This window comes from Acinetobacter vivianii, from assembly GCF_014635885.1.
Classification (GTDB): domain Bacteria; phylum Pseudomonadota; class Gammaproteobacteria; order Pseudomonadales; family Moraxellaceae; genus Acinetobacter; species Acinetobacter vivianii.
In genome coordinates this window covers 345,629-460,971 of sequence record NZ_BMDR01000002.1, presented here as the reverse complement: position 1 = coordinate 460,971, position 115,343 = coordinate 345,629, and the positions used below count along the sequence as shown (strand labels likewise).

The following is a 115,343-nucleotide window of genomic DNA, read 5'->3' as shown; positions in this document are numbered from 1 at the left end:
GGCAGTTCCCAAGCCAATAATGGCATCCACGCATATAAACGTTGTACAGGTGTGCGGGTCTGGATTTGCCAAGCCACACGATTAAACAAGTCCGCACGCATTGGAATATGACGGTTCGGGAAATACACCATATCTGCTGAGCCGTTGGCATCTGGATCGGAGAAAGCTTGTAAATAGACGGTATTGACGCCCATGCCATTAATACGGTCAATCAGATGATCCAGATTACGTTCTTGCTGCTTCTCATCTGGATCATAAATATAGTCCAGATCAACATGCATGATTTTCTGCGGGCGATTATTGTCGTTCAGGTTCAGTTCACGGTTTTTAATTTCTTGTGCTAGTGCGCTGGTCGACATACTGCCCTGAATCAGAATACGACTCATATTCTGTAAGGATTGCTTGGCATGGTCTGCCCCATCATCCAGTGTAATGGTAATTGGCATACCGAGCTGTTTCGCGGCTTGTACCAGTTGCATATTATAACGACCATAAGGCCAGACCATAACACGCGGTGAACGAAGACCATGTGCTTTTAGTAGCTCATTGTTCTTTTTCAGGTCTCCAAAAACACGTGCCTGATAAGTTGCATCACTTTCATAGCTTTTGCTTTTTGGATCATAAATTCGCGCAATTGCAGCAGGTTCCAGATTGCCCTGTGGATTGGCATTAATCCCTTGATGCAAATGATAGCTGTGGCTGGCAATTTCCACCAAGCCACTGTTTTGCATTTCTTTAAGTTCTTCCCAACTCAAGATTTTATTACGTGCAATTTCCTCACCACCAAAGTCCACCTTTTGGCCCGCCTTTGGTTCTAGCCACGATCCGACTACAGCCAAAACAACCGGGATTTTTTTCGCACGAATAATTGGATAAGCATTTTGATAAAAAGATTGATAGCCATCATCAACTGTTAGTAAAACAGGTTTTGTGGGTAACTTATATTTACCTTGATGTGCCTTGATCAATTGATCAACATTAATAAAGTGATAGCCATTTTTCTTGAGCCAGTCGATATGCTCACTGAACTGTTGTGCAGTCACCGAATAACTAGGAATCAGCGCATCTTTTCTGTCTGTGATTTCATGATAGCCAATGACGGTTAAGGTGGTCGCATCAATTTTTGGTTTTGCCGCAAAAGTAGTGGTGCTTGCAACCACGCCAAACACAAGACCTAAAAATGCATTTAAGGTCGGAGACACTAAACGTGTTGTCATAGAGATATCGTCTCAAGATTAGAAATGTGCTGATCGCAAAGCATGCCTGAATCATCTTACCGTTTATGGAAACACAAGATGATTTAAATGATCAGCTGGGAATATGGATTGTATTTATAATTTTAAAAACTGAAAATAAACTTAAAAGTATTTTTTATGAAATAAATCACACGATAACTGCATATTGATTAACAAAAATCTAAAAACTCCTAAGATGACAAGCAACATTAGGAGTTTTCAAGCAGCGAGCGAGTTAAATTAATACTGGATTGACTGAAAATTTGGATGCTCTGCGAGTTGCTGTAAATAATGACGCTCTTTTTGATAAAAATATTTATTTAAACGGTTCACCCATTCTCCACGGCGAAAGGTCAATATTTTTTTATGGACACCATCATATTCCAGCAATACCACATTACTGTCATCTTCCCCTGAGGCTAAACGGGTAATTTTATAATCATGCGGCGCATATTGATGTGAGGGCTGTAATGATCTCAAAATTTCTACTTTATATTCACCATCCAGCCAGTAATGTTTATCCATCAGGGCTTTTTCATTGACCCAGAAACCAGTCTGTGCGCCATCATGCGTATCGATCAGAAAAAAATGATCGAGCTCTCTTAATAATTCTGATGCAGTGATATCCAAATAATCATTCATACCCACCTCTACTCACTCAAATTCTTATCGTTGCTTATTGCCATATTTTTATCGTGGATAAACTACAAGTGACTGTTCCCCCATCCACCCGTAGTAATCCGAAGTGCAAACTTTCACGACCTGTATTGAATAATCGTGCTTTAAAATAGAATCGTAGAAAATTGCTCTTTTAACTCAAAGATATACAGGACTGTATACAGAATCAATATTTTTCTCTTGGGTTGCCGTATAATTCAGATAAAAGAAATTTATATAAAAATCAAAATGTTAGTTGGAGATTGCATTTTTATTAATAGGTATTTGATTTTAAAGTGATTTAGCTCAAAAATAAGACTAAATCACTTTAATTTCGACATGACAAACGTGTTATTCGTCGCGCGTTTTTACATCAAAAAGTTCGATTTCAAAAGTCAGATTGGCATTAGCTGGGATAATTTTCCCAATCTTACGTGTGCCATAAGCCAAGTGTGCAGGAACGATCAATTTACGCTTTCCGCCTACTCGCATCCCCATAATGCCCTGATCCCAACCTTTGATCACACGGCCTGTACCAATCACGGTTTCAAAATAGTTGCCGCGATCAAGTGAAGAATCAAACTTTGTGCCATCTTCCAGCCAGCCTGTATAGTGAGTCGTGATCAAAGCACCACGAACTGCCTCTTTACCTTCACCTATTTTTAAATCAATAATTTCTAATTCTGCAGTCATTTCTATCTCTCCACATTACTCAAACCAAGATTATTGCAATTGTTGCCATTGAATGTCGACCTGACCTTTGTCACTTAACAACGACCATTCGCCATCCATAATATTGAGCTGTAATTGCATGGTACGTTCGCATAAGCTTTCAAGTGCTTGCGTGGTTTGAGGAGCCAATTGCCATACTTGCACATTGTTTAAGGTTTTAATCTTGCTATTCTTCTGCCACCAGTCGTCCGCCTGTGAGCCATAAGTCACGACTGCCACCTGCTTACAACGTGCGCTGGCCTTTTTGACTTTATCTTCCGATGGGCAACCCACTTCAATCCACTTTTCTAAAAGTCCAGTCAGATCTTTTTGCCATAAAGCAGGCTCATCTGTTTCAAACAGGTCTTTGGTAAATTCCAGACGCTCATCGGCAAAACGTGCATAAGCAAGAATACGAACCATTAAACGCTCAATCGTTTCTGATGGATGCAAAGCAAGTGTCAGTTGGTAATCTGCATAGATATGCTCATCCATATTGGCAATATTCAGGTCTGCCTTATATATTGTTGCTTTTAACGCCATAAACGATACTCTTAAAATGCGATGCTCTCAAATTTGGCGCTAAGCATACTCTATTTTACGGGCAAGAATGCGCTGAATTATTCAGGTGGTCGACGAATCTTCAGGATTGCGACAAGCCAACAACTGAGTCTCAAATGCCAGCCAATCCTGCTCAGACTGCGTAATCACCTCAATCCGGTTATCAATACCCTCTTCGGCAGATTTATAGTTAAATTGCTGCGGATTGAAATTAAAACTTTTCCAGCCCTGATCGGTATTGAAGATTCCCTTAATACGCACCCAGTCTTGCTGCGCGCACAACACATCCAGCAAATCATAAAAATCAAACTGCCAGCGTTTGGGAAGTTTCCAGCCTGCGACCGTATAGCCCTTAGCTGTTTCAATATAATGATAAGGAAGCTGTTTAATCTCAGCGTTTGGCGCATGCATCGGCTGTGCTTGCTGTATCTTTAATAAAGGCTGAATTTTTCGTTGCAGCGCTTGCTGTTGAATATCTAATTGTTGAATATCCACTTGTCCATTTTCAGCTTCAATCCAATATTGGACATAAGGTTCATATTCTTGTTTTAACGCCATATAAGCTTGACGATCTGCTGCTGTCATACAGTCGATATGAGATAACACCACAATTTGTGCCGCTTTAAGTTGATCGGTATATAAGTTTTGCTTAACCCATGCCTCATCATGCAAACGGCTACCATCTACCACAATCACCAAAGCTCGCATCGCCAAACTGCTTTGCCAATGTGGCTCAGTCAATTGTTCCAAAAGTTGAGCTGGATGCCCCAAACCCGTCGGCTCAATAAATAAACGGTCAGGCTTGCTTTCAGTTAATAAACGCGCAAGTGCAATTTGCATCGGCAATTGGCTACTACAACATAAACAACCGCCTAATAATTCTTTAACTGCATAACCTTGCTGTTGGCTAATCAGTTGCTGATCCACACCAATTTGCCCAAATTCATTCATCAATATCGCCCAAGTCTCATTCTCAGGCTTTTGCGTCAGTAAATGCTGTAATAAAGTGGTTTTACCCGCTCCAAGAAAACCAGAAATAATATGGGTTGGAACCGTTTTGGGAGCAAGAAATTTCACGATGCACTCGCATTAAAAATTTATTTCATTTTAAAGAGAAAAATTTATTAAATAAATTAAAGAATAGAGATTTAATATAACTTGCCTTTTGACTCACTAATTAAAAATAAAGAGATATGCATCACAAACAATATCTAGAAAGCTTATTTAATGTTGAAAACTAAATGGTTTATTCAATTAATAGATATTCGTCAAACTTAAATCAATGTTTAAAATACGTAAAAAACCAGCTTGTTTTTTGACCACAAAAACATATTTCCATACATTTTCATCCTTAATTTCTCCATGCTGTTTTACATAGCAACTACATAAAGCGACCCAATATTTCATATTGTTAAGAATGACGTAATAGATTGTTAAGGATGTTGCCGCAAAAACGTTTGGCCCATAGCATGGACCTCATGCCGAAATGAGAGATTTGGATTAACCGAATCATCCATTGATGGCTGTTATTTTAAATGAAATAAGGATGCCAAACATGAAACTTATCAAAACTCTTCTTGCAACAACTCTTACTCTTGCAGCAGCTTCTTCATTCGCAGCAACAGCTGAAGAACAAGCTCAAACTCAGGACCAAGTTGTTGTTTCAACTCAAGAGCAACCTGGTACTCAAGCTGCAACTGATGCTACAGCACCTGCATCTACTCCAGCACCAACAAACTAAGCAGATCTAAAGATTTCCTCCAAATCTTTAGACCAACATTCGTAATGATCTAACGCTTATTTCATTACCAATGTAAAAAAGATCGGACCATGCTGCGGTCCGATTTTTTATTTTAAATGATCTAAAACTTAAAGCATTAGCACTGCGTTGACTTTTTAAACATACTGCATGAAGGTTGATGGACTTCTTGCAAACGCGTTGCTTTACGTTGCTCTGCTGCCTCAAAACGACAACGCTTCCACTCAGTATCTAAATTTAATTGTGGTACTTCTTTTGGCTTACGCTGCTCATCAACTGCGACCATGGTGAAATAACAGGTATTGGTATGGCGTATGGTTCTATTCTGGATATTCTGTGCTTCGACACGAATACCGATTTCCATTGAAGTACGGCCAACATGGTTCACACTGGCCAGAAATGTCACCAGTTCACCCACATAAATCGGCTCTTTGAAATTTACGCGGTCAACCGATAAAGTCACCACATAGCTCCCCGAATATCGACTTGCACAAGCATACGCAACTTGATCTAACAGCTTGAGGATCGTACCCCCATGAACATTGCCTGAAAAGTTTGCCATATCAGGCGTCATCAAAACGGTCATGGTCAACTCTGACTGGTCGTCAGGTGCCTGGTTCGCTTGATCTAATTGATACATGAGAAGAGCTCATTAAGAATGCAACCTCATTATTATCATTTATTCATGCAGATAAAAATATGCGCAAAATGCTAAAACATCATCAATTATTTTTATGATCTGTCTATTTATTCATTTGAAATAATGACATTAAAGCTGTTTCTACAAGGGAGATTGACATTCTCTCCCATATAAAAACAGCTCCAATTTCAGAAATTCAGATCCTAAGCGGTTTAGCTTAGATTGGCTGAACGAATCAATCCTACTACGCCATTCACGATCATATCAATCGCGATCGTACCAATCAGCAAGGCAGATAAACGGCCAACGATATCAAAATACCGGTCAATATATTTGGCATGTTTATAGCGAAGGTGATCGTGACCAAATTTCATCAGGATGAGAATACTACAGGTCAAAATCAAGGTTAATGCGATCACCGCCATTGCGCCTGTAAAAGGTATGCTCACCCCTGTTACAACCGCCGCACTAATCGTACCTGGGCCGATCATAAAAGGCATCGCAATTGTGCCCGCCAGATGCTCAGGTGCGCCGCGCATTTCACCAATGGTTTCTGCGCCCTGAAACACATAACGATAGCCAATGACCAGAAAGATTAAACCGCCAAAAATTTGAAAAGATTCAAAACGCACATTCAAATAGCGACTAAAAATGTTCTCGCCGCCCCATGCAAACAGGATAAATACCCCAAAAGCAATCAAACTCCCCTGAATCAATGCCTTACTAAATATTTTGGCATCCGTATTGCGGATCATCCCCACCATATAAACACTCATCAGGAAGGGATTTAAGAGTGAGAAAAACAATGCAAATGCATGAATATAAGGAGAAAACATGGCACTCTCGTTATCAGCGGAAAATATTAAAAACGATCAACATAAAAATCAGATATCGCGCTTATGAACCTGCGACCAATGACTTACAACGCGGTGTCACATTGTTGAGCTGATCATCTTTATTCAGATCCAATGTCACCCCTAGCCCCAACAGACTCACGCGTATTTTTGCATTGCTATTATTTAATGCTTTCACATTAAATTTCACGCCTTGATCACTGTAAAGCACATTGTCGACCAACTTCACGTTATAAGACATCGCTTCCTTACGATCGTCCAGACACAATACGCCACTTCCCTGACGATTCAGATTTAAAACAGCCATCGACGAACCCGCCTCCCCTGACCAACTGCCTGAAAATGGTAGTTGGGTAGCACTTAACTGATTAAATTGAGCGGGTGTCATGGTTGTTATCGAAGTACAGCCCACCAAAGCAAAAGCGAAAATCCCGGGTAATAAAATGTTCTTCACAACCATCACCTAAACTAATAAAAATAAAAGAATTCCTTCTATTTTCCCACATTTAAGCTTTTTTTAATTTGTAGCGCATGTATATAGCTAGTATCGGAAATGTTAAGAAATTTAGATCACTTCGACGTTACTCTGCTATTTTTTCAATAGTGATCTAAAAATAATAATTTTGAATGAGAATATAAAAATTTTCATTTTTATCTTAATAAGCCAATACCGACTCCATTAAATGTGAGCACTTTGTAATAATTAATTTAAATACAAAATTATGACTTGATTTCTACTCAATTCATCTGTAGATTTTCTTTTTGAGCGAGTAATTCAAATGACTTTCCAAACGATCTTTGAAACCTTTCAAACACTTCCAAATGGAACGGATGCCTACAAACAAATAAAAAACCAATGTGAACAGGCAATTATCAATGCCGAAAACCCTCTGGAGCATTGTGCTTTATTGCTGGTTTATGGTTTCACAAAAAACTATGTTTTGCTCTACGAAGATCAACCTGTCACCCCTGATTTTTCAAACAAGGTAAAAGCCCAACTCACTCATTATATGCAGGAAATCAGTACGGCTTTAGCCACTGAGGATGCAGCTTCAATCCTCACAGCCTTAAATCATATTTCTAAACAATACATCGATAGTTCTAGAATTTTCTAGTGAGTTAAGGCGCGGAAAATAAAGGACAAGGTTCATCTATTTTCAGTATCGCTTCTAAATAACGTCTCATTATATTTTTATACTGAGATTATTATTTAGAAGCGACTCAATATAAATCCAATATGAGAGTTTTTAAAAAATTCTCATATAATATGCGGTGCATAAAAATATATAATATTTATCTTAAAAGAGTAACCTTTATATTTTTTAGATCAGAATTGTCTTTGCGTGACTCACAATATGTTTAGTTAAAAGCTGCAACGGATTGGATTGCTGATTCCAGTGATGCCAATACAATGGCACTTCTATTTTCGCTTCTGGTAGCAACTCAACCAGAGCATCCGTTTTATTTTCACTCACCAACTGAAGCGCTGGCACCATGCCATAGCCCAGTCCCAATTTAATTGCAGTCACAAAAGATTCCGAAGAAGGAATGAAATGACAAGGATAGCTGCCTTTCATTAGACCGTAACTTTTTTCCAGAATATCGAAATGCATACGATCTTTATCATTAAAGATAATCGCAGGTGTAGTCCTTAAGCTTTCCCGATGAATACCGTCTGCAAACCATTTTTGACTAAATTGTTGAGTCGCAACCATTCGATAACGCATCACACCCAAATATTCAGTATGACAGCCCCGCATCGGCTTATCTTCAATCGAAATACAGGCACTGACCGTTCCCTTTTCTAATAAGGAATAGGTATGAGACTGGTCATCTATTCGAATCTCAAGCGCAATTTTCTGTTTGATCAGAACGTCTTTTAAGGTCGGCAATAACCATGTCGCTAGAGAATCAGCATTTGAAGCAATCACCGCCTTAAAAAAGTTTGATTCAGCGCCACCCGTCAAATCGTGCAGCATGTTTTGCTCTAAACGCTTTACATGCTGCAAATGCTCAAATAACTGTTGTCCAGCTTGCGTAAGCACACAAGGACGACCACGGATCAATAACAGCTTGCCCAACTCTTTTTCCAAAGCCTGCACTCTTAATGTGACAGCAGAAGAGGTAATGCAAAGCTGTGCCCCCGCCTGTTCAAAACTTCCGTTCTCCGCAACTGCGAAAAAAGCTTCACATTGTTTAGTATCTAGCATCACAAACCTTAAAAAAATTTAGGTAACCCAAAACAATCTTAATTTTACTGACTTTTCTAATTTAAAAAAGATAATAGCAAACATAAATTTTCAATACGCGAAATCTCCCTTTCTTTCAAGATCAGATTGAATGCTCCGTCAGAAGTTAAATCAACGGCATCAGCTCGGATCCAGAAAGATAAATCCATCTCTACCACAATTATTGAGGAGCTAAAAATATGACCGCATTCTTCTATGGGCTTGGTATCGGCTTTTCTTTAATTTTAGCTATTGGCGCACAAAATGCTTTTGTATTAAAACAAGGCTTAAAACAGCAGCACGTTTTTTGGGTCTGTTTAATCTGTGCACTTTCTGATTCTATTCTGATCTATTTAGGTGTGACTGGTTTCTCGAAAATTGTTGTCGATTATCCTTTAATTGTCACGCTTGCAAAATATTTTGGTGCAGCATTCTTATTTCTCTATGGACTCAGAAATTTTTATTCAGCCATTCACAATAATGCTGGACTCAATCCAAGTGAAATTGAAAAAGACTCACTACTTAAAATTATAGGTATGTGTCTTGCCTTTACCTGGCTGAACCCACATGTGTACTTGGATACCGTGATTCTAGTAGGTTCTATTTCTGTGCAGTTTGCAGATCAGATCTATTTATTTGCAGCAGGCACTATTCTGGCTTCATGGATTTTCTTCTTTGCTCTCGGTTACGGTGCAAAAGTATTGCTACCTTTATTTAAGAAAGCCGTTTCATGGAAAATTCTAGATGTGCTGGTCGGTATCATAATGTGGGCGATTGCCACTAAATTATTGTTCTAAATCATCAGATAAGAAAAAAGCCCTTGTTTTCACAAGGGCTTTTTCGTATTTGGCGGAAGCGGTGAGATTCGAACTCACGGAGGACTCACACCCTCGTCGGTTTTCAAGACCGGTGCATTAAACCGCTCTGCCACGCTTCCAATGGCGGCTATCATATAAATAAAAGTTCGACTTGGCAAATCTTTTATTTAAAAACCTGCATCAAATGCTCAAAATAAAATCAACAAGCTGTACTTTTACGAATTTTCAGGCTTTTCATAGCGAATTGAGTTGATATACCACAATTTTTTGCCCAATGGTGTATGCACTTCCACTTCATCATCAACCTGTTTACCCAACAATGCACGTGCCATCGGTGACTCAATCGAAATATGTTGAGGATGGTGGTCATAGATTTCATCGACACCCACAAGACGCAATTTTTTTTGCTCGCCAGCATCATTTTCGATTTCTACCCAAGCACCAAAATAAACCTTGCCTTCTTGCTCAGGCACATAATCTACAATTTTTAATTCTTCTAGACGTTTGCCTAAATAGCGGACACGACGGTCTATTTTTCGAAGTAACTGTTTATTGTACTGGTATTATAACCCCACCTTAAAACATACTATTTCTAACATTTTACATTGACAATTGATCAAATAATGATAATTTTTAATTATAAAAACCCCATACTTCATACTAAATAGTATATGGCTTACATTAAGAAAATTTATGTAAATTACAAAGATTGTTCTACTCAAACTACCTTGGTCTTGCCTTGCCTCTTGACTGAGAAAGGAGTCATCATTTCTCATTTGCGCTATTTGGCTTGGTTTAATTCAAAAAGTGAATCATGGAAAGAAAGATCTTGTTATGCACTTAAACTTTTATTGAAGTATATAAATTCAGTTCCACAAATTGAGAATGCTACTAAATTACTCAAAGCTTTCACCGAAGCATTAATCACAGGCACAATTGACCCAACAACCCGTACAGATTCTCTTGATCTTTATTGGCGGCCGCGCACAGTCAGAGATACCAATAATCTACTATTTCATATTACCCATTACACTGATTTTCTGACTTCACAGGATGAACATTCAACAATTCGTGTAAATCCATTTCGCAAAGCCACAAGTTATGAAGAGCGTCTAAATTGGTGCGCTTATTATCATAAACAAGCAAATGTCTTTCTAAATCATTTAACTAAAAGAGATTTATCACAGCAGCAAGTTCGTTTGGTTGGATCGTTCAATGAAGACCTGATTGATTTTGAATATGCAGTTCGTTTCCCTGAAGATCAAATTGAAAGATTGATTTACTTGGGGTTCGAAAAAAATGGAAAATATGACTATAAATCCCAAGCGATTACGATGTTGATGAATTACGGTGGACTTAGGAAAAGTGAAATTTTTCATATTTACACTTCAGATATCACATTAAACCCAAACCGTCCGCAAGAAGCTCTTGTTCGTGTTTATCATCCTGAAGTAGGTCTAGCTCCAGACCCTCATTTCAAAAATAGACGTGAATTTCTTTTATCCAAAACATCGTTGAAGCCTAGAAATAACTATCTATTTACCGAACGTTTATATGCAGGATGGAAGTCCCCATTACTTACATCTAAACAAGGTTACTTTGAGGTTGTATTTAACCCACCTGAAAAAGCTAAAGATTTCTTATTAATTTGGGCAAACTATCTCAAATATCAGCGTGTAGAGCCGCTGAAAAGTAATCCACATCCTTTTGCATTTACAAATAATTTAGGTGAGCCTGAAACTATAAAAAACTTTCAACGCCTGCACAAACGTGCAGTAGAGCGCATCGGGCTAATTTGCAAAAAATCTCTTGGTACGACTGAGCATGGTCATCGTCATGCATATGGATTTCGTGCGCGTCAGGCTGGTTTAAATCAAGTCGAAATTCAAAAAGCTATGCATCATAAAAGTCCAACATCATGCCTTGTTTATATCAAACCAACAATTGAAGAAGTCCAAGAAAAGTTGAGAGCGATTAAATGATTAAACCTCAAGCAATCAGACAAATTGAAAGTAAAAGATTAAATAAAGAGTTTTCGACTTTTCCTAGCTTAGATTCTTTAAAACAATTTTGTAAAAATGAAGGTATTACAAACTCAGTACTCTATAAACAGAAATATAGAGAATATGGGCTACCTGCTCATCCCGAAAGAATTTATGACGAATGGATTAGCTATAAAGATTTTTTTGAAATAGCTGATTTTATTTCATATGCCGAACTAAAAAATTTGATTGAAAATAAAAATCTTAAAAATATTAAAGAATACAAAGCTTTTATTTTAAAATTAAATGATCTAAGTCTTCCACTTGATCCACAAACTGCATATCCAAATGAATGGGAAAACTGGTATAAATTTTTAGGTAAAACAGAACCGTTTAAGCCCGATTTTATTTCTTCTGACTATGTCACTTGGGCAATTAAGATCAAAGAGTTTATGACTAAAGCACGTGGCGGAGGCACTAAAGAAACTCAGCTCTGTCGTTTCGTTCGACTTTATATTGAACAATTTGATAAAAGCAAAACACCACATGCTTTTCTTATACAGGAAAAATTCGATGTAAAACCCTTTCGAGATATTCTTGAAAATATAGAATCAGAACCGATGAGGAGGAAACTCGTTGTTTATGTCAATGAATTCTTAGATTATATTATTGATAATGATTTAACGATTGAAGATGAAGAAACAGGCGAAATAGTACGAGTCGATAATGCTCGAAATCCGTTCTCCCTTTTACTCAATCAACAAAATATATCCTCTAGCTCAATCCGCTCTGAAACAACAAAGCCATGCTTACAATACCATTTTGTTAAAAAAGCCCAAGAATGGATTATTCCAACCAATGCAAAAAGCTTTCATGATTTAGAACACCTTCATAAATTTGATGCCGATTGGGTAAAAGTAAGTTTTGATCAATTAGATTTACATGATTTAGATTGTGTTTACCGTATAATTGATAATCAAGCATATTTATGGTGCCCAACAGACTGGATTCATACTTATGCACTCACCAAAGTTCCCTTAAGAGGACGACAAATCGCCTATAATGATTCTGGTGAAGCCGATGAGTATATTGCAGATTTAGATCAGCAAAACAAAGTAATTTGGCAAAAAAATAATTCTCCACTTTCTGGATTGACTAAAGAACAATCATTCATAAAAAGAATGCCTGATGGTCAAACAGGTATCTTTACGACTACAAATAAAACAAATAACAACGGGCAAGGTTACACAATTCCGTGGATACCTGAAGATTTAGCATATTGGTTAATTAGGCTACGAAAATGGCAACAAAAATATAATCCTATCGCATATCCAAGTGCTTGGATTGATTGCCAAAGAACAAATTTAAATGAAGTACAAAGAAAAGCCAAAGGATTGAATTGTTTTCTTTTTAGGCGCTTTAATGATTTTGAGCCAGCTAATGTCGGAAATGCTTTAACCCCAAGATTAGCGGCTGCTCTTTATAATATACAGCCCTCAAATCTTTGCTTAGCTACACTTGAAGGAAATAGAGCAATTTTAGGTGCATATAAGTCTAAATATACACCTCATAGCATGCGTGTTAGCCTCATTACAGCTTATGTTCTTGAAATGGGCATGCCTATTGAAATCGTGATGAAGATCGTTGGGCATAGCTCCGTAATCATGTCGATTTATTATTGCAAAGTTTCCAATCATGATATTAGAACTCGATTAGAAGAAGGTGAAAAAATAGCCTTAAAATCTGAAGTTGAATCGATCCAAAGAACAATTGAGCAAAATAAAATTGAAAGTGTTAAAAACCAATTGGTTGGTAATAATTTGGAGTTATTACAAGCTTTATCTAATGAGGTTCCTGCGGGTAATTTTATTTTTAGAGATTATGGTATTTGCCCTTTTGCAGCTTCAAGATGTGAGGATGGCGGTGAGTTAATAAAAAGTAGTTCATTCTATACCCCTACACCTCAAGGTTATTTAGGAACTCAGAATTGTATCCGTTGTAGACATTTTATAACTGGACCTGCCTTTATTGGTGGTTTATTGGCAATTACAAATGAAATATTACTCCAATCCAATGATCAATCTGAAATATGTTCAAAACTACAAACTAAAATCAATCAGATCAATCAGATCAATCAGATCAATCAGATCAATCAGATCAATCAAGATATTGATAATATTGAAAAAGAAGAATATATAGCCAACTTAAAGAAAGAAAAATTTGAAGGTACTGCAAAAAGATCAAATCTCGAGACTGAACTTCGAAATTTCGAATCAGAGTATGAAACTGCTGCTAAGAAATTGGATATGCTTTTATGCGATATTCAAGCAGCATATAGTCATATTACGAAATGCCACAAGCTCATCAACAACAATCCCCTTATAGAGAGCGATGAAAAACTTTCCTTAATTACAGCTCCTAATGCTGAATTGATATTAGAAATGGAAGAAGTGAGCCATTATCAACAATTACAAGAAGTCTGTGAAAATGCAGCCATTTATAAGTCTTGTAATGCAGATCAAGCTATTTATCCAAGGACTCAACTTATTGATAAAATGGCGATGTTTAATGAAATAATGCCTGCTTTATTCATGTTGTCTAAAGAACAGCAACTTTCGGCAGGCAATCAAATTTCCAAATTATTGATGAGTCGCCTTAAATCTTGGGATAAAGTACAAAGTGTTATGGATGGCAAGCTTAAATTGATAGAACTTTCTGAAACTGAACAAATTTCAAAATCAGAAATTGAACTCATTCTTCATAATTCACCAACTTTGATTGAGGCTAGTCATGAATCCTGAAGAGTTATTAAATAAATTAAAACATGGCTCATCTCTAAAAATTCAGCAATCACTTGATGCAATCTATGCTGTATGTATTGAGCAACTGGAACGTGGAATTCAGGATTTTTCTGTAAGTACGATTTCTAATTTAGGATTTAACAGAGGTGTTCCTAAAGCGCAAAGCATCAGGAATAAGACAGGTGAGAAATATAGAGCATTGATTCAATGTTTTGCGGATGCTTCATCCCAGAAGCCCAACTCAGTTAAGCCATCACAAACAGATAATGCGTGGATTGAAGAAATTCAAAATCCCAAACACCAATTGCTTGTACGCATTATGGCATCTGAGTTAAAAGAAGCTCAACAGATGATCAGTGAAATCATTCCACCAAAGCAAAGGATTGATATTTATGATCATAAGAATATGATACCCAACGAATCTTTTAAACTCTCTGATCAAGAAGTACGGGCATTACAGTATTTATTATCTACAGACTTCCAAAAAAAATGGAATCTAAAACCAACACATTTTGGTGAGCTTGTCGATGAGTCGAATAAGCCTGTTTTTAAAGTTTCAACATTAGATGCCTTACGCAAGGCTTTGGAGTATTTGTCTTGAATCGTAAATTATTAACGGCTGAAGGTTATCAACGCTTACAAGACGAGTTGAATGATTTAGTTCGTAAAGAACGCCCTGAAATTACAAAGATTGTGTCTTGGGCAGCTAGTCTCGGCGATCGGTCTGAGAATGCTGATTATATCTATAATAAAAGAAAGTTACGTGAAATTGACCGTAGAATTAGATATTTAACTAAGCTTTTTGAGGTAGCACATAAAGTAGAGTATAGCCCTGAACAAGATGGGAAAGCTTATTTTGGTGCATGGGTAGAATTAGAAAATGATGAAGGTGAAACCATAAAATTTCGTATTGTAGGTGACGAAGAAATATACGGTCGTAAAGACTATATTTCATTGCAAGCGCCTATAGCTAAAGCTTGTTTAGGAAAATCTGTAGATGATGAAATTCAAGTGCATACACCTACTGGTAATAAAAATTGGTTCATTAATAAAATATTTTATAAATAAAATACATTATAGTTTGTTTTTTTGTAAATTTTTTAGTATAAAAAGTAAACTTAATAATATTTAAATAATTTGCTATGACTGATTCAGATAGAAGTGCGGTTGATACACTAAAGGGTTATTTTTATCAATTTGATCAATCCATTCTTAAGTTGTTAAGCCTTGAATCTCCTGAGGATAGCGTGGCTATAGAGTGTCTTGAAGATATAGATGTACAAACAGCTACTGAAGTTTCTGCTATACAGTGTAAGTATTATGCTAAAACAGAATACAATCACTCAGTAATCAAAGATGCAGTAAAGCATATGCTCAATCATTATAAGAAAGTAACTCTAGGAGAAAGACAAAAAATAAACTATCAAATCAATGGACATTATAAATCTGGCCATGAAAAACTACCTTGCACATTAGATATTATTTTTTTTAAAAAACATTTTTTAACTTCTACAGTTGATAAAGTCAAATATGAGCATCATATTTCACTAGGACTATCAGATGAAGAACTAAAAGATTTCTTAGCATGTTTAAAAATTAACATACACTCTCCAGAATATGAAACTCAGTTTAATCAAGTGATTGACTTATTATGTTCCCAGTTCAACTCAACCAAGTTCAGTGCAGAAAATTTTTACTATAATAATTCTTTGCGAATTATTAAAGACTTATCAATTAACTCACAAGAAGAAAAAAGAAGAATAAAAAAAAGTTTATTTTTAGAAAAAATTAATACTACAAACATTATTTTTAATGAATGGTTTATTAAGAAAAAAGGGGCAAATGCTCATTTCAAATCTCTACAAAAAGAATATTTTACATTTCTTAATATTTCTGCATTTGAACGTTTCTTCCTAATTGAAATAGACCCAAAAAATTATATACGGCATGAAGTCAAAGATTTACTTTACATAATTTCATTAAAATGGGGAAAAATATCAAAATATGGGAAAAGCTGCTACTGTCCATATATATTTATTCAAGGAATAAATAAAGATGAGTTAAGAGTAATAAAAGATGAATTGCATCAGGAAAAATTTAAATTCATTGATGGGCATGATTATCATGGAGCTGCTTTTGATCCGCATTCTATTTTGCAAGAGGTAAATCATGAAAATCAAATTAAAATTAAAATAATCAATGATTTACCAAGTTTAGAAACAACAATCCAATCTACTACTAAAACTAGGAAGATTTATCAATTTTATCTTAAAAATCCTTTTTTTGAATATTCTAACCCATCTGTAGGTATGCATAATATTCAAATTGAAAAAATTACTGATATTAAGGAAATAATATGAATTCCTCTACAAAAGAAAAAATAAATGCTCAAGTTATAGCAGTTTTTCCAGATAAAGTAAAAATCGTTGTCGAAGATTTAGAAAATTTTAAAGTTGCTGAAGAGTCACTAAAAGTTGGTTCATATTTAAAAATTGCAGATAATGAAAATGCAGTATTAATAGCAGTAATTGAAAATTTTCAAATTTCTGTAGGCGAAGGTGTACAAAACTATATTATTGAAGCATTTCCATTAGGAGTACTAAGAAATGGGAAATTTGAACGTGGAGGAGATTCATTAGCTATTCCTCCAAAAGAAGTCGTTCCTGCAACTATAGAAGATATAAAAAAGATTTATGAGGATACAGTCAATCCTGTAGAAAGCTTTACTTTTTCACACCTTTCTTCAAACAAAGAAGTTGCCGTACCAATTAATGGGAACAAGTTTTTTAATAAACATATTGCTATAGTAGGTTCAACTGGCTCTGGAAAATCTCACACGTTAGCAAAAATTATTCAAAAAGCTACCTCTGAAAAAGTTGTGACGTCTGAAAAAGATGATTATTTTCCTTTAAATAACTCTCATGTTATTGTTTTTGATATCCATTCTGAATATAAAACAGCTTTTCCTAATGCAAATTACATTGATATTTCAAATTTAATACTTCCATATTGGATGTTAAATAGTGAAGAGTTAGAAGAATTCTTTTTAGATACAGAAGCTAATGATCATAACCAACGAAATATATTCAAAGAAGCTATAATATTTGATAGAAAACAAAAATTTACAGGTGACGAACATGATAAACAAAAAATTCATCTTGATTCACCAATACCTTTTGATATTAATGAAGTGTTAAATTTTGCTAAATCGAAAAATACTGAACAAATTGATACAGGCGAAAAATATGCTTCTGGTGATAAAAAAGGACAACCTAAACTTAATCAAGGTAGTTTATATGGAAAACTAACAAATTTCATTAATCGACTTGAAAATAAAATTAATGATAAAAGATTAGATTTTTTTCTAGGAGAAAAATCTAAAAATATTAAATTTGAAGAAACCTTACAGAACCTGTTAGGTTTTATTCCTAAAAAAGAATCAAATATCACTGTTATTGACCTAAGTGGCGTTCCTTTTGAAGTATTAAGTATAACTGTATCTTTAATATCAAGATTGATTTTTGAGTATGGTTATATATATAAAAAATTGCGTTGTTTAGAAAATCCTGAAGAAAAAATTAATAATGATGCACCTATCTTATTGGTATATGAAGAAGCACACAAATATGTGCCAAATAGTGATTTATCCAAATATAGATCCTCAAAACTGTCTATTGAAAGGATTGCAAAAGAGGGACGAAAATATGGCGTCACTTTACTGTTAGCGAGTCAACGACCTTCTGAAATTTCTGAAACTATATTCGCACAATGCAATAACTTCATAGCTATGAGACTCACTAACCCTGTAGACCAAGCTTATGTCAGAAAACTATTACCTGATTCTTTAGGTTCTTTGATTGATAAAATGACGTCATTTAAACAAGGTGAAGCTCTTTTGGTAGGTGAATCCATAATACTTCCATCGATTGTTCAGATTGAGCCTTGCACTATTGCTCCATCATCAAATGATATCCCATACTGGGAACTATGGAAAAATAAATGGAAAGATATTGATTTATCCAAAATAAAAACTGAATGGCACAAATAAATTAAACCCTTAATTTTAGAAAAAGAATTAAGGGTTTTTTCTTCTAAAAAATTAAATATTGAAAAAATTATTATAGTTAATTCTTTTAACCCCCCTTTTTGCCTTTTGAACTGATTTAAAAATATAATGAGCATCAAATATTACTAAATTCCTATCCAAATTATATTCAGTATAGTATTTTTCAAATAAAGGTATATAATGTTCTGAAAAATAAACAGCATCTATAGGTTTATTTGATATTTCTATAAGTGCCTTTAAAGCAGCCAATATTTTATTCGATAGTGTTTTTATTTCATTTATAGAATATTTACCATTCAAATATCTTAACAATACATCTTTATCAATAGGCAAATGATAAGAATTCGGATTAATATTTATATTAAATTCAAGATGAGATTGAATTATTAATAGAGCTTCATTAAACTCTCGACAACTTATAGATAATTCATCAATAGTTTCTTGCCTAACGCTTTTAAATTCCTCTGTACCCCACTCACTTCTCAATGGGACTCTTTTTGATATATATTCAATATCAGCTCTATTGAGTTTTTTTGTATAAGTATTAACACTATATTCATCATATAAATATGTAGTCAAATAACTAAACTCATCACAAATTTCAGTTAACTCATTAAATTTTTCATAAAAAGAATAAACTCCAATTACAGAATATTCTGTCAAATGCATTTTACTTTCTTGAGAATATGGATATCTAAAAGTTTCCCCTGTAGAATCCATATTATTAAAATTAATAATATAACAATGAAATTTATTAAGATATTTATACAAACGACGATCATATGTTAATTTGACTTCTTTTAAAAAAACACACCATAGTTTATGAATATCATGTGTTTTTAATAATCTCTCCTCTATTGAACTCTCCTTATTTTTAAATAAATTAATTATATAAATTTGTTGTTTAACAAAAAGCTCAAGGTAATGACGTGCAGAAAAGAGTATAGGATATATTGCAAAATCAACACTAAGTTGCATTCTTCCTTTATTAACATCAACTCCATAAATTACATTTTCTATCATCGCTTTTGTTGCTTCAGCATAACCTTCAACATAGTTATGCATACCATTCCAGCCATTATATCCAACACATGCATTATATTGATGATATATTGGCTCACCGTGAAATAAATTGATTTTTTTCATAAAAAAATTTCAGAATATTTAAATATTTTATTGTAACTGAAGAACCGAATTAATCTGCTCTTCCAAACTACGTCCAACTTCATCTTGCTTTTTAGCCATCAAGAATAGTCGTTTACCGTTACTATTTTTAGCCCATTGTTTCCCGATAGCATTCTTTACACGAGCATCATCAGCAGTATCTAAATGACCACCTTTGTACTCCAAAACAAAAATAGAACCATCAACCAATTCCGCTACAAAGTCAGGGTAAAAATAGTCTTTTTCAGTTGGTAGCCAAAAAGAATATTGAGGTTGCTTAGGAATATTTCTCACCCAATATTTTACTCTAGGGTGTAAGTCTAGTAACTGAGCACATTGGAACTCTTCAGAAACATTACCACTGTCTGTTTTTTCTCTTAAATCATCGATTTGAGCATAAAAATGCTTCTTAAACTTAAAACTTCCACGATACGGTTTCTTAACAGGGTACATGCCACGCTTAAATTCAAAACTATTTTCAAGTTTAGGTTCATTCGCTACTTGTAACTGATTAAATAAATCACCCTGAAATGCTTTTTTACGAGCAAGCTCAAATAAACGATCTAATTCATTTGATACAGCAAGTGACAGTTGGAACTGAGCGCGATGCATTTGAGTTAGAGTGAAATTTCGTACATTTAGCAAATAACTGATTAGCTTTGTTAAATACGCTCGTAATTGGATTTGTGTCAAACCTTGACGTCTTACTTTGCGATCGAGCCAGTTCAATAGATCATTTTCAGTGATTGGTGTTGGCATATCATCAAATTGGATCTGTTGGCTATTGAGTAGTTCATAACTCAACTGCTCTTTTTCAAGATTTAGATCAATCGCAAAGCTATTCACAGTTTCACGAATGTTAAAACCTTCCAATTGAACTGGATAATCTAATAGATTCCATTCAACCGAATCTTCTATTGTTTCTTTGTCTGCAACTTGCCATTCACCATCAACGAATAAACCTAGCTGCGGAATAAGCGCAAATGTGGCATTCCAATTTTCAGGTGCTTGATGTGCTTGTCGCTCAGCACGAGCTTCTTTGAATACTTCTTGTATTTGAGTCTTTTGTCTTGGAGTCGCTTTTTCAATTACAGCTTGTTCAATTTGATCAAACTCTTCATCGGTCGTCCCTTTATTAATAATTAAGGATGTACCCTGGCTATTTTCTCTGGTCTGAATCGCTGATTGCAAATCAGTTGGAATTAGCTCTGGTGTAACAACAAATGGAATAGAGACCATGACTTCAGGAGTCTTTGGTTGAGTATTCGCTTGTGCTGTAGTGCCTAGATCTAACTCAGGTTGTGAATTTACAACGATCGAGGCATCTGCCTCCCATTTATCAAAGCCCATATTCTGCACCATGCGGTCTTTAAGAAGCATGGTGGCTTGAGCGATTGAACTTGAGACAACGTGTGCATATGCTTTATTGAGCTCGTCATTCTGTCGTAGTTTTGCATACGGCATACGTAATACACGTCCTAACAACTGCTCTACATCAGTTGCAGAGTTAATATTTTGCAAACTCGCAAGTACATAGGCAAATGAGCAATCCCAACCTTCTTTTAGTGCTTCGACTGTAATCACGATTTTGACTTTACTTTGACGACTAAAAAGATTTTCATCTTCAAGCTCTTTCGTTTGCCCTGTAGAGATCGCAATCCAATCCTCTGTAATGTTTTCATATTCATCTAGCAAATGTTGCTTTACAGCATCTACATTCGCTTCACCATTTTTATCTTGGGCTTGGATCAATAAAATAGGCCGAATATATTCTTTTTCACTTTGTGCAAGTACTTCTAATTTTTGTCGTTGAATCAGCGCATCACGAATACAATCTTGCCAACTATTTGGATGTTCAGTTAGTACGACTGGCAGCTTAATCATTTCCGCCACTTTCAATTGAGCAGCAGAAACTGAGTAAAGAACATTATTGTCTTTGGGTGTTGCTGTCAGCTCTACTAAGCAACTTGGGTTGAGACGCTTCAACGTAGGGAAGAATGTTTTTCCACCACGGTTTTTATGCGCTTCATCCACAACAATAATTGGTCTATGCAAGTTAAAGAAATTGACTAAAGAATGCTTCACTCGACCAATATCTTTTTCAGTTAGGAATGGCTGGTATTGCAAAGTATCAGCCGTTACTTTATCCATACTTTCGGCTTGCTGTGGAGTCAATTGAGTAAAGTGTTCACTCAAGGATTCGTCAAAAGCATAAGCATTGCGCTGATAGGTCTTTTCTTTATCAATATTGAAGATCTGAATAGTGGTCACAATGACAATACATGACTGACCAACATCATGCTTATTCAACGATTGCAGCCCTTCGATATCGCATATTTTGATGCGATCGCCATAATAGCTTTGTAAGGCTTGTCTATAGGGGTGATTCACATTAGTAAGTGCAGCAAGTGTTTGCTGTCGAATCATATCTGTTGGTACAAGCCACAATACGATAGGACTCTCAGTATTCACATAACTTTGTGCCACTTTAGGAATACTATGTGCTGCAAGCAATGTTTTACCCCCACCTGTAGGTACACGTAGGCATATACTTGGTATTCCCTCCAATCGATCGTTATAAGCAATATTTTCGCCTACACAGCGTTTAAATGCTTTCTCCGCCCCTAATGATGCTGCCAATGTAAAGAACTGTTCTAATGCTTTTAAAGAATCTATTTGATACTGTTTTAATTTAAGTGACATATGCAATCCTTACTGAGCTTGGTTGCCATAAAGCGAATATGGAATTTGTTTAAACTCAATGTCTAGAGCTTCAAGTCGGGCATCTCCAAGTCGTGATGCTTCGCCTATAATCACTCGTTTACCTTCATGCACATAGCATTCATTCAAATAGTTCAAAATCGCCACGGTCAGCACATTTCCGCCATTGGGCCGTCTATCGCCCAAAATACCATTATATAGTAAGTAGTAAGCTGTACCTTCGTGAACACCCAAGAATGGGTTATCAAAGCTTTCCATTTGATTTAGAGCAGTTTTCGTTTCAAGCCACCACACATAGCTCGCAAGGTCCTTAAACTTAACACCAGCATTCAAGAAACCCTGATCATCAAAAACTGAATCACCTAGTGTATAGAAGCTAAAACCACCACCACCTTGCCAACCGACAGCAGAAGAAATACCACCTTGTTCACCCTCGATGACTTTTTCAAGACGTGGTATGACGTGGGTTTGTGCATGCTCACCCATTTCAACACCAATATATCGACGTCCCAATTTATGAGCAACAGCTGCCGTCGTACCTGAGCCTAAGAAGGAATCTAGAACACAATCTCCTTCATTACTACCTAAATAAATAATACGCTCAATTAATTTTTCTGGTTTAGGGGTCATGAACAATTCATGAGGGTTATCCTCAAATATCTTTCTTACTTCCAGTTTAGCTTCACCATTTGTACCAACATCATTATGAAACCATATACTTGCAGGAACTACACCTTGTTTAGCTTCGGACAAAAACTTCTTAACACGTGGTACTGAATTACCACTTTTTCCCCACCAAATACGATTATCAGAATTGAGTTTTTTAAAGTTGTCTTCTGAAACTCTCCAATATGTACCTTTAGGTGGCGTATAGCTTTCATTAGCAGGAGATGTAATAGTATATTCACCTAAGCTATAAAAATTTCGTGCCTGTAAAGCATTAGTTGTCCAAGGACCTCTTGGATCATTATCTGGGTTTGAATAACTTTGATTTAATTCATCTGTTCTCGGTAAGAGCTTTAAGTTGAAAGCATCTAAATTTTTTGCATAAACTAAAACATAGTCATGCATATCCGAAAAAAACTTTGCTGAATTTTTAACTGTATATAATTTTTGCCAAATATTTGTAGAAACGAAATTTCTTCTGCCAAAAATTTCATCACATAAAACTTTTAGATAATGTACTTCATTGTCATCCAACGTAATCCAAATAGCTCCATCTTCTGCCAAAAGCTCTTTCAGCAATTGCAGGCGTGGATACATCATCGAAAGCCATTGAGCATGTTCTAGTTTGTCATCATAGTGTTCAAAAGCAGATTGTGTATTATATGGAGGGTCAATGAAAATACATTTCACCTGACCACCATAAAGCGGGAGCAATGCTTTCAATGCCTGTAAATTATCACCTTGAATAATCAGGTTTTCTTTTGCTAGTTGCTGATCACCATATGATTTTTCGAATTTTAATAAATGGTAAGGGACGTGGGCTGCTGTTTCTTCAGCTTGGTTTCGATTTACCCAATCAAGTAAAGGCATGGCATCACAAAATATAAAATTAAAACTATTCCTATCTTAACAAAAACAACCAAGAATAAGATCAACTTCTACATAAGTTTTACACCTTCAGCCCAATTAGGCTCACTTTTTACTCATACTATATTTCCCAAACCTTTCATTATTTATCATGTCTTATTAAATTTTAAAAATCTATTAAAATTCAATCCATTATAAATTATCCTTAATAAATACACTTATACCACCCTTGCTTATCATCCCATATAACTCGTCCTGCCTCTAAAGGAGTCTGTTTATATAGAACATTTGGTCCTGATGAGATTTGATTAAAATTATTCAGCCAGCCTTTAAGATTGATTTTCAGATTGGCATGATCATTTGAAAAACCTTCTAAACTAGCGATAACCAAACCATCAACTTGATGATAAGTTGGCTGCCCTAGAACAATAGTTCCTGTAAATTCGGATAGTCTTGCACTTCTACAAATCGTTTGGCCAATATCTTTAAATTTGGGGGCATTGGTTATAAGGTTTCTATCATAGTTATTTTTCAATCGTTGTTGCTCTAGTTTTTGTTTTTCAATAGCTTGTTTTTTATTGTTATCTTCAATATTTTTCTTTGACTGATATGCAGTCACACCACGATATACTTCATCATCCGAAATAACCATTGTTTTGAGGGTGACAAAGTTCAAAGGCTGCCCCATTCCCCCAATACGAGATGAAATAGGTTCAATCGAGATATTCCATGGTGTTTTTGCTGCACATTTGAATGTACCTGTGGCTGAAACGAGCCGTTGATTATTCAAAGCAGAAATATGTGTACCGCTCAAATACTGGAACATGCTCTTAGACATTTGAAAGAAACGACCATCTTGGCTAGCACATAAATTACTCATATAGGTATAAGGAATTAAGGCATCGGGTACAGCATCTTCAAATAAGTATTCCTTACCATTTCCGTCTTTACCGTTTAGAGACTTAGAATTAATTAAATGATTTGGTATGTTATAAGCTTTTACATCACTAGGCTTAATTGAGTTAACTGTTACACATCCTGCAAATGGTAAACATACGCTTAGAAAAGTAAATAAATTTATATTTTTCATTTAGATGATCCACAAAAATATATAAAACCAAATATTTTTACTATTATTTAGTAAAGTAAGATTAGCACAAAAGAGGATTATAATCCCCTAAAATATTAATTGAAATTACGATGTCTTAAATTTGGAGTTATGTTTTTATGTCTAAATTCCCAGATGACTACCGAATGACGCCTGAAGAAATTGAAGAATTACGTCAAGATACTAAGAATGCCCAGAAATCAGCTGCATATTTAGCATTGCTAAGCCAGATAAAACCATTCGACTTATCAAAAGTAAAACAGCTACAAGATGTTGAGCAGGAAAAAACAGAAAAGATGAAATGAAAGCTTAAAAGACCTCATTTCGCAATTCAAAAAGACAGGAGTACAAAAACACGAAAGCTCGGACATATCTTGCCGAGCCTCGGAATTGGGGTTGCCTAATCTTATAGGTACTCCCTAGTGACCAAGGCTATACCACTTTCATTTCTCAGTCAAATGTACAGATGATGTATGAAATTAATTGTTATTGAAAATAGAACGATCTCTTGCTCAAGCTTTAGGTAATAAAGTTTGAGGTTCAACTTCAAGCATGTGTGCAATTTCATAAAGCTTAAGAACTGTGATATTGACTTCACCCCGTTCAATTCGACCAAGATAACTACGATCAATATTACAAAGTAATGCTAATTTCTCTTGGGTAATTTTTTGATCGACCCTGCATGTGCGAATCGCATGTCCAATTTTTTGTGCTAAATCGTTCATAAGTTCTATTCCCATAAAGAATAGAACTATTCATTTTTGAGGACTAAGTATCCACGGCTTATAATCCTCATTTAGATTTAAATAACTTATGACACTCCAATTTCTGGATTTTTTTAAAGACTGAATTCAGGTAGTGCAATAAGAAAAATACTACTTTTTATTAGGAACATCATTGCATCGATTATATTTTATTCTTCAAAATCAAAAATCGTTTTATCCAACCACATATTCAAAATTTCTTTTGGTGTATATTTACTCCACTTTTGATCACTTTCAATAATATAAGTGTTTATAAATAATTCTTCTTCAGAAAAAACCCAATTATTTGGAAGATTTCTTGAATATAATACAGGATAATTTTTTTTAATTAGCTTTTCAAAATCTAAAGAAATTTTTTGTTTATAAATATTATTTACTTTAAAAAAATCTTTATTATTTTTTGATTTTTCAATTATATACAAATCTGCAGCTGTCTCCCTAGCACATTTACTTAAAATATTATGTATAACTTCCAAGTTGAAATTTCGACTCAATCTTAAAACTTCAAAATCAAATGCATTATTTTTCAACCAGGATATTGAATTTTTCTCACAAACTAAACTGACTAACTTATAAACTTCATTAAACCTTTTATTTAAAATAAAATTTTCAACTTCTTTAACATCATCAATAGTTAATTTAGTTTTTAAAATTTCTGAATAAACATTTGACATCCAACTTTCAATACTATCAAACTCATCAGGAACAACAATCTGACAATGATAGTTGAAATTTAACTTCAAATAATTCTTTAATTCTTCTTTTAACTGTTCCTCTATCATATTTTTTTCTTGCATAGATAAAGTATAAAGTTCTAATTGTCTTGTGTGACAAAAGTTGCAATACTCTAATTCTTTTATATACCCCTTTTCTATAATATTTTTTATTAAATATTGACTTTCTGAATAGTTCAATGCTGATAAAGCTCGCCACTCTGAAGGAAAATTATTTTTATAATTTTCAATTAGAATATATAAGTAAATTCTTTCTATATAACTTAGCTTAATTAATTCTTGGCTTCCTCCATCTACTCTACAATTATGATTTTTAATATCAGAAATTAAGGAGTTAACTTTTTTATTATTTCTAACTTTCCTACAATCATAACAAATAAAAATCTCATTTAATATTGTAATTTTTGAATTTTTAAAATGAGCTCTATCCTCAATACTAAATTCAATATAACACTTTTTACAATCTTTTAACCTTCTAACAAATAGTCTCCCTGCATTGATAATTTTTTTTGTAAGATCTGTATAATCATCCAAATTATATTTATATATTAGTGACTTAGCCGTAAAAACAAAATCAAATTTTATAGTATCTTTAAAAAGCCAGTAATCTTGTAGCAATTCTTTGTTTGCATCATTTTTCTCTACAATCTCTAAAAGAATTCTTTCCATTTTTTATAACATCCTTTTAATTTTAGTACATACCAATAGTATATATACTTTTATAAAATTAAATAAAATCATAGATATACATTAAAAAGTATAAATAATAGGGTTATATTAAACAATCAGCATTCTCTGAGCGATCACCTAAGCTCGCGGCCCAATTCACCTTTTTGGTAATTTCAGGACGTTCATCATGCCAAAGTTTCTTGAGTTCGGCGACCAATAAATCATGTCCAGTACGCGTAATTAAATTAGATTTCATAGGCTTAAAAATACGTTAAAACAACATTCCACTTACAAGTTTTTGCATTGTATTCCTTATTTCGCCACGACTAAAGTGTATAAATTTTATTCTTTTTCGAAATCATGTATTTGTGATGCAATTCTCATATTTTTTTAGTCCAAAATTTGACAATCACATTTTTGACGCTTAATATGCGCGCCTAAGTTTGTTTTTGTCTATTTTTTGTACGCCTTATAAATGTTGTGAAACATTTGCGTCTTTTTTTCCTTTAATCAATGTCATTTTGAATGACGTTCATGATTTGCCCACCCCTTATTGAATTTATCAACTTTTAAAAGTTAAGGCAGTGTATTGCTGAACTTTTAGGGCATAAATTACCTGTAGCGGAGACAACATGCACAGTAATTCAAGTTCTGGGTCTAGGCCTAGCCTTAACTCTTTATCTTCCACGCTCCCGTTTCAAGCATTAGCTTTAACTATTGCGGCTTTACCTTTCAACAGCTTGAATGCAGAAAAATCGCATCAATACAACACTGTTGTAACCACCAATGTCCTTACTGTCGTTGCAGTTGAAAGTCCAACTACAGTATTTAACGATGGTCAATTTTTACATGGCTTTGGCTATGACCTAGCGCGTAACTATGCGCAAAGCCTAAATGTAAAACTTGATTTTAAAACTGTCCCAGACAATGCCACTGCATTGAAATGGGTTGCTCAGGGCAAAGCTAATCTTGCCATGACCACAGCAAACCTCGCTGCAATTGAAAACAAACAACTTGTTTCTTTTTCAGCAAGCTGTGGCGATCAGGCCAGCCTGAGCAAAAATGGTTTAAATCCTGAATTAAACTGGGTATTTAAACAGGCAGATGATCCACTGACCTTAACGGCGAGTGGTTATGTATGTCAGAGTAAGCAGACGGGTACGACCCAACAGCTGGCTTCATTTTATAATCGTAATGTTGTGAAACCAGAATCATGGTCAACAATTCAGAAAGATCTGAAACAACGCTTACCGATTTATAAAGCTAGCTTTAAACAAAGTGCATCTAGATACAATTTAGATTGGCACTTACTCGCAGCGATTGGCTATCAGGAGTCTTATCTTAAACCGACCTCAGTCTCTCCCACTGGTGTTCGTGGTTTAATGATGTTGACCAATAACACAGCTCGAGCCATGGGTGTGAGTAATCGTTCTGATCCGAACCAAAGTATTCAAGGCGGTGCCAAATATTTTGATTTGATGCTAGACCAGTTCTCTAACGTTCCTTACCCAGATCGCAACTGGTATGCATTGGTGGCTTATAATATGGGCCCTGGCGCAGTCAGCCAGATCCAGAAGCGTATCCGTGCCCAAGGCAAAGATCCGAATCAATGGGTGAACTTATACGATCACTTGCAGCGCAATCAGGCGCGTAATGGTCGTTATAAGCAAGCGCTACAATATGTCACGCGTATTCGTACTTATTTAGAGCACATCAAAACCAATAGTCGTATTGATGTCTAAATTTAAGGCAATAAAAAAGCTTACCTGAGGGTAAGCTTTTTTATATAAAAAGAATTTAAGCAGTTTGCTCAAGTACTTTCTTGAATAAATCTTTTTGCTCTTGGCTTGGCTTCGCTGTTTGTAAAGCCATAAGCTGAGACATATCACCTTGAACCTTGATTTTACCAGTCATGAATGCTTGCATTGCAGCAGCCATGTCAAACTCAAGGAATACTTTACGTAAAGTTTCAGCATCCATGTTCAAAGTTGTTTTAGCATTTGAAGATAAACCTTTTTGGATTTTACCCGCATCTAAAGCTAACTCTGTATTACCAGCTGCATCTGTTACAACCAAGTTAATCGCTAAATTCGCAAGCGCAGGTGGCAAGTTTAAATCACCAGCTTCAGCAGTAAGTTTTTCAACAGTTGCAAACCAATCATCAGTTAAAAATGCAGCCATGATTATTCCTCAAATGTATTTGTTCAATTTCTTGTGTCATCTATCCAGACGACATCTCATGAAGCAATTTGCTTGTGCCCTGTTATAGCATGTAATTTTTATTTTAGGCTATGATTTTTTGTACGCGGGATTCAATTTTTAAATTTTTTATAAAAAAAAGGTACTTAACCAGTACCTTTTCAAAAAGTTTTACACTTTACTCTGCTGCAAAACTCAGGTTGACCACATCAAGACGGTTCTTCATCTCTTCTGGATCCTTCATATCAAACTCGCGTTGACCATCTAAAGCTTCAAAGTCGAATAACTCACGGTCTGCCAGTTGCGATGGAGAAACGTTCTGTAACGCACCGAAAATGCTGTGCAGACGTTTTGGATGTTGCTTGTCCCATTCACGTAACATGTCATTGATAATGGCACGCTGTAAGTTTTCTTGTGAACCACACAAATTACATGGAATGATCGGGAACTGACGTAATTCAGCATACTTGATGATGTCCTTCTCTTCGACATAAGCCAAAGGACGGATCAGGATATTCTTTTTATCAGAAGATAGAAGTTTTGGCGGCATCGCTTTCAAACTGCCACCATGGAATAAATTCAAAAAGAATGTTGCCATGATGTCATCGCGATGGTGACCCAACGCCACTTTAGTCGCGCCGATTTCCTGTGCAAAGCCATAGAGTGAGCCACGGCGTAAACGTGAGCATACCGCGCAATACGTCTTACCTTCAGGCGTTAAACGCTTGGTAATGGTATAGGTATCTTTTTCCAGAATGTAATATGGAATATTGTTCTCTTCCATATAACGTGGCAAGACATCTTCAGGGAAACCTGGCTGTTTCTGATCTAGATTGACCGCCACAACATCAAAGTTAATTGGCGCAATACGCTTGAATTGCAACAAGATATCAAGCATGGTATAGCTGTCTTTACCGCCAGACACGCAGACCATGACCTTGTCACCCTCTTCGATCATGTTGTAATCACGAATTGCATGCCCCACCTGACGACGAAGTTTTTTCAACAGGCGATAATACGCCGAACTTGTCGGAAGCTCTGGCTTGAAATTAAATCCTTGGTTGGACTCCACTGGCGCGTACATAGACGTGATTTACTCATAAACAAAAATACCGCGCGATTTTATCTCATTCCGAAAAAATGCGCATCTAAAGAATTTTTCAATTTCTTTCAATCGTCATATTTCAGTTTCATACTGGTAAAATTCTGATCAAAATAATCCAGAATGGCCTAGATCGCTTATATTTCAAACTTTTCCACAGTTGTCCACAAAAGCTGTGGATAAATTTGTGGATTTCTTAGCTATTGACAAACTGCTTTTATCTTAAAATAAGGCTTCCCATTAGATTGATCATTTTTTAACCAATCATTTTATACAATTAAAATCAATAACTTATATAAGTCAAGACTTACTTTTTAAAAAAAATATTTTAATTTTTTTTGCTGAACATTCGAACAAATTGACTTGATTTTTGTCTGACACTAAAAAATAAAAAAATTGTAGCAAAAGATCTTTTTTTACATTTTTTTGTTAAACTGCCACATGAAACTTATGCTCATCCTTTCGCGAATATTATAACGATGAACAAAACAACTTATTTTTTTGCTGTTTGCTTGGGAACAATCGGTTTTTTTAATGGTACAGCATCAAGTTATGCTGGGCAGACGATTTATCAATTTAAAGATGATAATGGTACAACGCTACTCACCAATAAGAAGAAAGCAGAGTACAGTCATTTAAAAGTCGTTAAAGCAACTTATTATCCCGACAGTAATATTCATAGCTATAGTAACTGGGGTGCAAGTGAAGCCTCTGTACTGCCAAGCTATAGTCGCAATAAAAATGCATTTGACCAACTGATCCGTCAGGCCGCTCAACAGCACGGTATTTCTGAGGGCTTAATCAAAGCGGTCATGCATACCGAGTCTGGATTTAATATCAAGGCTCGCTCTCCTGTGGGCGCTCAGGGTCTCATGCAGCTTATGCCTGCAACAGCGCGCCGATTTAATGTCAGTAATGCTTATGATCCTCAACAAAACATTTTTGGTGGTGCCAAGTATCTAAGCTGGTTACTGAAACGTTTTAATGGTAATACCCAATTGGCCATTGCTGCCTATAATGCGGGTGAAGGCAATGTGGATAAATATGGCGGCATTCCCCCATTTCGCGAAACGCAAGATTATGTCCGTCGCGTCACCAGCCGTTATCAGAACCTCTATGCTTCTGGCTTAGGCACTTTTACAGATTCAAGTAACACTAGCCAAGTACTGGCTCAATCAGCCAATTACAGCTCATCATCGAATAATATTGCTGAACCGCCCCCAGCACCCAAACAATATAACCGTCAGATCATTACCCTTGCAGATGGAACCTTTACCGATGCCCCATCTGGTACCTATACCACCACCAATGCCACTGCATCGGCCCGAATACGTCTCAGTGATTAACAATTCAGGCCATCCATTCTCATAGAATGATTTTGCTTGCTATTTTTTATACAAAACAGCTTTTAAGTCCCTGTTTCACAGCCAGTTCATAATTTTATTGGCTAAATGTATCTACGCCCATTTTTTTCTTGAATTTTTAGGGTTCGCCCTGCATATTAGCGTTATGATTTATAATTTATAAATCAGATCACTTTTTCTCTATAAGAGGGTTTTCTCAATGATGCGGATTGGTTTGTTCTTGCTAACCAACCTCGCGGTACTGGTTGTAGCTGGCATTATCTTGTCACTCTTCGGTGTCGGTAGTTACCATGGCGCGGGTGGCTTGAATCTAGGCAACCTACTGGTCGTCTGTTTTGTCTTTGGTATGGTGGGTTCTATTATTTCCCTATTCATGTCGAAGTGGATGGCTAAAAAAACCACTGGGACAGAATTAATTGACCCAAATGCACCCCGTAGTCAAGCAGAAGCTTGGTTATTACAAGAAGTGGCGCAATTATCTCAACGTGCAGGTATTAACATGCCTGAAGTGGGTATTTTCCCTTCTTACCAATCCAATGCATTTGCGACAGGTTGGAATAAAAATGATGCTTTGGTAGCTGTTTCAACAGGTCTACTCGAGCGTATGAACAAAGATGAACTTCGTGCTGTACTGGCTCACGAAATTGGTCACGTTGCAAATGGTGACATGGTTACCCTTGCGCTGATCCAAGGTGTCGTCAACGCCTTCGTGATGTTCTTTGCACGTATTGCAGGTGACTTCATCGACCGTAACGTATTTGGTCGTGAAGATGGTGAAGCACCAGGTCTTGCTTATTTTGCCATTACGATTGTACTCGACATCGTATTCGGTATTTTGGCTTCTACCATCGTGATGTGGTTCTCTCGTCAACGTGAATATCGCGCAGACGAAGCTGGCGCACGTTTAGCTGGTAAACAGGCCATGATTTCTGCACTACTTCGCTTACAAGCAGAGTCAGAAATGCCAGATCAAATGCCGAAAGAAATGAAAGCATTTGCGATTACGGAAGGTAAGGAACAAGGCTTTAGCTTAGCGGCTTTATTCCAGACCCACCCAACCATTGAACAACGTGTTGCTGCATTACAGCAATTAAACGTTCAATAATCAGTATCAGATAAACGATAAAGCCTCCACAATGGAGGCTTTATTTTTGCCTAATCATCTAGTGCGATTGGAAGGATTGATAAAATTGCCACAGATAACTAAAGCCAGCCCACACCGCCAGCACCAGTAAAATCACCACTGCAATTCCCAATAGATCTGGAATTCGTAACCAGATCCAGCTCACCACCGGATTACGCCAAAAGGCAGAAGTTTTCTGTTTTTGCTCAAGTGACTCATGTAGAAATGGATGAACCACATGAATATCGCTGTGTACCTGATATTCATCACGAATATGTGCATGCACAATCTCAAGCGTCTTGCGGCTCGGACGTATAAATACGTCAAATACGGTCCCGACAATCGGTACGAAACCAACCAGCATATCCATGATCGCCAGTTTCACCACGCCTTTGAGCTTATGTTGCGGGACACCCACTTCTCTGGCTTTTTTAAAGGCATATAAAGTCAGGATAAAACCAGCAATATCTCCAGCAAATGGAATGGTGCTCAATGCAGCATCCGCCCCAACGCCCTGCTTGGTAAATGGTATGCGAACCAAGCTGTCCATAGTATTGGCGAATTTTGCCAAATCACGCTCGACCGCGATGGCTTGCTGCTGAGTTAGTTTTTTTTGTTCTGGATAATCAGTCATTCACTCAACCTAAAAACGATGTTTATCCTTGAGAATAAAGTAGTTTTTAGGTTTTGTCGGTACAATTATTATTACTGCCTAGAATAAAATCATCGAGGCGATAAATAAGTAAACGATTACCCCTGTTGCATCACAAATCGAAGTCACCAGAGGCGCTGAAGCACTGGCTGGATCAAGCCCTGCTTTATTTAAAATAAAAGGTAAGCTCATCCCGATCAGACAACCCATCAACACAATTCCCATCATACTTAATGCAAGAACTAGAGCCACCATTTCGTCACCACGGAAATAACCCAATAGCGAAACAGCCACCGCCATAGTTCCACCCAGACACAGAGCCACCAGACTTTCCCGCCCCAGTAACGAGAACCAGTCTTTAAATTGAACATCTCCTGTTGCCAAAGCACGTACCATCAATGTGGAAGATTGGGAACCCGCGTTTCCGCCACTCCCCACCAGCAATGGCAAGAAGAATACCAGTACCAGATTCTGCGCAATGACATCTTCATAATGCGCAATCCCGATCCCAGACAATAAACTTCCAAACACCAAGAAAACCAGCCAGAACACGCGTTTCTGGTAAAGCTGTAAAATCGGCGCAGATTTAATACTGAGTTTGGATGATGCATCAACCGCCCCGACTTTTAAGAAGTCTTCGGTGGCCTCTTCACTGGCAACATCCATCGCATCATCGTAGGTCACGATCCCGACCATCATGTCATGGTGGTCAATAATTGGTAGTGCCAATAGATCATAACGTGCAATGGTTTTGGCGACTTCATCCTGATCGGTATCGACATACGCGGTCAGAACATTGGTTTCCATCAACTCATTAATATTCTGCTCTTCAGCCGCCAGAATTAGCTGTTTAAGAGATAAAACCCCAAGGATTTTTCTGGCCTGATCCAACACATAGGCAAAATAAATTGTTTCAGTATCTGGCGCTTCCAGACGCAACATTTTAATCGCATCTTTCACGGTGATATTGGGCTTGAGCGTGGCGTATTCAGAACTCATAATCGCCCCTGCTGTTCCTTCCAGATAAGAAGAAAGCTGGCGAATATCTTCCCTTTCAGCCTGAGCTAAAGCAGGCAATAAGGTATTTTGTTGCTCCTGATCCAGACACTTGAACACATCGGCACGCTTATCCGAAGACATCTCGCCAATAATCTCTGCCAGAATATGTCTCGGCATGGCTTTGGCAAGTTTGACCTGTTCATTGGGTGGAAGATAAGAAAAAACGTAAGCACGCTCAGGTAAATGGGTGAGCAATAGTTGGCTTTGCTCTACAGAGAGCTGGGTTAAGACATCGGCAATATCCACTGCCCGAAATGTCTGTACAGATGCGAGTGCAAGTTCAATATGATTATTTTTGAGCGCGTCGCTTAATAGATATAAAAAATTATTGTAGCTCATGTCAGCCTCTTCACTACAAATGATCTGCAATGAAGAACTACAAGCAGCTTATTGGTTTACTGCTAAATAGAAAGCTTCATGCAGATTTTGATGAATATAAAAATGTGTAATCTGGGATAAATTACAACTCTGCGTGTCCATTTAGGCAATCAAACCTCATTAGACCGTTTATACGGCACGGCAATACTACAAATTTTTTTTAATATTCTCAACTTACTCAACAAAAATGAACAATTCCTGTCTCATCTTGATCAATGAATCATTCATTTCTGTTGAGGTACTGAAGCCATTTTATTTAATCGCTTCAACTTTTTGTTTAGGCTTAAACCAACTGGTTACCAGTACATACATAAAAGGAATGAAGATCAGTACCAGTATCGTACCAAAAACAACCCCACCAAATACGCTATAACCAATTGCCTGTCGGCTCAACGCGCCCGCACCGCTCGAAAACATAAGCGGAATGACACCTGCACCAAAGGCAATCGAGGTCATCAAAATTGGACGTAGGCGTAAGCCTGCTGCACGTAAGGCGGCTTCCAACGGCGCTTGGCCCTGTTGTTGCAGACTAGCTGCGAACTCAACCATTAAAATGGCATTTTTACATGACAAACCAATCGTGGTGAGTAAGGCAATCTGGAAATAAATATCGTTGGCAAACCCAAACAGATAACTGAATAAAATCGTTCCGCCGACACCTAAAGGGATTGCAGCCATCACCACAGATGGAATTGACCAACTTTCATACAGTGCTGCAAGACACAGGAAAATAAAGGCGACAGAAATGAGATAGAGCCAGATCGCCTGATTACTTGATTCCTGTTCCTGATAAGATAATCCGCTCCACGCCAATCCGACATCAGGCATTTTATCGACTAGTCCCTGAATGGCCTGCATCCCTTGTCCACTACTGAAACCATTGGCTGCATCCGCTTCTGCACTAATTGCTGGATAACCCATAAAACGTTCTAGCATTGGTGGGGCACCTTGCCATCCAATCTGACTAAACTGTGAAAATGGCACCATTTGCCCATTGGCATTTTTCACATACCAGTCATTGAGATCTTCTGGCTTAGAACGATATGGTGCATCACCTTGTAAATACACACGCTTGATCCGACCACGATCAATAAAGTCATTGATATAGCTACCGCTCCAGGCCGTCGATAAGGTGCGATTGATGTCACTGACATTCAGTCCATGGATCATTGCCGCTTTATGATCAATCTTGATATTCAAAACCGCCTGATCGTCGTTGCCTTTTTTATCCAGATTGTCAACGGAATCCAGTGCATTGCCCTGTTGCTGTAAATCCTGAAAAGAAGATAACAGACTTGGTCTACCTAAGCCTTTGGTATCCTGTAGCCAAAAATCGATCTTATCCGAGTTACCTAATCCGCGAATCACAGAAGGCATCAATACCATAATGCGCGCCTGATTATTCTGCGAAAAATACTTCATTGCACGCGCACGAATTTGCTGGGCACTATTTTCCGCACCCTTTCGATCATCCCAATGTTTTAATGAAACAAAGGCCTGTCCAAGATTTTGTCCAGTTCCCGAAAAATTGCGTCCATGAATCACCATCACCCCATTTAAGTTAGCCTTTTCATGTTCGAGAAAATAGTCGGAAATGTATTTGCCTACTTCTTCCGTTTTACTCATCGGTGTCCCTTCTGGTAAACGGAACTGCACTCCTAAAGTTCCCTGATCTTCTTGAGGTAAAAAGCTGGTTGGCAACTCACGATAGACCCAGACAAAACCGCCAATCAGGATTGCAATACCAATCAAGGAAATACTTTTTACACTGATGACTTTCTTAGACACGTTCAGATAACGTGTTTTGATATAGTCGAGCCCATTATTAAACATAACCGCCCAACGCGCTTGCTTATGTTGGGGTTTCAGCAAAATGGCACACAAAGCTGGTGTCAGGATCAAGGCCACCAATAAAGACAGTCCCATAGCAACCACTAAGGTAATGGAGAACTGTCGATAAATAATGCCTGTCGCACCACTAAAAAAGGACATCGGGATAAAAACGGCGGTCAGCACTAAGGTAATCCCGACCAATGCACCACTAATTTCTTGCATGGATTGAATAGAAGCCTCTTTGGCACTGAGCTGCTGTTCGTGCATGAGACGTTCAACGTTCTCAACCACAACAATCGCATCATCAACCAGCAAACCAATCGCCAGCACCATGGCAAATAAGGTCAGTGTATTAATACTCATGCCTAAAACAGCCAATACCGCAAAAGTGCCTAAAATCACTACAGGAACGGTGATTGCGGGGATCAAGGTCGCACGCCAGTTTTGCAAAAAGATGAACATTACCAGCACCACCAGACCGATGGCTTCAATCAGGGTGGACACCACTTGTGACATAGATTCTTTAACGAATGGCGTGTCATCCCGTGGATACATCACGAAATAGCCTTCTGGTAAGGTTTTTTCCAGACGGGCAACTTCTTTATACACCGCATCGGCGACCTGCGTCATATTGGCGCCAACACTCAAAGACAGTGAAAGACCAGACCCAGGATAACCATTCAAACGGTTAAAAACCTGATAATTTTCTGCCCCGATCTCAACACGCGCGACATCTTTTAAATAGATAAAACTGCCATCACTATTAGCTTTAATAATAATATTTTCAAATTGCTCAGGCGTTCGAAGTAACGAGCCTGCAGTGACTTTGGCATTCAAGTATTGATCACTTGCTGCAGGTAAATCGCCAATCGCACCAGCAGCCACTTGCGTATTCTGATTTTCGATCGCAGTTCGGACATCACTGACTTGAAGCTGATAACGTTCCAGTCGTTGCGGGTCCAACCAGATCCGCATGGCATATGGCGAACCAAATACACTGACTTCGCCAATCCCTTCGATCCGGCTCAGATTCAGTTCAAAATTATTGGTAATATAATCTGAAATATCAAGATTGGTTGATCGACCAGATTTGTCACCGACCCCAATCACCAAAAATGAATCACTCAAGGACTTACGAACATTGACGCCTTGTCGTTGAACATCATCGGGAAGACGGTTAATCGCCCCATTGACTGCATTTTGTACCTGAACCTGTGCCTGATCAGGATCGGTACCTTGCTCAAAGAACAAACTGATTCGGCTATTACCACTGGCATCACTGCTAGAACTAAAATAGAGCAGATGATCAATGCCTTTAATTTGTTGTTCTAGAACCTGCGTCACACTATCTTCAACCGCTTGGGCATCGGCACCACTATAGTTAGCCGCAACAGTAATTCGGGGAGGAGCAATATCGGGATAACGTTCTACTGGCAAATTCAAAATTGCAAATAGGCCAACAGCCATCACAATAATTGCCAGTACAGTCGCAAAGATAGGACGATGAATAAAAAACTTAGATAGCATGGCTGTTTATTCCATTAGCGAAACAGTCAATTTTTCAAAAAGATAGGCAAATACAGGCACTTTTCAGAATATGATCATTACCGAGCTGACAGGCAAACACCATCCCTATTAACATATCATTTCAAAAAGCGTAAATTGCGGAGAAATAATGAATTTCAGGTTATTCGCAATAAAAATTAATGCGTTAGCTTTGCAATAATTCAACAGCTTAACTGTGCTAATCAATTTAATTTGCTGTGCAATCAAAGACTTCTTAATTTTGAATTGACACGCCCCCCACTTAAACCGATATTAGCACGCTTAGTTAATCTCCCCCCATTGTATTAGGCATATATGAAGGCCAGCTTAAAAAACTTGAATATTCTGCTGCTGATCTTACTGCCAGCCTTGATCACAGGCGGTTTGTTGATTGCGGTTGGTAATCTATCTGATGGTTTAAGACTTGGCTTTTTATCATTGCCTGGTGTGCTTTTTATTTATCTGGCGATTAGCAGACAAAAAATCTATTGGTATATCCTTGCAATTATCTGGTGGTTTTTGGCTTGGTTAGATGCCTTGCTTCGCTCAAGCACATGGCTTTTATTTAATAGTGATAATGAAGCCTATTTCATTATTGAGGCACTTGCCAATACGAATCGTCAGGAGAGTCTGGAGTTTTTTCAGCTTCATCTGGGTACCATGCTCACTGTGGCGGCAGGACTATTTGCATTAGTCATCCTGTATAGTGTTGCTGTTTTCAAGCTGGTTAAACCAGTTCATTTTAGCCAACTCTGGCAAAGTCGAATTTATCGTGGTTGTATTATTTTACTGGTCTTACTGGCAACCACCAGTTATCTGATGAAACCATCACGTAAGGTACATCCGATTGTATTCTGGACTGACTATCAAGCCAAAATTCAGGATTTCAAAGACCGAATTAAACAGCATAAAAATGTTCATCAACAATGGGACAAAAGTGCCAAGCAAAATCTGGTACTGACAGAACAGGCAAAAGGTAAACAAACCCATGTACTGGTACTTTCTGAAAGTTTAACCAGTTTAAATCTAGGCGTCTGCGGCTACCCTCGCAATACCACACCTGAGCTGGCAAAACGACTGGATGAGATTAAGGTCTTTTGTAATGCTTTCTCTCCTTCACCGTCTACAATCAATGCATTACGTGTACTGTTAACCGAAAGCCCTGCTTCAGAACATAATAAATATTCATCTGAAAGTGTATTGGCCTATGCACGGGCAGCAGGATATAAAATTTACTGGCTCAGTAATCAGGACGATACTTACTTATCTTCTTTATTCGGTTCCTATGCCGATAAAGCAGTCTATAAAAACAAACGCTCTGGTCGTAGTAGCACCTCGTTGGATGAATCACTCATTCCAGATTATCAGCAGGCACTTGCCGATCCTGAACCGAAGAAACTGATTATTCTTCATCTCATCGGTGCCCATCCAAACTATAAAGAGCGTTATCCAGCTGCATTTAACCAGTTTACAAGTGAGAGCAACGATGCCGTAGAAACTGATCTAAAAAATAGAGATATTGATCCGTGGATTCGTTCACTGCGCAATGACTATGATAATGCTGTTTTATATGAAGACTCATTACTTAGTCAATTTCTAGATAATTTAAGAGCAGATGCTACACCAGATTTTAGATCTTTTACTGTGGTTTCTGATCATGGCAATGAAGTCGGACATGAAATTGATTATGCGGGCCATAGTCCAAATACCAAAGCAGGTTATCAAGTGCCTGTGATCATGTGGTCAGATCGCTTAAAGAGTACCGGTGTAGATCAGAAAAAGACTTTAAATACCGCTGAATTAGACAATAATCTGATGCGCATCATGGGACTGAAAGATAAATCCTCCCCACCTCAAACCTATTGGCTTGATGACAATTATGATTTCACACCAGAAGCCAACTGGCCTTATTGGAAGAAATAGACCTTCATTATCTAATTGTTTTTGAATCCAGTTTAGACACAAGCTCAAACTGGATTTTTTATTTAAGTACGACTGCTTTTAAAATTCTTAATATTTTCATAAAACCATCATCTCACTGTCATGTGTTTGATAACTTCCACACTCAAACTAGCGGCTTGAATAAAAAACACATGAGCTTATCTATGTTTAAAAAAGCAGTTCTTTGTCTGAGCCTGATCAGCCTTGTTGGTTGTAATGATGACAATAACAATCAAAACAATACCACACAGCCTGATTACCAGCTTCCTAAAATTCTCGTGGTAGGACATCGCGGTGCCAGCGCATTACGCCCAGAACATACGCTTGCTTCGTATGAAAAAGCAATTGATGACGGCGCTGACTTTATTGAGCCAGATCTGGTATCAACCAAAGATGGGATTCTGGTTGCCCGTCATGAAAATGAAATTGGCGGTACCACCAATGTTTCAACCCTGCCACAATTTGCAGACCGAAAAAAAACCAAAGTGATTGATGGCGTGACTTTAGAAGGTTGGTTTACTGAAGACTTTACATTAAACGAATTACAACAACTGAAAGCACGCGAGCGTATTCCGCAATATCGTCCTGAAAACCAGAAGTATAATGATCTCTTTACCATTCCGACCTTGGAACAAATCATTGAACTTGTAGACGCACATTATAAGAAAACTGGCAAAATCATTGGTCTTTATATCGAAACCAAACACCCCACCTATTTTCAAAAACAAAATTTGGCACTGGAAGATAACCTGCTCAAAACCTTATCTAAGTATAAATATACTCGAGATATCGCACCGATCTATTTGCAGTCTTTTGAAGTGGGCAATTTAAAATATTTAAAAAACCAATTAGATCTGCACAAAAGTGTCAAACATGCCCAACTGATCCAGCTTTATGATGCTCCTGATACTCAACCTGCTGATTATGTCGCGGACAATAATCCAAAAACCTATGCAGATTTAGCAACAGCAAGTGGTTTAAAAGATGTTGCCACCTATGCCAATGGCGTTGGTCCATGGAAAGTCTATGTCTTTAAAGATGAGGCAATGACTAAAACCACGTCCTTTGTTAAAGATGCACATCAAGTCGGCTTAAAAGTACATCCATATACTTTCCGTCCTGAAAATAATTACCTACCAGCAACGTTAAAATGTAGTACAGATAAAGCCAAAGAAGCAGAACGTTGCGCAACAGGCTCAATCAAGGAAATGCAGCTGTATTTCAAGGCAGGTGTGGATGGTATCTTTACCGATGATCCAGCACTGGGTCGCCAAGCCGTACAAAGTTATCAAGCCACAGCAAAATAAACCTTGCTTCAAATTAAGGGCAGCCTGAGCTGCCCTTGTTTATGCATGGCCAAGTTGTTTCTGCTTGGCTTGTTCCCATTGCCACCAGCCATAAGCAGCCAGCCCGACAAAGGCTGCATATAAAGCCGCGGTTAAAAACAACTCTTTATAACTAAACATCCCCACATACAAGATGTTGACGAAGATCCATAAGATCCAGGTCGCGATATGTTTACGACTGGTCCAGTAAGTTGCCAATAAACTAAATGCCACCAGTTGCGAATCCAGCATTGGTACCGCAGCATCAGTAAAATGCTTGAGAATAAGACCAAACAGGAAACCACCCAGCACGGCGAGACCGAGTTGCAGCACTACAGTTTTGGTCGCAATCGTTTCAATCCGAATCTCATGATCTTGGCGTTTGCCTTTTAGCCAATAATAAAAGCCATAAACATTCATCAGAATAAAGAAGAATTGTAGAAGTGTTTCTCCATATAATTTGACCGTAAAGAAAAAACAGGCATACAGCGCACAGGCAATAAAATTAAACCACCAACACCACATATTCCGTCGGATGGTCAAAGTGACACCAATAACACTAATAATCACTGCAATAATTTCTAGAGGAGACAAGAGCACACTTCTTTCATAATTGAATGGCATTATTATGGAAAAATATTCGATTTAAGCAATCACAAATTCTGCCTTTGCACTGATTATATTTTTATCTTTATTTGAGAGAGTGCCTATTTTTCAAGCAAGCCCTATGCTATAAAAGATCAGAATCATCTTCGAATGTCTCATATGTTTAAGCCTAAAGTTTCCTCCCCACGCCCGAATGCGATTGCGCATGACATTGCTGTCTATGCGGCATGGCGACGTGTCTACGCGTTACTGCGAGGGGACTTTATGTATTTCAGATGATGACACTCTAAAACATCAATTGAATCCAAAGGTCGCCTCTGTAGCGACCTTTTTTATTGCCTCAATTTTACCGTTGTTATAACAGGAATCATGCCATGACACAGTTACCCGAAAAGAATGTTCTCTCCATGCCACAGCGACAACCGGCTGTAGCCCCTGTCACCCCTCGCCTTGCTACAGTCGGTCAATTCATTGCCGTGGTGCTGATCTGGTCTTTTACACCTTTAGCTGCCGTGTGGACGGTGCATGAAATTCATTGGGCTTGGGGATTATTCTTGCGATTTAGTCTGGCTATTCCACTGGCATTGGCATGCCTGCTTTATTTTCGCTTGAAACTGACGATCAATAAAACTGCGCTGCTGAGTTATGGTGCAGGGGCAATTGGACTGTTCGGCTCCATGACCTTTTGTTATCTGGGCGCAACACGCGTGTCTTCGGGCATGATCTCGATTATTTATGGCACAGCACCGTTATGGTCTGGGCTAATCGCAGTCTTTATTCTAAAACGCGAACACTTCCTCAAACGTCAATGGTATGGACTTACTCTAGCTATTTTTGGGCTCTTTCTCACCTTAGGGATTGGTGCAGCACATATCCAGCTAGATACGCTTGGGGTCGTCTATGAAATAATCGCCGTATTGCTCTATGTCCTGTCCATGTTTGCAGTTGCGCAGATTGGTGCGGGGATTCACCCGATTATTCAAACAACAGGTTCAACTATCGTTTCATGGTTGGGATATTTGTGTTTATTACCATTTTTCCTTAGCCATGCCCCCACCCAGCTTCCGAGTCTGCAAACAGGCTTGGCCTTGTTGTATAGCGCATTATTTTCATCAGTACTGGCCATGATTTTTTACTTTCATTTAATCCAGAAACTAAACCCGACCACGGTGATGCTAATTACAATCTTAACACCCGTACTTGCGACTTGCTGGGGGATATGGTTCAACAATGAACCTTTGAGTTCGCATCTGGTCATTGGGCTGATTTTTTTATGCTTCGGCTTATTTCTTTATGCTTATCGTCGAAAATAAGGTATAGATTAGGTTTTAAAACTGGCAGGTCAATCGATATGGCCTGTCAGCAATAGTATCTATCAATAAGGCACAGTAAACTATCTCGATCACATCGTGATTTCTCAAAGATTTGCTCAAGGATGAAATAATCTATGCGTTCTTACGTCTTCTGGCTCTGCTTCAGTTTGTTGTTTGTCTTGCAAGGGTGTGTACATGCCACTTCTCAATCAGCATCTGTTACAGGCAAAAGCGTCGAGCTAAAACAGCGCTATTATCAGGCAAAAACAACGGCACCTGATGGAACTGTACTGGCCTTTACGGTTTATCAACCCCATTTAAAACCAGGCCAGACTGCGCCTTTAATTCTGCATACGCATGGCTTTGGCCTTTCTCGGATGAAACGACCAGAACTGAGCTTGTATGGTTTCCTCTTGCCAACAGGTCAGGTCGCGAAAACTGCATGGCAGAATGGCTATTGGGTGATAAGTTATGACCAGCGTGGTCACGGCGATAGCCAAGGGAAAATTCGTCTGACTGATCCAGAAAAAGAAGCCCAAGATGTCATCACCATGATGAATTGGGCAGAAAAAAACTTGCCACAACTGGCGACAAACCAACACGGTGTGCGAACAGGCATGATCGGTGAGTCGTATGCTGGTGGCGTGCAATATATTGCTTCGGCGCTTGATCGCCGATTACAGGCCATCGTTCCTGTCACCACTTGGTATGACATCATGAATAGCCTTGCACCGAATGGTGTACCGAAAAGTAACTGGATCGGTTTTCTCAACCTGATTGGAGATTGGTGGAACTGGAATAAGTTTGATCCCGAACTCAAACAGGCTTATCTTGAAACGCAACAAGGTCAACTTAAAGCATCGACCTATAATTTTCTAAAAACTCATCAAGCCAGCTGGTTTTGCAATCACGCACAGGCACCTCAAGCCGATGCACTGATTATTCAGGGTTTTAGAGACATTCTATTTCCATTTAACGAAGGCGTAAAAGCAGCTCAATGTATCCAGCATGCTCAGCATGAGGTTCATGTGATTGGCGTACAGGGCGGACATTTACAGCCTTTTGCACAGCATTCACCTCGAGGCAACACGCCATTTTGGTATATAGGTAAATCAGTAACTTGTGGTGATCAGCAACCCTATGACCTGCAAAAAACCATATTGTTCTGGTTCAATCAAAAGTTGAAAGATCAAGCACCTACAACCACCTTACCAGAAGTATGTGTGGATCAAAGTCCTGTCACGACCTTAAATGATCTAACGGCTACAAACGCCTACACATTGAATAAAACATGGATAAGGCCGACTGCAACTCAAGCAGTATTTGTGCCCATCCATACCGCGAACCAGCGCAGTTATATCACGGGTGCCCCACGACTCTCTTTGCAGATAGAAACGCCATCTAAAATAGATCCGACCCTATTTATCTCTGTTGCCATTAAATCCCAAGTCACAGGGAAATATGATGTTTTAAATGATCAGACTGCGCCGTTTAATGCGGCCCGAAAACAAAGTTATGATCAGATGATTCACAGCACAACTCAACTGGATGCACAACATTTCATGATTGAGTTACCCAGTATCAATGGGCAATTGAATCAAGGCGATACGCTCGGTTTACTCATCAATACACAGAGTATTTATTATCAGAAAATAAAACAGCCTAAAATTGAAGCATGGATTTCAGGACAAATTGTTTTACCTAAACTTTGGAGTGAAGCTGCTTCAAAATAATTATTTTTATCAAAAAACCAGCGAGAGTGAATTCTACCACTCTCGATTGGCAATCAATTCTTCCATTTCAATATCCAGATAACCGACATCTTGCACCACCATCATCATGGCTTCAGCAATATAATCTGCGGCAGTGTCATCTAAACTTGAATCCAGATCTTCAAATTGCGGTTTCATTTCGTTAATTTCGATCATGGTTTGATGCGCAAAACGATAGATTTCTATTTCAGATAAGTCAGTACGACTCACCTTTTTTGAAAACTTCTGGATATGCTGTTTCACTTCAGCAACGAGAATATCGGGATAATATTCATCGTCAAACATGGGGAGGAGTAAATCTTCAAACATAAAAAATAATATGCCAATAAAACGCCATGCTTATAACATAATCTAACCAAAATCACGATATTTAGGCATAAAAAAAGCGGTTTTTCCGACCGCTCTTCGGGACTTAGAAGAACATCCTCACCCGTTTAGCATTGATATATGCAAAAGTGACGACACATAAGTAATTCCTTTATCCCCTTATTCATGCAACAAGTTGCTGAGCATATTTCGAAAGCTGTTCAAAGCTAATTGAGGCGCCACCACAAACAATCACTAAAACATTTTCCAGCGGCATAAAATTAATTTTTTGATCATATAAAATGGATAAGGTTGCACCGCAGGCGGGCTCAACCAGTGTGCGATGGTCATCCAAAAACTTCAAACATGCATTCACTGCCGCTTGATCAGATACGGTGATCCCTTGAACATTATGGTTTTGCGAAATCATAAATGCATTTTCACAAACTTGCTTCGCTGCTAATGTTGTCGCAACTCCCGTCACTTCATCTAGTTTTATATGTTTCCCTAGCTTCATTGAGTTATTTAAAGAAGCGGTTCCATGGGTTTCAATCGCATAAATTGGAATGTCTAAATGATTCTGAGTTAAACCTTGATGAATACCAGAAATCAAACTGCCACCGCCTACAGACAAAATAACCGCACTAGGATGAATGTCTTCAGCAATCACTTCATCAATAATATGTGCAACCCCATCCCAAAGATATTGATCATCAAATGGATGAATATAAACGGCCTTTTCATTGACATATGAAAGTGCCAACTCATTCGCTTCCATCCATGAATCACCATGAACAATGACCTCGGCATCCTGCTGCACCATCAAATCAATCGCTTTTTGCGAGGTTGTTTTAGGTACCACGACAGTGACGGGAATATTCAACATATTGCCCATATATGCCACTGAAATACCTGCATTGCCCCCAGAAGAACTAATGAATTTCTGCGCACCCTGTTCTACATATTTTAGACAAGCATTGCCGATACTACGCTGCTTAAATGAACCCGTCGGTTGTGATGATTCCATTTTCAACCAGACATTACAATTATTCAGCTCACTTAATTGACTCGATTTAATAAGTGGTGTTTTTATACTTAGTGTCACTTTTTATTCCTAATATAATGATTTTCCTATTAAATATAACATCGTTTTAAATCTTTTCTTTAACCGTTGGATTCATTTCTCTGGGCATTTTTGATAGTGAATTTGACCAAATATTATAATTATTCAGCTCACTTAGCTGAGATATGCTGAATATCATTCCCTTTAGAGGAAAATCAATATGAGTCACGGCCAGAAACATTACCGTTCCTGACCATTGCCCCAAAACAAGCTTTAATCCTTTTTCGCACTTAAGCTTTTGGCAATCTTCGCTAACTCGACAAACTCCTCTCGCATTTGATAAGGATCAGGTTTCGCTGATTGTTGTGCTAACTGAATAATTTGATCCCATCCCATTGCGCCATTGTACTGCCCGCCTTTTAACTGCTGGGCATAAGAAGCGACTGCAATCGCAAAACGAGTATCATTATTGGCTTGAGCAAGGAGCTTACTTTCAGCTTTTACAGCTTGGTTTAAAAGAATGCTTTTTTGCTGATTTGGCAGCTTATAGCGCAAGTCTACAAAGGCATATTCAGACTTTTTCGCTGGTTCTGTTTTTGCCGATGCCTGATAGCGTGAATCATTAAGCCAGCCCTGTTGACCGACTGGAACGATTTCATAAATAGCCGTGACATTATGTCCAGCGCCAATATCCCCTGCATCAACTTTATCGTTATTGAAATCTTCCTGTTTCAACATTCGATTTTCATAACCGACTAAACGATATTCTTTCACGGTTGCTGGATTAAATTCGACCTGAATTTTGACATCCTGCGCAACGGTTGCAAGCGTTGATGAAAGCTGACGTTGTACCACTTTTTTCGCTTCATTTTTATTGTCGATATAGCTGTAATTGCCATCGCCTGCATCCGCCAGTTGTTCCATCAACTGCTCATTGTAGTTTCCTGTACCAAAACCTAATGTCGTTAAAGAAATACCACTTTTGCGTTTCTCAGCCACCATGCCTTTTAAGGTACTAAAATCAGTAATACCGACATTAAAGTCACCGTCCGTCGCCAGTAAAATACGGTTAATGCCATTTTTCACAAAGGCTTTTTCAGCCTGCTTATAAGCCAGTTGAATAGCTTGCTCACCTGCGGTTGCACCACTTGCCTGTAATGCATTAATCACGGCCAATATCTTATCTTTTTGATCACCAGCAGTTGGTTCTAACACCAGCTTTTCACCACTGGCATAAGTAATAATGGTGACTTTATCCTGTGCTCGAAGTTGCTCCGTCAATAAACGCAATGTTTGTTTAACCAAAGGCAGTTTGTCTGCTGCATCCATACTGCCCGAGACATCAACTAAAAATACCAGATTGGCAGGTGGCAATTGTTTAGTGCTTAAATCTTTGGCCTGAATGCCGATTTTGATCAGTTTGGCATTTTCTTTCCACGGTGAATCCACCGTTTCTGTCGTGACTGAAAATGGGTGAATACTATTGGGTTGTGGATACTGATAATCAAAATAGTTAATCATCTCCTCGGCACGGACGGCATCGACAGGCGGTAAACGACCATCATTCAGGAAACGACGTGTGTTGGTATAGCTGCCTGTATCCACATCGATACTAAAAGTTGAAACGGCTTGATCAACGACACGATGAACTGGATTGACCTCATTTTTTTGGTATTTTTCAGTGTTCTGTTGTAAACGTGGTCTTTCCATGGTCGGCATGACTGCAATATAAGATGCTGGTGTGATCATCTTACGCGTTTGTGCCAATCGTTGATTTGACATGGTCATCGGTGCTGGCGACACAGGGATCGCAGTTTCAATTGCAGCTTGATCGTACTGTTTAACAGGTGTACTACACGCCGCCATCATACAACTGAGTGCAGTTAAGACGAATATTTTTGTTGATTGATGCATTGTTCAGTTCCCCAATTCTATTTCGTTTTTTCAAATAAAGTCGCTATACGAAGAATTGTATGCAAAAAAAGAAAGATACACCGTATTCGAATGTATCTTTCCAGAATGGCTGATCAATGATCTAAACCGTTGTTTTATTCAATCGCATAATTGATGGTCACCACCACACGGGCAATTTTATTAATGGTGGCCTTGTCATAAGCACCACCATAATCACTGTCATCATCCGAGCCACTTTCTGGCAAGATATAAAATGCACCTTGGCTGGCTGAACGCATCATGCCCACTTTCACACCACCCACTTTGGCAAACTCATTGGCACGGCTATAGGCATTCTTGGTGGCATTGGCAATCAAGGACATTTTTATTTCTTCTAAATTCGATACTAGATATTCAGGTTTCTGCTCAATCGCAATGCCTTTTTCATCAAGGAGGTAAGCATCTTTGGCCGCCTGTTCAATCTTTTTAATATCACGGCTCGCAATGACTAAGGATTGTAACGCCATATAGCCTTTAAACTCACGATTGATTCTCCCTTCCCCCATATTCACTTCTTCATAATAGGGCTGAGAACTTTTATTTCCGAGTTGCATATCAGCCGCTTTAAAACCATGCTCAACAAAAAAGCTTTGTAATTCTTTCATTTGTTGATCAAGCAATTGATACGCCTGTGGAATCGTGTCAGATGTGTGGCTGGTTTGTAAGTGAATCTCCCAACGTGCTGAATCAGCCTGAATTGGTTTTTCAGCCAATCCTTTGACTGTAATTGAATTTTTGGTGCTATTAAACTGTTTCAGTGCATAGCCCATGACGCCAGCAGAAATAATAAATCCAAGACTCAGAATGAGTGCAAACACCCATAAACTTTTATATGTAATTGTTTTATTTTCCATTTTTAATATCACTTCGCTTATTTTATAGCCTTGTTATATTTAATCTGATCAGGCAAGTCAATAGAGCCCTTGTGCTCTACTGACATCTTAGTTGCTTTTAAGCCTGCATCATTTTCCAGACTTTTATTGCATCGCTAGTGGCTTTTACATCGTGTGCCCGAACGATACTTGCCCCTTGCTGAATACTTAAAAGGTGCCCTGTCACACTGCCCACTGCACGCTCTTGAGCAGGTACACCATTTAAGGCTTCGCCAATAAAACGTTTTCGTGATAAGCCCGATAAAATTGGATAGCCCATTCGATTGAGCTTCCAGAACTCATTCAGCAATTGAAAATTTTGCTGCGCATTTTTGGCAAAGCCAAAACCAGGATCGATAATAATATTTTCAGGTTTAACTCCAACCGCAATGGCCTGATCCAGACGTTGTTGTAACTCCTGAATCACATCTTCAGTCACATCCTCATACTGATCTAACTGATTCATATTGGTCGGTTCACCACGCATATGCATCAACACCACAGGAATATTTAACTCTGCTGCTGTTTCTAAGGCTTGTGGTCGGGTTAAGGCACGCACATCATTCCAGATATGCGCACCTGCTTGGACGGCAGCGCGCATGACTTCAGGCTTACTGGTATCTATCGACATGATCACATCATATTTTGATAATGCATCGACCACAGGAATGACACGACGGAGTTCTTCCTCTAGCGCCACAGGGGATGCATTTGGGCGTGTAGACTCACCACCAATATCAATAATGCTCGCCCCATCTTCAATCATCTGTAAGGCATGCTGAATCGCCTGATCTTTTTGATGGTGCTGCCCACCATCACTAAATGAATCAGGCGTAACATTCAAGATTCCCATCACCTGAGGTTGTGAAAGGTCTAAACTTAAACGACCACAAGGTAATTGAATTTGGGGTAATGGCATCAACTGCATCATCAAAACTCTTTGCACTTTAACCAGTCTAGTTTAACAACACAGCTTATCCGGCGTTGCTGATTTATTTTCAGTTTAGCTCAAAATCCAGACAAAAAAAGAGCGACCGAAGTCGCTCTTTTATCTAATCTTTGATTAGCCCATTGCTGGTAATGGTGGTGGTGTAGATGGACCATCTTTCGGTGGTTCAAATGCAGCCACTGGATTATCAGCAACATAAACTTTAGGTGGTTGCGGTTCACGACCTTCCATGATGTCACGGATCTGGTCACGATCGATTGTTTCCCAATCCATCAACGCTTTCACCATTGCATGTGCGATATCTTTGTTATTTTCCAAGATGTCACGTGCAACTTTATATTGCTCATCCAAAATACGACGAACTTCTTCATCTACCTTTTGTTGAGTCGCTTCAGAAATTGTACGGCTACCGACATTACCGAAGAAACCATTCTGGTTTTCATCTTCATAAACCATGACGCCAAGCTTATCTGACATACCATATTTGGTCACCATTGCACGCGCCATTTTGGTTGCACGTTCAAAGTCGTTAGATGCACCTGTCGACATTTGGTTAATAAAGACTTCTTCCGCGATACGACCACCAAACAAGATTGAAAGTTCATTCAACATCTTATCTTTATAGTGGCTAGTCTGATCTTGCTCAGGAAGCTGCCAAGTCACACCCAATGCCCAACCGCGTGGCATGATCGTTACTTTATGCACAGGGTCTGTACCCGGTAAAATCTCAGCAACAATCGCATGTCCCGCTTCATGGTAAGCCGTTGCACGACGTTCTTCTTCACGGATGACCATCGATTTACGTTCAGGACCCATGTAGATCTTGTCTTTGGCATCTTCAAAGTCATGCATATCCACCGTATTTTTATTACGGCGAGCAGCAAACAATGCAGCTTCATTGACTAAGTTTGCAAGTTGCGCACCTGAGAAGCCCGGTGTACCACGTGCAAGAACTTTAAGATCCACACCTGTCACTGAAGGAAGTTTCTTCAAGTGAACATTCAAGATTTGCTCACGACCACGGATGTCAGGTAAACCGACCATCACTTGACGGTCAAAACGGCCTGGACGAAGTAATGCTTTATCCAATACGTCTACACGGTTGGTCGCAGCAATCACGATTACGCCTTCATTACCTTCAAAACCATCCATCTCAACAAGCATCTGGTTCAAGGTTTGTTCACGCTCATCATGACCACCACCTGTGCCCGAACCACGATGACGACCCACTGCATCAATCTCATCAATAAAGATGATACATGGCGCATGACGTTTCGCTTGTTCGAACATGTCACGAACACGAGAAGCACCGACACCGACAAACATTTCAACGAAGTCAGAACCAGAGATACTAAAGAATGGAACCTTAGCTTCACCAGCAATTGCTTTCGCTAATAATGTTTTACCCGTACCCGGAGGGCCAACCATCAGCACACCACGAGGAATGGTTGCACCAAGGCGTTTAAATTTGGCTGGGTCTTTTAAGAAATCAACGATTTCAACCACTTCTTGTTTTGCTTCATCACAGCCAGCTACGTCACTAAATGTTAACTTGATTTGATCTTCAGATAACATTTTCGCTTTTGACTTACCAAAGCTCATAGGACCGTTTTTACCACCAGCACCACCGCCCATATTACGCATGAAGAACATGAATAATAAGATGATGAGTAATACTGGGAAACTTGCAATGAGAAGTTGCATCAAAATGCCTTGACGTTGCGGTGCTGTGCCCTCAACCACTACATTTTGTTTATTTAAGCTTGGTAGCAACTCAGTGTCTTCTACTTGTGGACGAACCGTCTCAAAAGAAGAACCATTGGTTTTTTCACCATTAATATTTAAACCGTCGATTGTGACTTGTTTAATTTGCCCAGCATTCACCGCTGCAACGAAATCAGAATATTTCATCGCTGCAGGCTTATTGCGGTCACTGACGTTGCTAAAAATCAAAATCAGAACACCGAGTATGATGAGCCACAATACGGCATTCTTGAAGTAATCGCTCAAGGCTTTATTCCCATATCAATCTAATTTGATCATACCTAATCTTGGCTGACCTTCACAAAAACAGCAATGAATTTGCGTTGCAAAAAACTTAAAAGGTACAAAATGCACAATTTTTAACAACTTGGCAAGTACACTTTTATTGCAATGCCTTTTTACGACCTTGACCAATCAAAAAAACTTCTTTCGATCGAGCACGTGATGCCGCAGGTTTGGCTGTTTTTAATACATCAAAACTATCGACCACCTGTTTTCGGAACTCGTCAAATCCTGAACCTTGGAACACTTTAACAATAAACTGTCCGTTTGGTCCGAGAACTTTCTGAGCAAAATCCAAAGCCAATTCACATAAGTAAATCTGACGCGGTTGATCAACAGCCCTATTACCTGATGTATTGGGGGCCATATCCGAAATTACAACGTCTACTTGACGCCCATTTAAAATATTTAACAATTTTTCGAAAACTTCTTCTTCACGGAAGTCACCTTGCAAGAAGGTCACATCTGGAAGTGCATCCATTTCCAAGATATCTGATGCAATCACCAGACCATTGGCACCAACCAATTTACCTGCAATTTGTGACCAGCTTCCTGGCGCTGCACCCAAGTCAACCACGGTCATGCCGGGCTTGATCATTTTATATTTTTCTTGGATTTCAAGTAACTTATACGCCGCACGTGCGCGATAACCTTCCTTTTGTGCTTTTTTTACAAAGGGGTCATCTAAATGCTCTCTCATCCATGCACGACTGCTTTTAGACAATTTTTGATTGGTAATGCGTGTCGCCATAACTCACTAAATTTCAAAAAACTTCTGATGAGTCATTGTACGTGAAAATTACGCCCATTACAGTACGGATGTACTTCATTCACACGAACTTTTACAGATTTTTTTCGATCATCCTGATTGGTTATTTCTGCAATTTTTCACATATTTGTTTGAAGTGTCTGTCTGCTGAATCTATCTTAGAATCGGGATGCAAGTTATACTAGGTCGTTTTTCGAATCAGGTATTTTTAATGGCGGCTTTATCTATCCATGAACGTAAGCGTTTACGTCAAATCGGTCATGCACTTAATCCAGTTGTAATGATTGGTAGCCAAGGTCTTACAGAAAACGTCATTGAAGAAACAAATCGTGCGTTAAACGACCACGAATTGATTAAAGTGAAAATTGCGGGTGAAGACCGTGATGCACGTGGTGCAGTGATTGACGCGATTGTGGAAGCAACTGGCGCCGAATCTGTACAAAAGATTGGTAAAATTGTTCTACTCTATAAAAAAGCGGCGAAACAAAACCAGCACTTGTCTAATTTAGTTCGTTTTGCTCACTTAAGTAATAAGTAATTACGATGGCAAGTTATGAACTATCCGCTTTTGATCGCTTTAGTGCCATTACGGTCGTTGGGGCGATTGAGCAACAAACACCAGCAACCTTGAATGTTGGTTTTTGGGTTCGTGACCCAAATCAATTTTTGATTTACCCAGATCAGGTTACGGCGCATCCACGCCATGATTTTTTATGGGAACAGACGTGCTTTGAAATTTTTGTGGGCGTGAAAGATGAAGATTTCTACCGAGAAATCAATCTTTCCCCTTCTCAAGCGTGGCAAGTCTATCAATTTGAAGAATATCGTTTCCCTGAAGATATGCCGCCTGTCGCTGCGTATGATATTGAACTGAACCATTTGCAACGCACTCATTATGGTTTGAATGTCAGTCTGGATTTCTCCCAGTTTATGCGTCAGCATCAACTTAAATGGACTGACATTTATATCGGTTTAACGGCTGTACTCAATACCACTCAAGGTATGCATTATTTTGCAATGCAGCACAGCAGTCCTCAAGCTGACTTCCATAATAAACGCGACTGGTTACATCAGTTTTAATATTTTAAGCAGAAAAAAAAGCGAGAAAAATTCTCGCTTTTTTTAATTTCCGAACAATTAGCTTGTACGGACTTTATTCCATGCTTCAACAGCCTGCTCTTTGGTACGCTTAAAACTACCGACCAATGTATCTTTATGCTTCACTGAAATCTGGCTAATGTCATCTTTCAGTTCTTTGCTCACTTTAGTTAAGTCTTCAATCAATGCATTCAATTCAGTTTTCAATGCATTTTTCAATTCAAGTAAATTGCCTTGAGATGAATTCAGCTGAGTTTTGATGACTTCAATACGTTCTAAAAGATCCTGCTTGATTTGCGCAAACTGGTTTTGAACATTTTGATTTAACTCTTTTGCTTCAGTCTCAATTTTTTCCTGAGTTTCCGCCAAAGCTTCTTTCACTTGACCTTGAGTTTCAGTGATCACTTCTTTCGCCTGTTCTTGCGTTTCAGCAATCACTTCTTTTGCTTTTGCCGTTTTTTCTGCGACAACTTCTTTCGCTTTCGCAGTTTTCTCAGCCACAGCGGTCTTCACTTCAGCAGTTTTTTCAGCAGCAACTTCTTTTGCCTTCGTTGTTTTCTCAACGATTGCTTCTTTCACTTCTTCAGCCGTTACAGGTGTCGTTTGATTCTCAGCCATTTGGATTCCCCTCTTTATTGATTGTTAATTTTGGCTGTGTATAGGATAAAACGGTCACTTCTTAAACACTAAAAAAATTGTTAGACAATTTGCATAATATCTCATGATAACCATATCAACGTGATAGATTTGGCAATAGACACCGATCTAACCGCTTTGGAGAAGAAATCGTGTAATTCCTGATTTTAATAAACAAAAACACATAGACTTTTCACGCACTCATGCGTATAATGCGCTGTTAAGTTACAAGCGAGCAGACTGGAAGGAGGGGCATGTTTTTTTAAGACGGCCTGCCTTTTTTTATGTCTTCTCGCTTTTTTACAGCCTTATTTTTGTGGTCTTAGTTCAGGAGCTTTGGTTTGAGCACCCCCGCCATTTTAGCCCTCGCAGATGGAACGATCTTTAAAGGAACGTCTATCGGTGCATCGGGTAGTACGACTGGTGAAGTCGTTTTTAACACTGCCATGACTGGTTATCAAGAAATTTTGACCGACCCAAGCTACGCACAACAAATTGTGACGTTGACTTATCCTCATATTGGAAATACTGGCTGTAATAGTGAAGACGTTGAATCAGGTCGCATCCATAAGGTATGGGCGAATGGTTTGATTATCCGTGATCTTCCTTTATTGCACAGCAACTTCCGTTCTGAACAATCATTAAGTGAATACCTAGAGCAACATAATGTGGTTGCCATCGCAGATATCGATACCCGAAAATTGACACGTATTCTTCGTGACAAAGGTGCACAAAACGGTTGTATCCTTGCTGGCGAAAATATTACAGAAGAACAAGCTATTGCGAAAGCACGTGAATTCGGCGGTTTAAACGGTCTCGATCTTGCGAAAGAATGCTGTGATCCGACGGGTTTTGAATGGACTGAAGGTTCTTGGACTTTAGGTCAGGGTTTCAATCAACCAGAATTAAAATATCATGTTGTTGCATACGATTATGGTGTCAAAACCAACATCTTACGTATGCTTGCAGACCGTGGCTGTAAATTGACAGTTGTTCCTGCACAAACACCTGCTGAAAAAGTTCTCGCTTTAAATCCAGATGGCGTGTTCTTGTCAAATGGTCCGGGTGACCCAGCAGCATGTGATTATGCAATCGAAGCAGTAAAAACAATTGTTGAAACCACAACATTACCTGTATTTGGTATTTGTTTAGGTCATCAGATTTTAGCACTCGCTTCTGGCGCAAAAACCATGAAAATGAATCATGGTCATCACGGCGCAAACCATCCTGTACAAAACCTTGAGAATGGTACAGTGATGATTACTTCTCAAAACCACGGCTTTGCTGTCGATGAGAGTACTTTACCAGCAAACTTGAAAGTGACACACCGCTCACTGTTTGATGGTACAAACCAAGGTATTCATCGTACTGACAAACCAGCATTCAGCTTCCAGGGTCACCCTGAAGCCAGCCCTGGTCCACATGACTGTGCTCCGTTGTTCGATCATTTCATCGAACTTATCGAAGCAGCTAAGAAGTAATTAAGGAGCGAATAATGCCTAAACGTACGGATATTAAAAGCATCTTAATTATTGGTGCTGGTCCTATTGTCATTGGTCAGGCGTGTGAGTTTGACTATTCAGGTGCGCAAGCATGTAAAGCGCTGCGTGAAGAAGGTTATCGCGTTATTCTGGTCAACTCTAACCCAGCGACCATTATGACTGACCCTTCAATGGCAGATGCAACTTATATTGAGCCAATCACTTGGCAAACTGTTGCACAAATCATTGAAAAAGAACGTCCAGATGCAGTCCTTCCAACAATGGGTGGTCAAACTGCATTGAACTGTGCCCTTGCATTAGATGAGCACGGCGTTCTTGAAAAATATAATGTTGAACTAATTGGCGCATCAAAAGACGCGATTGAAAAAGCAGAAGATCGTAAACTGTTTGATATCGCGATGCGTAAAATTGGTCTGGAATGTCCAAAAGCTGCCATTGCTGAAACAATGGAAGAAGCTTTGGCAATTCAAGCTGGTTTCGGTTTCCCTGTCATCATCCGTCCATCATTCACGATGGGTGGTTCTGGTGGTGGTATCGCCTATAACCGTGAAGAATTCCTTGAAATCTGTGAACGTGGTTTCGACCTCTCTCCTACCCACCAGTTATTGATTGATGAATCTTTGATTGGCTGGAAAGAATACGAAATGGAAGTTGTTCGTGACAAAAACGACAACTGTATCATCGTATGTGCGATCGAAAACTTTGACCCAATGGGCGTTCACACAGGTGACTCAATCACCGTTGCGCCTGCGCAAACATTGACAGACAAAGAATATCAATTAATGCGTAATGCATCGGTTGCAGTTCTTCGTGAAATCGGTGTTGAAACAGGTGGTTCGAACGTTCAATTCGGTATTAACCCGAAAGACGGCCGTATGGTTGTGATCGAGATGAACCCACGTGTATCACGTTCATCTGCGCTTGCATCTAAAGCAACAGGTTTCCCGATTGCAAAAATCGCGGCGAAACTTGCAGTGGGTTACACCCTTGATGAATTGAAAAATGACATCACTGGCGGCGTAACTCCAGCATCTTTCGAACCATCGATTGACTATGTTGTTACCAAGATTCCACGCTTCAACTTCGAGAAATTCCCACAAGCTGAGCCTGTATTAACGACTCAGATGAAATCTGTGGGCGAAGTGATGGCGATTGGTCGTAACTTCCAGGAATCTGTACAAAAAGCACTTCGTGGTCTTGAAGTTGGCGTAAGTGGTTTTGATGAAAAAATCGAAGCTGGTACTGCCAATGCCAAAGACATCATCCTAAAAGAGCTTAAAGTACCTGGCCCAGAGCGTATCTGGTATGTTGCGGATGCATTCCGTCACGGTTTCTCTTTAGATGACGTATTTGAAGCAACCAAGATAGACCGCTGGTTCCTGATCCAGATCGAAGACATCATTAAAACTGAAGCTCAAGTGAAAACTTTAGGCTTTGGTGATTTAAATGCTGACAATATCCGCTCGTTCAAACGCAAAGGTTTATCTGACCTTCGTATTGCGGACTTGATGGGTATTTCACAAAAACAATTCCGTAAACATCGTTGGAACTTGGGTGTATATCCAGTTTACAAACGTGTTGATACTTGTGCAGCAGAGTTTGAATCTGGCACTGCTTACATGTATTCAACTTACGATGAAGAATGTGAAGCAAATCCATCAAACCGTGACAAGATCATGGTGATTGGTGGTGGTCCTAACCGTATCGGTCAAGGGATCGAGTTTGACTACTGCTGTGTACACGCTGCGCTTGCAATGCGTGAAGACGGTTACGAAACAATCATGGTGAACTGTAACCCTGAAACCGTTTCAACCGACTATGACACATCTGACCGTTTATACTTCGAGCCTGTAACACTTGAAGATGTACTTGAAATCGTACGTACCGAGAAGCCTAAAGGCGTGATCGTACAGTACGGTGGTCAAACACCATTAAAATTGGCACGTGCTTTAGAAGAAGCAGGTACACCAATTATCGGTACATCTCCAGACGCGATTGACCGCGCTGAAGACCGTGAACGTTTCCAGCAAATGATCCAACGTTTACAGCTTCGTCAACCGAACAATAGCATCGTAAAATCTGCTGAAGAAGGTATTTCGGAAGCGGCTAAAGTAGGTTATCCGTTAGTTGTTCGCCCATCTTATGTATTAGGTGGCCGTGCGATGGAAATCGTGTATAACGAAGAAGAGCTTAAACGCTACCTTCGTGAAGCTGTACAAGCATCAAATGAAGCACCTGTTCTGCTTGACCACTTCCTTGATGATGCAACTGAAGTCGATGTTGACTGTGTATCTGACGGTAAAGATGTAGTGATCGGCGGTATCATGCAGCATATTGAACAAGCTGGTATTCACTCTGGTGACTCTGCATGTTCGATTCCTCCGTACTCTCTTTCTCAAGAAGTTCAGGATGAGATGCGTCGTCAAACTGTTGCAATGGCAAAAGAGCTTGGCGTAATTGGTTTGATGAACGTTCAATTCGCAGTAAAAGGCGATGATGTTTACGTGCTTGAAGTGAACCCACGTGCATCACGTACGGTTCCATTCGTATCGAAATGTATTGGTGATTCTCTAGCGAAAGTGGCTGCACGTTGTATGGCAGGCCAATCACTTGAATCTCAAGGTTTCACTAAAGAAATCATCCCAACCCATTTCGCAGTGAAAGAAGCGGTGTTCCCATTCGCTAAATTCCCTGGCGTAGATCCAATGCTTGGCCCTGAGATGAAATCGACAGGCGAAGTGATGGGTGTAGGCAAAACATTTGGCGAAGCATTCTACAAAGCCGTACTTGGTTCAAACGAACGTTTACCTGGCCTGCCAACTGAAGGCGAAGTGAAGCATGCATTCTTATCTGTTCGTGAATCAGATAAAAAATACATTGCCAACATCGCTCAACAGTTGATTGACTATGGTTTCAAACTTGTTGCGACCAATGGTACACACCGTGTATTGAAAGAAGCGGGTATCGAATGTGAAGCAGTCAATAAAGTGACCGAAGGTCGCCCACATATTGTTGACCGCTTGAAAAATGGTGAAATTCATCTTATTGTCAACACAACTGAAGGCAAACAAGCTCAGTATGATTCTGCCATGATCCGTCGTGCTGCCCTCCAAGGCAAAGTGTATTACACCACCACGATCAACGGCGCAGAAGCAGTTTGCCAAGCATTTGCTGTGAAATTGCCAATGGATGTATACCGCTTGCAAGATTTACAAACTGTAGGTTAATTCTCTACCGATAAAGTCCCGTCACCTTATCGGTGGCGGGCTTTTTCTTTTTTTAATCCTGTATTTTCCCAACCAATTTAGAGGGACTGAAATGCAACGTTATCCTATGACTCCCGAAGGCAAGGTTGCCTTAGAGAAAGAATTACAACAGCTCAAAACAGTTGATCGCCCACGTATTATCCAGGCGATTGCTGAAGCACGTGAGCACGGTGATTTAAAGGAAAATGCTGAATATCATGCTGCTCGTGAACAGCAAGGTTTCTGTGAAGGCCGTATTCAGGATATCGAAGGTAAACTTGGTGCAGTTCAAGAAATTGATGTCAAAACACTCGAGCAAAACGGTCGTGTTGTGTTTGGTGTGACGGTCACCATTGAAAACCTAGATACCGAAGAACGTAAGACTTATAAAATTGTAGGCGATGACGAAGCAGATTTTAAAATCAATAAAATCTCAGTAAATTCTCCGATTGCACGTGGTCTTTTAGGTAAAAATGAAGGCGACGAAGTTAAAATTCAAACACCACAAGGTGAAGTTGAATACGAAATCGTAAGTGTTGAATATATTTAACGCTCTCGATTAAGTCTCCAAAGAACTCTTCATTTATTGAAGAGTTCTTTTGTTTCAGGCATGCTATTTTGAATGAAAATAAAAAAATGAGATCACAAGTGCAGGATCGACTGATAAGTGCCTTTGTTTATGCGATTGCTGGGATTTTTTTAGGTCTTTTAATCACGGTGGCATGGGCTCCTTATCTTGATAGCAATACCCATCCCGTTGCAATCATTCTAAAAGTTACCCTCCTCTGTGCCTTTATTGGTTTTCTATTTCCCAATCAGATTCAACGCCTGTTTACGTGGGTGTGGAAATTTTTCTCTCATTAAAAAAACCACATTCACTTTAGTCGTTATAATGGCAGGGCTTTCTTCTAATTGTTATTGTTAAGATATGGATCAATTAATCAACTCTCCTGTTAAACACTGGTGTGAGTTCGAGTTTATTTCTAAGACGGTGAAAAACCCCAATATCCATATCAAGGGCAATTATTCTTATTATTCTGCTTATTGGGATCAGGGCTTTGAACGTTGTGTGGTGCGCTATCTACATGATAAGGCTTCCACACCAGAGAAACCGATTGATCAACTTTATATTGGTAATTTTGTCTGCTTTGGGGCCGAGTGCGTGATTATGATGGGTGGTAATCAATTACACCGCCCTGACTGGATCTCGACCTTCCCTTTTGATACACGCAGCTTTCTGCCTGCGGGCGATACAGTCATTGCAGATGGTTGCTGGATTGGTAGTCGAGTGATGATCATGCAAGGTGTGAAACTGGGTGAAGGTGCTGTGGTGGCAACAGGCGCTGTGGTTACTCAGGATGTTCCACCCTATGCAATTGTTGGTGGCGTACCAGCCAAAGTCATTAAATACCGCTTTTCTGAACAAGACATTGAAAAACTGCTTTCTCTAAAGCTTTATGATCTGGATGAAAAGCAGATTTTAAACATGCGAGAACAGTTGCAAACGGATGATGTAAAAGCACTTCTCGAATACTTTGAAAAAAATTAATCTGACTTTTTATAAATAAATCATGCTTATACCTCATGTTGTTTTTATATAAATTTCATGTAATTTTAATAAAATCGCGCTTAACCGTAATCCTATAAATAATAACTATCCCTATAAAAATGCTAGGTTTTATTCTCATCGCAACAGGTTTAGAATAGAACCATAGCTCATATATTAAGCAAATTTTATTAAATCAATTCAATGCAAAATCATAAATATAAGGAGTAACAACATGGCTTATCAAAAAATCTTGGTTGCAATCGATGACTCCGAAATTGCTGCAAATGTCATTCGTGAAGCAGCTCAACTGGCGAAAGCATTAGACAGTGAACTGACCGTAGTTGAAGTAATGACACTCGATCCCTATCTTGCCGATGCCTATATTCGTATGGGCCAAAGCAATGATTTGATCGAACGTGTTCGTGGCTATGTTCAAGATAATTTAACGAAAGCCGAGCAAAAATTTGAAGAACATGGCCTGACCGTAGCAACACAAATACTAGAAGGCTTTGCTGTACATCAGGAAATTATTGGCGCAGCGCAAAATCTGGGCGCAGACCTGATCATTATGGGCTCGCATGGGCGTACTGGTTTCAAACAGTTTGTATTGGGTAGCGTGGCGCAGAAAGTTTTGGCTGAAAGCCATATTCCAGTATTAATTGTTCGCTAGAAAATAAGCTCTGCTGAATTGAAAAAAACATGGTAAATACTTACCATGTTTTTTTATTTTTACTTATTGAGTTTTTAGCTCAATGGGTTTAGCTTTTTCTAAAACGTCATTCGAAATTTCATTTGTCGATACAATTGTTAATGACTGACCATTGGCCTGAAGTTTCTCTTTATTCAGATCATTTAAAACAACATTTGTATCTTTAGTACTGAGACTATACATCGCACCTGTTGCAGGATCGATAATTAGCAAGCCAATTATCCCACCAAATAAAATATTCCCGATATACCAGCCATTCATGCTCGAAGTGACTTTGATTTCTTTCTTTTCATAGCCATCTTTTTCAAAAATAACTGTATATCTTTCAGGAACAAAGAAACCAGCACCACGATTTAGGCTAACCGTAACAGGTGCTTTACCAACATGAATTTTTTTCCCATCACGATTTAAAATCGTGATATCACTTAATTCAGGTGTGCTCTGAAATGTCATGGTTTGAGTTTTACCCGAAATGATGCTGGCACAACCAGATAAACTGAGAACTACAGCCCCACAAAGTAGAGAAATTTTTTTCATTTAAATACCGAAAACACTAATGTAATTTTATGTAATCAAAGTGTAAATAAACTGTAAAAAAATTTCAAGATATTAATTTGGGTCTAAGTGGTGATTATTTTAAGGCTGCCAGCCAAAGGTTTTTAAACTCACCTTGCCATTCAATAAATAGATCCCCTCTTGTTCTAATAACATCTGTTGAACATTTTCACCGCGCTCATTGATTCGGGTCACACTGATTTTCCCTTGAGAATTAATGACACGATACCACGGGATTTCACTTTGCTTGTCTAAATGCTTAAGTACATAACCGACTAAACGCGCATGTTTAGGCAAGCCCGCCAGCTTGGCAATTTGACCATAACTTGCCACTTTGCCATACGGAATCAAGGCAATCACTTCCAAGATTTGTCGATGTAGTTCATTGGTATCTTGCACAATACAACCTATAAAAATCTGCTAAGATGATAAAAATCATGCGAAAATGCTAAACACAATAATTAAAACTCTACGACTTGAGAGAACAAAAATGCGGTTAAAACTCACAGCGCTGACAGTATTTTGTCTGATCTTTAGTGCATCCTGTACGACTCAAAAATCACCTGTAAAAATCACACCTTATAAATATCATTCAGGTTCTTCTGATGATCTACCTGTCGTCAATGTCAGTTTTATTTTTACCACCAATCGCCCAGAAGCCCAAGCCTTTGATACGAAACTGCAAATGTATAAAGAACTGGGGATCTTAAACCAGTATTTTGTCGATGAAGATAGTCAAAAAATCTTTAAGTTCAAAATACATCGTTATTATTCTTATCAGGACTTTAGTAAACGAAAATGTGATCTGGCCAATCAACTCAACCAGCCTAGAGCGTTAATTGCTGATCATATTCCTAGCGCCGTTAAAAGCTGTTTTCCCCGTCGCAAAAGCAAAGAAGTCCTCTTCATTATTTATGATTCATACGGCGATAAACTCAAATATGCCGACGTGACCAGTTGGGGTTTTAGAAATCGTGGGCAGCCTTTTATCCTGATCGACTGGGAGCGTCTAAATTATCAGATTCAAGCCGCCAGTGTGCACGAGATGGGACATGCTTTTGGCTTAAGCCATGTCTGTGCTCCTAAAGCGACCAAAGCCACACCAACCAATATTATGACCAGTTACGACTGTAAACTCGGTAGCGGTGGCTTACGTAATCTCGGCTTCACCAAAGAACAGCTCAGCATCATGCTCGATAATTACAACCGTTATCCTTAAAATTTCAGTTGTATATAAGCCCCTAATTGATCTTGTCCCAAAGTGTAATCTGCTGCGTTAAGTTGACGGATTAAAAAATGCTGTGCCTGTTCAAACTGTGTTTCATTCACAGGATAAGGCTGCCAAAAGCTCTGTAAATTATCAGTGAAGATTGGATAAAGCTGTACACTTTGTGCTTTTAAATTAATTCGAACCACCAGCCCATATGGCAACGCCTGATATTTTTCAAACTCGCCATTGCTATTAAACACACCATTACCAATCCCGAAGATCACGGGTTTATGGTTCATCCGTTGAATAGGCTGAATGGTATGTGACCCATGACCAATCACAAGATCAGCACCGATCTGGGTTAACACCCGCGCAAGCTTTTCCTGCTCAGGATGCGTGCTTTTAAAATCGATACCCCAATGACAAATCACAATAATCTTATGCTGTGGATATTGCACTCGATACTGCATGATTTGTTCAAATAGAATGGCGTTGATACTCGCCACACCTGCACTCCGTCCCAGTGCATAAAAATCATATTGCTGGTAGGCCGTCTGCCGATGCCAATAGCCATTAAAAATCGCAACACTTTGCTGTTCATTATGGATTTGCAGGCATTGGTGGGCTTTCTGCTGATCATTGCCTGCCCCGATAAAATTGATCTCGGCTTGATCTAGCAGCGCCAAAGTATGTGTGAGACTTGGTTCACCATAGTCCTTTAAATGATTATTGGCGAGGCACAAGGTATTCAAATGTATCCGCTTAAATTCGTCCAGCGTTTGCTTAGGTTGTGCACCCAAAATAAAGGCTTTTTTATCTGTTAATGGAGAGCTTTCATCAAGGTTGAACACAGCTTCAAAATTGGCAATATTGATCTCATCTTGGTGGAAAAAATGTTTGATCTTCTCAAAAGAATACGCATAGCCATAACGTTGTAACGCATCTTCTATTTCCTTGTTTTTTCTTTTATTTGTATAGAACTCACCAAAATAGGTATCGCCAATGATATTGATCCATTCACTTTTTGCCTGAATCTGTTTGGCAGGCAATACCCCTTGTTCAAAATAGTGATAATACGGCACCAAATGATCAATCCGATGCAAATCATCCAAGAGATGAAAAATGCCCAGACTCTGATTTTCATGGCAATAAGAGAAATAATAAGGGTGCTGCTGATGAGAGAAAATGAGAACAGCATCAAGCTGGTGACAGGTTAATACAGCACTGAATGGCGCAATCTCCCGTCCTGCAAGGTTGAATGTTTTGACAAATACCTTGTGCAATAAGGGCAAAGGCATTTCAAAAATGGCTTGTGCCAGACTTGCTAAATTTTGCAGGGTATTTTGCGCATAATGCTCTGGATGAGGAAGCCGTAATCCAAATCGCTGGGCGGTCTGCTCCATCTGAATTTGAGCCTGCTGCCAATCTCCAAACAAAGTCCAGCCAAGTGCCTGCTTATGCTCAAGTGTTTGGGTAAAACCCCAATATTGCAATAGCGCTAAAACAGAAGTGTCCTGTTTCAAAAACTGTGCTTGTTGATCGCTCTGTTCAAACTGTTGCTCTATTACAATTCGATCCTCAAATTGCAAATGACCTGCGAGGATACGTTGCAAAGTCAGATAAACTAAAATCCAGTCACCACATTCCCCTGCGATTTCAGTTTGCCAGAGCGGATGCTGAAAATTCTCATTGCCGATTTGGCTGATGATCTTGATCTCTTGAGGAAGGCTCATTTATTTCATCCTCAATAATTCAGTTTTCGAAATGCTGAACATAGGCCACATAACCAGAAAGATTATGTTCCTGATCATCAATACGGACACGGAAGCGGTCATGCCGGACATAAAAGGCATTGAGGCACTTCTCAGGACATGCCATATACATGGCCACTTCAGGATAGAAAAACCCTGTGCGCTGAAAATCACTACGAAATTCGATCAGTTTTTTTAAATCCTCAAACTGTGCTTTTACAATTAGCTCATGCAAACCCAAATCCCGAATCCGACATAGCATTTGATAAGCCGCCATCATCATTTCCAGCAAAGTGGCATAAGCTGTTTTACGATTGCGGATAAACACCAGATGCCTGAGGTAATTATTGATACCAAATTGAAAATATTTTTCTTCTGGACAAATTTTGGTGAGCTCATTGGTACAGTAACTTAGCCAATGGTCATGATAACTATCATACTTTTGTTCGATAAAACGCTCGAACATACGCTTGACTGTGTTCAACAGCTTTTCATCGGCCTGTAGCTGATACAGACGTAACAAGGCCAAAGCCGCTTCACCATCATAATAAATAATGCGGAACTGCTCTTTTACACTATAGTCAGGATAATGAAGAACATGCACGGTTTCCCCTGCTGCATTCACCATCGACAAAATGCCATTGGCCAAAGCTTGGGCATATCTCAGATACTGATCATTCCCTGTTATTTCCTGATATTTACTCAACATTAAAATCGCAGCGGCATTGGCACCCAGTTTGATTTCATTCAGTTGGTTTAGATCTGCACCATCTCGCATATAGGCCAGATCATTTTGCTTTTCGATATAAAAATGTTTTAAGGCATATTCAATGGCTGTTTGGATTTTTGCGATTCTTTGCTGTTGTGAATGTAGGGTCAGCGTCTCAATCAAGGCATAAGTCGAAGTACAGTGCCGCACTGTATTATAGCTACGGATTTCACGGTCATAGGCGGGGAAAAAACCATAGATAAAACGTCCATCCGCCTGAATCTGCTGTTCAAGAAACTGGGCGTTACCCTCAATCATCTGCGTGAAATGCTGTTTTTTGGACTCAGTTAAATAGCGGACACCATTTTCAGTGAATTGGCTGTGCAAGGGTAATAATTGACCATTTTCATAAAATACGGCATGGCTATCGAAGCTCCAGACCTGCTGGATTTGATTGAACTGGACTGGATGCGCTTGATGCGGATATTTCTTTGAAATACTGGCATCCAGATTATCTTGATCAAAAAAGTTGGGCGTGTCATAGCTCAAGCCACGGATAATCGCCTTACCATAAAGCTCCTGTTCCAAAAAACAGATCTGGAAATCCTGATCAAAACTGATGCCTTTGCGATAATGATTATTATGAAATTGGCATTTTAAGTCTTGCTCGATTTTCTGCCAGTATTCTGACTGGATGTTATAGGCCAGATCGAATTTTAAAAATTCTGCCAGTTGTCCCTGTGCCTGCAATTCTTGATCAAGAAAGGTAAACAGCTCCTGTTGCGTATATTGAAACTCGGTCAAAGATGTATTCCAGACGTGGCAACGTTGTGTTCTTTCACCATAAGACAAGAAAATAACCGTGTCGGTTAAACCCAAATGTTGCTGAACCTTTTCAAAGTAAGCGCTGAGTTGGTTTTTGAGTTGTTCAAGTGCTGAAATCGTCGTAATCGTCATAGATGCAGTTGTTAGAATTTTTAAGCGTTTTAAACAAGATAGCACAAATTTTTATGATCTTCTCAAAATGAAAAAGAGAACCCGAAGGTTCTCTTTTTATGCTAAAGCTTTAGGATTAGTAAATGATCTGGTTGTTATTTAACAGTGTATTCAGATCTGTTGTTACACCTTCAAGTACTAACAATGGTGTATAAGTACTGCTACCAAGAATACCAGGGTCACCATTACGATCGATTTCAATCGTTGTATTACCGCCACTTGTAGTTACGCGTAGGTATTCACTAATATTAAGCGCATTTTGATCCCCATCCAACAGATGCTGGATATCGATCTTGTCCGCCTGATCATTGTAATTCGCCGCACCTGTATTGGTGTTGCCAACAACAAAGTCTGTCCAGTGATCAACACCATTACCGCCTGTATTTGCACCATTACCAGCAGATGCAGCACTACCATTCAGGATTTGGAAGATCAGGGTATCTGATCCTGTACCAGTCGTGAAGGTATCGTTTGCAGCTGTACTGGTATAAAGCAGGTTGTAATCAGAATGAGTCAAGTCAATATTCAAGGTTGAGATCGACTCAGTACCTGTTGCAGAAATGATCTTGTAATCAATACTATCCGCAGATGTTAAATGTGTGGTCACATTGACATCATTTGGACGGTATTCATACGCACCATTGGCCTGCATGATCAAGATACCGTTACCTGTATTAATGCTTTGTCCAACAGCATCTACATATGATCCAGCAACACTATCCCACACCTGAAGTTTGTAGCCCTCATGTGTTGGAAGTCCTGTATCCGCAACCCCACCAATATCATCTCCGAGTAACACGTTACCATTGATCCATTCAGAGCTGTATTGATCCAAATGAATCGCTGTTGTAGTGACACTTGTATCTAAGGTGGTTGCGCCTAGAGATATGCCTTGTAAAGTGTATTGAACTCGATACAGACCCGCTGCCAGATAATCGACATTATCCTGGAAGGCTACACTGCCCGCCTGAATCGTTGCCAGACTACCCAATGCAGTTTGTGAACCCGTATAGATGGTATTGGTCCATGTCAAACCGCCATCTGTACTACGTTGAATCACATAGCTGACCGTTGGCAACAAGCTCGCAAGTGGCTGAGCAGTATAGACTGCAGCAAGATCAATATTGGCTACTGTTCCAGCCGCTACTGTAAAGCTATTCGAAGTCACAGAAGTCGAACCGATGAGATTGACCGTAATATTAGGACTATCTACATCAACTGCTGCATCTCTAGCATTCGAGAAGTCTGTTGTTGCAGTTGCAGTATCTGCATTTGCAGCAAACTCAACAACACCATCATTGCCCGGGTTGGCTGTATCCCAAACCACAGTTGCATCAGGTGAACCCACCTGAATATGCAATTGCGCTGTATCCGTCGCGCCCGTCAGAACATCACGGATGGTATAGGTAAATGTATCGACTTTGCCCACCGCACTCAAATCAGTGGTATTCGGTGTATAGGTATACGAACCGTTGGCAGAGATCACCAGCGTACCGTAAGCCCCAACGATTGTTGTATTGGTTCCAATCGTTTCAGTTGGTGCACCAGCAACTTCTGAAGTCACTGTTGAAACCTGTGTGGTCAAGGTAATTGAATCACCTGTTAACACATTGCCTTCAGCCTCAATCGCTGTATTGGTCGGTGCAACGGTATAGTCGAAGTCATCTTTCACTACACTCATGGTACCCAAGATACCAACGCCCACACCAGTGTAGACCATGAAGGCACGGTATTCGCCCTGACCTAGATCAGGTACTGTTACACCAATACCACCACTACCTAACAGACCGATGTTAAGCAATCCAGTGCTTGAACCACCATCAATGTTATGCCAAGTACCGTCTGCTGCTTTTTCTTGCAGAACCACCTTGTAGTCGTTGAATAAAGACAGTGAAACTGTTGGTGCGTAAGAGAATGTCACATCCGCGCCGTGTCCAGCTGCAATATTAAATTTCACACTCGGTGTACCCAGTAATGAGAGGTTGAGGTTCTCAGACAATCCAACCAGTAACAGATAACTTGCTGAACCGACTGCAACACCCAACTGACCTTGTGGAACAACATCAATACCCGCAGACACCACATCATCAATCGCATCTACAGGTGTAGCCACGATATCAGCTGGTTGTGAAGGATCCGTTGGATTCCAAGTCATATCGACAGCATCACTATCAATATGGAAGTACAAGGTGGCTTGCGATGAATTCACACCATCCGTCAAGGTATAGGTAAATTGATCGACTTGGCCCACACCACTTGCATTGGCAGTTGGTTGATAGCTGTAATTACCATTTGCGTAAATCGACAATGTACCGTAGTCACCGACAATCGTTGTGACACCCGTCGCATTCACGGCATGTGCAACACCATTGAATTCAACGCTGGTGATGCTACTGAAGCCAGAGGCTGTATCTGCATGTCCATTGAGACCAATGTCATGGATCACATTACCTTCCGCAGCTTCTACGCTGTAACCCGTAATGTTGGTTGCATCAAATACATCTTTCTGAACAGAAAGCGTACCCAGCAAGCTAACACCAACACCGCTACCCGCATAGGTCATAAAGGCTCTGTACTGACCTGCACCTAAACCATCTAATGTGATTGAATTACCACCAAAGGCTGCAAGGCTCAGTAAATCAGCATCGCCTGTACCATGTACAGCTACCCATTGATTTGTCGCAGTATCAAATTTCTGAACCACGAGTACATAGTCAGCAAGCAAGCTTGCATCGATTAATGCACTGTAATTGAACGTCACATCATTTAAGGTGTTGTCAGTCAAGGTAAAGCCGACACCTTGTCCACCCAACTGGAAGTCAAAATTCTCAGTTAAGCTTACTAAGGCTAGATATAAGTAGCTGCCTACCGCAACATCATTACCAATTTGCAGATATTCCGGATTAATCTCGGCAACTGCAAGGTCATCTACCGCAATCACTGGCGTACTGTTGCCAATCGTGAAGTCCAGACTTGCACTTGACGAGTTGCCGCCCAATGGATCTGACAAGGTATAAGTGAAGTGATCCACCAGACCTAGATTTGCATTGGTATTATTCGGTGTATAGATATAATCGCCATTTGCAAATATTTGCAGTGTTCCGTATTGACCGACAATGGTTGCACCATTGGTGAGATCAACTGTGGTTGTTACACCATTGAACGTTACAGAACCCACAACTGTGTAGCCTGTGACTGAGTCGGCATTGGTGCCCACACCTAGACCAGTAATCACGTTGCCTTCTGTCGCAACACCTGTGTAATCCACTTGTGTTGGATCAAAGACATCCATGGTACCTGTCAATGTGCCGAGGATACTCTTACCATATAGGCCGTTATAGGTCATGAAGGCACGATATTGTCCTTCTTCCAGACCTTCAAGAACCACTCCTGGAGTTGCATTCAAGCCGATACCTAACACACTAAGGTTAAGTAAAGATGCTTCACTGCTACCCGTAATCGATTCCCAACGATTCGTTACGGTATTGAATTTCTGTACGACAAGTTGGTAATCGCCCAATGCACCTTCATTAATCAGACTGCTATATTTGAATGTTGCTGTACCTTGCTCACCCGCAGCCACATTGAAGTTCACTGTGCTGTTCACAAATGGTAAAGGTGCTTGTAGGTTGATACCCGCCAACGATAGCAATGCAAGGTAAGTTGCGCTGCCCAGTGCACGATCATCTTCAATAAGATGCGGTTGTGCGCTAATTCCAGCATTCACTGCATCATCAGCTGCAATAATCGTTACTGTTGCAGGTTCTGAAGGATCCGCTGGGTTCCAGTTCATATCGACAACTTTACTATCGAGGTGAACATAGAAGGTCGCTTGTGAAGTCGTACCTGATGCTGGATCTCGTAAGGTATAAGTAAACTCATCTACCTGTCCTAAACCAGCACTGTCAGGATTTGGTGTATAGGTATAGTCGCCATTTGGATAGATCACTAAAGTACCGTGATCACCTGCCACTGTAGTTGGAGAGCCAGTGATAGCAACGCCATTAATTTCACTAATCACGCTGTTCGGCGTTGCGATATCAATCGCACCATTGGTATTCGGATCAGAGATCAAGTTACCATGTGCTGCAACAACATCGTATCCAGTGATCACCGCAGGGTTGTAGAGATCCACCTCACCATTCAAGGTCACACCGACTGCACCACCAAGCAGACCGTTGAAGGACAAGAATGCTCGATATTCGCCTTCAGTCAAGCCAGCAATTTGCGCGGTTGGTGTCGTACCTAATAAGGTCAGATTCAATAATGAACGGTCACCTGTACCATTCACCGCTTCCCATTGACCAGTCACTTCATTGTATTTTTGCAATACGACATTGTAGTTACCGAGTGCCGATGCACCAATCAGGCTGTTGAAGCTAAATGTTGCAACACCTTCTTGTCCAGCAGCGACATTGAAATCAACGGTATCCACAGTCAACAATTGCAAGTCGACCAGATTTCCGACATTCAACAAGATGCCATAGAATGCCGAATCTGTTTCTGTGCCCACCAATTGATATTGTGGATTGATTTCCACTTCAACCAAGTTGTCCGCAGCACGGATTGAATCGAACACAATATTCAGATTTGCTTCTGTCGTCGCACCTGTGACCGGATCGGTTAAGGTATAGGTGAATTGATCTGTTTGACCGACACCTGAACCATTCGCGAACGGAACATAGGTATAACTACCATCTTGATGGAAGGTAATCGTTCCATATAAACCATCGAAGCTTTCGCCATCGGCATCAATTGCATGGCCATTCACAGAAGATACGATCGTTGTCGATGTAATTTGATCGACTTGTCCTGTTGGATCTGGATCAAGGATCACGTTACCTTCTGCATTGCCGACTTCATATCCGCCAGGGATCGATAGATCATAATCATCCATCGTCGCAGACAAGGTACCCAGTACACCAACACCTAATAAGCCATCGTAAGTCAAGAAGCCACGGTATTGTCCCGCTTCCAAACCTTCGAGTACGACACCTGGAACATTTCCAATGCCAAGACCAAGTAAGTGCAGGCTAAGCAATGAAGCATCGCTATCGCCGTGGATAGATTCCCATTGATTCGTTGTCGTATTAAATTTTTGTACAACTAATTTATAGTCGGACAACAATGCAGCATCAATTAAGCCACTGTATTGGAAGGTCACAGTACCTTCATGGCCTGGATCTACCTCAAAGCCAAGTGAGTTACCACCAAGTTGAAGATCAATACCTGCCAATGAGGTTAACAATAGATATGAAGTACTACCCAAGCTCACATCATCTTGAACCAATGCTGGTTGTGGGCTAAGGACAGCATGTCCAATGTTATCGTAAGCGATTAAGGTACCTGTATTCACAGTATAAGTAACATCGCTTGTCACATCACCCACGTTACCTGCTGCATCTGTCGCCTTAACAGTGACATTAATCACTTTATCAGCATCGGCAACCAGCTCCGCACCAGCTACAGAGATACTCCATAGACCGCCCGCTTGAACTGTAGTGCTGATATCCACACCATTTACATTGACGATGACTGCATCACCAACCGTAAACTCTCCAGTGACCGTACCACTAATGGTTTGGTTCACTCCAGCTTCAGTTGAATCAACAATATTGTCTCCTGTAATCGGATCAATTGTGACCGTCGTTGTAGAACTATCTGGTGGCGTAATATCCACTGTATAGACTTGAGTATCGGTGATGTTACTGCTGTTACCTACCGCATCCGTGAAGGTTGCTGTGGCTGCGATAGTCTTGTCATTGTCAGCCAGCAAATCACTGCCCGCTACATCTGCAGTCCATGTACCCGCTGCTGCATCAACAGTTGCAGTGTACGTCACGCCATTGATAAGCAGTGTCACCACCGTGGTTGCTGCATCTGCAGGGATTCCGGTTAAGGTACCTGTTACAGTCACTGTGCCAGTTGATTCTGCGGCATTCAACACGTTGTCTGCAGTCACATCATCAATCGTTAAGGTTGCACCTGCTGGATTTGGTGGAGTGAGATCCACTGTTTCTGTACCTGGTACAGACGGGTTACCTGCAGGGTCAGTCGCAATTGCCGTGATGGTATCACCATCCACCAAGCCACCTGGGTTTGGTACGCTCCATTCGCCTGTCACTGGATCAGTCACTACATCAACTGTTGTGCCATCCGGGAAGGTTACAGTCACCGTTGAACCTGGTTCTGCGGTACCCGTGATTGGATCGGTACCATTGACCGGATCAATCTCTGGCGCTGCTGGTGCAGTCACATCCACCGTATAAGTTTGTGTATCAGTCACTGTGCTGCTGTTGCCTGCTGCATCGGTGAAGGTGGCTGTCGCATCGATGGTCGCATCTGGATCTGCAAGTAAGTCACTACCTGCTACATCTGCAGTCCAGTTACCTGTCGCTGCATCAACAGTTGCAGTGTATGTCACACCATTGATAAGCAGTGTCACCACCGTGGTTGCTGCATCTGCCGGGATACCGGTTAAGGTACCTGTCACAGTCACTGTGCCCGTTGATTCTGCGGCATTCAACACGTTGTCTGCAGTCACATCATCAATCGTTAAGGTCGCACCTGCTGGATTTGGTGGAGTGAGATCCACTGTTTCTGTACCTGGTACAGACGGGTTGCCTGCAGGATCGGTGGCAATTGCCGTGATGGTATCACCATCCACCAAGCCACCTGGGTTTGGTACAGTCCATTCGCCTGTGGTTGGATCAGTCACCACATCAACGGTTGTGCCATCCGGGAAGGTCACAGTTACGGTTGAACCTGGTTCTGCAGTACCGGTGATTGGATCGGTACCATTGACCGGATCAATCTCTGGCGCTGCTGGTGCAGTCACATCCACCGTATAAGTTTGTGTATCAGTCACTGTGCTGCTGTTGCCTGCTGCATCGGTGAAGGTGGCTGTCGCATCGATGGTCGCATCTGGATCTGCAAGTAAGTCACTACCTGCTACATCTGCAGTCCAGTTACCTGTCGCTGCATCAACAGTTGCAGTGTATGTCACACCATTGATAAGCAGTGTCACCACCGTGGTTGCTGCATCTGCAGGAATACCGGTTAAGGTACCTGTCACAGTCACTGTGCCCGTTGATTCTGCAGCATTGAGTGTGTTGTCCGTGGTGACTGGTGCAACAGTCAGTGTGGTACCCGTGGTATCTGGTGCAGTGGTATCTACAACATAGTTGTGATCTGCACTGATCGGTCCTGTACCCGTTACATCAACAGTCACTTCAATAGTGCTGTCTGCATCTGCGGTCAACTCGCTACCTGGAACAGTCACGCTCCATGTACCATCCGCCTGTACCGTCGTGTTGTAATTGTTGCCATTGACCACAACTGTCACTGCATCACCTGCAGTGAAGCCGCCTACAACCGCACCACTGATGGTTTGGTCTACGCCTGCTTCTGCGGCATTGACGATGTCATCGCCTGCAACTGGATCAAACACCACCACTGGTGTGGTGATATCCACGGTGTAGCTGGCATCTGCTGTCACAGTACCGGTGTTACCTGCGGCATCTGTTGCCGTAATGCTGACATTGATGGTGCTGTCTGCATCAAGGACTAACTGTCCGCCATCAACCNCGATGTCATCGCCTGCAACTGGATCAAACACCACCACTGGTGTGGTGATATCCACGGTGTAGCTGGCATCTGCTGTCACAGTACCGGTGTTACCTGCGGCATCTGTGGCCGTAATGCTGACATTGATGGTGCTGTCTGCATCAAGGACTAACTGTCCGCCATCAACTGTAACGCTCCATAAGCCGCCAGTTTGTACGGTCGTGGTGATGTCCACGCCATTGACATTAACTGTGACCACATCACCCACGCTGTATTCACCAGTGACCGTACCGCTAATGGTCTGGTCTGTTGCTGCTTCGCTTGAATCAACAATGCCATCGCCTGCAATCGGGTTAATGGTAATCGTAGTGGTACTGTTGTCTGGGCCAGTGGTATCGACTGTATAGACCTGAGTATCAGTCACTGTGCTGCTGTTACCTGCGGCATCGGTGAAGGTTGCTGTCGCATCGATGGTTGCATCGGTATCTGCAAGTAAGTCACTACCTGCCACATCTGCAGTCCAGTTACCTGTCGCTGCATCAACAGTTGCTGTGTAGGTCACACCATTGATAAGCAGTGTAACAACCGTGGTTGCTGCATCTGCAGGAATACCGGTTAAGGTACCTGTCACGGTCACTGTGCCCGTTGATTCTGCGGCATTCAACACGTTGTCTGCAGTCACATCATCAATCGTTAAGGTTGCACCTGTATTGTCTGGTGCTGTGGTATCGACAGTATAAGTTTGTGTGTCGGTCACGGTGCTGCTGTTGCCTGCTGCATCGGTGAAAGTGGCTGTCGCATCAATGGTCTTGTCACCATCTGCAAGCAAGTCACTACCTGCCACATCTGCAGTCCAGTTACCAGTCGCTGCATCGACAGTTGCGGTATAAGTCACACCATTAATAACGAGTGTCACCACCGTGGTTGCTGCATCTGCAGGGATACCAGTTAAGGTACCTGTCACGGTCACAGTGCCAGTTGATTCTGCGGCATTCAACACGTTGTCTGCAGTCACATCATCAATCGTTAAGGCAGCACCAGTATTATCTGGTGCTGTGGTATCGACAGTATAAGTTTGTGTATCGGTGACTGTGCTGTTGTTACCTGCTGCATCGGTGAAGGTTGCAGTCGCATCAATAGTCTTGTCACCATCAGCAACTAAATCACTACCTGCGACATCTGCTGTCCAGTTACCAGTTGCTACATCGACAGTCGCGGTGTAAGTCACACCATTAATCAATAAAGTGACAACAGTCGTTGCTGCATCGGCTGGGATATTCGTTAAAGTACCTGTGATGGTCACAGTGCTTGCTGATTCTGCTGCATTCAATACATTATCGGCAGTTACGTCATTAATGCTTAATACCGAACCTGTCGTATCTGGTGCATCCGTATCTACTGTATAGCTTTGATCAGCATCGATTGGTCCAACACCAGTAACTTCAACTGTTACATTGATTTTACTGTCCGTATCTGCTGTTAATTCACTACCTGGAACAGTCACACTCCAAACACCACCTGTTTGTAAGGTAGTCGTGTAATCTGTGCCATTAACATTGACAGTGACTTTATCTCCGACAGTAAAGCTTCCAACTACTGAACCACTGATGGTTTGATCGACGCCAGCTTCAGCTGCATTGACGACATTATCCCCAGCAATCGGGTTAATCACTACAACTGGTGTGGTGATATCTACGGTGTAAGTAAGGTCTGCTGTAACATTACCAACGTTACCTGCGGCATCTGTTGCCGTAATGCTGACATTGATGGTGCTGTCTGCATCAAGTACTAACTGTCCGCCATCAACTGTAACGCTCCATAAGCCACCAGTTTGTACCGTCGTGGTGATGTCCACGCCATTGACATTAACTGTGACCACATCACCCACGGTGTATTCACCAGTAACCGTACCACTAATGGTCTGGTCTGTTGCTGCTTCGCTTGAATCAACAATGCCATCGCCTGCAATCGGGTTAATGGTAATCGTGGTGGTGCTGTTGTCTGGGCCAGTGGTATCGACTGTATAAGTTTGTGTGTCGGTCACTGTGCTGCTGTTGCCTGCGGCATCGGTGAAGGTTGCTGTCGCATCGATGGTCGCATCGGTATCTGCAAGTAAGTCACTACCTGCCACATCTGCAGTCCAGTTACCCGTTGCTGCATCCACAGNATTATCCCCAGCAATCGGGTTAATCACTACAACTGGTGTGGTGATATCTACGGTGTAAGTAAGGTCTGCTGTAACATTACCAACGTTACCTGCGGCATCTGTTGCCTGAATAGTTACATTAATGGTTTTATCTGCATCAAGCGCCAGTTGACCACCGTCGACTGTAATACTCCATACACCACCAGTCTGAACTGTTGTAGTGATATCTACGCCATTGACATTGACAATAACGACATCACCAACTTTATATTCGCCTGTTACGCTACCACTAATCGTTTGATCTGTACCAGCTTCTGTTGAGTCCAGAATATTGTCACCAGCAACAGGATTAATCGTAATCGTTGTTGTACTGTTGTCAGGTGCTGTTGTATCAACCGTATAAGTATGATCTGCAGTAACAGTACCAACGCCTGTTACATTTACAGTTACATTAATGGTTTTATCTGCGTCCAATGTAAGCTCAGCGCCAGTAACCTCAATACTCCAGTTTCCGTTGTTATCTAGAGTAGTGGTGTAGTCTGCGCCATTGACATTGACAGTAACCTGATCTCCAGCAGTAAAGCTACCAACCACTGAACCACTGATGGTTTGATTGACACCAGCTTCTGCTGCATTCAGAACGTTATCACCTGCAATTGGATTGATGACAACAACAGGTGTGGTGATATCGACAGTATATGTTGCATCAGCAGTTACATTACCTACATTACCTGCTGCATCTGTTGCCTGAATAGTCACATTAATGGTTTTATCAGCATCAAGAACCAACTGACCACCGGCAACTGTGATACTCCATAAACCACCCGTCTGAACAGTTGTCGTAATGTTGATGCCATTCACATTAACAGTGACTACATCACCAACACGATACTCCCCTGTGACTTTACCACTGATGACCTGATTAGCACCTGCCTCTGTTGAATCCACAACATTGTCACCCGCAATTGGGTCAATTGTAATTGTAGTCGTGCTGTTATTTGGTGGAGTTGTATCTACAGTTTCCGAACCTGGTGCAGATGGGTTACCCGCTGGGTCTGTGGCAATTGCTGTAACTGTATCGCCATCTTTTAAACCGCCTGGATTTTCTACTGTCCACTCACCTGTAGTTGGGTCAGTAGGAACCTGAACAGTGCTACCATCCGGGAATGTTACAGTCACCGTCGAACCTGGTTCTGCTGTACCCTTAATTGGGTCAGTGCCGTTGATCGGATCAATTTCTGGCACCGCTGGTGCAGTCACGTCAACAGTATAGCTTTGCGTATCGGTGACTGTGCTGCTATTACCTGCAGCATCTTTAAAGGTCACTGTTGCATCAATAGTTGTATCACTGTCAGCCTTTAAATCACTACCTGCAACATCAGCAGTCCAGTTACCTGTTGCGGCATCGACAGTCGCTGTATAAGTCACACCATTGATCACAAGTGTCACAACCGTGCTCGCTGCATCGGCTGGTACACCTGTTAATTTACCTGTAATTGTGACAGTCGAAGTCGATTCTGCTGCATTAAGAACATTATCTGCTGTGACTGGATCAACGCTAAATTCAACATTATCCGTATTCGGTGGATTGAGATCTACAGTTTCTGAACCTGGTGCAGATGGGTTACCCGCTGGGTCTGTGGCAATTGCTGTAACTGTATCGCCATCTTTTAAACCGCCTGGGTTTTCTACTGTCCATTCACCTGTGGTTGGGTCAGTAGGAACCTGAACGGTGCTACCATCAGGGAAAGTGACTGTGACCGTTGAACCTGGTTCTGCTGTACCCTTAATTGGGTCAGTGCCGTTGATCGGATCAATTTCTGGCACCGCTGGCGCAGTCACGTCAACAGTATAACTTTGGGTATCGGTGACTGTGCTACTGTTCCCAGCCGCATCTTTAAAGGTCACTGTTGCATCAATAGTTGTATCACTGTCAGCCTTTAAATCACTACCTGCAACATCAGCAGTCCAGTTACCTGTTGCGGCATCGACAGTCGCTGTATAAGTCACACCATTGATCACAAGTGTCACAACCGTGCTCGCTGCATCAGCTGGTACACCTGTTAATTTACCTGTAATTGTGACAGTCGAAGTCGATTCTGCTGCATTAAGAACATTATCTGCTGTGACTGGATCAACGCTAAATTCAACATTATCCGTATTCGGTGGAGTGAGGTCTACAGTTTCTGAACCTGGTGCAGATGGGTTACCCGCTGGGTCTGTGGCAATTGCTGTAACTGTATCACCATCTTTTAAACCGCCTGGATTTTGTACTGTCCATTCACCTGTAGTTGGATCTGTATCAACCTCAACAGTTGACCCGTCAGGGAAAGTGACTGTGACCGTTGAACCTGGTTCTGCAGTACCAGTAATTGGGTCAGTACCATTGATTGGATCAATTTCTGGCACCGCTGGTGCAGTCACGTCAACAGTATAGCTTTGGGTATCGGTGACTGTGCTGCTATTACCTGCAGCATCTTTAAAGGTCACTGTTGCATCAATAGTTGTATCACTGTCAGCCTTTAAATCACTACCTGCAACATCAGCAGTCCATTTTCCTGTGGCTGCATCGACAGTCGCTGTGTAAGTCACACCATTAATCACAAGTGTCACAACCGTGCTCGCAGCATCGACTGGAATACCAGTTAATGTACCTGTAACTTTGACGGTCGAAGTTGATTCTGCAGCATTAAGAACATTATCCGCTGTGACTGGATCTATATTAAATTGAACTCCATCCGTATCTGGAGGTGTTTTGTCAATAACAACTGTTTCCGTACCAGGTGCTGATGGGTTACCTGCTGGGTCTGTGGCAATAACTTTGATGGTATCGCCATCTTTTAAACCGCCTGGGTTAGGTACAGTCCATTCGCCTGTGGTTGGATCGGTAGGAACCTGAACGGTGCTGCCATCCGGGAAAGTGACTGTGACCGTCGAACCTGGCTCTGCTGTACCTGTAATTGGATCAGTACCATTGATTGGATCAATTTCAGGTGCATCTGGTGCGGTCACATCAACGGTATAGCTTTGAGTATCCGTCACCGTACTGCTGTTCCCAGCCGCATCTTTAAAAGTTGCTGTTGCATCGATAGTTTTATCACTGTCAGCCAGTAAATCACTACCTGCTACATCAGCAGTCCATTTACCTGTTGCTGGATCTACAGTTGCAGTATAAGTCTTACCATTAATAACGAGTGTCACAACCGTGCTTGCCGCATCGGCTGGAATACCAGTTAATGTACCTGTAACTTTGACGGTCGAAGTTGATTCTGCTGCATTAAGAACATTATCCGCTGTGACTGGATCTACATTAAATTTAACTGCACTCGTATCTGGAGGTGTGGTGTCTGGATTATTATTCCCATCATTATCACGCCCATGACCATCGCTGCCTCCGCTTGCTGCCGCAATGATACCGCCAGCGACTAAAGGAACAGCCCATAACCATGGATTCATTCCACCATCATGGTAAAGCAAAGGTTCTACAGATTGAATCGGCTGATAGACAACATCTGAAACTGGAACTTCTGGAGCAGCCTCTGGCACAACAGCTGGAGTCTCTTCTAAGTATACAGCCCCTTCAGTGTCAGCATCTGCATCTGCATCCGCGTCACTATCTGCATCCGCGTCATTTTCAGCATCTTTGAAACGTGCCCAAATGAGTTGACCATCTTCGCCCTGAAAAACAAGGCTATTATCTAAATTCGCTCCTTCATTAAAGAAGTTTTGAATAACAATCTGCTCGCCATTTTTCAGTAAAATAACGGCATTAGAACCATCTCTTTTTACTGCTGAGATGTCGTTTACTGGTATTTTCACCAAAACGACTGTGGCCTCAGATGGTAAGGACGCTGTTTTTCCCGTCGTATTTGCAAGGGTTTTATGGCTTTCCTTGGAAATAATTTGTATTTCAGACATGATTATATTCCTCAATTATATATTATTAATTTCAAATCAATTTCTAATTACGTTATTACTGAAGTTAAAATTATTTTTTCAAGTGATAGAGTTCACGACATTACTTTAAATCAAACCGAATAAATGTTAAATAGCTCACAAAACAAAGAAAATAAACTTACATTGAAATAATTTATGACACTTACACAACATTATGTTTTACAACAACAAAAAAAATAAAAATTACTTTACAAAATAAAAAAGTTACACTTTTAAACAAATAAATTTACAAAGAAATAATGAGTTCCTAAAAAGTATTTTAATTAAATTAAACAAACTTTTTAAATATATTATTTAAATTAAAATAAAAACCATTCCCAATACTTTAATTAAATTAAACACACCATTTAATGATATTGTTAATTTAAAAACAAAAAAGCCTTATAAAATAAAAAGGCTTTTTTGAACAAATGAAAAAAATATACAATTAAAAGTTATCAGGATTTTCTAAGCGTTTAACTTCTTCTCGTTTACTTGGATGATGCATTGTAGCCACCCCATCATCGGTTTTCTGATCCAATAGAATCTCAGGGTTATAGATGGTAATCGTTTCTCGCCCTAAAGCATCCTCACCAATAATATATTTAAAGCCACGACGGTTCATCTTGTTACACATGCGTTGATAGAAGCCTTTTAAACCATCCTTCTCTTCATTTGGATTGTAGTAGAAAGCATTCATCACTGCAGGCAAACCGAGCCCACACACCACACCAGACAGCAATACACTAATAAAGGTATAACCAATCAGAATACTACTGTACTGGCTCAGCTCAGGAATGTTTGCAACAGCAAGGATCAAGGCAAGTGAAATACCACCACGCACCCCTCCCCAAGATAGAATCGCCAAACTGCCGTTATAGCTTTTATTCCTGAACGATGGGAATAAAGCAAAAGCAGCAAAGTTGGCAGCAAAACGAGAAAGATGCAGGATAATAAAGGCAATAATCCCGCCAATAATCAAGTTAGCGCTAAGATCAAGAATAAACAGCTCTAAACCAATTAATGTGAATAGGAAAGAGTTAATAATCCCTTCAACTGTATGCCAGAAGTGATTTACCTCACGTATTTCACGCTGTTCACGAATTTCTTGCCATTTATTACCGACAATCAGACCACCAATAACACAGGCAATTGGCGCTGACGCATGGGCAAATAGCGCAACCAGATAAGAACCACTGGCAAGCAAGGCTGTGGTTAGGATTAACGATTCCATCTCATGTTTACCGCGTAATAAACGCAAGATTGCAAAACCGAATCCAAAACCGATAATCACCGCCACAAAGATTTCATAAAGTAAGGTTTCAACAGTTGCCAGTAAGGAAAAATGTTCACCTTGCAAAACTTTTAATAGCGTCATAAATAATGCAATACACATGGCATCATTAAATAAAGACTCACCTTCCAGCTTTACCATGAGATGGTGTGGTGCTCTAATTGAACTAAGTACCCCTTTAACCCCAATTGGATCTGTCGCCCCAAGTGCTGCGCCTAATAACAATAAAACGCCAATCGGGACTGGATAGCCAACCAACCATTGAAATAAATACAATAAACCTGCATAAAATCCTGCACATAACACCAGTGCAATGGTGGCTAAAATACCAATAGGTTTCCAGTAATTTCTTAAATCTGAAATTTTAAATTTGAGTGCGGAAGAGGTTAAAATAAAGCAGATAACACCATTAATTAAAAAATCATAAAAATCAATATTTCTTACAGCTGCTTCAATATTATGAATATTAATGGTAATAAACTGATTACCATTTAATAGACTTGCACCCCACTGTAAAATAAAGACAAAAATTGCTGAAACAATAGGAACACCAATCGCTTGAGGAAACCCAAGTATTCGCTTATTAAAAATGGTCGTGGCAATGGATAATGCAAAAATTACCGTTAATGCTTGTAAAAGAAAAAAATTACCCATATAACCTCTTTATTTATTTCAATTTTCAACACATATCATTTATTTAAACTTTAAAACTCAATGAAACATGAAGTTTAAAAGTTCTTTGTATTTGCAATTGAATAAAGAAGAAAGGTCTATGCTGCAGTTTTACTCACCAATTATTTATTTTTTATACACAAGTGATTTAGATGCAGTAATAAACCAATCATCCTCAATTCAGCATAGACATGTTATTTTACGTTAATTCTTCTTAGGCTTCGTATATCTTCCGTATAAAAATCAAGGACAAAAAACATCCATGCTTATGACTGAAAAGTGTTGCATTGGTTGACATCACCTGATTTTAAACCAATCTTGAACCACTGCATGCGCTGCTCACTGGTACCATGAGTAAAACTATCAGGCACAACCTGTCCTGTTGCACGGCGCTGTAGATAGTCATCACCAATTTTTTCTGCCGCATCCATCGCCTCTTCAATATCCCCTTGCTCAAGGAATTGAGTACGCTGCTGATTTTGATGCGCCCAGATACCCGCAAAACAGTCAGCTTGTAATTCCAGACGCACAGAAAGTTGATTGCCCTGCGCTTGGCTCGCCTGAGCACGGGCTTGCTGTACCTGATCTGAAATACCTAACAGATTCTGGATATGATGTCCCACTTCATGCGCTATCACATAAGCTTGGGCAAAATCTCCTGCCTGATCCTGACGGGAAAGCTCTGTCTGGTTCTGCTCACCTGAAATGCCCATCTGCTGGCGCATATCTTTAAAGAAAGAAGTATCAATATAGACCTTTTGATCTGCTGGACAATAAAATGGCCCCATTGCAGCTTGTGCGGTTCCACAACCTGATCTGACCACGCCACTAAAGAGTACCAGACGAGGTGGCTTATAAGTCATTCCCAATTGCTGGAAAATCGGTGTCCAGGTATCTTCTGTATCTGCCAGCACCGTACCGACAAAATCACTCGCTTCTTTCTGCTCAGCCGTTAAGCTTTGCGGCGCACTACCTTGCTGAGAAGATTGTGCGGTCACGGCTTGCGTAGCCTGATAAGCCTGTTGCGGATCGACGCCAAAGAATTTCCAGGCAACAAACGCCACAACCAGACCCAATATACTGATACCACCTGCTTTTGCTCCGCCACCACCACGACGGTCTTCAACATTGGTACTGACTCGACGACCTTTCCAGCGCATAACGACCTCACATAATTTTGATGATGACGATTCGGGTTTAAGTTGATGCCTTTGGCCAAACTTTCTGAATCAAGCTGACAATAAGCAATACAATTGCTCCAGCTACCAGACCAATTCCAAGATTGATTAATGTTGGTGTCAATGCACCAATGATTGAACCTACACTTGGAATCAGCTCTAAATGATCAACTGTTTCTTCAGTAAAATGATGCAGTAATGGAATGGTATGCGAAATAATACCGCCACCGACTAAAAACATGGCAATTGTTCCAACAATTGAAAGTGTTTTCATCAAGATTGGAGCAAAACCAAGTAAACCACGTCCTATTTTATTTTTAAACTCAGAAGCCTGCTGGGTTAAATATAAACCTAAATCGTCAATTTTAACGATCATTGCAACCAGACCATACACCCCGACCGTCATGACAATTGCAATAATACTTAATACTGTCACTTTAGTCGTAAACGCTGCTGTTGCAACTGTACCTAACGAAATCACCACAATTTCAGCAGATAAGATAAAGTCGGTACGAATCGCACCTTTTACTTTTTCCTTCTCAAATTTCGCCAGATCAACTTCGACTTCCTGTAAATCTTCACTTGCCTCTTCTGTTGTTTTAGCTTTTTTATGCTTCAAGGTATGAACGACCTTTTCGACACCTTCATAACATAGAAACAGACCACCAATCATCAGTAAGGGATTAATGAGCCACGGCGCAACCACACTGATGAGCAAGGCTAATGGCACCAGAATTAACTTATTAACAAATGACCCTTTGGCAACACTCCAGACAACAGGCAACTCACGATCTGCACGCACACCACTGACCTGTTGTGCATTCAGCGCCAAGTCATCACCCAATACACCCGCAGTTTTTTTGGCTGCCATTTTGCTCATTACAGCAACGTCATCCAGAATCGTCGCGATATCATCCAGTAATAATAATAAACCACTCGCCATTTTTATTTCCTAATTTGTATTTATGTCGCTATTGTAGATTCCCTCAGTATATTCACAATATTATTTTTCAGAAAAAGTTAAAATTATCGCTGACGAAAAAAATTTATTTCTCGTACAATAATATCAATCTTATATCTATGAAATAACTGAATCTTGGAACATATCATGAGTAATATTGATCAACGTCCAATCATTTTGACAGGCGACCGTCCAACTGGACAACTTCATCTTGGACACTTTGTCGGTTCATTACGATCTCGTGTAGGTCTACAAGACAGTCATCATCAACACCTATTATTGGCTGATGCTCAGGCAATGACAGACAATGCCGATAATCCAGATAAAGTCCGCAACAACATTCTTCAAGTTGCACTAGATTATTTGGCAGTCGGCATTGATCCAACCAAAACCACAATTTGTGTGCAATCGTGCTTACCTGCACTGAATGAATTAACCATGCTTTACCTCAACTACGTGACTGTTGCACGTTTAGAGCGTAACCCAACCATCAAATCTGAGATCCAGATGCGTGGGTTTGAGCGTGATATTCCAGCGGGCTTCCTATGCTATCCGATTGCGCAAGCGGCAGATATCACTGCATTTAAAGCAACTGTTGTGCCTGTGGGCGAAGATCAGATTCCAATGATCGAGCAAACTAACGAAGTGGTTCGCCGTGTCAATCGTCAAATAGGTCATGACCTATTACCGGAATGTAAAGCCCTCTTGTCAAACATGGCGCGTTTACCAGGTTTTGACGGTAAAGCAAAAATGTCTAAATCATTAGGCAATACCATCGTGCTGAATGCTTCTGACAAAGACATCAAGAAAGCCGTCAATGCAATGTATACCGATCCAAATCACTTGCGTATTGAAGATCCAGGTCAGGTTGAAGGCAACATCGTATTTACCTATTTAGATGCTTTTGACCCAAATAAAGAAGAAGTGGAAGAATTAAAAGCGCATTATCGTCGTGGTGGTTTAGGTGACGGTACAGTGAAAAAACGTCTGGAAGGCGTATTGAAAGAGCTGATCACGCCAATCCGTGAACGTCGTGCCGAGTTAGAAAAAGATCCTGATTACATTATGGATGTACTCAAACAAGGCACTGAAAAATGCCGTATCATCACTCAACAGACCTTAGATGAAGTGAAAGATGGCTTAGGATTATTTAAATTCTAATTTATGTTATTTTTCACATAAAAAGCCTGATCTCGGGCTTTTTTTAATATAAGCATTTGATTTAAGTTTAATTTTAGAACTTCCCCATAAAATATAAAACTAACACTTTTTGTCACTTATTAACATGTATTAACAGTTATTAACATGAATACCTATGAACTTAGTCGGGATTTTAAATATTATTGCGTTGTAGATTAGCAAACACTAATCTCATGACATTTCTCCTTTCAACCGAAACTGTTTTAAACAGATTCGTTGTTCAACGCAATGACAACCCCAATCATTGCGTTTTTTTTCGTCTGCAAGAATGTGAACGATTTAGGTTGAAATTCAATCGCGTTAGATTTATTCTTATAACTGTTTTATTTTTATAAAAAATTTATTAATTATCTCTAAAAGAAATAAGAGAAACACTGATGATCTGGGATCTATTAACACACCCTTCTAATCTTATTTTTAGCATTGCCTTAATGTTATGTCTATTTATCGGTGTACTTGAATTCATCTTGCTGTTATTCGGTGGTAGTTCAAGTTTTCTGGAACAGTTTCTCCCTGATAGCCTGACCGATATTGACCATGCCGATGTTTCACTTGAACAGTCGGAAAATCTGTTCACCCAGCTTTTAGAATGGCTCTATCTAGGCAAAGTCCCTTTACTGATCTGGTTAATTATTTTCTTAACCCTGTATGCATTAACAGGCTTGATTATTCAGGATCTTTTTTTCCAGTTTACAGAACAATATGTATCGGCATGGATCATTGCACCTGCCAGCCTGTTTTTGGCAATGCCATTGGTACGTTATAGCGCAGCGCTGATTGCCAAGATTATTCCTAAAGATGAAACCACAGCAATTCAGCATGATGATCTGATTGGCCGTACCGCTCACATTATCTTAGGGGAAGCCAAACCAAACTCCCCTGCTCAGGCCAAAGTCAAAGATCAATTTGGTCAAACCCATTACGTCTTGGTTGAACCCGAAATTGATACGGTTTTCCATCAAGGTCAAGACGTTATTTTAACGCAAAGAACCAAAATTGGATTCCAAGCGATTGTTTCTTAGTTTTTATATTTATTACATGAGGGTGTTTAAATGTTGAGTTCAGCATTGACTGAAATTCTAATTATTACAGGTGTTATTTTTGCGGCACTGGTTTTCATCGGTATTGTTATCGCTCGTCTATATACGCGCTCAAGCAAAGAAGTCTCTTTCGTGCGTACTGGTTTTGGTGGTGAAAAAGTCATTTTAAATGGGGGTGCAATCGTGCTGCCTGTTTTACATGAAATTATCCCGGTCAACATGAATACATTGCGTCTGGAAGTGAAGCGTGCCGCGGATCAAGCCCTGATTACCCGCGATCGTATGCGTGTCGATGTCATGGCAGAATTCTATGTGCGTGTTAAACCGATTGCAGAATCCATTGCAACGGCGGCACAAACCTTAGGTCGTAAAACCATGTCTCCACCAGAGTTAAAAGATCTGGTTGAAGGTAAATTTGTCGATTCTCTACGTGCCGTTGCCGCTGAAATGGCGATGGAAGAACTGCATGAAAAGCGTGTCGATTTCGTACAGAAAGTTCAGCAAGTGGTTTCGGAAGATTTATCCAAGAACGGCTTGGAGCTTGAAACCGTTTCTTTAACGGGTCTCGATCAAACCAGCTTTAAATTTTTTAACCCACAAAATGCGTTCGATGCAGAAGGTTTAACCAAGCTGACTGAAACGATTGAAGATCGTCGTAAAAAGCGTAACGACATTGAACAAGATGCTGACTTGGCGATCCGTGCAAAAAATCTTGAAGCTGAACGTGCTCGTTTAGAAATTTCACGTGAAGAAGAATATGCAAAGTTACAGCAAGAGCGTGAAATCTCGATTCGTAAAGCTGAACAAACCGCAGAAATCGCCTCTCAAGAAGCAGGTAAAAAACGTGAGGCGGAAGAAGCCCAAATTGCTGCTGAGCGTGAAGTGGAGATTAAACGGATTGCTTCGGCACGTGATGTTGAAAACGAAAATATTCAAAAAGCACAATTGATCCAGAAAGCACAGGTTGAACAGAAGAAAACTATTGAATTGGCTGAGCAAGACCGCGCCATTGCCATTGCTGAAAAATCGCGTGCTGAATCAGAAGCCAAAGCGCAAGCTGACAAGGCCCGTGCCGAAGCAGTAAAAGCAGAGGAAGAAGTTGTGACTGTCCGCGAAACTCAACGTGCTGAACGTCAAAAAGCGGTTGAACTGGTTGCAGCAAAACAGACTGCTGAGAAAGAAGCGATTGCGATTACCGTTGCTGCGGATGCAGGTAAAAAAGCCGCTGCCGATGAAGCAGAAGCGGTACGCATTGCAGCAGAAGCTGACGCTGAGAAAATACGCTTAAAGGCCAAAGGTGAAGCAGATGCGAAAGTATTGCTGGCTCAAGCCCTAGAGAAACAATATCAAGTCGATGCAGAAGGTGCGCGTGCAGTCAATGAGGCAGCCAACACCCTTTCTGCTGAGCAGGTTGAAATGCAGATTCGCTTGGCGTTATTGAAGCATTTACCAGAGATTATCCGTGAAAGCGTGAAACCGATGGAAAATATTGATGACATCAAAATCTTGCAAGTTAATGGTTTAAATGGCTTTGCTGGTGGTTCTGCAACTTCAGGTGAAGCCGTTGAAAACGGTTCAACCTCATTGTCTGATCAAGTGGTGAATAGCGCCTTACGCTACCGTTCACAAGCACCTTTAATTGATAGCCTGATGAATGAACTTGGTCTGCAAGGTGGTGATATTAATGGCTTGACTCAAAGTCTAAATAAACCAAAAGCAGAATAACTCCGATATAAATAAAAAAAAGAGTCTTCATTGTAAGGCTCTTTTTTATTGCACTTTTATTTGTAGTTCACCATGACGGTCGCCTGCGCATTGACACTCCCCGCAACGGCGGCAACATTATCTTTCTTATAATATTTTGCATAGAAATTTTTAGTTAAAGCTGGATTTGATCCTGTGCCCAACCGACCAAATGAATATTCTGTGCCATAGTTAATCGCTGAATTATTAGATACATCATACACTCGAATGCCGACATTACTGGTTGCAGCATTGCTATTGCTCAATACATTAGTGCTATTCGCGACATTGGCATTATCACTCATCGTAAAGTACAACAAGGTATTGGCTAAGCCATTGCTACAAGTCGCCGTGATTGAAAAAGGCGTTTTCCCGCCAGCTTCCGTACCTGCTGTTGCTAAAGCGCTGGTTGCAATCGTAGGTAAAGTCACAATCGGATTGTTTAAGCTACAAGTCTTGGTATTTTCTGGATTCAGTGTTAATTGCACAAAGCCCGATTGACTATCGATATAACGGTTCGATCCTTCGGTCATATCCACAGTGACCTTGCCTAAATCAAGCTGTACTGCTGGCGTACTTTCGGTCAATCCTGAAGTAAAATAAAACTTCAAATTAACAATATTAACGCCTTGGGTCGCAGACTCCCCTGTCGCGTTGTTATACAAGCTCACCGTCTTGGCTAAAGCAACAACGGGCTTTCCAGACTTGGTATCCTGTATTTGAAAAGTCACATAAGCATATTGATTAAAGTAAGGACTACTGCTGTTGACGATTTTGTAATACGTCGAACCTGCATAAGTGATCGTTTGATCAAAGTTGACGTTACTTCCCACTGTAGTGAAAGATGTAGTTTTTCGGTCAGGGAAATTATCCATGATTTTATTTGAACAATTCACCAAAGAATAAGCGGCAATCGATGTGGCAAAGTTGCTAACAAGTGTCCAGTTTGAAGTTGAGTTGGTAATACTGCTGGTATTGGTCGCCAAAGGTTGAGTTGGATTCGAAGTACACACACCATTATCCGTAGCATAAGCATGTTGTCCCAGAGCAATGCCCAAAACAGTAAATAAGAGCGTAAATCCATATTTTTTTAGCATGATTATTTACACTCCACATCGATCATCTGTATACGATTCGGTTGCTTACTTTTCGGAAGCAGTTTTTCTGATGCATCAATATGGCAAGTGTAAGATTCACTCATTCCCCATTGCACATATAGATCTTGTTTTAATAATTGTGCTTTTTCTATAAATAGCTGATTTGACTGACCAAACATGCCAGCGACTTGTCCTGCCTGATTCACCGCTTGTACACCAATCGGGATCTGCTGATTTACACCCTTAACCTGTACATTTAATAAAATATTTGAGCTTTGCTCGACGTCAAATTTGATTAAGGTCGAACTATAACGACGTGGAATCACTTCAGCCTGATTCGCAGTTAAATTCACATCCAGAGGCAAATGCTTGGTATCTAAGCGGATGGTATTGGCTTCATAAGGAGAAACATTGGCATAAATCGCATTGCCCCAATAATCGATTTTACTTCCCCATGCATTAACAACATCAGCACCATGCGCACCCTTTGCATGAACAATGGTAAAAGTGTCCGATAAATTATTGGTTGCGGTAATTCCATAAGGATGAGCGACAATAGCACCTTTGGCACTGAAACCATATTGGGTCTGATCATCACTCCAGCCCGTCACAGCACCCAGTTGGATTTGAGGCAGGCTATAATTTATATTAGCTGAAACAGCAGAATTATTTTTTCCATTGTTCCAGTTCTGAGTCGTGGTTAACCCATAATTGAATTGATTATTTTCCCCTAATGTTCCCGTGAGACCTACATTCGCTGTGGTTGGATGACCGACGTTATCTGCATATTGAATATTCGAATATAAATTTTCCTGCTTTTTACGCCACTCTAAAGGTAAAGAAAAGCTCAGATATACCTTATTTTCTTTTCCAAAATCATTTAACTGATTATTATTTTGACTATAACCAATAGAATAGCTCAATCTATTCCAGCGATTGCTATAGTTAATACTATACTGCACATAATCTTTATCTGTATTCCAGTATTTATTTTGAGTTGCATTTAAATAAACAGAGCCGAAACCCTCTTTAAAGTTTTGATAAAGCGAAATATTAAATTGCTGTTTTAATAAATAGGTAAGAAAAAGACTATCGATTTCAGCTTGATTCAAATCATTAAAATTTCGTAAAGACATGGTATTACTTAATGTCATGTATTCACGATCTTGATATTGTGCTGAAACGTTCAAAAAAGTATTCAGCGGACTATAGCTATATTGATAAGCAGCTTTATACCGCCAACCCGCATAGTCATTTTTTGCTAAGGTCGCATTTGATTTTTCCGCATCAAACCTTAGTCCACCTAGCCTTGTATTTTGTCCAAAACCGAATAAATAACTCTGAAAAACATGACTGAGATTGCTGCCAAGATATAAGCTGGAATAGTTGCTCAAGCCATATTCAGCGCTGAGCTGACCAATATAATCATCTGATGTTTTATTGTTGATTTTGTATTGCCCAGAAGCAATGTTGTAATTTAACTGCCCCATTCGAACAAGGTTCATATTCCCTTGCATCGGTACAATAAAGCTATGTTTTTCCCCACCATTTTCAGTGACCTGAACAGTTAAATCACCATTGTTATTGACCGCTGTGAGATCATTAAACTCAAACTCACCAGCAGGTACGGTACGTTCGTAAATTTTTCGGCCATTCTGAAACACAGAAACCAAAGCATTGGTGTTGGCCAAACCACGAATCAAAGGTGCATAGCTGCGTTGCGACATCGGAAGCATACTAATATCGGAAGCAAGCTGTAAGCCTCGTATTTGCGCCGAATCAATCGCATAAGTCTGGGTATTAAAGTCACCCATTTCCAGCCGTGCTTTCAGAGCAGGAATATCTGTAGACAATACATTCAGATAAGATTGATAACCGCCGAGTTGCGTTCCATCTGAGTCAAAACTTCCAGCATGACGAAAGTTAAAACGACTAAAATTGAATCCACCCGTTAAATTCAGATAATTGCTGCTAACTTGTTCTTGCTGGTTCAATTTACTGGTGTAACGATTAAAATCATAACCGATATAAGCAGCAGTAACCCCCTGATCAAATCGTTCAGGCGCAATATAACCTTCTGGCCGTTGATTAATAATTGCTAAAGGTAAAGAAATATCCAGACTTAATGCCGACATATCCAGATCATAGTAGGCATCTGGATTGAGCTCTTTAATTGTGAGACATGGTTTTTTAGGTAGTTTTTCCAAGACTTCTGGACGTAAATCCAGTCGTTTCAACAATTGCTCATCAATACATAGCACCGCCGTCAGCTCGGCATTCAAATGATCGAATTTAAGCGTAAGCTGACCCAATGAGCGATGATTATTAATACTGGTATTGAGTGAGTATACACCTGCAGCAACGCCATTGGTCTGGCGGAATGAAGTTAGATCAATGTCCTGATTGCGTCCGCCAAACAATGCACGTGCATCAAAGGTATAAATTCGATTATTTGATCCATCTCTCGCTTGCAATTTCTGATTTATATTTTCATTTTCTGCTGCGTAAGTACCCTGCATGCATAAAATAATAAAGCTATATCTTAATGCATATTTCATTTATTCTTCGCCATTTATGACGGCTTGATAAGCCTGATTTCCACCATAATCATTAATCAGTAAATAGCTAATTTTTTGAGGCTTAAATTGGATTTCCGGTTTAAAACTCTCCGTAGAATAAGGTGCAATCATTAAAGGATCAGCATAAACAAAATTCTCTTTTTCTGGATTTAAACTAACATTATAAAAATTTACATAATAAGGAGATGGGTTATTCACCGTCACGCTTTTATTAGTTTCATTATATTTAAAGGTAACACTGGAAAATGCTTTTTCCTGTGTGATCTTTAAATTGACAGGACGATAAAATAGTTTAATACGTGAACGAATCGACACCTGTAATTTATTCTTTTCTGCTGTCTCTACCTGTTCAGATGCAGGCATATCCAAAATATTAAACCAATATAAGCTTTCTCTATCCTGAGGCAAAGCTGAGGTATCTTTCGCAATTAAGCGAAGCATTTGACCTTTATTTGAAGCAATTTGGGCTAAAGGAGGCGTTAAGATAAACGGAATCTTATCCGCCTCTGGGATCTGATGCGGGTCACCATTGTCTAACCATGCCTGAATTAATGCAGGACGATCGTCAGGATTGTTCAATTGAACAGTGACCGTATTTTGGTTGGAAGGAAAAATAATACGCGTCCCTGTAATCGTCACTCCTGCAAATGTTGCAGTAGAGATTGAACTGAGCATTGCAATGCGAAAGGCAATCGATGAGATACGCATATTCTTATATTTCCCCTGAACCAACCAAAATGAAACTACAATTATTTATAAATAATGCTGTAGCTTACTGATGACGTTACTGCACCAGCAGTTGTCGCGCCTGTTGCGAAATAACGGGCAAAGTAATTGAAGTCATTGCTATTTGAACCAGCAGAAACACCTACACTGCTTGACTGAGCTGGTGCTGGCGCATTCACATCAATAACAGACTGATTGTTAGTTAACAGTTGAACGTCTACATTTGTTGCAGCGCCAGTGTTAATTAAACGACCTGCTGCATTGACTTTAGCAACTTCTGATTCGAAGTAAGGCGTTGCATTTAAGCTGCTTGCTGTACAACCCGTACCCGATAAGTTGATTTTAAATGCAGTGGTACCCGCCGTCGCATTCGCAGTACCTAAAGCAGCCGTATTCACAGTTGGTAAAGTTACAGATGCAGATGCATTGCCACTTCCAGCAACGTTAGCACTACAAGTTCCAGCAACAAGCTGCCCAGTAAAAGTGATCACGCCAGTTGCAGCAAAAGTCGTAGATGTTGCACATACAGCGAGGAGAGCAAGCCCTAAACTTAATTTTTTCATTTGAGAGTATCCATAAAAATTTGATTGATTTTTCATTACTTAGCTTCACCCCAAATTGTTTAAAATCTTTGTAAAAAAGCTATGCAATTCAGAAACAATAATATACACAAAAACAACATTATCAATAAAAATTTGCAAACTAAGTCACACTTTCACAGGTTAATACACAATAATACGATTTTTTTATTTTTCATGATTTAAAACATAAACTTAAAAATACCAGAGATTAAAATCACTCTTTTTTATGCTTTTCCTTTTTGGTCAGAAGGTGAATATTTTTGTCACTTTGGTACAAGTTATTGAAATTTAAACAACTCATCTGAATTTTAAAAATGTATAAAAAATAGACAAACGCGTAATGATTTATTCTTCTTTTTTGACTTGTGCGCTTAATTTTAATTTTTACTTATGAATGGTTTCTTTCGTCAAAATCCACTTATATTTATAGGTCTCATCCAAATTTTTCAGACAATAAAAAAACCCCAATGTCTCCATTGGGGCTTTTTAAAGATTAAAAATCTAACGTATTACGCTAAACCTTTCTCTTTTAAAACTTGCAACATCGTTGAACCAAGCTCAGCTGGGCTACGAGTGTAAGCCATTCCCGCACGTTCAAATGCAGCGAATTTCTCTTCAGCAGTACCTTGACCACCAGAAATGATCGCACCAGCGTGACCCATACGCTTACCTTTAGGCGCAGTTACACCAGCGATGTAACCGACTACAGGTTTAGTCACGTTAGATTTGATGAATTCAGCAGCTTCTTCTTCCGCTGTACCACCGATCTCACCGATCATGATGATTGCATCAGTATCTGGATCGTCTTGGAACAATTGAAGCGCTTCGATCTGGTTCATACCTGGGATTGGGTCACCACCAATACCGATACAAGTAGACTGACCTAAACCAAGCTTAGTTGTTTGAGCAACAGCTTCATAAGTCAATGTACCTGAACGTGAGATGATACCAATACGACCTGGTTGGTGAATGTGACCAGGCATAATACCAATCTTACATTCGCCTGGAGTGATCACGCCTGGGCAGTTAGGACCAACTAAACGAGTACCGTTACCGTTAGTTTCCAAGTAGCGTTTTGCTTTAAGCATGTCGATTGTTGGAACACCTTCAGTGATCACAACGATTAGGCCAACACCTGAATCAACCGCTTCAACGATTGAGTCTAAAACGAATGGAGCTGGTACATAGATTACAGATGCATCAGCATTTGTTTCACGTACAGCTTCTTTCATTGTGTTGAATACTGGTAGGTCAAGGTGAGTTGTACCACCTTTACCTGGAGTAACACCACCAACAACTTTTGTACCATAGTCTAAAGCTTGTGCAGAGTGGAAAGTACCGTTTTTACCAGTAAAACCTTGTACCAATACTTTAGTGTCTTTATTAATTAATACGCTCATGATTGATACTCCTTACGCTTTAACTGCAGCTACAACTTTTTCTGCGGCATCAGATAAACCGTTCGCAGAAATTAATTTCAAACCAGATTCATCAAGTAATTTAGCACCTAACTCAGCGTTGTTACCTTCTAAACGAACAACAACTGGAACAGTTACGTTTACTTCTTGAACCGCTGCAATAATTGCTTCAGCAATCATGTCACAACGTACGATACCACCGAAGATGTTGATTAAAACACCTTGTACAGAAGTATCAGCAAGGATGATTTTGAACGCTTCGATTACGCGCTCTTTCGTTGCACCGCCACCAACGTCAAGGAAGTTTGCAGGCTGACCACCATAAAGTTTAATGATGTCCATTGTTGCCATTGCAAGACCAGCACCGTTAACCATACAACCGATGTTACCTTCTAAAGCAACATAGTTAAGGTCAAATTCAGATGCTTTTAATTCACGCTCATTCTCTTGAGATTTGTCACGTAAAGCAGCAACTTTAGGTAAACGGTAAAGCGCGTTAGAATCGATACCTACTTTCGCATCAACACATAAAATATCGCCATTTTCACGAACTGAAAGTGGGTTAATTTCAAATAATGCAAAGTCATTTTCTACAAATGCTTGATAAGCAGCGCCCATAATTTTTACAAATTGGCTCACTTGCTTATCTTTCAAACCTAAAGCAAACGCAACTTCACGTGCTTGGAATGGTTGTAAGCCAACGAGTGGATCAACTTCAACTTTGATAATTTTTTCTGGAGTTTCTTCCGCAACTTTCTCGATTTCCACACCACCTTCGGTAGAAGCCATGAAAGTAATACGACGGCTAGAACGGTCTACAACCGCGCCTAAGTAAAGCTCACGCTCAACTGGGTAAACGTCTTCAGCAACGATGATGCTGTTAACTGGTTGACCATTTGCATCAGTTTGATACGTTACAAGACGAGTACCAATGATGTTGTTAGCAAATTCGATGACATCTTCTTTAGATTTTGCAACTTTAACGCCGCCAGCCTTACCACGACCACCAGCATGAACTTGCGCTTTCATTACAGCGAATTTACCACCAAGCTGTTCAAATGCAGCAACTGCTTCGTCTGCATTTGTTGCCAAGATACCTTCTTGTACTGGCATGCCATATTCTTTCAATAATGCTTTAGCTTGATACTCATGTAAGTTCATTTAGTTACCTACTATGTTGTTTGTGTGATACAGCTAGATCTTCTTAAAATCAAGCTGCTACATATTGAATAAATGATTGCCCGAACCAGACAATCATCATCATTCAAAAAAGTGTGGCGAACCACACTTTATATTTATTTACGCTTGCGTTGAATCGCGTGGATTGCACGACCATCTACAGCAAGTGCAGCTTCATGAACAACTTCAGAGAATGTTGGATGACCAAATGTCATTAACTGAAGATCTTCAACAGAAGATACAAATTCAAGAGCGATCATACCTTGGTGTACGATATCAGATGCAGCAGGTCCAATGACATGCATACCTAATAAACGGTCAGTTTTTGCATCAGCAACAAACTTAACAAAACCAGCACCTTCACCCGCCGCTAAAGCACGACCATTTACAGCAAAACCGAATTGACCAGTTTTAACTTCATGACCTTTTTCTTTAGCTTGTTCTTCAGTTAAACCAACCCATGCCGCTTCCGGATGTGTATAGATAACAGAAATGATTGTGTCGTAGTTCACTTGAGCTGCATGACCATGGATACGTTCAACAGCCATTACACCTTCTTCCATTGCTTTATGAGCAAGCATTGGACCACGAACTAAGTCACCAATCGCATATACACCTTCTACAGAAGTTGCACAGTGATCATTTACTTCAACTAGACCACGTTCAGTTAATTTAATGCCTGAATCATCAGCCAATAAACCTTCTGCATAAGCTTTACGGCCTACACAAACGATTAACTTATCAAAAGTCTGAGTTTTTTCTTCGCCACCTTGAGTGTATTTAACAGTCACTTCACGACCATTAACTTCTGTACCAGCAACTTTAGCGCCAATACGAATATCAAGACCTTGCTTAGTTAAAAGTTTTTGGTAGTCTTTTGCCAAAGCTTTATCAGCCATTGGTAAAAATGCATCCATTGCTTCAAATACAACAACTTCAGCACCAAGACGACGCCAAACAGAACCAAGTTCTAAACCGATTACACCAGCACCAATAACACCTAAACGTTTAGGTACTTCTGGGAAGTTTAATGCGCCAGTTGAATCAACAATAATATCTTGATCTACAGGAGCTACTGGAATATTTACAGGTACAGAACCAGACGCAAGAATTACGTATTTAGGTTCTAAAACTTGAGTCTCACCTTCATGTGAAACAAACTCAACTTTTTTACCAGCAAGTAATTTACCAGTACCTTTTAACCACTCAATACCATTGCCTTTAAGCAATTGATCGATACCACCAGTTAATTGGTCAACAATTTTGTCTTTACGAGCAAGAAGCTTAGCAAGATCAAAATTCACTTCACCAGTCGTAATACCGTGATCAGCTAAATGATGCACTGTATCTTCATAACGATGTGAAGAGTCAAGTAATGCTTTAGAAGGGATACAACCTACGTTTAAGCATGTACCACCTAAAGATGGCTTACCGTTGTGAATACGTTTTTCGATACAAGCGACTTTGAAACCAAGTTGAGCTGCACGAATCGCCGCTTCATAACCACCAGGTCCACCGCCAATAACAACAAGATCAAACTGTTGAGACATCTTTATCTCCAATGAATCTCCCCTACCTTCTTTTATCAGAGAAGAAATTTCACAAACCTTGAAACTGATCAGACTTGTGAAAGTCCCTCTTGTAATTCAAGAGGGACTTAGGGGGATTTTTAAATAAAAAGTTATAGGTCAAGAATGAGTTTAGCTGGCTCTTCTAACAATTCTTTGATTGTTACCAAGAAACCTACAGCTTCTTTACCATCGATTAAACGGTGGTCATAAGAAAGCGCTAAGTACATCATTGGCAAGATTTCAACTTGACCATTCACCGCCATAGGACGCTCTTGGATTTTATGCATACCCAAGATTGCAGTTTGTGGCTGGTTTAAAATAGGAGTTGAAAGCAATGAACCGAAAGTACCGCCGTTCGTGATTGTGAACGTACCACCAGTCATATCTTCGATGCCTAACTTACCGTCACGTGCTTTGAAAGCATAATCACGGATACCGTTTTCAACTTCTGCATAGTTCATACGGTCAGTATCACGAAGTACAGGAACAACCAGACCACGGTCAGAAGAAACTGCTACACCGATATCATAGAAACCGTGATAAACGATATCGTCGCCATCAATAGATGCGTTTACAGCTGGGTAGCGTTTTAATGCTTCAGTCGCTGCTTTAACAAAGAAAGACATAAAGCCTAAACGAGCACCATGACGTTTTTCGAAAGCATCTTTATATTGCTTACGCATTTCCATGATTGGCTTCATGTTAACTTCGTTGAACGTGGTTAACATTGCAGTTTGTTGTGTAGCCGCCAATAAACGCTCAGCAACACGCTTACGTAAACGTGTCATTGGAACACGTTTCTCGATACGCTCGCCTACAGCAACGCTTAATGGTTGAACTGATGTACCTGGCTTATGGTTCACAACATCTTCTTTAGTGATGCGACCACCACGGCCTGTACCTTGAACGTCAGCAGCATTGATACCAGTTTCAGACAATGCTTTACGTACTGCAGGTGCTTGGTTTTGATCAACAGGTTGAGTTGACGCAGCAGCCGCAGGTGCAGCAGGCGCCGCTTCTGCTGGTGCAGCAGCTTCAGGAGCAGCCGCAGAAACAGCACCAGCTTCGAATTGAGCAATCACTTCGTCAGAAAGAACTGTGTCGCCTTCATCTTTGATGATTGCAACTAAGCTACCATCAGCTGGAGCAACCACTTCTAAAACAACTTTATCGGTTTCAATGTCACAGATCACTTCATCACGTGATACAGGTTCACCTACTTTCTTGTGCCAAGTTGCGATCGTACCGTCAGCAACTGACTCTGGAAATACCGGTGCTTTAATTTCGGTTGCCATTATTTAGAATCTCCTGATTGTTCAACTTCAATAGCAAGTGCGTCATTGATGAGCTGAGCTTGTTGTTTTGCATGCAAGTATGGCGAGCCACAAGCAGGTGCGGCAGATGCTTCACGACCAGCATAGCTAATACGGATTTGTTTACCAGATTTAAGAACGTCTTCATACAAACGAGGAACGATGAATAACCAAGCGCCTTGGTTCTTCGGCTCTTCTTGTGCCCAAACAAGTTCTTGAATGTTTGGATAAGCAGCCATAACTTCAGCTAGGCGTTGCTCTGGGTATGGATACAATTGTTCGATACGAACGATCGCAACATGGTTTAAACCAAGCTCACGACGTTTTTCGAGTAAATCGTAATAAACCTTACCACCACAAAGCACTAGACGAGTTACGTCAGCCTTGTTGATTTGATCAATTTCATCGATCACAGTTTGGAATGAACCGTTTGCCAATTCATCAAGTGTTGAAGTCGCAAGTTTATGACGTAATAACGATTTTGGTGACATTACGATCATTGGCTTACGAATCGGACGAACTGCCTGACGACGTAACGCATGGAAAATTTGCGCTGGTGTCGTTGGTGTCATCACTTGCATGTTGTCTTCAGCACATAGCTGTAAGAAACGCTCTAAACGTGCAGATGAATGCTCTGGACCTTGACCTTCATAACCGTGTGGCAACAACATTGTTAGACCACAAACACGCTCCCACTTGGTTTCACCCGAAGCGATGAACTGGTCAATTACAACTTGTGCACAGTTTGCAAAGTCACCGAATTGAGCTTCCCAAACGATCAAGCTTTTCGGTAAAGTGGTTGAGTAGCCATATTCAAATGCAAGAACAGCTTCTTCAGACAATAAAGAATCATAAATCGCAGTACGCGGTTGATTTTCTTTAATGTGGCAAAGCGGAATATAAACAGAACCATCAGTTTGGTTATGTAATTTCGCATGACGGTGTGAGAATGTACCACGACCAACGTCTTCACCTGTGATACGCACAAGGAAGCCATCATCAAGCAAAGTTGCATAAGCTAAGGTTTCAGCAGCACCCCAGTTAAGTGGCATTTCACCTGTTTGCATTTTCGCACGGTCATCAATTACTTTTTGAACTTGACGCTGTAATACAAAACCTTCTGGTAATGTATTCATCTTCTGACCAAGCTCTTTCAAACGATCGATGCTGAATGAAGTATCCCAAATGTCTGTATATTCATGACCCAAATATGGAGTCCAATCAACAAACATTTTTTTGTTCGGTTCACGAACAAGCGCATTGGCAACGTGATTACCCGCTTCTAGATCAGAACGGTAGCCTTCAACCATTGCATCGGCACTTGCACGATCAAGAATTTTTTCTTGAACCAGTTGATCAGCATATAAAGTACGTGTTGTCGCTTTCTTGCTGATGACTTGATACATCAATGGTTGTGTTGCAGACGGCTCATCCGCTTCGTTATGACCACGACGGCGGTAGCAGAACAAGTCTAGGATAACGTCTTTACGGAATTCATGACGGAAATCATGCGCGATTTGAGTCGCAAAAATAACAGCTTCAGGATCATCACCATTTACATGGAAAATTGGTGACTGAATCATTTTAGCTACGTCAGTACAGTATTCTGTAGAACGCGTGTCACGTGGGTCAGAAGTCGTGAAACCAACTTGGTTGTTAATCACGATATGAACTGTACCACCTACCGTGTAACCACGAGTTTGTGACATCTGGAAGGTTTCCTGGTTCACACCTTGACCTGCAAATGCAGCATCACCATGAACGATTACAGGAAGAACATCATCACCGCCAATATCTTTACGACGTACTTGACGCGCACGAACCGAACCTTCAACAACTGGACCAACGATTTCTAAGTGCGATGGGTTAAAAGCTAATGCCAAGTGAACTTCGCCACCTGGAGTCATTACGTTTGAAGAGAAGCCTTGGTGATACTTAACGTCACCAGAACCTTTTTTATGCAGGCTCTTGCCTTCGAATTCACCAAAAAGGTCAGCTGGGTTTTTACCCATGATGTTGACAAGAAGGTTGAGACGACCACGGTGTGGCATACCAATCACAACTTCTTTACAACCTACGCTACCCGCACGTTGAATGATTTCGTTCATCATCGGAATAAAAGACTCACCGCCTTCTACACCAAAACGTTTAGCACCAACGAACTTATTACCAAGATACTTTTCCAGGCCTTCAGCAGCGGTCAAACGCTCAAGGAAGCCTTTTTTCTGATCATTGGTATAATTGAATTTGCCGCGAACACCTTCTAAACGCTGTTGAATCCAACGCTTTTCTTTAGTGTCAACGATATGCATGTATTCTGCACCAATTGAACCGCAGTAAGTTGCTTCCATGGCTTCAACCATTTCAGACAATGTTGCTTCTGCTTTTCCAATTGCGAGGTTGCCTGTATTGAATACAGTATCGAGATCTGATTTAGTTAAACCGTGAGCAGATAAATCGAGGTCAGGAACTTCTTCGCGTTTCGCAAGACCTAATGGATCGAGTTTAGCTTTTTGATGACCACGGTTACGGTAAGCAGCGATTAATTGTAATACACCAATTTGACGACGCTCATGTTCTGTACTTACAGTGCTTTGAACAACAGGTTGAACTCGGCTTGCATTACGACCCAGAAGGAGGAATTGCTCGCGCACACTGCCGTGTGGTTGATCACCTTTAGGGTATTTATCGAAATATTCACGCCAATCCTCTGACACTGAGGTTGGAGAAGTTAGGTACTGTTCGTATAGCTCTTCAATATACGCTGCACTATCAGCGGAAAGTTCAGTGTCAAGACGCAATGCGTCAGCAACTTCTTGCATTTTTGGACCCATTTCCTATTGCAAAAAATAATACAGGCTGCCTTTTAAGCACACCCATGATTCATAGTGCCAAATTGGTAACACGACACTACTACCCAAGGTAATCCAACCTTGAGACATTATTACTACACATCAGGAGTATTTCCCTTTGATGTAACAAATGAGCCATGCACCTTCAATTCAAGACACATAACTCATTTTTCATACTCGATGAAATCGAGCAATTTTTTGCAAATCATTTTAGAAAAATTAACTAAATTTTTAACTTTTCTAAATTGACTTTTTCAATGAAATCTGTACAAATCTTGAAGGCTTTCTTTAACGATAAGCTCAAGAATCTGCTTATTTTTTGATTCCAGTTGTGGCAGAAATCCTAACATGTTCTCAAGCTTGGATTGATTTTTTTGACACATACCATCTATAAAGCAGCGAAATACACATATCAAATTATATTCTAATATACCGCCCTTTTGATAAAAGTTGCACTCCAATCGATCAAAAATAAACATTCTCTACAAATATTGCACAAAGCGCGCTCAGTTTGATTAAAAATAAATCAACCCATTTACCATATCGATTTTGATGATTTTAATTAACAACAAAACCCATAAATATTTAAGGTCAATTTTTTAAAATTCAAGCCTCACTTTATTCAAACAAACATTTTTCAACCAATTTTGATGATTTCGAAAAATAAAAAAGAAGCCCCTCTCGGGGCTCCTTTCTTGCCTAGAAAAAACAGATTAGCCTGCTTGATCTAACAGCATGTTACGAATGTGACCAATTGCCTTTGTCGGGTTCAAACCTTTAGGACATACAGATACACAGTTCATGATCCCTTTACAACGGAACAAAGAGAATGGGTCGTCTAAACGAGCCAAACGCTCTTGTGTTGCTGTATCACGAGAGTCGATGATAAAGCGGTATGCATTTAACAATGCAGATGGCCCAAGGAACTTATCAGGGTTCCACCAGAATGATGGGCATGAAGTTGAACAACATGCACAAAGAATACATTCATACAAACCATCTAAGTGTTCACGTTCTGCTTGAGACTGTAAACGCTCTTTCGCTGGTGCTGGCTGGTTGTTGATCAAGAACGGTTGAATCTTGTCATATTGATCATAGAACTGGTTCATGTCTACAACCAAGTCTTTTACAACTGGTAAACCAGGTAAAGGACGGATCACAATCTTCTCTGGTAAATCGTTCAGGTTCCACAAGCACGCTAAACCATTTTTACCATTGATGTTCACACCATCCGAACCACAAATACCTTCACGGCAAGAGCGACGGAATGTTAATGATTCATCCTGCACTTTCAACGCAAGTAACGCATCAAGCAACATACGGTGCTTATCGGTTAACTCAAGTTTGAAAGTTTGCATGTACGGCGCTTTATCCTTATCAGGATCATAGCGGTAGATTTCGAATGTACGAGTGCCTCTACTCATCTTTGTTCTCCCGATTAGAATGTACGTGGTTTAGGTTCAATTGCTTCAACCGTTAACGGGCTGAAACGCACTGGCTTATATTCAAGACGGTTGTCTGCTGAATACCATAATGTATGCTTCATCCACTCATCATCACGACGACCGTAAGAGTAAGTTGGGTGATCCGGTGCTAACTCATAGTCAACAACGGTATGCGCACCACGACATTCTTTACGTGCAGCAGCAGAAATCAAAGTTGCCTTCGCTACTTCATACAAGTTTTCAACTTCTAACGCTTCAACACGTGCTGTGTTAAATACGCGAGACTTGTCTTTCAAATGAATGTTACGAACACGTGATTCGATCGCAAGGATTTCTTTTACGCCTTTGTCAAGCAATGCTTGAGTACGGAATACACCTGCGTGATCCTGTACGATGTCACGGATCGCATCAGCAACTTCTTGTGCATTTTCGCCAGCAGTTGATTCATCCAGTTTACGTACACGTTCTAAGGTATTTACCAATACATCTGTTGGAAGCGGTGCATAATCATCGCCATGATGCTTGGTTACATAATCAATGATGTGCTCGCCCGCTGCTTTACCAAATACCACAAGGTCAAGCAATGAGTTGGTACCTAAACGGTTTGCACCATGTACAGATACGCAAGAACATTCACCAATCGCGTAGAAACCTTTTACAGGCTTCACATAGTCACGCGTACCTTTATAAGAATACTCTTTAGTATCTTTATCATAGTGAGCAGAGAATTGACCCTCTTCTACACCATGCGGCACAACCACTTGACCATGAATATTCGTTGGAATACCACCCATTTGATAATGGATTGTTGGTACAACTGGAATTGGCTCTTTCGTACAGTCAACGTTTGCGAACTTCTTACCAATCTCAAATACAGATGGAAGACGTTTCATAATCGTTTCAGCACCCAAGTGAGTCATATCAAGTAAGATATAATCCGCTTTAGGACCACAACCACGACCTTCTTTAATTTCCTGGTCCATTGAACGTGATACGAAGTCACGTGGCGCCAAGTCTTTCAAAGTTGGTGCATAACGTTCCATGAATGGTTCGCCGTCTTTGTTACGAAGGATACCACCTTCACCACGACAACCTTCAGTTAACAATACGCCTGCGCCCGCAACACCCGTTGGGTGGAATTGCCAGAATTCCATATCTTGTAATGGAATACCCGCACGAGCAGCCATACCAAGACCGTCACCAGTGTTGATATAAGCATTGGTTGATGCACGGTAAACACGACCAGCACCACCAGTAGCGAATAAAGTCGCTTTCGCCTGGAATACGGCGATGTTACCAGTTTCCTGATCGATCGCTGTCACACCAAGAACATCACCCGCTTCGTTACGGATCAAGTCTAATGCAATCCACTCAACGTAGAACTGGGTGCCCATTTTCACGTTGCTTTGATATAAGGTATGCAATAACGCGTGACCTGTACGGTCAGCAGCAGCACACGCACGTGGAACAGCTTTTTCGCCATAGTTTGCAGAGTGACCACCGAATGGACGCTGATAGATCGTACCATCTTCGTTACGGTCAAAAGGCATACCCAAGTGTTCAAGCTCGTAAACAACTTTTGGCGCTTCACGGGTCATGAACTCGATTGCATCCTGATCGCCTAACCAATCAGAACCTTTAACCGTGTCATAGAAGTGATAGTGCCAGTTATCTTCTTGCATGTTACCTAACGACGCACCAATACCACCTTGAGCAGCAACTGTATGCGAACGTGTCGGGAATACTTTGGTCAATACCGCAACTTTTAAACCAGCTTGAGCAAGTTGGTAAGCAGCGCGCATACCAGAACCACCACCACCGACGATAACCGCGTCGAAAGTGAGGTTTTGAATATTTGAATAATCTTCTTTAGGGTTAATTGCGCCCATGATCTCTTCCTATCAATTTGCCCAGAAAATCTGGATACCCCAGATTGCGTACACGATCACTGAAATAATGACAGCAGAAGTCAGTACAAGGCGTAAACCTGAAGCTGAAGGACCCATTTGACGAGTCGTTACATAATCAGTAAAGACTTGCCACATACCAATCCAAGCGTGTGCAACGAGCGATAACACTGCTAATAAAGAAAAAATCTTCATTGGCAAAGTCAGCATAAAGCCAGCCCACTGTTCATAACCAAATCCGCTATTGCAAAGGATCCAGCCTAATAAAACAATAGTGTATGCAGCCAACACCACAGCACTAACACGCTGGATATACCAATCGCGAGAACCTGAACCTGTTAAACCTGTAGCACTTTTCATCAGAACATAATCCATACGAATGCTGCGACAATACCTACCGCAGACAAGATCAATGAAACTGTAGCTGCGATACGACCGCTTTGTAATTCTTCAGCAAAACCGAGGTCAGCAAGCAAGTGCTTGATCCCTGCGATAAGGTGGAAAATTAAACCTGCTACAAATACCCATACGACGAAACGTACAATGATATTTCCGAAAACGACATTTTTAACGTAGTCAAATCCTTCTGGTGAAGATAAAGATTTATCCAAAATCCATAAAAGAACAGCGACTAATAAGAAAACGATTACACCTGATAGACGGTGTAGAATTGATGCAATAGCCACGGGTGAGCGTAAATTTACCGCTAACACCTGACCCATGGACAAATTGACAGGTCTGTTGCTTTTCACAGCGGGCATCCTGTAGGTAGAAACTCCATCCGGAGTTTGTTTGAATTAATTCAAAGGAAAGCTGGCATTGTTAGGCAAGCACAGCACATGCCTAACCTATAAACGACATCGAATTATAAAACGTGAAATATCAAAATACAAACAATCAGCTTTCGCTTTAGTCGAAAAAAACTTTAAATAAGAATCATTCACACGCATAATAACGACCAAAAATCCACCAAACTCAGTCAAAAAACACTATCTAATTGTTTTGTAATGATAAAAATAAGATACTATTTTTTATAGATACTTTCTAATTTATAAATTCTTTTCTTATATTTTCTCAAAATAATGCATTTTTAAGTTTTTATTTGTCCAAATAATCACACTTTACGCATGCTTTAAAATAATACTGCTCATTTATATATTAAATATAATCAATTAATAATCTATTTTTATATTTCAACACTCAAAGCCAATGAGTCATTTTTTATACGATCAATTGCACCAAAATGAATCAAATATTAGTTTACATGTAAAGTTTTTAACCATTTTTTAATGACCAGTAAAGGCTAAACCTAGAGAATTACAGGCTTTTGAAAAGTGATAAGTATTTATTTTATAAGCATCAAAATATAGGCAATCTAAAAATTTACTTACAATTGTACTGATGCTTCATTTTTTTTATGCACCTAAAACTTGATTTGACATATTATACTCGACCGGTGCTGTGATTTTACTCAGTTTTTTCTTCGATACTGAATGACTAATTGACTGTAGCAACGTCATTTTTTATCCCTAAGTATAATTGACAAAATTTTAGTAGCCACTAATCTTATAGCAAATTTTGACACCGTCTGATTCGCACATGACAAGATTAGTATTTCGAGTCAGATAATCATTCACCAGGACAGGAGATCTATTGAATGTCTGCAGCAACTGGCAAAAAAGCCGTATTACAGCTTGATGGCAAAGAAATTGAATTACCAATTTACAGCGGCACATTGGGCCCAGATGTAATTGACGTTAAAGATGTATTAGCATCAGGTCACTTTACTTTCGATCCTGGTTTTATGGCGACAGCGGCTTGCGAATCTAAGATCACATTCATTGATGGTGACAAAGGTGTGTTATTACACCGTGGCTATCCGATTGATCAATTAGCGACTCAAGCAGACTACTTAGAAACTTGCTACTTATTATTAAATGGCGAGCTTCCAAATGCTGAACAAAAAGCAGAATTTGACGCTAAAGTACGTAACCACACGATGGTTCACGATCAAGTAAGCCGTTTCTTCAATGGTTTCCGTCGTGATGCTCACCCGATGGCTATAATGGTTGGTGTTGTTGGTGCGTTATCTGCGTTCTATCACAATGCGTTAGACATCGAAGATGTTAATCACCGTGAAATCACTGCGATTCGCTTAATCGCAAAAATCCCTACGCTTGCAGCGTGGAGCTACAAATACACTGTAGGTCAACCATTCATTTACCCACGTAATGACCTTGGTTATGCAGAAAACTTCTTACACATGATGTTTGCTACGCCTGCTGACCGTGATTACAAAGTAAACCCTGTTCTTGCTCGCGCAATGGATCGTATCTTCACGCTTCATGCTGACCACGAACAAAATGCGTCTACTTCTACAGTTCGTCTTGCTGGTTCTACTGGTGCGAATCCGTATGCATGTATCTCTGCTGGTATCTCAGCACTTTGGGGACCTGCTCACGGTGGTGCAAACGAAGCTGTACTTAAGATGCTTGATGAAATTGGTAGCGTAGAAAACGTTGCTGAATTCATGGAAAAAGTGAAGCGTAAAGAAGTTAAACTCATGGGCTTCGGTCACCGTGTTTACAAAAACTTCGACCCACGTGCGAAAGTCATGAAACAGACTTGTGACGAAGTTCTTGAAGCCTTAGGCATCAACGATCCGCAATTGCAACTTGCAATGGAACTTGAACGTATTGCGCTTAGCGATCCGTACTTCGTAGAGCGTAAGCTTTACCCGAACGTAGATTTCTACTCAGGTATCATCTTAAAAGCGATTGGTATCCCAACAGAAATGTTTACGGTAATCTTCGCGCTTGCACGTACAGTAGGCTGGATCAGCCACTGGTTAGAAATGCACAGCGGTCCATACAAAATCGGTCGTCCACGTCAGCTTTACACAGGCTCGACTCAACGCGACATCAAACGTTAATTCATATTAGCGTTGATAAAAAAGGATGCTTATGCATCCTTTTTTTGTTTTATCCGTTATGCTTGAGAAAAATAATACCTACATACCTTTATATACACCCCACTAAAATATTGAAGCAATGAACAAAAAGTCCGCTGTTTTATACGAAACAACAATCACAGCATACGAAATGAAGATTCCGTCATTTGTGCTGTTTTTGGCACTGATCATTCTGAGCTGGTTATCTTTGGTTTACTGCTTCTACGATTTTAGCCTTTATTATTTTTATCAAATTCTTCCCCTCTTTGCTCAACTGCTTAATATTGCGTTGATGTTGAGCCTATTGATACCTTTTCTTTATCTTTATAACCAGCTTTATCAAAAATGTTTTAGGCAAACAATTACGCTTAAACTCTATCGGCAAGGTCTCGGTCTGGAAAAATCAGCGCAAACTTCTTTTTATCCTTGGCAAGATTTGATTCATATTCAACTGCGACAACATCATGCCCAGATCCATAGCTTAAACCTGCTGACCAAAACAGCACCTTATCGGCAATATTTTTATTTTAATTCATGGATGTGGCCTGCCACTTTAACCCAACAACACAGTGAGTTGTTACAGTTTTGGAAAAAACTGGAATCTCTGGCTAAGCAGCAACAATTCCAACGTACCAGCAATGCCAATATCAACAAGAAAACCCATGTTGACATCATGACCTTGATCGCCGATCCACAGGCACAAACTGCATTTCAGCGTAAAGAAAAGTGGATTTCCACAGCTTTTATTCTTGGTATTTTAGCGAGCTTCAGTACGTTTATTGCTTTATTACTCTGGCATGAATTTGATGATGGCAGCGTCAAATTACCTGCTCAACAAATACAGTCAATCTCTGGGACAAATTTTGAAACTTTTCAAAATCAGGTCTATATTTTTAAACAAGGCCAAGGCACATTTTTACTTCCCGCTGCGAGTGCCAATCAATTTACAGGCTTAGCTTTAAACAATCTCCCTGATCGTGCCGATGAACTCTATAGTAATGTCGGCAAAACACCGCAACAGGTTTACTGGCAAGATCATGTGCTCACTCAGCTAGATCCAGCCCATACGCACTATTTAGGGAATGATTACACCAAAGATCAACAACACGTTTACTTTCAGGATAAGCCCTTAACCAACGCAAATGCAGCTGGTTTTACTGCGATATTACATCCACAATTTAATGCACTCGGCTATTTCTATGCAAAGGATGATCGACAGGTCTATTATAAAACACATGTTTTAACCGACTTAAATCCTCAACAGAGCACGGCTTTCTACAATAGCAATGAATATATTCACGATCAGCAATTTGTCTATTTTCAAGATAAAAAGTTGGACAAGCTCAATGCGCAACACACCCAGATTTTTAGTAGCAGCAACCGTTTTAGTCAAAACCTGAGCCTAGCTACGGATGGTCGATCTTTTTATTTAAATGAGAATCCACTCCCCCATGTGGCTGAACATAAGTTTTGGGGAACCGCCGCTGTCGATGCTTCACACTTACAACTGATTGGCCATCAAAGTAGTGAACCTTACCCGGGAAATTTCAGCTATCTTTTTGCAGATCAGCAATACATTTATGTTTATGATGAGTTTTATCAAAGCTTAAAAGTGCTCTATCACTTTCCGCAACCTGTCCACTTAAAGGTTTTAGCTGATCGCCGTTTTAGTGATGGTGAGCATATTTATACCATCCATGAAAAACTGTACCGCACCAAAGGCCGATCTTCTGGATCGACCTCTCATGGTTTTCGCATCAGTTTAATTCGTGAGTCAGATCAGCAGCGCTTGGCCAGATATTTTGCCCGCAACCCAAGTTCGTTAAAACTGTCTAACCTGTTTCAGCCTAACCATACTAGGTAGCACATGGACGAAATCTATTACCCTCATCAAAGTGAATCGTTACAGCTAAAATCTTTGTTAAATTTCATCTTCTTCTAATTCTAATGCACGCAACAGGGTGTTACTGATGCCATCTGCACGTAACCATGCCAGCTCATAGCTCGCTTTCGCCAAAGCCAGTACACGACGTTCAAACTCATCCCAGATCGGTTTAACCTGAGCATCACCAATCCCAAGACCGCTCTCATGCGCCAAGTGCTTATTCTTCTCACAAATCTTTAAGGCATGATAAAGCTTACGACCTTTACTAGCGCTCTCTAACACCCTGATCCGCTTATTCTGAATAAAGCCTTCAATATGCTGCAAGTTCGCATGTGGCAATAAAGGCACAAGAATTTGATCGAGCTGTGCATCTAAACGCTTCCACACCATCAAACGTTGCTCGGCGGTATAGGTATTCCACTGAATCACCTCGTGATTAAAGCGACGACAACCACGACAGACCAGATCACCAAATACCGTTGAACAGCGCCCTGCACATGGGGTCAATGATGGAATTCGACGATCATTACTCAAAACCAACTCCTATAAAACCATATTTATTTTATGGTTTTCTCGCTTATTTTCAGATTTCACGCTAAGATATGCGCCTTATTTTCCTATCTTAATACATTTGGAGTTATCCATGAACGCTACTGTAGAACAGCTTGCACCTGTAGAACAGCAAGCGACCAATAATTGGGTTGTTGCAGCACTATATCAATTTAAAGAAGTTTCAGATGCAGCCGATCTGCAACAACGTCTTTTGGACTTAGTGAATAGCATCAATTTATGTGGAACTCTAATTGTCGCTTCTGAAGGAATTAACGGTACGGTTGCGGGTGACCGTGCTGCCATTGATACGCTTCATCAATTTCTTTTGAACGAAGGATTTAACGCAATGGAATATAAAGAGTCTGAAAGCTCTGACAAACCATTCCGTAAAATGAAAATTAAACTTAAAAATGAAATTGTAACTTTAGGTGTAGAAGTGAAACCACGTGATTTGGTTGGCCACTATCTTGATCCTAAAGAATGGAACGAGCTAATTAGCCGTGATGATGTGATCCTGATTGATACCCGTAATGACTATGAATATAAAGCGGGTACCTTCAAGGGTGCAATCGATCCTAAAACAGAGACTTTCCGTGAATTTCCTGAATACGTAAAACAGAACCTTGAACAGCATAAAGACAAGAAAATTGCAATGTTCTGTACCGGCGGTATCCGTTGTGAAAAATCGACCTCTCTCCTTCTTCAAGAAGGTTTCAATGAAGTCTATCACCTGAAAGGCGGTATTCTTAAATACCTAGAAGAAACTCCTGCTGAAGAAAGTATGTGGGAAGGTGAATGCTTCGTTTTTGACGGACGCACTGCGGTTACTCACGGCGTTGAAGAAGGCGAAAATATCAAGTGTCACGCGTGTGGCTGGCCACTCACTAAAGTTGAAGCTGAGCTTCCAAGCTATGAACATGGCGTGTCTTGTGTTTACTGTATTGATAAAACCTCAGACAAACAAAAAGCAGGCTTCCGTATGCGCCAGTCACAAATTGCGGCTGCTAAACGCAAACGTCTGTAAAACGCCAAACAGACTGTATTCAAGCCATAGTTAAACTATGGCTTTTTTATGACAATGATAAAATGATGTAACGATTCGCTGCTTGAGCATTACAACAAGCACAACTATGCTAAAAACAACAATCAAATGAATCATATAAGGACATTATGGGACTGGAACAATGGGTTCTATCTATCATGGAGAAATTGGGATATTTAGGTATCGCATTTTTAATGTTTCTGGATAACGTTTTCCCGCCTATTCCTTCAGAAATTATTATGCCCTCAGCAGGCTACACAGCATCGAAAGGTGAACTCACTCTCATCGGTGTGATTATGGCAGGCAGTGCCGGTTCTATTCTCGCAGCGATGCTGTTGTATTGGATAGGACGAAAAGTTCCTCAGCAACGCTTGTTTAAACTAACCGAACGCTACGGCAAGTATTTACGTATTCAAGTGTCTGATTTAGAAAAAGCACTAGACTGGTTCCATAAGCATGGGCATCGTATTGTCTTTTTTGGCAGAATGATTCCTGCGGTACGATCTTTGATTAGTATCCCTGCTGGCATGAGTAAAATGCCTTTTGCAAAGTTTATGTTTTATAGCATTGCAGGCACCTTAATCTGGACCAGCTTTCTAGCTTATTTAGGTTTTCATTTTAGTCAGAATCAGGCATTGATGAGCCTGGTCATGCAACGTATCAGCACCATCATTTTAGCGATCGTTATTCTGTATCTATTGTGGTGGGCGATTAAGAAATTTTATCTCAACAAATCCAATCAATAATCCAAACCCTACGGTATTCAAACGACAATTCTCAAGATCACTAATTCAAAGTAGCCAACCATAACTGGCTTTGCTGCATTTCGTCTCTTAGCCAATCTCTCAATAACAGCTTTCGAACATCCTCTTCAAACGGTTGTGCCGATAAAAGATAGTAAGATGAACCATCGGCATAACCAGAGGCTACCTGTTGCAGCAAATGATATTTAAGTTCCCTTTCAACCATATAAGCCGAAACAACAGTTGTTCCCAATCCAGCCAGACAAGCTTCAATGCATAAATAAAAATGCTCAAGAGAAACAGCTTTCATCTCCTTGAGTTGCGCTTGATGATGACGCTTAAATTGTTTCCACAATTGAGGCCTAGACTTGGAAATAAATACCTGATTTCCCGTAGACTGTTCATGCTTAGCTTTTACATAGAGCATTTGCTCATCTGCAATTTTTTCACTGTAGACCGCAGTACCCCAATCAAAATCATCTCTCCGTAAAGCCAAGTCAATATTTTGCGCCCTGAAATCGACCTCTCCTCCCGCAGTTAACAGACTGACCTCAAACTCAGGATAAAGCTGTTTAAATTGCGCTAAACGAGGAATCAGCCATTTCATTGCAATCGTTGGCTCGCAAGACAACACTAGATTCTTTTTTATGTCCGTCTGTTGTTGTAATTGTAATAAGCATTGATCAAGCTGCTGGAACACTTGCTGGCAACAATCAAATAAAATCTCACCTTGTTGGGTTAATCGTAATTTTCGTGCTTCCCGAATAAATAAAGCAAAACCGAGCATCTCTTCCAGACTTTTAAGCTGCTTACTCACCGCACCTTGTGTCACAAATAAGCGTTCTGCGGCAATCGTCATGCTTTCATAACGAGCAACATAATAAAAAAACTTAAGAGAATTCAAAGATAAACGCTCAATCATTCCAAAAACTCATGCATAAACAAGAATTAATTTCGTTTTTAAATATAACAAGAATATGAAAAATATAGAAATTGTTAAAATGATTAGCTTAGGAATAGATGAGTGAATGAAATAATTACGGTAGGCTTGGTCACCTTATTGGCAGTTATTAGTCCAGGTGCAGATTTTGCCCTCGTAAGCCGAAATAGTTATCTTTATGGTCGATCTTTGGGGCTCTGCACTGCTTATGGTATTGCTTGTGGTGTCTGGGTGCATGTTGCATATAGCGTGATTGGATTAACGTTTTTGCAGCATCATATTCCCAGTTTAATTCATATTATCCAGTATATTGGAGCGACCTACCTGATTTATATTGGCTATAAGATATTCACTCAAGCGCCAGTTAAATTGAATGACAAAAATATTGATCTGACCCGCTGGCAAGCATTTAAACATGGCTTTTTCACCAATAGTCTAAATCCTAAAACCACATTATTTGTCATGAGTATTTATTCTCAACTCACCAGCACCGAAAATAGCAATATGACACTTCTCGGCTATGGGCTTTTTATTTCTGCAAGTCACCTCGCATGGTTTTGCATGATTGCCATTTTTTGTGCTACCCCAATGATTCGAAATAAGATTTTATCCAAGCAAATAATCATTAATCGTGTAATTGGTGCTGTACTCAGTGGTTTAGGGCTTAGTTTATTTTTTGCCACATTTTAAGGTTTAAAATAATAATCATCGCGATATATATACCCTGATCTGATTTTAATCATAAAAATCCACCAATAAAAAAACGTCCTCTAGGGACGTTTTCATATTTATTTTTTCTAGGGCAGCTTTTTTAAGCTGCTCCAGATGTAGCATTACGCTGGCGTATGATACATCAAATAGAGTTCATTTAAGTTTTCAGGAATTTCTTCTGCCAATTCATCCATTAGCTGACCATTACGGCGGAAAGATTCCATTTGTGGATCTTCTTCATCAATTCCGCTAAAGACCATGATTGGTAAGGTTAAGTCAATCAACTGTTCTTCAAACTCAGGTGCAAACCACGCATCTTCATTGAGGAACATCGCATCAACAAAACCAACACTCCAATCGCCCAAGCTTGACTCAACATCAGCTTCTTCGATTTCAAATGGAAACTCGATTCCATTTTCATTGGCTAAATCCTGACGAATAGATTCCAACCAAAGCTTCACCTGCTCAAGTACTTCAGCAGGAAGTTTTTTATGGTTACCTTCGAAAAGTTCATCTAACCAACGATCAAATTGTGGACCAACGGCAATTGCACACAAAAAGCCATGAGTCGCTGCAAAATCTAGACCGTATTCGTTTTGATCACCGTCAAGATAATTACTCAATAAGTCTAAATCTAACGTGCTCATTCTTTGTTTAATCCAATTTTAAAAATACATCGGCAACAGCATAACATTTTCGGGCGTGAAGTCTTAGCAATTTCGCTTAGTCTTCGTCGTCAAGGTCATCATCGTCGAAATCATAGTCAAAATCTTTTAATTCTCGTTCTAAACGACGTTGAGCTAAAAGGTCATCAATTAAACGGCGCTTTTCTAATGATTCTTTAGCGCTGATTTTTCCTGATGACTCATCAAAACCAACATCATCTTCACCGTAGTTATCATCATCTAGTTCAAAATCTGTAGAAGACACTAAGTACCTCTAATGAAAAAATGTTAATGGGTCTAGCCGCTATTTATCGGT

The 115,343-nt window shown here is 40.0% G+C and carries 89 protein-coding genes, 1 tRNA gene and 3 pseudogenes (1 of these 93 cut by a window edge); 35 read left to right on the top strand and 58 right to left on the bottom strand.

Going from position 1 to position 115,343, the window contains the following annotated elements; translation table 11 throughout:
• From pgaB to IEV36_RS05885, 5 genes are all read right to left on the bottom strand, one after another.
• Positions 1–1,217 carry the 5' portion of a poly-beta-1,6-N-acetyl-D-glucosamine N-deacetylase PgaB gene (gene pgaB / locus IEV36_RS05905; protein ID WP_004770377.1) on the bottom strand. The gene continues 781 nt to the left of window position 1, outside the view, so 1,217 of the gene's 1,998 nt are visible here — the first part of the coding sequence; its start codon is at positions 1,215–1,217; its stop codon lies off the left edge, out of view.
• A gap of 258 nt (positions 1,218–1,475) precedes the next feature.
• Positions 1,476–1,877: a hypothetical protein gene (locus IEV36_RS05900; RefSeq protein WP_004770378.1), complete on the bottom strand. Its 402-nt coding sequence runs from the start codon at positions 1,875–1,877 to the stop codon at positions 1,476–1,478.
• Positions 1,878–2,243: 366 nt separating this feature from the next.
• A complete protein-coding gene (locus IEV36_RS05895) occupies positions 2,244–2,585 on the bottom strand; it encodes an FKBP-type peptidyl-prolyl cis-trans isomerase (RefSeq protein ID WP_005259098.1) in 342 nt (113 codons plus the stop codon).
• Positions 2,586–2,615: 30 nt separating this feature from the next.
• Positions 2,616–3,146 carry a YaeQ family protein gene (locus IEV36_RS05890; protein ID WP_005259102.1) on the bottom strand — a complete coding sequence of 177 codons (531 nt, stop codon included), beginning with the start codon at positions 3,144–3,146 and terminating at the stop codon, positions 2,616–2,618.
• Between the two features lie 81 nt (positions 3,147–3,227).
• Positions 3,228–4,241 carry a CobW family GTP-binding protein gene (locus IEV36_RS05885; RefSeq protein WP_005259104.1) on the bottom strand — a complete coding sequence of 338 codons (1,014 nt, stop codon included), beginning with the start codon at positions 4,239–4,241 and terminating at the stop codon, positions 3,228–3,230.
• A gap of 478 nt (positions 4,242–4,719) precedes the next feature.
• On the opposite strand from IEV36_RS05885, the gene IEV36_RS05880 reads away from it, so the two are divergent.
• Positions 4,720–4,905, top strand: a complete 186-nt coding sequence (locus IEV36_RS05880; protein ID WP_004770385.1) for a hypothetical protein — start codon at positions 4,720–4,722, stop codon at positions 4,903–4,905.
• Positions 4,906–5,041: 136 nt separating this feature from the next.
• On the opposite strand, the gene IEV36_RS05875 is transcribed toward IEV36_RS05880, so the two are convergent.
• The 3 genes from IEV36_RS05875 to IEV36_RS05865 all read right to left on the bottom strand — a co-directional run bounded on the left by IEV36_RS05875 (position 5,042) and on the right by IEV36_RS05865 (position 6,877).
• Entirely contained in the window at positions 5,042–5,563 is a 522-nt protein-coding gene (locus IEV36_RS05875; RefSeq protein WP_004770386.1) for an acyl-CoA thioesterase, read from the bottom strand.
• Positions 5,564–5,775: 212 nt separating this feature from the next.
• The gene (locus IEV36_RS05870) at positions 5,776–6,399 is read right to left on the bottom strand and encodes a MarC family protein (RefSeq protein ID WP_005259106.1); all 624 of its coding nucleotides are present in this window, start codon (positions 6,397–6,399) and stop codon (positions 5,776–5,778) included.
• A gap of 61 nt (positions 6,400–6,460) precedes the next feature.
• Positions 6,461–6,877: a J517_1871 family lipoprotein gene (locus IEV36_RS05865; protein ID WP_005259108.1), complete on the bottom strand. Its 417-nt coding sequence runs from the start codon at positions 6,875–6,877 to the stop codon at positions 6,461–6,463.
• A gap of 319 nt (positions 6,878–7,196) precedes the next feature.
• On the opposite strand from IEV36_RS05865, the gene IEV36_RS05860 reads away from it, so the two are divergent.
• Positions 7,197–7,532, top strand: a complete 336-nt coding sequence (locus tag IEV36_RS05860) for a hypothetical protein (RefSeq protein ID WP_005259112.1) — start codon at positions 7,197–7,199, stop codon at positions 7,530–7,532.
• 207 nt (positions 7,533–7,739) lie between these two features.
• Here IEV36_RS05860 and IEV36_RS05855 read toward each other — a convergent pair whose 3' ends face one another.
• The gene (locus tag IEV36_RS05855; protein WP_005259113.1) at positions 7,740–8,627 is read right to left on the bottom strand and encodes a LysR family transcriptional regulator ArgP; all 888 of its coding nucleotides are present in this window, start codon (positions 8,625–8,627) and stop codon (positions 7,740–7,742) included.
• A 218-nt stretch (positions 8,628–8,845) separates the two neighbouring features.
• Here IEV36_RS05855 and IEV36_RS05850 point away from each other — a divergent pair, with 218 nt between their 5' ends.
• The gene (locus IEV36_RS05850; protein ID WP_005259114.1) at positions 8,846–9,442 is read left to right on the top strand and encodes a LysE/ArgO family amino acid transporter; all 597 of its coding nucleotides are present in this window, start codon (positions 8,846–8,848) and stop codon (positions 9,440–9,442) included.
• Between the two features lie 50 nt (positions 9,443–9,492).
• Here IEV36_RS05850 and IEV36_RS05845 read toward each other — a convergent pair.
• A tRNA-Ser gene (locus IEV36_RS05845) sits at positions 9,493–9,582 on the bottom strand.
• A gap of 96 nt (positions 9,583–9,678) precedes the next feature.
• Positions 9,679–10,026, bottom strand: a pseudogene (locus IEV36_RS05840) (GreA/GreB family elongation factor); the annotation flags it as partial.
• A 108-nt stretch (positions 10,027–10,134) separates the two neighbouring features.
• Between IEV36_RS05840 and gmtY the strand changes: the two are divergent.
• The 6 genes from gmtY (at position 10,135) to IEV36_RS05810 (ending at position 18,294) form a co-directional block, all read left to right on the top strand.
• Positions 10,135–11,445 carry a gamma-mobile-trio recombinase GmtY gene (gene gmtY, locus IEV36_RS05835; protein WP_005259119.1) on the top strand — a complete coding sequence of 437 codons (1,311 nt, stop codon included), beginning with the start codon at positions 10,135–10,137 and terminating at the stop codon, positions 11,443–11,445.
• Positions 11,442–14,246: a gamma-mobile-trio integrase GmtZ gene (gene gmtZ / locus IEV36_RS05830; protein ID WP_005259120.1), complete on the top strand. Its 2,805-nt coding sequence runs from the start codon at positions 11,442–11,444 to the stop codon at positions 14,244–14,246. Before gmtY ends, gmtZ begins: the two co-directional genes overlap by 4 nt.
• Positions 14,236–14,847 (top strand): gamma-mobile-trio protein GmtX, encoded by a 612-nt coding sequence (gmtX, locus tag IEV36_RS05825; protein ID WP_005259121.1) that lies wholly within the window; start codon positions 14,236–14,238, stop codon positions 14,845–14,847. The genes gmtZ and gmtX overlap by 11 nt, the downstream gene beginning before the upstream one ends.
• A complete protein-coding gene (gene greB, locus IEV36_RS05820; RefSeq protein ID WP_005259122.1) occupies positions 14,844–15,314 on the top strand; it encodes a transcription elongation factor GreB in 471 nt (156 codons plus the stop codon). Before gmtX ends, greB begins: the two co-directional genes overlap by 4 nt.
• 74 nt (positions 15,315–15,388) lie before the next feature.
• Complete coding sequence (locus IEV36_RS05815) at positions 15,389–16,606, top strand: DUF4297 family anti-phage-associated protein (protein WP_005259123.1); 1,218 nt, start codon at positions 15,389–15,391, stop codon at positions 16,604–16,606.
• Positions 16,603–18,294 (top strand): ATP-binding protein, encoded by a 1,692-nt coding sequence (locus tag IEV36_RS05810; RefSeq protein ID WP_005259124.1) that lies wholly within the window; start codon positions 16,603–16,605, stop codon positions 18,292–18,294. Before IEV36_RS05815 ends, IEV36_RS05810 begins: the two co-directional genes overlap by 4 nt.
• A gap of 51 nt (positions 18,295–18,345) precedes the next feature.
• Here the strand turns inward: IEV36_RS05810 and IEV36_RS05805 are convergent, their stop codons facing one another.
• The 4 genes from IEV36_RS05805 to IEV36_RS05790 all read right to left on the bottom strand — a co-directional run bounded on the left by IEV36_RS05805 (position 18,346) and on the right by IEV36_RS05790 (position 24,820).
• On the bottom strand, positions 18,346–19,458 hold the full coding sequence (locus tag IEV36_RS05805; protein ID WP_005259125.1) for a hypothetical protein: 1,113 nt from the start codon (positions 19,456–19,458) through the stop codon (positions 18,346–18,348).
• A 27-nt stretch (positions 19,459–19,485) separates the two neighbouring features.
• Entirely contained in the window at positions 19,486–22,179 is a 2,694-nt protein-coding gene (locus tag IEV36_RS05800; protein ID WP_005259126.1) for a DEAD/DEAH box helicase, read from the bottom strand.
• Positions 22,180–22,188: 9 nt separating this feature from the next.
• Positions 22,189–23,733, bottom strand: a complete 1,545-nt coding sequence (locus tag IEV36_RS05795; RefSeq protein ID WP_005259127.1) for a site-specific DNA-methyltransferase — start codon at positions 23,731–23,733, stop codon at positions 22,189–22,191.
• Positions 23,734–23,935: 202 nt separating this feature from the next.
• Entirely contained in the window at positions 23,936–24,820 is an 885-nt protein-coding gene (locus IEV36_RS05790) for a hypothetical protein (protein WP_005259128.1), read from the bottom strand.
• A gap of 137 nt (positions 24,821–24,957) precedes the next feature.
• On the opposite strand from IEV36_RS05790, the gene IEV36_RS05785 reads away from it, so the two are divergent.
• Complete coding sequence (locus IEV36_RS05785; RefSeq protein WP_005259136.1) at positions 24,958–25,143, top strand: hypothetical protein; 186 nt, start codon at positions 24,958–24,960, stop codon at positions 25,141–25,143.
• Between the two features lie 207 nt (positions 25,144–25,350).
• Here IEV36_RS05785 and IEV36_RS05780 read toward each other — a convergent pair whose 3' ends face one another.
• From IEV36_RS05780 to IEV36_RS05770, 3 genes and pseudogenes are all read right to left on the bottom strand, one after another.
• Positions 25,351–25,563, bottom strand: a complete 213-nt coding sequence (locus IEV36_RS05780; RefSeq protein ID WP_005005256.1) for a helix-turn-helix domain-containing protein — start codon at positions 25,561–25,563, stop codon at positions 25,351–25,353.
• A 188-nt stretch (positions 25,564–25,751) separates the two neighbouring features.
• A complete protein-coding gene (locus tag IEV36_RS05775; protein ID WP_005259138.1) occupies positions 25,752–27,005 on the bottom strand; it encodes a hypothetical protein in 1,254 nt (417 codons plus the stop codon).
• A 115-nt stretch (positions 27,006–27,120) separates the two neighbouring features.
• Positions 27,121–27,261, bottom strand: a pseudogene (locus IEV36_RS05770) (transcription elongation factor GreAB); the annotation flags it as partial.
• Between the two features lie 376 nt (positions 27,262–27,637).
• Here IEV36_RS05770 and IEV36_RS05765 point away from each other — a divergent pair.
• Complete coding sequence (locus IEV36_RS05765) at positions 27,638–28,747, top strand: transglycosylase SLT domain-containing protein (protein ID WP_005259142.1); 1,110 nt, start codon at positions 27,638–27,640, stop codon at positions 28,745–28,747.
• Between the two features lie 55 nt (positions 28,748–28,802).
• Here the strand turns inward: IEV36_RS05765 and IEV36_RS05760 are convergent, their stop codons facing one another.
• Positions 28,803–29,186, bottom strand: coding sequence for an SCP2 sterol-binding domain-containing protein (locus IEV36_RS05760; protein ID WP_004651955.1), 384 nt, complete (start codon positions 29,184–29,186; stop codon positions 28,803–28,805).
• 196 nt (positions 29,187–29,382) lie between these two features.
• Positions 29,383–30,288 (bottom strand): tRNA 2-thiocytidine(32) synthetase TtcA, encoded by a 906-nt coding sequence (gene ttcA, locus IEV36_RS05755; protein ID WP_004774851.1) that lies wholly within the window; start codon positions 30,286–30,288, stop codon positions 29,383–29,385.
• A 497-nt stretch (positions 30,289–30,785) separates the two neighbouring features.
• On the opposite strand from ttcA, the gene IEV36_RS05750 reads away from it, so the two are divergent.
• Complete coding sequence (locus IEV36_RS05750) at positions 30,786–31,652, top strand: lytic transglycosylase domain-containing protein (protein ID WP_005259144.1); 867 nt, start codon at positions 30,786–30,788, stop codon at positions 31,650–31,652.
• A 217-nt stretch (positions 31,653–31,869) separates the two neighbouring features.
• Positions 31,870–32,775: a protease HtpX gene (gene htpX, locus IEV36_RS05745; protein WP_005259145.1), complete on the top strand. Its 906-nt coding sequence runs from the start codon at positions 31,870–31,872 to the stop codon at positions 32,773–32,775.
• 58 nt (positions 32,776–32,833) lie between these two features.
• Here htpX and IEV36_RS05740 read toward each other — a convergent pair whose 3' ends face one another.
• From IEV36_RS05740 to IEV36_RS05730, 3 genes are all read right to left on the bottom strand, one after another.
• The gene (locus IEV36_RS05740) at positions 32,834–33,427 is read right to left on the bottom strand and encodes a DUF4112 domain-containing protein (protein ID WP_005259146.1); all 594 of its coding nucleotides are present in this window, start codon (positions 33,425–33,427) and stop codon (positions 32,834–32,836) included.
• A 78-nt stretch (positions 33,428–33,505) separates the two neighbouring features.
• Positions 33,506–34,843 carry a magnesium transporter gene (mgtE, locus tag IEV36_RS05735; RefSeq protein WP_005259147.1) on the bottom strand — a complete coding sequence of 446 codons (1,338 nt, stop codon included), beginning with the start codon at positions 34,841–34,843 and terminating at the stop codon, positions 33,506–33,508.
• A gap of 291 nt (positions 34,844–35,134) precedes the next feature.
• Positions 35,135–38,242: an efflux RND transporter permease subunit gene (locus IEV36_RS05730; RefSeq protein WP_005259148.1), complete on the bottom strand. Its 3,108-nt coding sequence runs from the start codon at positions 38,240–38,242 to the stop codon at positions 35,135–35,137.
• Between the two features lie 333 nt (positions 38,243–38,575).
• Between IEV36_RS05730 and IEV36_RS05725 the strand changes: the two genes are divergently transcribed.
• On the top strand, positions 38,576–40,183 hold the full coding sequence (locus IEV36_RS05725; RefSeq protein ID WP_005259149.1) for a phosphoethanolamine transferase: 1,608 nt from the start codon (positions 38,576–38,578) through the stop codon (positions 40,181–40,183).
• 182 nt (positions 40,184–40,365) lie between these two features.
• Positions 40,366–41,508, top strand: coding sequence for a glycerophosphodiester phosphodiesterase (locus IEV36_RS05720; RefSeq protein ID WP_005259150.1), 1,143 nt, complete (start codon positions 40,366–40,368; stop codon positions 41,506–41,508).
• A gap of 39 nt (positions 41,509–41,547) precedes the next feature.
• Here the strand turns inward: IEV36_RS05720 and pnuC are convergent, their stop codons facing one another.
• Positions 41,548–42,120 carry a nicotinamide riboside transporter PnuC gene (gene pnuC, locus IEV36_RS05715; RefSeq protein WP_188393544.1) on the bottom strand — a complete coding sequence of 191 codons (573 nt, stop codon included), beginning with the start codon at positions 42,118–42,120 and terminating at the stop codon, positions 41,548–41,550.
• Positions 42,121–42,282: 162 nt separating this feature from the next.
• On the opposite strand from pnuC, the gene IEV36_RS18890 reads away from it, so the two are divergent.
• From IEV36_RS18890 to IEV36_RS05705, 3 genes are all read left to right on the top strand, one after another.
• On the top strand, positions 42,283–42,411 hold the full coding sequence (locus IEV36_RS18890; RefSeq protein WP_264822109.1) for a hypothetical protein: 129 nt from the start codon (positions 42,283–42,285) through the stop codon (positions 42,409–42,411).
• Positions 42,412–42,506: 95 nt separating this feature from the next.
• Positions 42,507–43,445, top strand: coding sequence for a DMT family transporter (locus IEV36_RS05710; RefSeq protein WP_005259154.1), 939 nt, complete (start codon positions 42,507–42,509; stop codon positions 43,443–43,445).
• A 134-nt stretch (positions 43,446–43,579) separates the two neighbouring features.
• Positions 43,580–45,178 (top strand): alpha/beta hydrolase family protein, encoded by a 1,599-nt coding sequence (locus IEV36_RS05705; protein WP_005259156.1) that lies wholly within the window; start codon positions 43,580–43,582, stop codon positions 45,176–45,178.
• 33 nt (positions 45,179–45,211) lie between these two features.
• Here the strand turns inward: IEV36_RS05705 and IEV36_RS05700 are convergent, their stop codons facing one another.
• From IEV36_RS05700 to rlmE, 7 genes are all read right to left on the bottom strand, one after another.
• Positions 45,212–45,526, bottom strand: a complete 315-nt coding sequence (locus IEV36_RS05700; protein ID WP_005259158.1) for a DUF5713 family protein — start codon at positions 45,524–45,526, stop codon at positions 45,212–45,214.
• A 181-nt stretch (positions 45,527–45,707) separates the two neighbouring features.
• Complete coding sequence (locus IEV36_RS05695) at positions 45,708–46,628, bottom strand: pyridoxal-phosphate dependent enzyme (protein WP_005259159.1); 921 nt, start codon at positions 46,626–46,628, stop codon at positions 45,708–45,710.
• 231 nt (positions 46,629–46,859) lie between these two features.
• Positions 46,860–48,500, bottom strand: a complete 1,641-nt coding sequence (locus IEV36_RS05690; RefSeq protein WP_005259162.1) for a vWA domain-containing protein — start codon at positions 48,498–48,500, stop codon at positions 46,860–46,862.
• A gap of 134 nt (positions 48,501–48,634) precedes the next feature.
• Positions 48,635–49,393, bottom strand: coding sequence for an SIMPL domain-containing protein (locus IEV36_RS05685; protein WP_005259165.1), 759 nt, complete (start codon positions 49,391–49,393; stop codon positions 48,635–48,637).
• Between the two features lie 97 nt (positions 49,394–49,490).
• Positions 49,491–50,339, bottom strand: a complete 849-nt coding sequence (gene folP / locus IEV36_RS05680) for a dihydropteroate synthase (protein ID WP_032864098.1) — start codon at positions 50,337–50,339, stop codon at positions 49,491–49,493.
• Positions 50,340–50,474: 135 nt separating this feature from the next.
• Positions 50,475–52,370, bottom strand: coding sequence for an ATP-dependent zinc metalloprotease FtsH (ftsH, locus tag IEV36_RS05675; RefSeq protein ID WP_004651936.1), 1,896 nt, complete (start codon positions 52,368–52,370; stop codon positions 50,475–50,477).
• Between the two features lie 136 nt (positions 52,371–52,506).
• Complete coding sequence (gene rlmE, locus IEV36_RS05670) at positions 52,507–53,157, bottom strand: 23S rRNA (uridine(2552)-2'-O)-methyltransferase RlmE (protein WP_004774825.1); 651 nt, start codon at positions 53,155–53,157, stop codon at positions 52,507–52,509.
• Between the two features lie 229 nt (positions 53,158–53,386).
• On the opposite strand from rlmE, the gene yhbY reads away from it, so the two are divergent.
• A complete protein-coding gene (gene yhbY, locus IEV36_RS05665; protein ID WP_004774823.1) occupies positions 53,387–53,713 on the top strand; it encodes a ribosome assembly RNA-binding protein YhbY in 327 nt (108 codons plus the stop codon).
• 5 nt (positions 53,714–53,718) lie between these two features.
• On the top strand, positions 53,719–54,255 hold the full coding sequence (locus tag IEV36_RS05660) for a DOMON-like domain-containing protein (RefSeq protein ID WP_004774822.1): 537 nt from the start codon (positions 53,719–53,721) through the stop codon (positions 54,253–54,255).
• Between the two features lie 57 nt (positions 54,256–54,312).
• Here IEV36_RS05660 and IEV36_RS05655 read toward each other — a convergent pair whose 3' ends face one another.
• Positions 54,313–54,891, bottom strand: coding sequence for a hypothetical protein (locus IEV36_RS05655; RefSeq protein ID WP_005259171.1), 579 nt, complete (start codon positions 54,889–54,891; stop codon positions 54,313–54,315).
• A gap of 359 nt (positions 54,892–55,250) precedes the next feature.
• On the opposite strand from IEV36_RS05655, the gene carA reads away from it, so the two are divergent.
• The 6 genes from carA (at position 55,251) to IEV36_RS05625 (ending at position 61,875) form a co-directional block, all read left to right on the top strand.
• Positions 55,251–56,390, top strand: a complete 1,140-nt coding sequence (gene carA / locus IEV36_RS05650) for a glutamine-hydrolyzing carbamoyl-phosphate synthase small subunit (protein WP_005259172.1) — start codon at positions 55,251–55,253, stop codon at positions 56,388–56,390.
• Positions 56,391–56,404: 14 nt separating this feature from the next.
• Positions 56,405–59,638, top strand: a complete 3,234-nt coding sequence (gene carB, locus IEV36_RS05645) for a carbamoyl-phosphate synthase large subunit (RefSeq protein ID WP_004774817.1) — start codon at positions 56,405–56,407, stop codon at positions 59,636–59,638.
• Positions 59,639–59,729: 91 nt separating this feature from the next.
• Entirely contained in the window at positions 59,730–60,206 is a 477-nt protein-coding gene (gene greA, locus IEV36_RS05640) for a transcription elongation factor GreA (protein ID WP_004774816.1), read from the top strand.
• Positions 60,207–60,304: 98 nt separating this feature from the next.
• Positions 60,305–60,520, top strand: coding sequence for a hypothetical protein (locus tag IEV36_RS05635; RefSeq protein ID WP_032864099.1), 216 nt, complete (start codon positions 60,305–60,307; stop codon positions 60,518–60,520).
• Positions 60,521–60,584: 64 nt separating this feature from the next.
• Positions 60,585–61,205 carry a CatB-related O-acetyltransferase gene (locus IEV36_RS05630; protein ID WP_005259176.1) on the top strand — a complete coding sequence of 207 codons (621 nt, stop codon included), beginning with the start codon at positions 60,585–60,587 and terminating at the stop codon, positions 61,203–61,205.
• A gap of 232 nt (positions 61,206–61,437) precedes the next feature.
• Positions 61,438–61,875: a universal stress protein gene (locus IEV36_RS05625; RefSeq protein WP_004774810.1), complete on the top strand. Its 438-nt coding sequence runs from the start codon at positions 61,438–61,440 to the stop codon at positions 61,873–61,875.
• Positions 61,876–61,938: 63 nt separating this feature from the next.
• On the opposite strand, the gene IEV36_RS05620 is transcribed toward IEV36_RS05625, so the two are convergent.
• Together IEV36_RS05620 and IEV36_RS05615 are read right to left on the bottom strand one after the other, a co-directional pair.
• A complete protein-coding gene (locus IEV36_RS05620; RefSeq protein ID WP_004774809.1) occupies positions 61,939–62,451 on the bottom strand; it encodes a hypothetical protein in 513 nt (170 codons plus the stop codon).
• A 99-nt stretch (positions 62,452–62,550) separates the two neighbouring features.
• Positions 62,551–62,868, bottom strand: coding sequence for an MGMT family protein (locus IEV36_RS05615; protein ID WP_004774808.1), 318 nt, complete (start codon positions 62,866–62,868; stop codon positions 62,551–62,553).
• Between the two features lie 91 nt (positions 62,869–62,959).
• Between IEV36_RS05615 and IEV36_RS05610 the strand changes: the two genes are divergently transcribed.
• Positions 62,960–63,688, top strand: coding sequence for a zinc metalloprotease (locus IEV36_RS05610; protein WP_005259178.1), 729 nt, complete (start codon positions 62,960–62,962; stop codon positions 63,686–63,688).
• Here the strand turns inward: IEV36_RS05610 and IEV36_RS05605 are convergent.
• The 7 genes and pseudogenes from IEV36_RS05605 to IEV36_RS05580 form a co-directional block, all read right to left on the bottom strand.
• The gene (locus tag IEV36_RS05605) at positions 63,685–65,412 is read right to left on the bottom strand and encodes a CapA family protein (protein ID WP_005259180.1); all 1,728 of its coding nucleotides are present in this window, start codon (positions 65,410–65,412) and stop codon (positions 63,685–63,687) included. The genes IEV36_RS05610 and IEV36_RS05605 overlap by 4 nt on opposite strands.
• Before the next feature lie 19 nt (positions 65,413–65,431).
• Complete coding sequence (locus IEV36_RS05600) at positions 65,432–67,096, bottom strand: hypothetical protein (RefSeq protein WP_005259182.1); 1,665 nt, start codon at positions 67,094–67,096, stop codon at positions 65,432–65,434.
• Positions 67,097–67,211: 115 nt separating this feature from the next.
• Positions 67,212–76,832: a beta strand repeat-containing protein gene (locus IEV36_RS05595; RefSeq protein WP_444978631.1), complete on the bottom strand. Its 9,621-nt coding sequence runs from the start codon at positions 76,830–76,832 to the stop codon at positions 67,212–67,214.
• Positions 76,833–76,925: 93 nt separating this feature from the next.
• Positions 76,926–80,765, bottom strand: a pseudogene (locus IEV36_RS18975) (Ig-like domain-containing protein); the annotation flags it as partial.
• Between the two features lie 466 nt (positions 80,766–81,231).
• Positions 81,232–82,731 (bottom strand): cation:proton antiporter, encoded by a 1,500-nt coding sequence (locus tag IEV36_RS05590; RefSeq protein WP_005259186.1) that lies wholly within the window; start codon positions 82,729–82,731, stop codon positions 81,232–81,234.
• Positions 82,732–83,015: 284 nt separating this feature from the next.
• Positions 83,016–83,909, bottom strand: a complete 894-nt coding sequence (gene ypfJ, locus IEV36_RS05585) for a KPN_02809 family neutral zinc metallopeptidase (protein WP_005259187.1) — start codon at positions 83,907–83,909, stop codon at positions 83,016–83,018.
• 37 nt (positions 83,910–83,946) lie between these two features.
• Positions 83,947–84,870: a DUF808 domain-containing protein gene (locus IEV36_RS05580; protein ID WP_004775147.1), complete on the bottom strand. Its 924-nt coding sequence runs from the start codon at positions 84,868–84,870 to the stop codon at positions 83,947–83,949.
• 165 nt (positions 84,871–85,035) lie between these two features.
• On the opposite strand from IEV36_RS05580, the gene trpS reads away from it, so the two are divergent.
• From trpS to IEV36_RS05565, 3 genes are all read left to right on the top strand, one after another.
• Positions 85,036–86,049, top strand: a complete 1,014-nt coding sequence (gene trpS / locus IEV36_RS05575) for a tryptophan--tRNA ligase (RefSeq protein ID WP_004775149.1) — start codon at positions 85,036–85,038, stop codon at positions 86,047–86,049.
• Positions 86,050–86,465: 416 nt separating this feature from the next.
• Positions 86,466–87,110: a YqiJ family protein gene (locus IEV36_RS05570; RefSeq protein WP_005259188.1), complete on the top strand. Its 645-nt coding sequence runs from the start codon at positions 86,466–86,468 to the stop codon at positions 87,108–87,110.
• Positions 87,111–87,140: 30 nt separating this feature from the next.
• A complete protein-coding gene (locus tag IEV36_RS05565; protein ID WP_005259189.1) occupies positions 87,141–88,853 on the top strand; it encodes a flotillin family protein in 1,713 nt (570 codons plus the stop codon).
• 56 nt (positions 88,854–88,909) lie between these two features.
• Here IEV36_RS05565 and IEV36_RS05560 read toward each other — a convergent pair whose 3' ends face one another.
• The 13 genes from IEV36_RS05560 to sdhC all read right to left on the bottom strand — a co-directional run bounded on the left by IEV36_RS05560 (position 88,910) and on the right by sdhC (position 106,300).
• Positions 88,910–89,968 carry a fimbrial protein gene (locus IEV36_RS05560; protein WP_005259190.1) on the bottom strand — a complete coding sequence of 353 codons (1,059 nt, stop codon included), beginning with the start codon at positions 89,966–89,968 and terminating at the stop codon, positions 88,910–88,912.
• Between the two features lie 2 nt (positions 89,969–89,970).
• A complete protein-coding gene (locus IEV36_RS05555) occupies positions 89,971–92,526 on the bottom strand; it encodes a fimbria/pilus outer membrane usher protein (protein WP_005259191.1) in 2,556 nt (851 codons plus the stop codon).
• Positions 92,527–93,255: a fimbrial biogenesis chaperone gene (locus tag IEV36_RS05550; protein ID WP_005259192.1), complete on the bottom strand. Its 729-nt coding sequence runs from the start codon at positions 93,253–93,255 to the stop codon at positions 92,527–92,529. It lies immediately after the preceding gene.
• A gap of 41 nt (positions 93,256–93,296) precedes the next feature.
• On the bottom strand, positions 93,297–93,836 hold the full coding sequence (locus tag IEV36_RS05545; RefSeq protein WP_005259193.1) for a fimbrial protein: 540 nt from the start codon (positions 93,834–93,836) through the stop codon (positions 93,297–93,299).
• A gap of 527 nt (positions 93,837–94,363) precedes the next feature.
• Positions 94,364–95,254: a succinate--CoA ligase subunit alpha gene (gene sucD, locus IEV36_RS05540; protein ID WP_003655479.1), complete on the bottom strand. Its 891-nt coding sequence runs from the start codon at positions 95,252–95,254 to the stop codon at positions 94,364–94,366.
• Positions 95,255–95,266: 12 nt separating this feature from the next.
• Positions 95,267–96,433, bottom strand: coding sequence for an ADP-forming succinate--CoA ligase subunit beta (gene sucC / locus IEV36_RS05535; protein ID WP_004640348.1), 1,167 nt, complete (start codon positions 96,431–96,433; stop codon positions 95,267–95,269).
• A 134-nt stretch (positions 96,434–96,567) separates the two neighbouring features.
• Positions 96,568–98,001 carry a dihydrolipoyl dehydrogenase gene (gene lpdA, locus IEV36_RS05530; RefSeq protein ID WP_004775161.1) on the bottom strand — a complete coding sequence of 478 codons (1,434 nt, stop codon included), beginning with the start codon at positions 97,999–98,001 and terminating at the stop codon, positions 96,568–96,570.
• Positions 98,002–98,132: 131 nt separating this feature from the next.
• Positions 98,133–99,317: a 2-oxoglutarate dehydrogenase complex dihydrolipoyllysine-residue succinyltransferase gene (odhB, locus tag IEV36_RS05525; protein ID WP_005259194.1), complete on the bottom strand. Its 1,185-nt coding sequence runs from the start codon at positions 99,315–99,317 to the stop codon at positions 98,133–98,135.
• Complete coding sequence (locus IEV36_RS05520) at positions 99,317–102,157, bottom strand: 2-oxoglutarate dehydrogenase E1 component (protein WP_004775165.1); 2,841 nt, start codon at positions 102,155–102,157, stop codon at positions 99,317–99,319. The genes odhB and IEV36_RS05520 overlap by 1 nt, the downstream gene beginning before the upstream one ends.
• A 743-nt stretch (positions 102,158–102,900) precedes the next feature.
• On the bottom strand, positions 102,901–103,611 hold the full coding sequence (locus IEV36_RS05515; RefSeq protein WP_004664446.1) for a succinate dehydrogenase iron-sulfur subunit: 711 nt from the start codon (positions 103,609–103,611) through the stop codon (positions 102,901–102,903).
• Between the two features lie 14 nt (positions 103,612–103,625).
• Positions 103,626–105,521 (bottom strand): succinate dehydrogenase flavoprotein subunit, encoded by a 1,896-nt coding sequence (gene sdhA, locus IEV36_RS05510; RefSeq protein ID WP_005259195.1) that lies wholly within the window; start codon positions 105,519–105,521, stop codon positions 103,626–103,628.
• 12 nt (positions 105,522–105,533) lie between these two features.
• The gene (gene sdhD, locus IEV36_RS05505) at positions 105,534–105,899 is read right to left on the bottom strand and encodes a succinate dehydrogenase, hydrophobic membrane anchor protein (RefSeq protein WP_004775170.1); all 366 of its coding nucleotides are present in this window, start codon (positions 105,897–105,899) and stop codon (positions 105,534–105,536) included.
• Positions 105,899–106,300, bottom strand: coding sequence for a succinate dehydrogenase, cytochrome b556 subunit (gene sdhC / locus IEV36_RS05500; protein WP_050560019.1), 402 nt, complete (start codon positions 106,298–106,300; stop codon positions 105,899–105,901). Before sdhC ends, sdhD begins: the two co-directional genes overlap by 1 nt.
• Positions 106,301–107,196: 896 nt before the next feature.
• Here sdhC and gltA point away from each other — a divergent pair.
• Both gltA and IEV36_RS05490 read left to right on the top strand, forming a co-directional pair.
• The gene (gene gltA, locus IEV36_RS05495) at positions 107,197–108,471 is read left to right on the top strand and encodes a citrate synthase (RefSeq protein WP_004775175.1); all 1,275 of its coding nucleotides are present in this window, start codon (positions 107,197–107,199) and stop codon (positions 108,469–108,471) included.
• Positions 108,472–108,589: 118 nt separating this feature from the next.
• The gene (locus IEV36_RS05490; protein WP_005259197.1) at positions 108,590–110,353 is read left to right on the top strand and encodes a DKNYY domain-containing protein; all 1,764 of its coding nucleotides are present in this window, start codon (positions 108,590–108,592) and stop codon (positions 110,351–110,353) included.
• Positions 110,354–110,410: 57 nt separating this feature from the next.
• Here IEV36_RS05490 and IEV36_RS05485 read toward each other — a convergent pair whose 3' ends face one another.
• Positions 110,411–110,908: a DUF1289 domain-containing protein gene (locus IEV36_RS05485; protein WP_004775178.1), complete on the bottom strand. Its 498-nt coding sequence runs from the start codon at positions 110,906–110,908 to the stop codon at positions 110,411–110,413.
• Positions 110,909–111,017: 109 nt separating this feature from the next.
• On the opposite strand from IEV36_RS05485, the gene trhO reads away from it, so the two are divergent.
• Together trhO and IEV36_RS05475 are read left to right on the top strand one after the other, a co-directional pair.
• A complete protein-coding gene (gene trhO, locus IEV36_RS05480; RefSeq protein WP_005259199.1) occupies positions 111,018–111,950 on the top strand; it encodes an oxygen-dependent tRNA uridine(34) hydroxylase TrhO in 933 nt (310 codons plus the stop codon).
• 146 nt (positions 111,951–112,096) lie between these two features.
• Positions 112,097–112,714: a DedA family protein gene (locus IEV36_RS05475; protein ID WP_005259209.1), complete on the top strand. Its 618-nt coding sequence runs from the start codon at positions 112,097–112,099 to the stop codon at positions 112,712–112,714.
• A 40-nt stretch (positions 112,715–112,754) separates the two neighbouring features.
• On the opposite strand, the gene IEV36_RS05470 is transcribed toward IEV36_RS05475, so the two are convergent.
• Complete coding sequence (locus IEV36_RS05470; RefSeq protein ID WP_005259210.1) at positions 112,755–113,633, bottom strand: LysR family transcriptional regulator; 879 nt, start codon at positions 113,631–113,633, stop codon at positions 112,755–112,757.
• A 102-nt stretch (positions 113,634–113,735) separates the two neighbouring features.
• On the opposite strand from IEV36_RS05470, the gene IEV36_RS05465 reads away from it, so the two are divergent.
• A complete protein-coding gene (locus IEV36_RS05465; RefSeq protein ID WP_005259211.1) occupies positions 113,736–114,341 on the top strand; it encodes a LysE family translocator in 606 nt (201 codons plus the stop codon).
• Between the two features lie 143 nt (positions 114,342–114,484).
• On the opposite strand, the gene IEV36_RS05460 is transcribed toward IEV36_RS05465, so the two are convergent.
• Together IEV36_RS05460 and IEV36_RS05455 are read right to left on the bottom strand one after the other, a co-directional pair.
• A complete protein-coding gene (locus IEV36_RS05460; RefSeq protein WP_005227080.1) occupies positions 114,485–115,009 on the bottom strand; it encodes a YecA/YgfB family protein in 525 nt (174 codons plus the stop codon).
• Between the two features lie 76 nt (positions 115,010–115,085).
• A complete protein-coding gene (locus IEV36_RS05455; RefSeq protein WP_004775189.1) occupies positions 115,086–115,292 on the bottom strand; it encodes a PA3496 family putative envelope integrity protein in 207 nt (68 codons plus the stop codon).
• Positions 115,293–115,343 lie beyond the last annotated feature (51 nt).

Bases quoted from the DNA above. Each gene is read 5' to 3' on its own strand.
- IEV36_RS05900 (WP_004770378.1), bottom strand. From the start codon at position 1,877: ATGAATGATTATTTGGATATCACTGCATCAGAATTATTAAGAGAGCTC.
- IEV36_RS05895 (WP_005259098.1), bottom strand. From the start codon at position 2,585: ATGACTGCAGAATTAGAAATTATTGATTTAAAAATAGGTGAAGGTAAA.
- IEV36_RS05890 (WP_005259102.1), bottom strand. From the start codon at position 3,146: ATGGCGTTAAAAGCAACAATATATAAGGCAGACCTGAATATTGCCAAT.
- IEV36_RS05880 (WP_004770385.1), top strand. From the start codon at position 4,720: ATGAAACTTATCAAAACTCTTCTTGCAACAACTCTTACTCTTGCAGCA.
- IEV36_RS05875 (WP_004770386.1), bottom strand. From the start codon at position 5,563: ATGTATCAATTAGATCAAGCGAACCAGGCACCTGACGACCAGTCAGAG.
- IEV36_RS05870 (WP_005259106.1), bottom strand. From the start codon at position 6,399: ATGTTTTCTCCTTATATTCATGCATTTGCATTGTTTTTCTCACTCTTA.
- IEV36_RS05865 (WP_005259108.1), bottom strand. From the start codon at position 6,877: ATGGTTGTGAAGAACATTTTATTACCCGGGATTTTCGCTTTTGCTTTG.
- IEV36_RS05860 (WP_005259112.1), top strand. From the start codon at position 7,197: ATGACTTTCCAAACGATCTTTGAAACCTTTCAAACACTTCCAAATGGA.
- IEV36_RS05855 (WP_005259113.1), bottom strand. From the start codon at position 8,627: ATGCTAGATACTAAACAATGTGAAGCTTTTTTCGCAGTTGCGGAGAAC.
- IEV36_RS05850 (WP_005259114.1), top strand. From the start codon at position 8,846: ATGACCGCATTCTTCTATGGGCTTGGTATCGGCTTTTCTTTAATTTTA.
- gmtY (WP_005259119.1), top strand. From the start codon at position 10,135: ATGGCTTACATTAAGAAAATTTATGTAAATTACAAAGATTGTTCTACT.
- gmtZ (WP_005259120.1), top strand. From the start codon at position 11,442: ATGATTAAACCTCAAGCAATCAGACAAATTGAAAGTAAAAGATTAAAT.
- gmtX (WP_005259121.1), top strand. From the start codon at position 14,236: ATGAATCCTGAAGAGTTATTAAATAAATTAAAACATGGCTCATCTCTA.
- IEV36_RS05815 (WP_005259123.1), top strand. From the start codon at position 15,389: ATGACTGATTCAGATAGAAGTGCGGTTGATACACTAAAGGGTTATTTT.
- IEV36_RS05810 (WP_005259124.1), top strand. From the start codon at position 16,603: ATGAATTCCTCTACAAAAGAAAAAATAAATGCTCAAGTTATAGCAGTT.
- IEV36_RS05805 (WP_005259125.1), bottom strand. From the start codon at position 19,458: ATGAAAAAAATCAATTTATTTCACGGTGAGCCAATATATCATCAATAT.
- IEV36_RS05800 (WP_005259126.1), bottom strand. From the start codon at position 22,179: ATGTCACTTAAATTAAAACAGTATCAAATAGATTCTTTAAAAGCATTA.
- IEV36_RS05795 (WP_005259127.1), bottom strand. From the start codon at position 23,733: ATGCCTTTACTTGATTGGGTAAATCGAAACCAAGCTGAAGAAACAGCA.
- IEV36_RS05790 (WP_005259128.1), bottom strand. From the start codon at position 24,820: ATGAAAAATATAAATTTATTTACTTTTCTAAGCGTATGTTTACCATTT.
- IEV36_RS05785 (WP_005259136.1), top strand. From the start codon at position 24,958: ATGTCTAAATTCCCAGATGACTACCGAATGACGCCTGAAGAAATTGAA.
- IEV36_RS05780 (WP_005005256.1), bottom strand. From the start codon at position 25,563: ATGAACGATTTAGCACAAAAAATTGGACATGCGATTCGCACATGCAGG.
- IEV36_RS05775 (WP_005259138.1), bottom strand. From the start codon at position 27,005: ATGGAAAGAATTCTTTTAGAGATTGTAGAGAAAAATGATGCAAACAAA.
- IEV36_RS05765 (WP_005259142.1), top strand. From the start codon at position 27,638: ATGCACAGTAATTCAAGTTCTGGGTCTAGGCCTAGCCTTAACTCTTTA.
- IEV36_RS05760 (WP_004651955.1), bottom strand. From the start codon at position 29,186: ATGGCTGCATTTTTAACTGATGATTGGTTTGCAACTGTTGAAAAACTT.
- ttcA (WP_004774851.1), bottom strand. From the start codon at position 30,288: ATGTACGCGCCAGTGGAGTCCAACCAAGGATTTAATTTCAAGCCAGAG.
- IEV36_RS05750 (WP_005259144.1), top strand. From the start codon at position 30,786: ATGAACAAAACAACTTATTTTTTTGCTGTTTGCTTGGGAACAATCGGT.
- htpX (WP_005259145.1), top strand. From the start codon at position 31,870: ATGATGCGGATTGGTTTGTTCTTGCTAACCAACCTCGCGGTACTGGTT.
- IEV36_RS05740 (WP_005259146.1), bottom strand. From the start codon at position 33,427: ATGACTGATTATCCAGAACAAAAAAAACTAACTCAGCAGCAAGCCATC.
- mgtE (WP_005259147.1), bottom strand. From the start codon at position 34,843: ATGAGCTACAATAATTTTTTATATCTATTAAGCGACGCGCTCAAAAAT.
- IEV36_RS05730 (WP_005259148.1), bottom strand. From the start codon at position 38,242: ATGCTATCTAAGTTTTTTATTCATCGTCCTATCTTTGCGACTGTACTG.
- IEV36_RS05725 (WP_005259149.1), top strand. From the start codon at position 38,576: ATGAAGGCCAGCTTAAAAAACTTGAATATTCTGCTGCTGATCTTACTG.
- IEV36_RS05720 (WP_005259150.1), top strand. From the start codon at position 40,366: ATGTTTAAAAAAGCAGTTCTTTGTCTGAGCCTGATCAGCCTTGTTGGT.
- IEV36_RS18890 (WP_264822109.1), top strand. From the start codon at position 42,283: ATGTCTCATATGTTTAAGCCTAAAGTTTCCTCCCCACGCCCGAATGCG.
- IEV36_RS05710 (WP_005259154.1), top strand. From the start codon at position 42,507: ATGACACAGTTACCCGAAAAGAATGTTCTCTCCATGCCACAGCGACAA.
- IEV36_RS05705 (WP_005259156.1), top strand. From the start codon at position 43,580: ATGCGTTCTTACGTCTTCTGGCTCTGCTTCAGTTTGTTGTTTGTCTTG.
- IEV36_RS05700 (WP_005259158.1), bottom strand. From the start codon at position 45,526: ATGTTTGAAGATTTACTCCTCCCCATGTTTGACGATGAATATTATCCC.
- IEV36_RS05690 (WP_005259162.1), bottom strand. From the start codon at position 48,500: ATGCATCAATCAACAAAAATATTCGTCTTAACTGCACTCAGTTGTATG.
- IEV36_RS05685 (WP_005259165.1), bottom strand. From the start codon at position 49,393: ATGGAAAATAAAACAATTACATATAAAAGTTTATGGGTGTTTGCACTC.
- folP (WP_032864098.1), bottom strand. From the start codon at position 50,339: ATGCAGTTGATGCCATTACCCCAAATTCAATTACCTTGTGGTCGTTTA.
- rlmE (WP_004774825.1), bottom strand. From the start codon at position 53,157: ATGGCGACACGCATTACCAATCAAAAATTGTCTAAAAGCAGTCGTGCA.
- yhbY (WP_004774823.1), top strand. From the start codon at position 53,387: ATGGCGGCTTTATCTATCCATGAACGTAAGCGTTTACGTCAAATCGGT.
- IEV36_RS05660 (WP_004774822.1), top strand. From the start codon at position 53,719: ATGGCAAGTTATGAACTATCCGCTTTTGATCGCTTTAGTGCCATTACG.
- IEV36_RS05655 (WP_005259171.1), bottom strand. From the start codon at position 54,891: ATGGCTGAGAATCAAACGACACCTGTAACGGCTGAAGAAGTGAAAGAA.
- carB (WP_004774817.1), top strand. From the start codon at position 56,405: ATGCCTAAACGTACGGATATTAAAAGCATCTTAATTATTGGTGCTGGT.
- greA (WP_004774816.1), top strand. From the start codon at position 59,730: ATGCAACGTTATCCTATGACTCCCGAAGGCAAGGTTGCCTTAGAGAAA.
- IEV36_RS05630 (WP_005259176.1), top strand. From the start codon at position 60,585: ATGGATCAATTAATCAACTCTCCTGTTAAACACTGGTGTGAGTTCGAG.
- IEV36_RS05625 (WP_004774810.1), top strand. From the start codon at position 61,438: ATGGCTTATCAAAAAATCTTGGTTGCAATCGATGACTCCGAAATTGCT.
- IEV36_RS05620 (WP_004774809.1), bottom strand. From the start codon at position 62,451: ATGAAAAAAATTTCTCTACTTTGTGGGGCTGTAGTTCTCAGTTTATCT.
- IEV36_RS05610 (WP_005259178.1), top strand. From the start codon at position 62,960: ATGCGGTTAAAACTCACAGCGCTGACAGTATTTTGTCTGATCTTTAGT.
- IEV36_RS05605 (WP_005259180.1), bottom strand. From the start codon at position 65,412: ATGAGCCTTCCTCAAGAGATCAAGATCATCAGCCAAATCGGCAATGAG.
- IEV36_RS05600 (WP_005259182.1), bottom strand. From the start codon at position 67,096: ATGACGATTACGACGATTTCAGCACTTGAACAACTCAAAAACCAACTC.
- IEV36_RS05590 (WP_005259186.1), bottom strand. From the start codon at position 82,731: ATGGGTAATTTTTTTCTTTTACAAGCATTAACGGTAATTTTTGCATTA.
- ypfJ (WP_005259187.1), bottom strand. From the start codon at position 83,909: ATGCGCTGGAAAGGTCGTCGAGTCAGTACCAATGTTGAAGACCGTCGT.
- IEV36_RS05580 (WP_004775147.1), bottom strand. From the start codon at position 84,870: ATGGCGAGTGGTTTATTATTATTACTGGATGATATCGCGACGATTCTG.
- trpS (WP_004775149.1), top strand. From the start codon at position 85,036: ATGAGTAATATTGATCAACGTCCAATCATTTTGACAGGCGACCGTCCA.
- IEV36_RS05570 (WP_005259188.1), top strand. From the start codon at position 86,466: ATGATCTGGGATCTATTAACACACCCTTCTAATCTTATTTTTAGCATT.
- IEV36_RS05565 (WP_005259189.1), top strand. From the start codon at position 87,141: ATGTTGAGTTCAGCATTGACTGAAATTCTAATTATTACAGGTGTTATT.
- IEV36_RS05560 (WP_005259190.1), bottom strand. From the start codon at position 89,968: ATGCTAAAAAAATATGGATTTACGCTCTTATTTACTGTTTTGGGCATT.
- IEV36_RS05555 (WP_005259191.1), bottom strand. From the start codon at position 92,526: ATGAAATATGCATTAAGATATAGCTTTATTATTTTATGCATGCAGGGT.
- IEV36_RS05550 (WP_005259192.1), bottom strand. From the start codon at position 93,255: ATGCGTATCTCATCGATTGCCTTTCGCATTGCAATGCTCAGTTCAATC.
- IEV36_RS05545 (WP_005259193.1), bottom strand. From the start codon at position 93,836: ATGAAAAAATTAAGTTTAGGGCTTGCTCTCCTCGCTGTATGTGCAACA.
- sucD (WP_003655479.1), bottom strand. From the start codon at position 95,254: ATGAGCGTATTAATTAATAAAGACACTAAAGTATTGGTACAAGGTTTT.
- sucC (WP_004640348.1), bottom strand. From the start codon at position 96,433: ATGAACTTACATGAGTATCAAGCTAAAGCATTATTGAAAGAATATGGC.
- lpdA (WP_004775161.1), bottom strand. From the start codon at position 98,001: ATGTCTCAACAGTTTGATCTTGTTGTTATTGGCGGTGGACCTGGTGGT.
- odhB (WP_005259194.1), bottom strand. From the start codon at position 99,317: ATGGCAACCGAAATTAAAGCACCGGTATTTCCAGAGTCAGTTGCTGAC.
- IEV36_RS05520 (WP_004775165.1), bottom strand. From the start codon at position 102,157: ATGCAAGAAGTTGCTGACGCATTGCGTCTTGACACTGAACTTTCCGCT.
- IEV36_RS05515 (WP_004664446.1), bottom strand. From the start codon at position 103,611: ATGAGTAGAGGCACTCGTACATTCGAAATCTACCGCTATGATCCTGAT.
- sdhA (WP_005259195.1), bottom strand. From the start codon at position 105,521: ATGGGCGCAATTAACCCTAAAGAAGATTATTCAAATATTCAAAACCTC.
- sdhD (WP_004775170.1), bottom strand. From the start codon at position 105,899: ATGAAAAGTGCTACAGGTTTAACAGGTTCAGGTTCTCGCGATTGGTAT.
- sdhC (WP_050560019.1), bottom strand. From the start codon at position 106,300: ATGCCCGCTGTGAAAAGCAACAGACCTGTCAATTTGTCCATGGGTCAG.
- gltA (WP_004775175.1), top strand. From the start codon at position 107,197: ATGTCTGCAGCAACTGGCAAAAAAGCCGTATTACAGCTTGATGGCAAA.
- IEV36_RS05490 (WP_005259197.1), top strand. From the start codon at position 108,590: ATGAACAAAAAGTCCGCTGTTTTATACGAAACAACAATCACAGCATAC.
- trhO (WP_005259199.1), top strand. From the start codon at position 111,018: ATGAACGCTACTGTAGAACAGCTTGCACCTGTAGAACAGCAAGCGACC.
- IEV36_RS05475 (WP_005259209.1), top strand. From the start codon at position 112,097: ATGGGACTGGAACAATGGGTTCTATCTATCATGGAGAAATTGGGATAT.
- IEV36_RS05470 (WP_005259210.1), bottom strand. From the start codon at position 113,633: ATGATTGAGCGTTTATCTTTGAATTCTCTTAAGTTTTTTTATTATGTT.
- IEV36_RS05460 (WP_005227080.1), bottom strand. From the start codon at position 115,009: ATGAGCACGTTAGATTTAGACTTATTGAGTAATTATCTTGACGGTGAT.